The sequence below is a fragment of the Aurantivibrio plasticivorans genome (genome assembly GCF_055392955.1).
The window spans coordinates 2,076,176-2,189,794 of record NZ_AP036020.1 but is presented as its reverse complement, the minus strand read 5'-3'; the positions used below and the strand labels follow the sequence as shown (position 1 = coordinate 2,189,794).

Below are 113,619 nucleotides of genomic sequence, written 5' to 3'. Positions count from 1 at the left end.
ATTTCAGGAAGGGCATTGAAGGCATTCTATAGAGTCAACACGGATACTCCAAGACGAGTTGATGTTAGGAATTCTCGTATTGAAATGTATCTGACAAACTGTCGTCATCATTAAACTATTATTCTCGCAACGTAGATATAACGTTGTGTACAACACTCTACTCCTAAATGGGCACAACATTGAAAATAACGAATGAAGCTGAGCTGCGAGAAATTTACGGTTCACCTGGTGAAAAAGCTAAAAAGAAAGAGCTACCGGCCCTTGAAAAACACAGTGAGTACTTTATTACGAAAAGTCCTTTCTTTGTTCTTGCAACTTCTAATAGTGTTGGTGCGTTAGATGCGTCTCCCAGAGGAGGCGAACCCGGTTTCGTTAAAATACTTGATTTCACCACATTATTATTTCCTGATGCAAAAGGAAATAGAAGGTTAGACAGTCTCGTCAATATACTAGAGCAGCCAGCGGTAGGTTTACTATTTCTTATTCCAGGGGTTGATGAAAGCTTACGGGTCAATGGCAAAGCCACTATCCACACTAACAAAGCGTTACTAGCCGAATTTGATCATTTAAAAAACAAGCCCCAAACAGTTATCAGAGTATCAATTACGCAAGTATTTTTACATTGCGCAAAAGCACTTATGCGCTCTCATTTATGGAGAGCGCATGATCTGGTTAATAGGCAGGGAGTGCCCACCATGGCGATGATGCTTAGAGATCAAATCGGTGGTCAAGGCAAACCAGAGTCGCAGGAAGAGATGGTCAAGCGATATCTTGATGACCTGTAAGTTCAAAGGTCAGCTCAATAAATACTTGAACGCTGTATTTGACTGCTAACTTTTTCCACGCTGTCGTTTTTCTATTTTTCAACAAACGCTCGTTCTATGACGTAGTCACCAAGGTTGCCTTGCCTCGCTTCAGCGAAGCCCATAGCGTCCAACATATTGCAAAGATCTTTGAGCATTGCAGGGCTTCCACAGAGCATAAATGCGTCGTTCCCGACTGTAGGTGTTGGTAGTTGGATATCTTCAAATAATTTGCCTGACGCTATGAGATCCGTAATCCTGCCGTTATTTCGGAATGCTTCTCTCGTCACTGTGGGGTAATAAATCAGCTTCTTGGAAACTTCATCACCGAAATATTCATTGCTTGGCAACTGTTCTAGAATTTCTTGTTGATAAGCTAACTCATTTTTGTAGCGTACCCCGTGAATTAAAATTACTTTGTCGTATCGTTCGTATACTTCGGGATCCTTGATGATGCTCATAAATGGCGCGAGGCCAGTACCTGTACTCAATAGGTAGAGGTGTTTAGCAGGTACCAGATTGTCCATAATCAGCGTACCGGTTGGTTTGCTGTTCACGAGAACTTTTTCACCAACCTTTAAATGCTGAAGTTTTGACGTTAACGGTCCGTCAGGTACTTTGATACTGAAAAATTCAAGCTCTTCTTCGTAGTTTGCGCTGACAATGCTATAGGCGCGTAATAAGGGGCGGTTTTCTTCCCTCAGTCCAATCATCGTGAAATGACCATTTTTATAGCGAAACCCAGGATCTCTCGTCGTCTTAAAGCTGAAGAGGGTGTCATTCCAGTGATGGACGCTTGTGACTGTTTCTTCACGTATCTGGCTCATTGTGTACTGACTCGCTTATGAAGTTAAAACCAAAAATTAACGGGTGACGCTTTCGTGATAGATACGATATACGATATATTTATATCGAAAAAACGGATTTTAGGGATATCATATATCGATTAAGCCAATATATAATGAGGTCTTTGACCAGCTCTCTATAGGATTGACCCATGCGTTTCACGCTTAGACAGCTTGAGATCTTTATAGCTACCGCACACCATCAAAATATCAGTAAGGCTGCTGAATCACTGGCTATGTCACAATCGGCGGCCAGTGGCGCATTAAAGGAGCTTGAGTCCCAATTTGATGTACAGTTGTTTGATAGGGTGGGGAAGAGATTACAGCTGAACGATTTTGGTAAGGCGCTGCAGCCTAAAACGGAAGAATTACTAACAAGAGCCCATGAGCTAGAAGGTGAGTTGAGTCAGCATGTAGCCAGTAGCGCCCTGAGAGTTGGAGCGACTTTAAGCATCGGTAATTATCTGGCTGTACCGATGATTGCACAGTTCATGGAGCGTTTCCCAGAAACCAGAGTAACCTTAGAAGTCGCTAATACAGCGACAATTACCCAAAAGCTAGACGGTTTTGAGTTGGACGTGGCGCTCATTGAAGGTGATGTGAATAACCCGGACTTAAATATTACTCCCTGGCGCTCAGATGACCTAAAAGTATTCTGCGCGCCAGATCATCCACTAGCGAGAAATAAACTGTTGAAAGACAGCGATCTGCTTAGCGCGCGTTGGATTATTCGGGAACCAGGGTCAGGAACTCGGCAGACTTTCGAGAGGGCGTTCCACGACTTGTTGCCTTCGTTAGATATTTTGTTTGAACTTGAGCACACGGAGGCAATAAAACGGGCTGTAGAATCAGGTCTGGGTCTAGGCTGCTTATCGGCGATAACTTTGGAGGAAGCGTTTGCGACGGGGAGACTTATCGAACTTCAGCTCGAAAATCGTGACCTTTCACGTAAACTATATCAGGTTGTTCACCGTAAAAAGTACGTTACAGAAGCTATTGAAAACTGGTGGTCTGTTTCGGATCAGTTCTAGCTACGCTATAGAGTACATTTTGCAAACAATTGGTTAAGGCCTTTCCTAATGAAGTATCAGTCGCAAGCATACACCCATTCTCAATCTAAAAAAGTCGGTGTATTAATTACTAACCTGGGTACACCCAATGCACCAACCAAGTCAGCATTGAGAGACTATTTAAAAGAGTTCCTTTCAGACCCTAGGGTTGTGGAGGTGCCTCGATTAATCTGGTGGTGTATATTGAATCTAATCATATTAAACATCAGGCCAGCCAAATCAGCGGAAGCCTATAAGCGCGTGTGGACCGATGAAGGTTCGCCACTGGCCCAGATCACTCAAGCTCAATGCAAAGCCATAGCCAAAGATATAACGGATGAGTGGGGAAGTCAGGTCGTCGTCGAGTGGGCAATGCGGTATGGAACACCGTCAATCAGCGGACAGTTGCAAAAACTCTTTGATCAGGGCGTTGAGAAACTGGTGGTGCTACCACTTTACCCCCAATATTCTGCTGCCACCACGGGATCAACCTTTGATGCCATTGCTGAAGACTTCCAGCAGCGGCGTTGGTTACCAGAGCTTCGTTTCATCAATCAATACGGTGACCATCAAGGCTATGTCGAAGCGCTAGTACGATCAATACAAGCCCACTGGGATAAATTCGGACGTGCTGAGAAACTGATTTTTTCCTACCACGGGGTACCGCTCCGTTACCTGCATCAAGGTGATCCATACCATTGCCAATGCCTGAAAACGACAAGGTTAATAGCCGAAGCGCTTGGCATAAAAGAGAATGAATACATGACGACTTTCCAATCTCGGTTTGGAAAGGAAGAGTGGCTCCAGCCCTATACAGATAAAACGCTTGAGGCTTTACCGCAGTCAGGGGTGCACAGCGTACAAATTATATGCCCAGGGTTTTCCGCCGATTGTCTCGAAACAATCGATGAAATCGGGTTCGAAAACAAAGAGGTGTTTATTCACGCGGGGGGTGAACGATATGAATATATTCCCGCTCTTAACGATAGCGATACACATATTCGGTTTTTGTCGGGTTTACTTAAGCAGCAGCTTGTTGACTGGATTCAACCTGAAGAAGATGGAAGCTTGCGTGAGAAGCGCTATCTCTCATCTACCCACAACACGAAAAGCGAATAGCTAAGCTTATTCGCTTTTCGTGTCATACCTATTCTTTAATGCGTCGATTTTCATCTTCAATTGCTAGTGCCATGCCTAAGCTTTTCGGCCCTAAGTTAATAGCCGTTGATATACACGATGTACTACTAAACACATTTACTGAGTGTTGTTTCGCTACTCGGACTAGTTCTTGATACTTTTCATGTTGGTGAAGTTCATCGAGTGGACCAGAATAAGACAAATTAACAATAGGGGACGATAGCGCATTATCCTGGATCGCATCGATTGCGTGTTGCATCATTCTCGCGATTGCTTTGTCCAAGCCTTTTTCACGATAGGCTAACCCTATCTCACCATTGATCCCGTAAATTATGGGTGTGATTTTTAACACCTTGCCGATGATGCTATTGATGAAATTAATCGTGTTGTCACCACGCTGTAGGGCTCTGTGTCGTAGGTAAGAAACGTCTGGTGCGGCTGAGTATGCCTGAATTTTTGACGGGAATTGTTTGATCTTATCTAGAAGCTCTCGGCGGCTTTTTATGCCTTTTTTGGCTAGACGTATAGTCTCAAGTGCGAGTAAGCCTTGACCTGCATAAGCGGTTTTGGAATCAATAATACTCAATTGAAAGGGCTTTGCATCTGCTGATCTAAACTCTTTAAATCTAGAAGATAAGCCTTGGTTTACTTCGCGCCATATCGCGTTTTGATCACTTTGCTTACTTGAAACAGTTTCGACAATTGCCCAATCAAAATTGGGGATAATTTTAGTTTTTAAAAACTCAATGATCTGATCTTTTGAGGCCGCATCAGAATTTGCATAGATTTTTGGGTTTAATGTACCGTCCTCCATCATTGCTAGCACTTGCTGGCTATCAAAATTATCGACGTACTTTTCGTCGCCAAGAAGGATATTAATAGGAAGCACCGCAATTGATTTTGATTGTGAAAAGCGCTCTGGAACATCACAAGCAGAATCGACAATAATTACCGTTGACATAGACCATTTCCAGTTAGTACGTGTTACGTACTTATCGTTATGTTTGAGTGTAGCGTTTATTTTTTATTTGCTACGAAGTTCCCTCGCGTCGCACAAAAAAGTGCGAGAGTGTTTTCGAAGCGGCATTTATTATTCATTGGCGAGGCAGTGAGTTCAATATATAGAACTCACCGGTCGTTTGTATTTATGCTGGACGGTCTGTTTTGAGGTGGGGTAGGTCAACGAATTGGGATGGTAGTAGGTTTTTCTTTTCGATCGCGAGTCCAACTCGGTTTTGGTGAAGGGTCAGCTTGCTTTCCATCGTACGCATTGTAGTCGGGTAGAAAGGGTTTAATCTTTTTCGCAGCATCTTCATAGGTGGCTTTTACGTTGACTTCTAGCCCGACTTCGAGCCGACGAGACAACATAGTCACAGGGAATAAGCAGTGTTCACTTTTAGCCACACATAATGCTCGGCTTCGACCTCGTTGGTCTTGATAGATTTTCCATACAAGGTTTAGCTCCTTTGCAAGGACATCTCCCAGCACAGCGCCGGTCGCTTGCAGAGTAAACGTGTCACTCTCCTTGATAAGTTTTCTGTCTGCAATACGCTGTAATAAATCAAGATCACTGAAGTCTCGGCGCAACGGTTGACCAAAGTGGCGGCGGCCCAAACGATCGATAGCCGCTATCTGCTTCTCGTGTTGGCTATCGTCAGCCCAGCCAAAATCAGTGGTCCTTTTGGGTGACTCATCAGCGCTGAACGCTCCTATTGAGATGCTACTTAATAAGACGATGCTCGCTATGTTTTTAAAAGTAATTGCAAAATAAGACATTTTTATCGTCTCTCTAAGTCTCTATATCAGCTTCAATTTTTATTGTGGCTGTGTCCGATACCCGATTTACTGGTGGCTTTGGGGTGCTTGGGAATAATTCATCCAGGCGTTTAGATAGGCCGTTCTCCATTACGATACGGATATGACTCCGTTGTAACTGTCTTGGTTCCGGTACTCCGCAAGCGTGGGCGATTAACCCTACACCGTGTTCGAGGTTCTTATGATAGTGGGCGATGCGTTGGGCCTTGGTTGGTACTACCAATCCTTTTTGGAGCTTGGGGTTATGGGTCGTTATGCCTGTAGGGCATGTATTACGGTGGCATTGCAAGGCTTGAATACACCCAAGTGCAAACATAAAGCCTCTAGCGGTTACTATAAAGTCTGCGCCCACTGCGAGTGCCCAGGCCACCCGAGAGGGTGTGATGAGCTTACCTGATGCGATGACCCTTATGCGGTCACGGAGTCCGGTTTCGTTAAGCCGATCGACCAGCCACGGCAGGCTTTCTTTAATAGGTAGACCAACATAGTCCATGAGGGGCTGAGGTGCTGCTCCTGTCCCGCCATCTGCACTATCGACAGTAATAAAGTCCGGGGCGGTTTCAATACCGCGGCTTAAAATTACAGAAAACAGGTCGTTGAGCCAGTACTCGTCGCCAATGACGGCCTTAAAGCCGACTGGTTTCCCGGTTACATCTCTAATTCGATTGATTAAATCGATTAGGTCGTCAGCACTGCGCACATCCACATGTCGGTTGGGGCTAATTGAGGCGACCCCTGCTTGAATCCCCCTTACCGAGGCGACTTCATCTGAAACCTTATCGCCAGGCAGAATACCTCCTTTACCGGGCTTGGCCCCTTGACTGAGTTTGATCTCAAACATTTTGACCTGTGGATGAGCCGCAACACTGCGAAGCTTTTCATCACTTAGTAGGCCTTTTTCGTCTCTCACCCCATACTTGGCTGTACCTACTTGAAACACCAAGTCTGCGCCCGATGCGAGATGGTAGGGTGTTAATCCACCTTCCCCAGTGTTTAGCCAGCACCCCGCTTGAGCGGCTCCCAGCGATAACGCTTCGATCGCAGGACGCGATAGAGCGCCGTAACTCATGCCCGATATATTGACAATGGAGTCCGTAGAGAAGGGATGACGGCAATATGGACCAATTTGTACGTGAGATGATGACAACGCGTCTTCGTCGAGGGTTGGAAAGCCAGAGTTTAAAAACAATGGTGTTCCGGTTTTCGTGAGGTCCAACGTCGAGCCAAAGGCGATACTGCTATCGATATTTTTTGCTGCGCGATAGACCCACTGTCGTTCTGCTCGGTTAAACGGTAGCTCTTCTCGATCTTGAGTAAACATATAGGGGCGAAAGAACTCACCGAGATGCTCAAAAAAGTATCGGAAACGGCCTAATACCGGATAATTTCGTCGAATAGTATGGGTTGTTTGATGTCGATCGATGAACCACATAACGCCTATAGCTATTAAGCCAGCAAATAGGGCGAACACAAAGGTAGCCACGAGAAGTGACATCACTTTAAGAGCAAAAGGTTCCAGCATATAAGTTACTCTAAGTAATCATAAACAGGCGGGACTTTACCAACGCCCATGGCAATCGTCTAGGGAGTTTCAAATTCAGCATAAAGGGCGCAATGATCGGACAGGCCCTGCCAGTGGTCATCGACTAAAAGGCTAGAATCAACTAGTCGTAGATTGCGAAAGTAAATTCTATCGAGCTGAAATATAGGAAACGCTGCGGGAAAGGTTCTTGCCGGTTTTCCGCGAGCTTCGCTAAAGGCTTCGCGCAAGTTTAAGGATTTCTTGAGACGTTTATCTAGCGAGCAGTTCCAGTCATTGAAATCACCAGCAATGATCAAAGGCGCATCTAGCGGCACTCGTTTGGTGATCGTATCAATAAGCATTTTGATTTGTGTTCGCCGCTCGACGCCCAACAACCCTAGATGCAAACAGAACACGTGAATACCATGTTTAATGACGCCTTGTAGTATGCCTCGTTGAGAAAACTTAAACTGACTGACGTCGGTGTTTTCCCAAAACTCAAAGGGGAGTTTCGATAATATGGCGTTGCCATGATGGCCATGTTGGTAAATCGCATTCTTTCCATAGGCATAGTGATGCCACATTTGGTCGGCTAGAAATTCAAATTGGGCTTCAGGGATCCAGTTGTCGTGGCGTTTACCCTGTTTTTCGTTGTTCCCGGTGACTTCTTGTAAAAAAACGAGCTCAGCATTTACTGTGCGTATTGCATGCCGCATTTCATCGAGGATGAAACGAGAGTTGCTAGGGTTAAAACCTTTATGAATGTTGTACGAAAGGACTCGAATTGTATCCTCTAAATTGCCAACAGTTGTCTCAACAGGGTGCTTAATAGGGTTCATAAAACCAAAACGGTGTGTGTGAATTTATAACCAATATCTCGCGAGGCGAATGAGGCCCCCAGCAAACCGGCGCGTGCCTTTTAGTTTTACATCTTCTTTAAAGACGGGTTCACTCGCGGACTGGTCAGCTAAAAACTGATGCTTAAGTTTCTCAATACACTGAGCGTTTTCTATTACGATGTCGAGCTCTACATCATGCAGCATGCTGCGATGATTGAGATTGCTAGAACCCAGCAAACATTTTTCGTCTATTAGCATTACTTTCGCATGCAGTATTGCGGGAACATATTCGTAAATTAACACCCCAGCCTTTAGTAAGTCAGCATAGTAACTACTGGTGAGCAAAGGAAATAGCACGACATCTGATTTTCGAGGTACTATCAACCGGACATCGACACCGCGATTAGCTGTTTCACAAATCGCCTCTAGTACTTTTCTGGTGGGCGAAAAATAGGGGTTGATGATCCAAAGCCGTTTTCGTGCATTGAGAATATTGTTGAGCAGCAATTGATTTTTTTGTCTGCGCAAGCTCTGACTAATGTTGTTCCAATAATGTCGAAATAATCCTCGCCCAAAACGAGGCTTTCGATAGTGCCATAGATCGGTAAATGTCTCCGCAATATCAGCGACGGTTGGACCTGAAACGATCGTATTGTAGTCGTGCCAATTTTTCCCACCGTGTTCGGAAGATAGGTGGTCATCTGAAATATTGGAACTGCCGCATGCGAGGTATATTCTGTCTATAATCACTAGCTTGGAGTGGTTGCGCTTATTGATTCTCAACAGACAAAAGATGACATCACCAATCCAGCTACTTCGGCGAAGCCGGTTTGCATAGGCCATAGGTTGCCACGGTAGTGGATGAAATATCCTGAACGAAATATTGGCATTAGTTAGGGCGTGAATTAGCCTGGTACTATTGGCCATAATCCCGACGCCGTCGAGCAGTACTAGCACCTTGATACCACGTTGCGCCGCCGCAGCCAAAGCATTGATAAAGCGATGTCCGCTCACGTCATCATTAAAAATGTACGCTGACAAGATCACCTCTTTGCTCGCCTGTTTAATTAGCTTAATAATTGAGCAATAATAGGCGTCGCTATCGACAAAGACCTCCGACGAATCCCAGTCGCGATCGGCCCAAGGAATGAGGAGGTCATTACTCGGTGGCATAACTGACTGTGACGAAGTGGGGGTCGCTTCGGAAGAGGTTTGCATAGGGTTTGCTCTGGCGTACATCCTATTGCTTAAATGTGTCTGTCCGCAGTGTATCAAAAGACTATCGATCGGTAATCTAAAGCGTTGGTCTAGCCCCTTAAGACCGCTATAATCGCGGCATGTCGCAAACAGCTCTCGCATTATTACAAGAAACTTTTGGTTATTCTCAGTTTCGGCCTTTTCAAGAACAAATCATTGATACGTTGATTGCAGGGCAAGACGCCTTAGTTTTGATGCCGACCGGTGGGGGCAAGTCTCTATGCTATCAAATCCCCGGCGTTCTTAGGCAAGGCTTAGGCGTCGTGATTTCTCCGCTCATAGCCTTGATGGAGGATCAAGTCACCGCGCTGTGCCAACTTGGTATCAAAGCCGCCTACCTCAATTCGACGCTACCCCCAGACCAGCAGCGTGAGGTGCTCTCTGCTATTAGACAAGGCGAGCTTGATCTTTTATACCTCGCTCCAGAAAGGTTTTCCCAGCACACCACACTATCATTACTGGATGATATTGAAATTGCACTGTTTGCGATTGATGAGGCTCATTGTGTCTCACAGTGGGGGCACGATTTTCGGGAAGACTACCTTCGCCTGTCAATTCTTCATGAGCGTTATCCTCATGTACCCCGAGTCGCACTGACGGCAACAGCTGACGAACGAACCAGGATCGAAATTTGTCAGCAACTTTCATTGTCGAATGCAAAGCAGTTCGTTACCGGATTTGATCGCCCTAATATCCAATATAGAGTGACAGAAAAAAACCAAGTCAAACAGCAGCTTCTCAAACTTCTTCGTGAGGAGCACGCTGGTGATTCTGGGATTGTGTACTGCCTTTCGCGAAAAAAAGTTGATGATGTAGCAAACTGGCTTAACTTACAGGGTTTTTCAGCATTACCGTATCACGCAGGATTACCGCCAGACGAACGTGCACATAACCAAAGCCGCTTCATTCAAGAAGAGGGCATTATTATCGTCGCGACCATTGCATTTGGAATGGGCATCGATAAACCAGATGTCCGCTTTGTCGCCCATATGGATTTGCCAAAAAGCTTGGAAGCTTATTACCAGGAAACTGGCCGTGCAGGGCGCGATGGATTGCCAGCAACCGCTTGGATGGCCTACGGTATTCAGGACGTCATTACCCTTCGGAGCATGCTCGATAGCTCTCAGGGGAATAATGATTTCAAGATATCCGAGCGACGAAAACTCGATGCAATGTTAGGCTATTGTGAAATTTCTAGTTGCCGCCGCGAGGCGTTATTGCATTACTTTGGCGATTTATTTGAAGCGCCTTGTAATAATTGCGATACCTGTCTTGAACCGGTTGAGACCTGGGATGCAACAGAAGCAGCACAAAAAGCGTTGAGTTGTGTATACAGAACGGGACAACGGTTTGGCGTCGGTCATGTACTGCAAGTGTTGCTCGGTAGAGACACAGATAAAATACGTCAATTTGGACATCAACAATTGTCCACCTATGGGATCGGTAAAGATATAAAAGAACCACAATGGCGCTCAGTCTTCAGGCAGCTCGTTGCTAGAGGTTATCTCGAGGTTGATCACGGAGGATACGGCAGTCTTTTATTAACTGAAAAGGCGCGCCCCATATTACGCGGAGATGAAAAGTGTCTGTTACGGAAAGATAGAATCCCTCAAGCCGCTCAAACAAAACGCAAATCATTTGTCGCTTCGGATTCAGAACAGCCGTTATGGGATGCTCTGCGTTCAGTACGAGCAAACCTCGCGAAGCAACAAGGTGTCCCGCCTTATGTGATTTTTCACGATGCAACGCTTATGGAAATGGTTGAATCTAAACCAACAGATAAAAACGCCTTCGCGTCGATTAGCGGCGTAGGTCAGGCAAAATTGGAACGTTATGCGACTGACTTTATTGATGCTATCGCGAACCACCTCAATAATAGCGAATTGTCTTCTGCCATTACTAAATCTACGTCAACCACCGTTAATCAGTCAGAGTCCGATACCCTGGAGCTGCTCAATACGGGGTGTAGCGTTAAAGACATTGCTGCACAGCGAGGCTTAGCTGAATCAACCATTTTTGGTCATTGTGAAAAGTTGATTGCTCGAGGTGAAGCCGATCTCAACCAGGTTGTTGAACTTGTCAGGGATGAGATCGATATGATTTCGGATGCGTTGATCAGCGTGATAACAGATGACAACCAGATACCGCTAGCGCCTGTCTTCGAACATTTTAATCAGCAGTTTTCATACGAGACACTTCGTTGTGTTCGTGCGCATTTGAAACTACAAATGGCAGAGATTACATAGCCGCAATGAATAAAAAGTTTGGCGTCGCTTTAAAGTTCATAACTATTGCGCTCGTTTTTTTCGGTGGGCTCGCGGTGCTCCTCTACTTGACGACGTCTCATAAAGATCACAACGTTAGCCCGTTGACTATAGGCAATGAGCAGGGCGTTGGGTCACCACAAGACGCTAAGCATTATGATTTAGAGCAGCCGTCAATCAGAAAAACAAACTCACGTCTCTCAACCGTCAAATGTTGGTTTGATATCCCCGAAGGCAAGCTGGTTCACTGTTTTCATTGGATGCTCGAAGAGATCGATCAAGTTGCTTATCTCGCTGTTGTGGTTATCCGCGATCAATCTAGCCAGCACTTTCCTGATCCTATTGTTTATCTCTCCGGCGGGCCTGGTAGCTCAACTTACTTAGAGCCAGAAAATATTAGCTCTTGGTTTTTGTGGCAAGAACTCACGGCGGCAGGAAGAGACTTAGTTCTGGTCGATCAGCGGGGGACAGGCTATAGCCGGCCTCGTTTTGATTGCGACGGCTACGAAAAATATGTGCGTGAGATATTAGGACAGCGTCTGTCCGTGTCCACGGAGTTTAGGTATCTGTATGAGGCAATTGAACAGTGTATCGCGACGTTAAACGAAAAAGGTTTAAAAACAGCGATGCTTTCGACCGAACAAAGCGCAAATGATATGCAGGGCATCTTATTAGCCCTTCAATATGAACAATGGAACCTTGTCGGTGGCTCCTATGGAACACGATTAGCCCTTGAGTGGTTGCGTCACAACCCTCGTAATATTCGTAGTGCAATTCTTGATTCAGTGTATCCGCACCGAAAAGGTTCAATTGCAGAGTGGCCAGAGTCAATCGCGAATAGTTTTAAGCGGCTTTGGACGATTTGTGAGATTAATCTTTGGTGTGACGAGAAACCTAAAGAGCTGCAGCAACGGCTAAACACTACGCTGAATTATTTAGAACGTTCACCGCAACGTGTCTCACTGTCACTCTGGCAGGGCGGGTGGCCAGTGCAGGCAGTGATCGACAACCAACGTTTTGTGTCCGTCGTTTACCAATCGCTTTACGACAGCACGCTACATGAGACGATTGTGAGTGCGCTACACGAGATCCCGCAAGGTAATACGGCAGCCTTGAGGAGATTAGCGGAGAACGCCCTCAACAGTGAGCTGGCACCCGAATTTACTCCGTTGGTTTATTTCGCTATCGAATGCAAAGAAACCCCGCAGACCACGGAAGAGGAATATAGAGCCGTCGTTGAAGAATATCCGCAATGGCGCTGGATTACTGAAGACGGATTAGATTATGACATCTGCCCATTGTTTGGGAATGAAAAAACGGGTGAGCTTAGCTTGCTACAATACGAAGAAATCTATCGCGCTATTGATACGCCTATTTTGCTTTTATCGGGCGGGTTGGATCCAGTGACCCCTTCGCAATGGGCTGACGAGCTAGGGCAACTATTGCCGAATGCGGCGCACTGGCATTATCCATCTATTGGGCATGGTGTTATCAATAGTAGCGGATGTGTTCATCAATCAATAAAAATATTTTTAAGCGAACCTTTACGTATCGTAAATAGCGAATACGATTCCTCTGGTGAACAACTCCCAGCTCCCTGTCTTTGAGCGTCCGCTATGGCTGTTATTTGGAGAAAAGAAACACCCCAGGCATCTTACGAAGTTCGGCGCGCAGGGCGGAGTATTCGACTTTATTCAAATGGTGTTTTCCATAGTCAATATAATCCAAGCAGGGTTCTTGGTGGGCAAGTATGGGATATGTTGCTACTGCCCGCTTTGCTGCTAAAAGAGCCTTCGCCTAAAGTGCTGGTTTTAGGTGTCGGTGGTGGCGCTGTAATTAAACAACTACTCGCTGTATCGACACCTGAACGTATTGTGGGCGTTGATATAGACCGAAATCATTTGGCCATTGCGACACGCTTCTTTGGTGTCCCCAGAAATCCATCTATTCAATTAATCTGCGATGATGCAATTTCCTGGCTGCAGCAGTACCGCGGTCCGAAATTTGATTATATTGTGGATGACTTGTTTTCACACAATGATGGAGAGCCTAATAGGGTTATTGAGGTCAATAAAGAATGGGGTACTTTATTAGCAAAGCATTTGACACCAAATGGCGGTCTAGTCGTCAATTACGAATCCAATCAATCGGCAACTCAGAGTTATTTTGCTCAAAACCACTGCCGTTTTAAAAGCGCGTGGCGATTATCCATTAAAGGGTTTGATAATAGGGTTGTGTGCTATTTTAAGCATGTCACTGATCGCCCCGAATTCAACAAAGTCGTTGAATCCCTATCGAACCGGTTTGGTAAAGCTGGGGTTACTAACTTTAACACGCGAATACGGCGTGAGTTTTAAGCGGTCGTACACATTAGCAAAGGAGGTAATAGATTAGGTTAGTGCTTAAGCTGCCAAACTTTAAACCCATTTTGTTGTTTTGATAGTGTAATTTCGGAAAAGTACTTGTCCGCAACCTTATCAAGAGGAATGAATTGATTAACTACAAATAAACAACGAGTACTTCGACGACTCATTCTGCTGGCATTCTTTAAAAACTTTTCTAGTAACGTATTTTCGACACTGAACCCTTGATGGAAAGGAGGGTTGCAAAGGATAAGGTCAAACTTTTCTTTAATATTGCTTCCACAATCGTCAAGCACTACGTCTACGGTTAAACTTAACTCTTCACAATTTTTCTTCGCTGCATCAATCGCGGCCGCATTGTTGTCTGTTGCGACACGCCTTTCAGCATTTAACGCTTGCGTGCCGCACATTAAGTAACCCCAGCCACAACCCAAGTCTAATATGCTATTTATGTGCTTCATGTGTTTAGCCAGGCGTGGCAATTCTTTCAGTAGTAATGTGCTTCCTTGATCGACTTTTTCCCAGCCAAAAATTCCTGGTTTACTATAGAAGGTTTGACCGTCGGCATTAAGTTTTCGTAGGTTCGTATAATGTTGGGTATCGAGTTCACTGTCACAGGATGTCGGTTTGCCAATGTGGGTAACATAAAAGCTGCCCTGTTTTTTTGTTACACCGTCAACCTCAAACGTATTTAGGGCGTGTTTGGCAATTGATTTAATGCCATCTTGTTTTTCGCCAATGAGTATGAGTTCGCCAGTGTCAGTCAAGTGCTGGAGGGATTGATTGATGCAATGGTGAACCAATGGTTTCTCTTTCGATATTCGATAAATAATTCGCTCAAACGAATTGAACTGCGAAAAATCAAAATCATTTACAATCAATTTGCTATCGGGAGAGATAGCATTTTTAGGCGTGTATCGGTTTGTCAGAACGGTTACGTGGTTGGGTATTCTAGCGTTCTCGTAAAGCGGTAGAGTACTTTCGTCTACGACCCATAGTGTTGGTTTGGCAGACTCACTCACTAAATTAACGAGGTAGTCTTGAAGGGAATGTTTCACGCGCGAAAACTCTCTATCTCTTGTTGGGTTAGTGCTCTAAATTGGCCCGGTTGCAACGTTGGATCGAGCGTTATGTCGCCAATAGCAATACGCTGTAATCTGAGAACATGGAGTCCGCAGGCTGCAAACATCCTCTTCACTTGATGATATTTGCCTTCCGTGATGTCGACCTTAGCCAAATTGTCGGGTAGCGCCTCAAGTTTTGCTGGCAGTGTTGGCTTTGCTTCATTTCGCAGCGATATTCCCATGGCAAATGCTTCGATAACCCCAAGAGTCACTGGCTGATCTAATTTGGCGATGTAAGTTTTCGTGCACCCCTTACGTGGGGATGTCACATTATGAATCCATTGCCCGTCGTCGCTCAGTAGTATTAGCCCTGTTGTGTCTTTATCTAATCGCCCTGCAATTGATAAATTGGAGTCGCGTTCGCCAATCACATCGAGAATCGTTTGGTGTTGGGTATCACGGCTTGCGCTTACACAATTTTCTGGCTTGTTCACCATTAAATAGCGCGGGGCGGGGAGAGCTACGAGTGTCCCTTCCATGGACACTGTATCGGTTTCGCACACGTTTTGCTGCGGTGATAGCGCAATAGCGCCATTAACTTCAACTAGCTTAGCCTTAATTGCACGCTTTACTTGTGCGCGGGAAAGAGTAGTCCCATGGCTAATAAACTTATCTAACCGCATAACGAGTAGCTTCGTATTGTTAATGCAATTTATCCAAGCTTTTTCTCGCCAGCAGCGACAGTTTGATAAATCAATGTATTGATTGTCATCGGCCCAACCGAACCGGGTACGGGGGTATATGCTGCGACGCGATCAGTGAGAGGGCCTAGTTCTATGTCACCGCACTTGGGGCCAGGGTGGAAACCGGCATCAACTACAACGGCGCCGTCTTTAATCCAGTCTGCTTTTATCAGCTCTGGTTTTCCTACCGCACCAATAACAATATCCGCCTGCTGAACCAATTCTGGTAAATTTGTAGTCCGAGAGTGACAGATCGTGACAGTGGCATTTTTATTCAGCAACATCATAGCCATTGGCTTACCGAGAATAGGGCTGCGTCCAACTACTACAGCGTGTTTCCCGGCTATGTCGATATTGTATGCCTCGAGCAACCGCATTATGCCCTGTGGTGTAGCACTACCATAGGCGGGCATCCCCATCGCCATTTGCCCAAAGCCCAAAGCAGTCACGCCATCAACGTCTTTTTCAATGGAAATTGCGTCGAAGCAAACGCGTTCATCAATTTGTGCGGGGACAGGATGTTGGAGCAAAATACCGTGGACGTTTGGATCGGTGTTTAATTCCTGGATTTTGGCCAGTAATTGTTCAGTGGTTGTCGACTCTGGCATTTCGACCTTGAGAGAATCCATACCTATGCGCTGACAGGCGTTTCCTTTCATTTTTACGTAGGTTGCTGAGGCAGGGTCAGCGCCAACAAGGATTGTGGCTAGGATAGGTGTTTGACCACCGCTTTTAGCTTTAAGCTGATTAACACGTTCGGTTAATTCTTGTTCTGTTTTTTGGGCTAACGCTTTTCCGTCTAACACTAACGCGGGCATGTCTCTTTTCTCCTCGATGGTCATGCGAGGGCGCGTATTGTCCCACAGTCAAATACTTAATGTCAGCAGACTTTCTTCTAATAAAAACAAAATGTTGAAGCTTTCCATTGACCTTCACGAAACACGTCGGTATTATCCGCACCTCCTGAAATCTGGTGGCTTTAGCTAACGGGTTTCAGACGTCAAATAAGGGTGAGATTGACTCTTTGTCGACGTAATCGGAGTGTAGCGCAGCTTGGTAGCGCGCCTGCTTTGGGAGCAGGATGTCGGGGGTTCGAATCCCTCCACTCCGACCAATTTTAAGAAGGGCTTAATATAGCTGCTTTTAGAAACGAAGTGATTTGAGCAAGTTGCCAAATGCTTCCTAAGAACTTGAATTTCCGATCCCGGCAATACCTTGAGCGCCCGTAGCTCAGCTGGATAGAGCAACGGCCTTCTAAGCCGTGGGTCACAGGTTCGAATCCTGTCGGGCGCGCCATTAAAGTCTGTCTAATAAGTGGCAGTCTAGGTAGGAATCAATTAGTCTTTGATGTCACCGCAATGGTGATCAAGCGCTGTTTCGATGGTGGCTGTAGCTCAGTTGGTAGAGCCCTGGATTGTGATTCCAGTCGTCGCGGGTTCAAGTCCCGTCAGCCACCCCATTTCATACCCTTTCCTTGTCAACAAAACACTTCCTGGCTCGTTTAGGCCGCTTAAAGCATGCTTTCAAAAAAGAAAAACCATTTAAATTCAGCGCGTTAGAGTCATCACTTAATCTAAAGTCTCTCAAGCATTTGACGAGGTTAGAGGATAGGGCAGTTGGGCTTAAGTGAACAAAAGCCCAAGCTAATTTGATTAGTTTAGTGGTACAGAGTCATTGCCCATTCGCCATGGCGAGCGGCAGTAACGGCCGTCTGAAATGAGTTTTGGTCCTTCATTACTGACTTAATAAATAGATCTAACCCTCTTCGCGCCGCTTGTTCTGAGCCAAACGGACCAATATCAACTTGCTCACGAGTTGAGAAGTACCACTGCCCATTGGCGATGAAGAACCGGTCGCTCCGATACCAATGTTTCTCTTCTTCATTAGTTCTGCAATGCATAATCAGCTCTCTTTAGGTTGACCCAATAAAAATTTGAACTGCTACTCAATTTGGGTTCTTAGCTAAATTATAGGCAAGGCTCAGTGGCGCATAAGATTACATATTCATGCTCCGAAAGGTTGTTTATTACTCTTTTGACTATCAAAAGCTTTGTATATAGGGATCTATTGAATCGCCGCGTTTTTAATAGGCTGTACGACGTCACGCCAAGCATTTTGCTCGTAAATCGCTTTAAACTCTTCGCCTAGCGCGTGACTCCGCGCCGCAGCTTCTCTCCAAGCGCGTATCCGAAGACTGTCATCTTTCTGGAACCGTTTAAAATCGTTTCGATCAGGCAAGCGTTGATAGGGGAGCGTCTTAATAAAGTCAGCGCTAGGGCATATGAGCACAGTCTGAGATAACAGTGCTTCTGTTGCGTAGCGCTTTCTAAATGGTTTGTCGAACCATCCTGGAATGATGTGACTATAAAAGTGGGGGTACAAAATTAAACCTTCTCCTCCCCACAGTATGCCCGGAGCCGGATGGTAATCCATTAAGCCACCATCCCTATAAACTCCGTTAGGAGCGCCCTCAATGTTAGTCACTGCAGGCATCACGTAAGGTATTGATCCGCTGGCTTGTATTACCTTCCGAAAATTAGACTCTTTTAACTGGATGGGCTTAGTGTTGTGAGTGATTGTCTTGTGAAAAGGGAATTGATCGCGAGGATCGCTAAATACTGTTCTTGAGAAACTTTTTTGCAGTAGCCTTGGTGACACCAGGTTCCTCGCTGCGGCTAGACCAAGCGCTGCCGCGAGAACAGTTTTCGTTTCACTCGCAAAGAATCCGTTGCTTGTGACTGCACCACAGTGAAAACGAAAGAAGGGGTGGGATAAGATTTCTTTAACGGCGTTTTCTGATAAGAATGCATTGAGTATCGATTCGGTTTCTCTACGAATAGCTTCATGTGAGAAACCGTCGGGATAGGATTGCTCTATGTAAGCTGTAGCGAAAGCATCTAATGCGATCCCTGGCGCCTTTTGTGCCGCAGCGGCAAACTTCCATGCACCCACCGATGTTCCAAAGAGATGGATTGGGTGCGTACTTTCCGTTAGCCAGTCCTGATAGATGGCACGGTCAAGACCATAGATGCTAAGCCATTTTGCCGCACCCGATGCACCAAAAATCCCGCTTATCTGATCGGGTTTTAAACCTTCTTGTTTGATCTTTTTATAAGCTATGTCACCGGCAAAGATATTCAGTAGCGCCACTAGAACCCCTCTCTATCGCAGCGTGTATTTTATGTAAAAAACTGCAGCGTAGCGAGAACTGACAGTTTTTAACCGTTTTCACGCGGCAGATAGGAGAGGGACTGTTATACTCGCCATGATCACGACTGTATCCCAACAACAATAAATCAAGGAGGAGAATCGTGCCTATTCAAAAGTTGCCGCTAACCTTAATAACGGCCTTATTATTTTGCTCTTTCTTCGCAATCCATACACATGCCAGTGATCATGAGGATTTGTTACCTCGAAGCATTAATCTAGAAGATCTTGCTTACCCTCATCCTGTAAAACACCTGCCGTTAACACTATATGAACAAGATGTCCGTATGGCTTATATGGATGTTTCAGCAGATAAGCCTAACGGTAAAGTTGTTGTATTGCTGCATGGAATGAATTGGTTCGGAGAATATTTTGAATCGACCATCGACCAGCTAACGGATAACGGTTTTCGTGTTATCGTTCCTGATCAGATAGGTTTTGGACGCTCTTCGAAGCCGATTATTCCCTATCGGTTAGACGACCATGCTGCAAACACCAAGGCCTTACTAGATTCTCTCAATATTAAAAAAGCGGCAATTGTCGGTCACTCCATGGGGGGAATGATGGCGACTCGCTTTGCTTTTTCCTACCCCGACGCAACAACCCACTTAGTAATCGTCAACCAGATTGGTTTGGTCGACTCTAGGCCGTATCGAGGATGGACTCGCATAGAAGATACCTATCAGCGCCAACTCGCTCGAGACTACAGCGCCGTCCGGAGAAATATCGAACGCTATTTTGTCACCTGGGACGAGGCTTATGAACGTTATGTTGACCTCATGTATGGTTGGACCTTGAGCGCAGAGTGGCCAAGAGCCGCGATGGTTCGTGCCCTAAATTTCCAATGGATATACGCTGAACCGGTCGTTTACGATCGCCCACATATCAAAGCGAAAACTCTTTTTATTAGCGGTGCCGAAGATGGACGTAACTTTAGGGAAAATGCAAAAGCTGTGGTTGATGCGATACCCAACGCGAAGTTAATTCTATTTGATGACGCGGGCCATTGCCCTTTCTTGGAAGTGCCCGAGAAATTTTTCCCACCTTTCATCGATTTTTTGAAATCTTAATGATCAAAAAAAGCGACCCACCGATGTCTGCGTCGCTTTTTTTGCACAAAACCAAACAATGTTGGCGTTTGTGTTGCGATTTTTGTGTTGCAATTGTTTAGGACAACAATAAACCGCCATCCACATCGATTGTTGAGCCCGTTACGTAATCGTTTTGCATTAAAAATACAATCGCGCTTGCCACCTCTCCAGGTTCACCCGCTCTTTTCGCTGGGAACTTTTGCGTAAGGTTTGCTAATTGCTCATCTTTTTTATCGCCCATCCAACTGTACATCGTTGTATCAATGATGCCGGGTGCCACGACATTAACTCGAATAGGGGCGACCTCAGGTGCTAGAGCGCGCGTAAAGGCTTCGACTGCACTGCCAACGCAACTTAGCGATATTTGGCCGGGGCGAGCTTTACGAGCCGGTGTGCCGCTGGTTAGCGTGATGGAACCGGTATCAGCGATAAACGGAATCGCTTCTCGCACGACATTGGTATAACCCCAAAATTTACCAAACGCTTCTTGAAATTGCTCTGCTGTTTGCTTCAAGAAAGGCGCAATAGTCCGGTTTGCACCGGTCGCATTGCATGCAAGGTGGTCAATGGTACCAACCTCTTTGAATAGCGCTTGAAGCGCTGATGTATCGTGTATGTCCAGCGATACAAATGTCACGTTACCAGAGACTTCTTCTTTTGCTTTATCGATATATTCCTGTGAACGACCAATTGCCCAGACGTTTGCTCCCAGTGATGCACATAAACTCGTTATTGATAAACCAATGCCGGAGGTTCCTCCAGCAACGATAATATTTTTGTTGGATAACTCTGCCATAGTAACTCGACCTATATTGACTGATTTTGATGTATGGAAATGTAAAATAACCGCTTTTCTTTTAACCAATTTCTAGCTATAAACATTCTAGATAGTCAGCTTAACTCGTTGTTATTGCTGTGTATTATCGATTTTATGAGCATCAGTTGTAGGAGCATTACGGGGTCCGTTATTGAAGCTGCCCATTGGTTCCGTGGCTTCGATAAACGCGGTACTATTCCAAATCTCTAGACTAATAACAACTAACAAAAATAATTCTTGAGGAGTGGGGATTTTGCAAAAGCTTTACTTCGCTGCATCAGCAGCGCTGCTTCTGAGTACTACACTGTTTAGCCATGCTAACGCTTACAATATCGAACAAGGAAAAGAGGTTTTTCAGTCGCACTGCTCTCGCTGCCATACCGCAGAGGATTTAGTTGGACGCTTCGCTACTACGTGGGCTGATCGTGAAGCCGAGCAGTTTTACACTACGATTAAACTTGCGATGCCTGCAGAACAACCAGGCTCCCTTACAGAATCTCAGTATCGAGATGTCAGTGCCTATCTTTTAAATGCCGGTGGCGTTGCCCTTAATCAAAGTGACGAGCCGTTTAGCGGTGTACTCATTTCGTCTTCCGGTTTATCCGAGCCTACTGTTGTTTATGAGGATGTCGAGTGGCTCGACATGAATGGTGACCTTAGTGCAAATCGATATTCAGCAGCAGCGCAAATTAACAAAGACAACGTATCTGATCTAGAAATCGCTTGGCGTTTTAACACCGCAAATTTTGGACCTGAAGCGGAGCGAATCAACTTGTCGTCTCCGATCATGGTCGATGGCACCCTCTACGCAACGGCTGGCGCAACACGCAATGTCGTTGCGCTCAACCCAAAAACTGGCCAGTTGCTTTGGATGTGGCGCCCTGATGAACCTGAGCGTTACGAAGCTGCGCCTCGTAAAGGCTCTGGTCGTGCTGTCAGTTATTGGAAGAAGGGCGATAAAGAACGTATTTTCACCGTTACGCCGGGTTATTTTTTAGTCTCTCTCGATGCAAAAACGGGAGTCCCTGACAGAAAGTTCGGTGACAACGGAAGGGTAGACCTCAAGAAGGGTCTACGTCTAGGTAAAGGGCGTGACGACATTGATATTGGTTTAAACAAGCCTCCATTAGTCGTGAACGATACTGTTATCGTCGGGGCTGCTCACCTTGTTAGTTTTTGGCCAGTATCAAAATCCAATGTCAAAGGTGATGTCCGTGCGTTTAGCGCAAAATCCGGAAAACTAAAATGGCGATTTAAAACCATTCCGGAGTCTGGTGATTTTGGCTCCGATACTTGGTTGAACGGTTCAGAAAAATTCACCGGTAACGCAGGTGTTTGGGCGCCAATGTCCGCCGATCCCGAATTGGGTTTAGTTTATCTACCTGTCGAGTCGGCCACTGGAGACCGTTATGGAGGTGATCGCCCAGGCAACAACTTGTTTGCGAATAGCTTGGTAGCGCTTGATATTAAATCAGGCAAACGAAAGTGGCACTATCAGATTATTCATCACGATATTTGGGATTGGGATAACCCATCCGCACCCATTCTTGCAGACCTTCCTAATGGCAGGAAAGTGGTAGTTCAGCTGACTAAACAATCGTTTGCTTACGTTTTTGATCGAAAAACAGGTGAACCGATTTGGCCTATTATCGAAACACCGGTGCCGCAAACCGATGTTCCCGGTGAATGGACGTCACCTACACAGCCGTTTCCGACAAAACCTGCCGCTTACGATAGGCAAGGATTTAGTGAAGACGACTTGATCAATTTCACACCAGAGCTAAGAGCTAAAGCGTTGGAAGCAGTAAAGCCATTTCGTCTGGGGCCGCTGTATACACCACCATCTTTAGCGGAAGCACCCGATGGGACTTTTGGCACGTTGAGTGTACCCTCAGCCACCGGTGGCACTAACTGGGAAGGCGGTGCGTATGACCCTGAAACAGGCAAACTCTACGTTCCATCATTTACGAACGTTTCGCTGTTATCACTAGTTAATGACCCGGAACGATCTTCAGTGGATTTTATTTACGGTGGAAAGAAGCGAACGCCCAAGATTGATGGTTTGCCACTTATTCAGCCACCTTGGGGCCGTATTACCTCCATCGACCTGAACAGTGGAGACCATGATTGGCAAGTTGTGAATGGTGACACACCAGACAGCGTTAAAAATCATCCCGCGCTAAAAGATCTAGAGCTACCTCCAACAGGTAAGCCGACTCGTTCGGGCTTATTAGCCACTAAAACTTTGTTGTTTGCTGGTGAAGGAAGAGGCGGGGCGCCGGTTCTTCATGCAATAGATAAAGAGACCGGCGAAACGGTTGCTGATATCTCGTTACCGGCAACTCAAACCGGCCAGCCAATGACGTACATTATCGACGGCAAACAATTTATTGTGATGGCTGTGGGTGATGGCAAGAAGGCTGCGGAGTATATAGCGTTAGCGGTGCCTGAGTCGACAAACTGATTGGCCGTAATTGTTGTGAGCTAACCAGGGTTAGCTCACAACAAATTTTAATAAGGTTTTAACTGGATTGCTGCGCTGAACCTTTAACGATCTGATTTCGCAAGACACCTACGCCCGAGAGCTCAACTTCAACCACATCGCCGTCTACCATTTTTTGGGTGGTACCGGGTGTCCCGGTGTAGATTGCATCACCAGGATTTAACGTGATGTATCGGCTTATATAGCTAATAAGAAAAGGGACATTGAAGATTAGCAGGTTCGTATTGGATGCCTGGCGAACTTCGCCATTGACCCGTGTTTCGAGTTCAAGATTGCCATAGTCTAATCCCGTTACCAAATAAGGTCCCATTGGTGCGAAAGTATCTGAAGACTTGGCCCGCAACCATTGCAGATCATTCTGCTGCCAAACACGTTCACTAATATCATTTCCTATAGTCACACCAAAAATACATGTTTTTGCTTCTTCCTCAGAAACATGTGATGCGTGTTTTCCTAAGATAATTACCATCTCACCTTCATAATGCACACTTTTAGCATCGCTCGGGATAATAACGTTCTGTTCGTTACCGACTAACGCTGAAGGGTACTTTGCAAACATGCCTGGGTATTCAAGGGCTGGGCGCTCTCCGAGGTGGCTCTTGTAGTTGAGGCCTATGCAGACGATTTTTGAAGGGGCGGCAGGCGCTAGTAACTGTACGCTATTGACCTTGTGTTGTGTTCCAGTGCGAGCGGGGGCGTTGTATGGCGCGGCGTTGAGTTGATGAAGAATATCGCCTTCCTTCTCAGCAAAATACGTTTTACCATCTAACTCGTAGCGTACGAAGACCTGTTGTTGATTCATAGCTTATTCGACCTTTAAAGCGTTGTTGTTATCACTCTTGGTTTTATACTAGTGATTTTGCAGCGCCAAGCGCAGCGTCGCAAGGGATATTAATTATGGAACCGTTAAGTTTTTTATCACGACGATACAGCCAGGATACCTTACTTTCCTTGTTTTTTTTGTTTGCGCTGCAATTCATCCATCTTTCCGTTGCGATAGCTGATCCAACGCTGGAATTTCCCGTTGATGAACCTGAGCTGTGGCGCGAAGGGGAGTTTTCTTTTGTCAGACTTCAATATGATACGCGTTATGTGAGTCGACGGAGTATGGGAATGTGGTCGACTGATTTTCCTGCTGCCGATATCAATTTTTTGAAAGGTGTCACTAGGCTCACCAATGTAAAAGTAAATCAAGAACCCATCGTGTTACGGCTGGATGATCAACAAATTTTCAGTCATCCGTTTATCTATGCCGTGGAAATGGGGCGCAACGGAGGTGTTTTTTTCTCACCGCAAGAAATTAATAACCTTCGTGAATATTTATTAAGGGGTGGATTCATGTTGATAGATGATTTCTGGGGAACCTATCAATGGGATGCATTTTACCAAATGTTTAGTTTGGTATTCCCTGACCGCGAGATTATTAAACTCGATTCATCTCACGAAATATTTCATGGCTTTTACGACGTAGAGGGTGCCCAGATGATTCCAGCACTCAGTAATTATGATAATCGGCCAGAAGGCGATGTAGAGTATGCCTCGAATCATGCCATACTCGATGATAATGGGCGTGTTATGGTGCTGATTAATTGGAATTCGGATATGGGCGATGGTTGGGAACACACTTACCATCGAGAATACCCAGTTAAATACGCGAACTTATCCTATCAACTAGGTATTAACTATTTGATTTATGCGTTGACGCATTAATGTCTACAGCACTTATAGGCACGTATTTAATCATCTAGCCGCCTTTTAGGGGTACTAAGTGAAAATAAACCGACTGAAAGATAGGATAAAGAAGTTGGCGTGCCGCCGAAAGGGCGGCACGATCTGTTTTTTAGTTTGAATAGCTGGTGAGAAAATCAAAGACTTCTGTAATCATTTCAGGGTTTCTTGAAATAACTTTAACATGGTCCCCGTCCGGTATTTCCATATACTTTGTTATCGTGCCAGTGTCAGAGACGCGTTGATAAAATTCACGTACCAAATCAACGGGCACGAGTTCGTCGTTATCACCGTGAACTATCATGACAGGAATGTCTTTGAGGTTAGATATGGGCTCTGGTGGATCAACAAAAACTGCCGGCGACATCATCGCGATGGCAGCCCACTGTTTATGGTATTTTGTGCCAAAGTGCACCGTCCCAGCACCTCCCATAGAGTGTCCTACTACGTACATTCGATCTTTATCGATACGGAATTCATCTCGGATAATATCGAATACATTCAGTACATCGAGCTCGCTAAGCTCACCCAGATTTTCGGGCGCGCCTTTAGTGAACATATTTGCAGTTTTATCGCCAAAATCTTTCCCTTTACCACGGCTTCCATACCAGCCACCTTCGTTGTAGCCATAGGGAGCAACCACAATTATGCCGCGCTTTTCCGCTTCTTGAGTAATGCCTTCGTATCCAATCACTGCGTTTGGATTGCTCGTCAAACCGTGTAACAAAATCATTAACGGCATTTTTTGAGAACCATCATAGCTACTAGGGACATAAAGCGCGTAGCTCATCGGTTTGCCCGCTTCTTTAAAATCATAAGTGCGGTTGGTAACTTGCCCAGCCACTACATCATTTGGTGTTGGTTTTACAGCGAAAGGGCAAGCACAACTTGCCAGAACTGTTACTAGTAAGGCGACAACTAGTAATCGGGTAGATTGAACAACGGTTATCATAAAGCCCCCAATTAGACATGATTGGCGAATCGATTAAGTAAGCTCGCAATTATAGTCGGTTGTGGGCGTCAAGTGCCATTAGTAATCTTGAGTTGATAGGCACGTAATAGAGAGAGAAGTTAGTTTTGAACAACTGGAATAGGCAAAATTAGCTCGCCTTCACGCACTCCAGACACAATTTCTAATTCATCGTTGTTTTGCCATTGGCCTAGCTTTACGAAACGCCTTTCTGTTTGACCGTCAACTTCTATCCACACAAGATTCAATTGACCAATGGTAGCGACGCGGTCTTTAGGTACTATAAGCTTCTTAACTTCGCCTGTAGGCAGGTGCATTCTTGCGTACATGCCGGGCAGAAGAGAGGCATCATAGTCAAACCGAGCTTTGACCGTAAAACTTCGAGAATTTGAATCTGCCGCTGGGACTATTTCCTCCACTGTTGCACCAAACAATTTATCAAAAGCCGGTACCTCAACGTTGATAGCGTCGCCCACTTTCAACGGTATCGCCAGCGTTTCACGCACCTGGGCTTCTACCTGTAAGCTTAATGGGTTGTATATGGATAGGAGGGGACTTCCGGGTGTTGCTGTATCGCCCGGTTCAGCAAATCGGTCGACAATTCTACCGTCGATTGGTGCCTTTATTTGTGTGTAACTTAACGAGGCTTGGGCCCCTTCTAACGCTAATTCGCTAGCCGACAAGTCCGCGGCTAGTGCTTGTTGATTAGCGGTCGCACGATCTAAATCGGCTTTAGAAACAAGTCCGTCTTTATACAAGGTTTCGATGCGTTTTAGGTTTTGCTCCGCTTCAACTAATCGCGCTTTAATGGAGCGAACCTGTTCGGCGGCTTGTTTTGAGATAGCTTGTAGATCAGTTTGCTCTAATTCTGCCAACAATTGACCCTCAGATACCGAGTCACCCGCACGCACATTGATTTTTGTGATTCTGGCTAATATACGAGAGGAAATGATTGTGGCTTGCTTGGCGGTCAATGATGCAGGGACGGGTTCGTATTCCATAACCCGTTTTGCCGCAACAGGTATCAAATCATTCGAGTGACTCGACGGCTTGTCTGTAAGGCCAGGTTCAATTTTACTGGTAAAAAAACCCGCCATCCAGGCAATAGCAACCACTAATACGAAAACTGACAGAAACAACGTGATGATTTTGTTTCGAGATTGGTTTGATCTAGTCATGTTAAGGTGAAACCTCACTAGTGTTTTCGTCATTTTTGAAGACAAGGTAATAAACAACCGGCACTACCAATAATGTGAACAAGGTAGAGGCGACAATGCCAAAAATAATGGCAAGTGCCAAACCAGAGAATACCGGGTCTAATGTGATAACAAAGTTACCAAGTAGGGTGGTACCAGCAGTTAACAACACGGGTCTCATTCGAACCGCTCCTGCTCGGATTAAAGCTTCTTTAATCGGCATTCCTGCTGTACGAGATTGAGTTATAAACTCGACCAATATAAGAGAGTTACGCACTACGATACCTGCTAATGCAATCATTCCTATCATCGCAGTAGCGGTAAATAATATGGGCTCTGGTGCTCCAGCGATTGTTCGCTCACCAAACTGATTAAGTAGCCAAAAACCAGGCATTATGCCGATCATAGTTAGAGGGATCGCAGACATAATAATCAGCGATAAAGAAACAGATTGCGTTTGATACCGCAACACTATAAAGATAGCTATTAGCGCAAATGCGAAGGCGATACCCATATCGCGGAAAACGTCCACGGTGATTTTCCATTCCCCTTCTCCCGTCCAGCGGACACTGGTATTGTCGGGTAGCTTCCACAGGTCGCCGGCGCCAGGTGACAAAAAATGGCGCGACTGCCAGGAGGAGATCTCTTTATTCGCAGTGGCATTGTCATCGGTGCCTAATATCAAATCTGCATTGACATCCGCGATGACTTCAGCCGGTGTTCTTCCCGATAATTCAGCCATTACATAAACGACGGGTTTTAAATCTTTATGTTGTATGATCTGATCACCGTTAAGTTGCTCGAATGCTCCAATCTCCCCCAAAGCGACCAGCGGTTGGGCTGCATTTACTAACCCATTCTCGTTTGATGTCTTTGTTACACCGGGTTTTCCTTTAACATGGATTCTGAGTAAATCGGACTCGCTATGGCGTTGAGAAAGCGGCAAGCGGACTTCGATTGGCAAAGGCGAAGCTTCTCTAGGTAGTTGTAGAAACCCAGCGACTACGCCTTGATTCGCTGCGAGTAAAGCTTGGTTTACGTCAGCACTCGAAATACCAGAAAGCGCTGCTTTTTGTTTGTCTGTATAGAAACGATACACCGGCGCCGTTACTTTAGCAGAGCTTTCAACTTCAACTACGTGCGGTTCTCGTTGCAATCGTTCAACCAAAATTGCCGCCGCATCTTGCTGCGTTGCGTAATCCGTAATCCTTGTACCATATATTTCTGCGACCAGTGTACTGAGAACGGGGGGGCCTGGGGGGACTTCGACAACCTTAATTTTTGTATTGCCTTGGTTTAAGTCAGCCAAGAGCGCCCTTATTCTAAGGACAATGCCGTGACTTTGATGTTCTCGGATTGATTTGTCAGCCAGTATTAAACGCATATCTGCAAAGTGATTTCCCGCACGCTTATAGTAACCACGCACCATACCATTAAAATCAATTGGCGAAGGGATGCCAATGTAGCTTGCGATAGCGTTAACTTCTGGAACCGTCGTAACTCGATTAGCGATTTGCTTAGAGAGCGCAGCTGTCGTTTCTAAACTACTCGAAGCAGGTAGTTCCACTAAAATTTGGATTTCGTTTTTATTGTCGAATGGCAATAGTTTTAGAGGCACCAATCGAAACAGAGGTAACGTACAGGCACCGATAAACAGTACTAGCACTGACCAGAGTGTGAGTTTCGACCATCGCGGGTTATCTAATATGGGAGAAAGGACCTTACGATAAAAGCTTAGCAGGGGCGTATCATCACTACCGCTTTCAGAGTCCACGCTATCGTCGCTTTTTAATATTTTTTTGGTTAACCAAGGCGTTACAAGAAACGCGACGACTGTACTCGTAATGACACTAACTGGAACGTTAAAGGCCATCGGCGCCATATACGGGCCCATCATGCCGGTTATAAATGCCAGGGGGATGAATGCGAGCACGATGGTAAAGGTAGACATAACCAGCGGCGAACGAATCTCTTCTATGGCAGCGACAATTTTTCCATCTCTGTCGGTAATATCTTTGCTCGCGGCGCCACCAAATAAAAATCTCGATATATTGTCTACGCCAGTAATTGGATCATCAACCAATAGACCGAGAGCGAGAATTAACGCGAAAAGTGTGACACGGTTGATGGTGTAACCAAAAGCCATATCCAAGGCAAGTGTAATTCCGTAGCAAATTGGTACCGCTAGCGCGACAACCCAAGCCTGTCGCCAACCTAAAAATACGCCGATGAAGATTACGACGGTGAAGATAGCGAAACCAAGACTTTGGATTAAGTTGTTAACTTTCTCATCGGCTGTCTGCCCATAATCACGTAAAACAGTGATGTGCATACTGTCCGGTAAAAATTGCGCTTTAAAATCGCCCAAAAGCGTATGAACATTTTGAGTTACCGCTACAGCATTGCTACCCGGTTGTTTGGCAACGCTAATACTGACCATCGGGTAGTCAGTTTTTCTTGTGTCTTCTGAAGGTAGTAAAGTGGTTGTATCGTTACCAGTAAAATCAATCCACGTGTAATTGGTTGGGTCTGCCGGGCCATCAACAACTGACGCTATGTCTTTCACAAAAACCGGCTGCCCATTAATCATGTTGACAACCAAGTCATTTAGCTCGTCTACAGATCTAAGATAATCGCCACTTTGAAGCTCAACCGTAATTGATGTTTGAAAGCCGTTACTGATTTTAGCTTGCTGCAAGCGGTTGCCCGCGATAGTTAACGTATTACTGACTTTTAGCGCTGAGATAACTTCCGCAATTGTCGTTTTTCTGGCAGCGAGTGATTCAGGGTCAAGTTCTACTTTAACAGTACGTGGACGACCACCAACAACATTGACTTCACTCGTTTGTGGAATGCTTTGGATGGCAGTTGATAACTCTTGAGCAACACGGCGCAATTCAAAGTCATCATATTGTGCAGGTTCGCTACTCCACAATGCGAGGAGCAATACTGGTACATCATCCACCTCGATAGGGTTCACCTGCCATTGCTCAACAACTGGGGGAATAGCATCTTGATTAGAATATAACTTGTTGTAGGTATTGAGTAGCGAATCTTCCCGGTCTTCTCCGACATAGAATCGTAAGGTTACTGAGGCCTGACCGGAGGCGGTAGTGGAATAAAGATGCTCAACACCGGGTATTTGCGCTAAAAGTTTTTCAAGAGGCGTGGTGACTTGGCGCTCGACTTGTTGTGCACTGAGTCCAGGGGCTGACACTTGAACATCAATCATGGGTACTACAATTTGTGGCTCCTCTTCACGCGGTGTTAATTGCAATGAAAGAAGTCCAGCAAACAATGCCAAGACAAAGATGATAACTGGCGTTGTGCCTTGCAAGGAGTTGCGAAGTATACGTTGCGTGAAATTTGCCATGCGAAAACCTAGTCACCACAAAACATTTGGTATAGCGGGCGAAGAATGCCGGCTACTCGAGGGTCTTTTAACTGATAATAAATGGTCTGGGATTCTCTACGTGTCGAGACAATATTAGCGTCTCGTAAAACTGACAGATGCTGAGACAGTGCAGATTGGCTTAATGGGACTTCTTCATTCAATTGAGAGACTGAGCGCTCTTTGTCCAAAAGAGCGCATAGCAACATAAGACGGTTGGCGTTGCTCAGACACTTTAGAAACTGAGCAGCTTCACCGGCGTTCTCAGCCATATGCTCTTTATCGATCTTCATTTTTTGGAAATACCTGATCCTAGTCAATCTTGCTACTTGTTTCATGCTTGGTAAAACATTATATTAGATAATGCTAATATAGAAAAGCTTAAAGCAATGCAATTTTGCCCTGAAAATAGTTTAGGCAATGATAAGACCCAAAAGAGCCGAAGGAGGCTATTCATATGACTGTAAATGACGCACTAAGGTTAATTGCCGGTATTGTCGTCCTTGTTTCGGTTTCCCTAGCCGTGACAATGCATATTAACTGGCTTTACCTCACGGCCTTTGTTGGTCTAAACCTACTGCAATCGGCATTTACGAAGTGGTGCCCAATGATGACAATCTTAAGAAAAGCAGGCTTGAAGGACGAAGGGGCGAGTAGCAGCTAACCAAATTAGATTAAACGCTATCATCTTCAGGGATATAGTTTTCCTGTACTATTTGCGGGGCGGCAGTAGATTTTACTGCTCCAGCCACCAATGGTAGCGGCAAATGAGGTCTCAGCAGGCCGGAAAAAGCGCTGTTGTTGATACTGCTATCAAGCCATTTAGCATAGTCCTTTTCCTGCAAGATCAGCGGCATCGATTTTTCGTGAATGCTGGCCAGTTTGGGATGGCCGGGTAGGGTAATAATAGACGCAGAGTAGATTGGTCCGTCTGAAGTCTCCCAGCGTTTAGCAACGCCTCCAAGCGCTAGTGCGCCTGACTCCGGTTTTATCATGTAGGGTACTTTACTCCCTTTATCACCCTGCCACTCGTACCAACTGCTTGCCGGTATGATGACTCGGAAGCTTTGTGGTTTAATCTGATGTACTTTGCCGTTAATAAATTTATCGTATCGGCTATTGAATGATGCCCATTTGGTGTCTGGCTTATACTGATTACCTTCCTTTTTGAGTATTAACCACCATAGTGCTTTGGCAAGACTGGGGTTTCTTTCACCAGGTAGAACGATGTCTATAAATTGTGTAGGCCGAATATCATATTGCGTAAAAACCAGGTCTCTTTGCGCTGTTGGAATCCGCATGACATCCAACAACGCATGTAAGGCTGGATCGTCTGTAATATTGAATCGGCCACACATGGCTTAGTGTTTCTCCGGTGTTGCAGTATTGTCGGCCTCTTTCTGAGACTTAAGCTCCTCTAAAACCTCTTTTGCCACAAGCGACATGATTTTCCAGCCAGCTTTTGGCGTAAATGTGTTCTCTTGTGTGTAGATATAGACTTTGTTGTTTTCGTCAATCGCGCACAATGGAATAGCACCTTTTTCGTAGCGCTCAAGATAATTTTCATGAGTAAAATTTTCTGAAATATTAGTGGTTTTAATCTGTGCACCCTGAGCGACTAAGCTATTGAGTTTGGCGTAACTTGCACTGTCGCCAAACAAACCGAGTTTTGCAGCATAGCTTTTCGACACTTTATGGCTTTTAGGGCCTTCTTGATCGTTGAAATCGAGACCAAAAACGGCACCTTTTCCGAGTTCATTTTCAAAGTGATAGGTAACTACAGGGTTAAGTTGACGGTAGGGGGAAATAACCAAGACTCGTCCAAACGTGGTTAGATCGATGTTTCGTTCTGCATGATCGGAAGTAGGATTTCCATAATAGACAGGAATATTCTCCATTCGAGACTCGCTTATCGAAGCCCAGTTGGTGTCAGCGAGGCGTACGGGAATATCTTGCACCATTAGCTCTTTGGCGAAGCGGCGAGAAAAACCACCTGCACCAAATATCAATATGCCATTAGGCTTTTGAGTGCGCAGCCCTAAATATTTTGCAAAAAAACCTGCCGTAAAACTTTGCAGTATCACAGTGGTGATAATGACTAGAAACACCATGGGAACAAGAATGCTCGCTTGGTGATAGCCTAGTTCTTCTAGCTTCAGGGCGAACAACGCAGAAACAGCTGCCGCTACAATCCCTCTAGGGGCGATCCAGGAAAGCAGTAGCTTTTCTTTTAACGAGAGATCTGAGCCAATTGCTGACGAAAAAATACCTAGCGGCCTAGCGATGAAGATAATGACGCCGAGTACGATGAGTACCCCGGTGCCGACTTGCAATAGCGCATTTAAGTCAAGCCTTGCCGCAAGTAAGATAAACAGGGCAGAAATTAGAAGGACACTTAATGTTTCCTTAAACTCGAGTATATCGTCGATATCGACATCTTTTTTATTGGCTAACCACATGCCCATTATGGTGACGGTTAATAGGCCAGACTCGTGAGCTAGCTCATCCGAGGCTGCAAAAAAACCGAGCATCACTGTCAGTACATAGGGGTTCCTAAGGTAGTGAGGTACCCAGTTTTTGCGAAGTGTATGAGCGAGTAGGTGACCGCCAACACTACCAAAAATTAAACCCGCAGCAATAGTTAAGCCAAACGCTTGCGCTGTGTGTAGAAACGCTTCTTGCTGAGATGAAACGATAAACTCAAATACAAGCACTGCGAGCAAAGCGCCGATAGGGTCTATGATTATCCCTTCCCACTGCAAAATTCGGGACACATTTGCTGTTGGTCGAACGGAACGAAGCATTGGTTTGACTACAGTAGGCCCCGTTACAGTAACTATTGCACCAAATAGAAACGCCAGTTCCCAGCTTATACCGAGTGCGAAGTGCGCTGTGGGAGCCACTACAAGCCATGTTATTAGCGCTCCAGTTGTGCATAATCGACGCACAATCTTTCCATGGCCCGATATATCATCCAGCTTGAGAGTCAATGCACCTTCGAAAAGAATAATTGCCACCGACAACGAAATAATTGGGAACAATAGCTCTCCCAGTAACTTGTCGGGATTGATTAAGCCAACAGCAGGGCCTAGGATAATTCCAGCTAAAAGTAGCGGTAAGATTGCGGGGAGCTTAACGCGGTAGGCTAGAAGCTGGCAGACAATAGAAACAAGGCCGACGCCAACCAAAAGTAGTAGCGGATCTAGCATAGAAACTCACATTAGAAATAAATAGACAAAGGCGGGCAATATTAACGCAAATTATGGATTACTGCGCGTTTATTGTAAGGGTAGGTCTGCGGATTGGTTCCCCATTAAGGGGCGAGTAGCTTCGTTTGGCATGACGAGCGTGAAGCAGCTGCCAACGCCTGCTTCGCTAGTTACATCAACACGACCACCATGCATATTGGCAAAAAGCATGCTGATCGCCAATCCTAAGCCTGTACCTTCTACTTTACGTGACAGCTCAGAATCAATTTGAATGAAATTTCCAAAGAGTTTCTTTTGGTCTTCTTCGCTAATACCAATCCCAGTATCGGCTACGGCAACGCGAACACACTCCCCAATGTCATCATCTACACCAACGTCCAACTCGATAGTTACTGAGCCTTCGGGCGTATACTTGATTGCGTTTGATGCCAGGTTCATGACCATTTGCGTAAAACGAGTAGGGTCTGCGACCAACCTAAAGGAGTCACATTTAACGTTGAAGGCAAACTCGAGTTGGTTCTTTTTGGCAATTGGAAGAAGCTGTGTGTATACATTGGTAACGAGTTCGACAGGATCGATGGGCTCTGGGTGTATTTCCATTTTGCCGACTTCAATTTTTGAGAGGTCCAAAATATCATTAATGAGCGTGAGCAAATGATCGCCATTTCGTTTAATTGCGTGAAGGTGTCTTTCTTCTTTTTCGTTTAATCGGCCTTCGAGTTTAGATATCAATCTTTCGGTGAAGCCAATTACTGAGTTCATAGGTGTCCGCAATTCATGGGACATAGACGCGAGAAACATCGTTTTCGCCTTACTCGCAGCATTTGCCTCTTCTTCAGCATGAATACCTTTGACTCGCGCTTCAAAACAATTTCCGAGTACTGTTAAATTGTCAAGAAGACGACCGTAATGGTGTTCATCTTCTATCGGCATATTGTGAAACATTAAAGAGGAGTGGGTAAACGAAATTAGGCTCTCTTTACCAAAATGCTGAATACGACGTTGGTCATGAAAATTCAACATCGTATTGCGAGCTTCAGGGCCAACATCATCTGCAAGCCGAACAACCAGCTGATCATCTACCACAACTAATGCGCTGCATTTAATATTGAATATTTCGACTGTCTTAAACAGCTCATTGATTAATTCTTCGTAATGTTTACAGTTGTATGACGTAAGAATAAACCTCGAAATCTCCCCAAGCTCGCTACTATGAGACATCGAAAGTAGGGCGATATCGCTAGCCTCGCGAAGATCCCTGACTAACTTCTGCAGCACTAATGTTCTGTCAATAACCTGCTTCAGCTTGCTTCGGAACCATTCACCCTGGCAATCTCTATCAATAAAATCGTCATTTTCTTCAATAAAATCTTGTAGTAAGGTCAATTGATCTATGGATCCGACATAGAGTATCGAATGATTTTTGGTGTAGCGGCCATTGTGGGTAAGTTCGGCTAAATCTGAGTTCACTACATCAATATCATAACTACACGTGACATATATGATAACGGTAGGCGGTTGAATTAAAGGTTTTTCAATGTCCTTGGCAGAAATATCAGCTAAGCTTTCGACCCAATTAGGGGAGTAATCTTCAACAATATATCCTTGAAGACGCTTCCCTGTTTCGTCATCTAGCGGTGCTACTATTGTTATTTTTGGACTTTGCATATCAACTCTTCGTCGCTATTTCACCAAGATCGTTTACAAAACCACTAAAGCTACTTGCGATTTGATCACTATAGTGTGTTAGTAGACTTAGTTCGTCTATCCCTTGATCTATCGCAGAAAGAATGGTTTTTTCCTGCTCTTCGTCCAAACCCAACCCAAATACTACGGACTCAACTTTTCCTGTAATAGAATCCAGCACCGTATTGGCATTAGATTTTTGCTGATCGATAAGAGTTCTTATTTCTTGTAACCGGTTTTGGCTATTGATTAATATTGATTGCAAACCGTGTGTACGCGCTTCGTCAATACTCGCTTCCGTTTCAATCGCTTTGCAGCGCGCTTCTGTGCCGCACACTAAAACCGCTAAATTATCCTTAATTCGTCCATAATCGTCAGGCTTATCAAGCGGCATGTTTTTGACAAGTAATGAAACGTGGTCCTCATTGATCAACGTGCGAGAGCCAAAGTCTAAGATCTTGTCGCCTTCTCTAAAACGCTCAATAACCTTTGCTTCAATTGAATGGTTGTCACACCCCACGAGGGTTGTCCGATAGTTTACTTGGAACCTTAAACAACAGTTCAAGCCAAATGCAGTTGTCGCTTCAAGTAAATCAGACGCAAGTTGCTCAATTGATTTAGACTGAAAACTGGTTTGCAAATACTGCACAATCGAGCCGAGTTCTGCACTATTGGCCATCGCCTGGTAGGCGGTTTGCATAGCCTCTTTGTTCATCTCCTCATAACGTAATGCTTGGGCTTTTAGATCTCGCACCTTCTCAACAACATCAGTGATATCTGAGGTGTTAAAGGGCTTGGTGATGTAATCTTCTGCACCCACTTCATAGCCGCGCAAACGCTCTTCAGTGGACGCTAGTGCGGAAACAAATACAACAGGCACCATAGCGTAGGCGGGCGAAGATTTTATTTTTCGACAAACTTCATACCCATCCATCTCAGGCATATTGACATCAAGTAACACGAGATCGAACTGTCCTTCTGCGAGTGCATCCAGGCATAGTTGGCCGCTCTCAACACAAACAGTCTCGTGTTCTGATTCTAAAATGTCGTCTAAAAGGTCACGATTGTCTTCATTGTCATCAACGATGAGTATACGAAGGCGTTGGCTCGACATGATGCGTCCCAAATAAAGAGTTGACTCCTTTAAAGTGTAGCCTATTAAGGATTTTGGAATCGGGGACTATTGAAAACATCAGCTGATGTACTGATTGCGTTAGCAGCAATAGGGGCGGGGTCATTAGATCAAGTTTCTTAATGCGCAGAACGAAAAAAGGCGATCCGAAGATCGCCTTTTTTTTAACACTAAACCGGTTTCGATTAGTCGAACTGGTTCATTGTGTTGTCTTTACCAGACGCTTTAAGCGCAGCTTCACCAGCAAAGTATTCTTTGTGGTCATCACCGATGTTAGAACCAGCCATGTCTTGGTGCTTAACGCAATCTAGACCTTGACGGATTTCTTTACGCTGTACGCCAGCAACATAAGCCAACATACCTTCGTCACCGAAGTAACCTTTTGCCAAGTTGTCAGTAGACAATGCAGCAGTGTGGTAAGTTGGAAGAGTGATGAGGTGGTGGAAAATACCAGCTTCACGCGCAGCATCTGCTTGGAAAGATTGGATTTTCGCATCAGCTTCTTTAGAAAGCTCAGTCTCATCATATTCAACTGACATTAGGTTAGCGCGATCGTATGCAGATACGTCTTTACCAGCTTCTGACCAAGCATCAAATACTTGCTGACGGAAGTTTAGAGTCCAGTTGAAAGAAGGTGAGTTGTTGTAAACCAATTTCGCATTAGGAACAACTTCACGTACACGGTTAACCATTTCAGCGATTTGGCCAACGTGAGGCTTCTCAGTTTCGATCCAAAGAAGATCAGCACCGTTTTGAAGTGAAGTGATACAGTCCAATACAACACGATCGATACCAGTACCTTTGCGGAATTCGAAAAGGTTAGAAGGAAGACGCTTAGGACGAACAAGTTTGCCGTTACGGTTGATAACAACATCGCCATTTTTCATGGTAGATGCATCAACTTCTTCAACATCTAAGAAGCTGTTGTATTGATCACCAAGATCACCTGGCTCGCGAGTAACAGCGATTTGCTTAGTTAGGCCAGCACCGAGTGAGTCAGTACGTGCAACGATAACACCGTCGTCAACACCAAGCTCAAGGAACGCGTAACGAACAGCGTTGATTTTCGCTAGGAAGTCTTCGTGTGGAACAGTTACTTTACCGTCTTGGTGACCACATTGCTTCTCATCAGATACTTGGTTTTCGATTTGGATACAGCAAGCACCCGCTTCGATCATTTGCTTAGCAAGTAGGTAAGTCGCTTCAGCGTTACCAAAACCTGCGTCGATATCTGCAACGATAGGCACAACGTGAGTTTGGAAGTTATCTACTTTAGCGATAGCTGCTTCTTCAGCGGCTTTGTCACCAGCTTCACGAGCATCGTCGATCTCTTTGAAGATGTGGCGAAGTTCACGCGCATCAGCTTGCTTCAAGAAAGTGTATAGCTCTTCGATTAGACCAGATACAGAAGTCTTCTCGTGCATAGATTGGTCAGGAAGTGGACCGAACTCAGAACGTAGAGCCGCAACCATCCAACCAGAAAGGTACAAGTAGCGCTTGCTAGTAGTACCGTGGTGCTTCTTAACAGCGATCATTTTTTGTTGACCGACAAAACCGTGCCAGCAACCCAATGATTGAGTGTACTTAGAAGAATCAGCATCGTACTCAGCCATGTCTTGGCGCATGATCTTAGCTGTGTATTTAGCGATATCTAAACCAGTTTTGAAACGGTTTTGAAGACGCATGCGTGCAGCATACTCAGGAGTGATAGCACCCCAAGTTTTTTGGCCCGCACTGACTGAGGCTAGCTCGTCGATGGTTTTTGAATAGTCAGACATGATCCGCGATCCTTTGTTTGGCTAGAGGTTAATGGGAAGTAATTAACTATAGATGCAAGAGCGAAAAGCAAGAGCAAATTTTTGGTTGAGGGAGTCTATAAACTGTGCAATGATTTAGCTAATTTATAGTTTTTATCTTCGGTATTACATAGATGAATTAAATCAGTTTAGCTGATGCATTTGGCATGGGAGCCATATTTCGCTTATGAACATTAATCGAATCGATCTGAACCTCTTAGTTTATCTAGATGTGCTATTAAGAGAGCGCAATGTCACCAAGGCCGCCAATCAACTCGGTATCTCGCAACCCGCGATGAGCAATGGCCTGCGGCGTTTGCGACAACTATTTGATGACCCTCTGTTAGTGCGCACTAGCGAAGGCATGACGCCGACCGAAAGGGCTACTCAACTCGCGCCTTTGGTCCGCGATGTGTTGGTCGACATCGAAAAAGCAGTGCAACCCAAGTCAGCCTTCGAGCCATCTGAAAGCGATAGAGTATTTCGGATCATGGCAAGCGACTATACCGAGTCCACCCTTATTCCTCCCTTATTAAGAGAATTGCGCGAACAGGCACCAGGCGTCTGTTTGGACATCCTAACCCCCAGCGACGTGAGCTTCTTGGACGTGGAGCAGGGAAGAGTCGACATGGTGATTAACCGTTTCGATAGTATGCCGCAATCGTTCCACCAAACGACTGTATGGCAGGACAATTATTCGTGCTTAATGAGTACCGAAAACCCGATTCGAGACAACTTCACTCTGGATACCTATATAGATGCACAACACGTCTGGGTGAGTAAAACCGGTATGGGGGTTGGAGTAGGCATTAACCCCAAAGACGAGCAACGCCTGGGGTGGGTAGACGAAGTACTACGCAAACAAGGCAAAAAAAGGCAGATCTCTGTGTTCACGCGCCACTACCAAGCGGCCATGTTACTTGCCGAGCAGAAGGACTTGATTGTTACGGTACCGTCTAAACTCGCTGAGCTACAACGCAGCAACCCTCGCGTTGTCGTCGCACCGACACCGTTTGATATACCGTCGTTCGAGCTTAAAATGGCATGGAGTCCGCTGCTTCAACACAACCCAGCTCACCAATGGATGCGTCGCTTAGTCACCAGCGTCGGTAAAACTATCTGACTCTGTGCTGCCAAGCAGCCACATTCACAGGCTGGATAGCCAACATTAAAACTAACAGCTAGAGAAATAGTGCTGTAATCGCTACTATGCTCGGCCCATAATTCGGGCAGTCCGCCCATATTATCGACTTCAATTCAACGACCACACTCAACTCAACACAGTTGAATACAAAACAAGGTGCAACAGCTATGACTAATCGCGTGCAAATTGGTGGCTTACAAGTAGCAACCCAACTCGCAGACTTTGTAAATCAGGACGTCTTACCGAAAGTAGGTATTGCTTCTGATGACTTCTGGAGCAAATTCGAAGCGATTATCAATGATCTAACGCCAAAGAACACCGCCTTGTTGAAAAAGCGTGATGATATCCAAGCGCAAATCGACGCATGGCACAAAGCCAATAAAGGTAATCACGATCAAGCGGCCTATAAAGCTTTCTTGCAAGAAATCGGTTACTTAGTAGAAGAGGGCGGCGATTTTGAAGTCACTACACAAAACGTCGATAGCGAAATCGCAACCCAAGCAGGACCGCAGTTGGTTGTACCCGTAAAAAATGCTCGCTTCGCATTGAATGCGGCTAATGCGCGTTGGGGTAGTTTGTACGACGCACTCTACGGCACCGATGCCATTTCAGAAGAAGAAGGCGCTGAAAAAGCCGGCGGTTACAACCCTGTACGCGGTAATAAAGTTATCGCCTACGCGCGTGACTTTTTAAACAGTGCTTTCCCACTAGCGAAGGGTGATCACGTCAATGCAACACAATACGCCATCGTCAACGGCGCATTAGAAGTCACTCTAGAGGGCGGCGAAAAAGTGGGCTTAGCCAACACAGCACAATTGATTGGTTACCAAGGCGAAGCCTCAGCGCCAACCGCTGTTCTATTAAAAAACAACGGCCTTCACGTAGAAATTCAAATCGACGCTTCTTCTCCTATCGGTTCAACCGACAAAGCGGGCGTTAAAGATTTATTGGTCGAAGCAGCCGTTACCACCATTCAAGATTGTGAGGATTCTGTTGCGGCGGTTGATGCAGAAGATAAAGTTGAAGTTTATAAAAATTGGTTAGGTTTGATTAATGGCGACCTAGCCGAAACCTTCACCAAAGGTGGAGAGCAACTAACACGCACATTAAATGCTGATCGCGAATATACTGACCTCAATGGCAATACTTTAACTTTGCCTGGTCGTAGTTTGCTATTCGTTCGCAACGTCGGCCACTTAATGCGTAACGAAGCCATTATCGATAAAAACGGTGAAGAAATTTACGAAGGTATTATGGATGCGGTTATTACCAGCACCATTTCTTTGCTGGACGTGAAAAAGCTAAACAAGTTAAGCAATTCTCGCAGTGGCAGTGTTTACATCGTTAAGCCAAAAATGCACGGGCCAGAAGAAGTAGCCTTCGCGGGTGAGCTTTATGGTCGCGTTGAACAAGCGTTAGGTCTTGAAGAAAACACCATCAAGCTCGGCATCATGGATGAAGAGCGTCGCACTACAGTTAACTTAAAAGAATGTATCCGTGCTGCAAAAGAGCGTGTTGCATTTATTAATACAGGCTTTTTGGATCGTACCGGTGATGAAATTCACACCAGTATGGAAGCCGGCGTTATGTTGCCGAAAGCAGAAATGAAAGGCACCGCATGGATTAAAGCTTACGAAGATAACAATGTGGATATCGGTTTGGCTTGCGGCCTTCAAGGTAAAGCGCAAATCGGTAAAGGTATGTGGGCCATGCCAGATTTAATGGCGCGCATGATGGTTGAAAAAATCGGCCACCCCAATGCCGGTGCAAACACTGCGTGGGTTCCATCGCCAACCGCCGCAGCATTGCATGCGCTTCATTACCATCAAGTTGACGTGATTTCGAAGCAAGAAGAATTGAAATCGCGCCCGGCGGCATCTGTCGATGACATTCTAACCATTCCAGTAATGGACGATCCAAGCACTTTAACGGCAGAACAAATCAAGCACGAGCTCGACAACAACGCTCAGGGTATTCTTGGCTATGTTGTTCGCTGGATTGACCAAGGTGTTGGCTGCTCGAAAGTACCTGACATTAATAACGTCGGCTTGATGGAAGATCGCGCTACCTTACGTATTTCTAGTCAACATATTGCCAACTGGCTGCATCACGGTGTCTGCACCGAAGAACAGGTACGCGAAACCATGGAGCGTATGGCAGCTGTAGTGGACGAGCAAAATGCGGGTGACACTCAATATGAAGCAATGGCGCCTAATTTCGCAGACAGCGTCGCCTATCAAGCCGCATGTGAACTTGTTTTCGAAGGCACGAAACAACCTAACGGTTATACCGAGCCTCGCTTGCATGCACGACGTATCGAAAAGAAGGCGCAAGGCTAATTTCCGAGTTGGCAAGCTACAAAGAATCTCTATAAGCGGTTACAATCCGCTCAGAGAATCCGGTAGCACAGCCATTTTCATTACACAAAAGGGCTTCTCTAGTAGAAGCCCTTTTTCGTTGTGTTCACTTATCAACCATTTTGTCGCTTTATATAAATCACACAACACACCCAATCGGGCAATAAGTTAAAAGGTAAGCACTATGCGCGTATTCGTTTTTCCAGGCCAGGGGTCGCAATCAAAAGGAATGGGCGGAGAACTGTTTGATCAAATCGACGAGTTCAAAGCTATCGAAAGCCAAGCCGACGAATTACTCGGCTATTCCATTCGAGACTTGTGCTTAAACGATCCAGATGGCGTACTCAACGAAACGCAATTTACCCAACCGGCGCTTTATATTGTCAATGCACTGCATTATTACGACCAAATCAAACAGGGTGTGACGCCAGACTACGTAGCAGGGCACAGCTTGGGTGAATACAACGCATTGCTAGCGGGCGGCGCTTTTGATCTCTTAACCGGGTTAAAGCTGGTTCAGAAACGTGGGCACTTAATGTCACAAGCGAAAGACGGCGGCATGGCAGCCATTATCGGATTGGATGCGGACGCTATTCCGGGAATCCTCGCGGAGAACGGTTTGGATGGCATCGATGTCGCCAACTTCAATTCTCCTGCGCAAACAGTAATTTCTGGCCCGGTTGATCAACTTGAAAAAGGCCAACCACTATTTAAAGAAGCCGGTGCAAAATTGTACAAAGTGCTTCCTGTCAGTGCTGCATTCCACTCACGGTACATGCAGCCAGCCGCTGACGAGTTTGCTTCGTTTTTAAATGATGTAAGCTTCGGCGAATTAATCACACCGGTTATTGCCAACGTGACAGCCAAGCCATATGAACAAGCCGATATTGCCAAAAATCTTGTCACGCAAATTTCCGGTTCGGTTCAATGGACACAAAGCGTACGATATCTCAATGGATTGGGTGAAGCAGAATACATCGAAGTGGGGCCAGGTAAAGTACTGGCTAAACTGATTAAACAGATTTAGTTTTCCACAACGCAAAAAAAAGGGCTCATAACGAGCCCTTTTTATCACCTAGACATAAAGTACCTTGAAAGAAATAGCGTTGATACAAATAGCCTTGATACAAAAAGGCCCTAAGAAAAACAGTTTTAAACTAAATATGTAGCTCTCTAAATTCGGGAATTTCTTTCCCGTGTTGTTCCCACAAATAGATAAACTCTTCACGAATACTTTGTAATTCTGGCCCTGCGTTATAGTTCATAAAACCACTATGTACACCATCATCATGGAGGTAGAGTAGCAAATTACTATCTCCAATGATGTAGCATCTTTCATTATTTTCTGGTTCGTACTTTAGCTGGCGAACGCTTAACTTACTGGGTAAACGGCGATAGAGATTGCGAAGAACCGAATGTTGATCAACAAAGGTTCGGCTATCTTTGACTAGAATTTTTGCGGATGCGACGCGATCGCTACGCACAAATGCTGAAAGTCCATCGATGAATTCTTGGTCATCGAATAACGATTTATCTAAAGTATTTGAAAGCACATAAAGGTCGCGTCGCGCAGTTTGTAGCAACTTCAACAGATGCTTTCTGAAGGACGCCAAATCGTCCAGGAGCAATAAATTTTCATCGGTTTCCGAAACACGCTCAGCCATTGCCAATCTCACCTTGAAAAACTTTAATCAACGCATTGAATTCTCTCGCTTCATTGATATATGTTCTATGCCTGCTTCTTCGTACACATTGCCGTAGGCGACAAACCCCAACGATTCATAAAAATCTTGTGCGGTAATCTGCGAATGGAGAAACAGCGCGGGGTAGGCATGCTCTTCCGCATATTGAATAACGAAGCGCATTAATGCGTGCCCAATACCGAGCCGACGGAGATTTTCTAGCACCGCAACTCTTCCGACTTGCCCATCATACAGTAGCCGGGCGCAGCCAACCTGATTTAGATTGACATCTTGAACAATGAAGTGGATAGCATCTTGATCCAATCCGTCCCATTCTAATTCAAGAGGTACTTGTTGTTCTTGGACGAAGACCTTATCTCGAATATCACGAAGTGCTTCGCTATCCTCTTGCCAGCTTGCAAGTTGAATATTCCATCCGTTTTCATTCATGTTAAACGCCTAGCTTTTCACTAAACATTAGATAGCTGAATCAAATACTTCGACTGCAAATCCTCAAGCACATCGCGATCGACATCATTAAGGCCAAGCGTTTTAATTGCACCGGCATCACATAGCTGCTGTGCAAATCCGAGCGAAGTCGTCCAGGTTTCGCCATTGACAAATAGCAACGCGCTATCTTGGCTTTCTGAGTAAGCATATCGAGCACCTTCAACCTGAATAAATTCATCATCAGCCGAAAAAGTATCAATCGAATCATCCGCGGCTATGGGGTAGCGTGGCTGTGTCGCAAACTCACCAAACCACTGTTGTATATTGGCGTTATTGATTGCCGCCATCATCATCTGTTTAATGCCGTTTAACGTACCGCTCTCAATCAAACCTGGTTTATCGGTCGGCGCTAATTGGGGATCAACGTAATGTGAATCATCATTGATATTTTGCAATACGTAGTCGCAAAAGTGGCTGAGTAACTCACTGGTTTTGGGTGCGCGAAAACCCACGGAAAAATTCATGCTTTCACCTAGGGCAATTCCCCAGTGGGCAAGCCTCGGTGGCACGTAGAGCATATCGCCAGGCTCTAATACCCATTCGTGAGTTTGCTCGAAATTTTTCAAAATCGCGAGGTCGCAGTTGTCAATTAACTCAGAATCACCATCGCACCATTGACCCAATTTCCATGTCCGGCGCCCATAGGTTTGAATAAGAAAAACATCGTAATAGTCGAAATGCGGTCCGACGCTGCCTTGATCACTCGCGTAACTGACCATAATATCGTCCAAGCGCCAATTGGGCATAAAACGAAATTCGTTTAGTAGCTGATTAACCTCTGGGTCTAGAGCATCAACACCTTGCACCAGCAGTGTCCAGTGACTCGATGGTAATGAACTAAAACGGTTTTCATCGAGCGGACCGTGTTCTAACTGCCAGGTGTTGGTATTGGTGTCTTCAATGATTAATCGCGACTCAAGCGCGTGCTCAAGCGATAAGCCGGCGAGTTCATCAGGGGAAACAGGGGATTGGTATTGCGGAAAAGCTTGGCGAACTAGCAGTGGCTTTTTTTGCCAGTAGTCTGACAAAAATTCTGCAATAGTTATGTCGCCAAGCTGCGTGAGCATTAGGGTTTAGATGTCGTTCGCTTGTTGAATCGCGTTGCCGATGTAATTACTCGGTGTCAGTTTACGCATTGCGTCTTTCGCTTCTTCTGGTACATCCAGCTGATTAACAAATTCATTGAGCACGTCTGCATTCACCGTTTGACCGCGGGTTAATGCTTTCAGTTTTTCGTAGGGCTTATCTACACCGTATCGACGCATAATAGTTTGAATTGGTTCTGCTAATACTTCCCATGCATTGTCGAGATCTTCATCAAGACGCGCGGCATTCAATTCTAATTTGCCCAAACCTTTCAAGGTAGATGCGTAGGCAATCTCACTGTAACCAAAACCAACGCCCATGTTACGTAAGACAGTGGAGTCGGTAAGATCGCGCTGCCAGCGTGAAACCGGTAATTTTTGTGAGAGGTGTGTAAATAGCGCGTTGGCTAAACCTAAGTTGCCTTCGGAGTTTTCGAAATCAATGGGGTTTACTTTATGCGGCATAGTCGACGAGCCAACTTCGCCTTCTTTTAATTTCTGTTTGAAATAACCCAGTGAGATGTAACCCCAAATATCGCGATCAAAATCGATCAAAATGGTATTGAAACGAGCGACGGCATCGAACAACTCAGCAATATAATCATGAGGCTCAATTTGAGTAGTGTAGGGATTCCAGGCCAACCCGAGGCTTTCAACAAATTCTTTCGCATTGGTTTGCCAATCGATTTCAGGGTAAGCGCTTAAATGCGCGTTGTAGTTACCGACAGCACCATTAATTTTGCCTAATAGCTCGATGGCTGAAACTTGTTTAATCTGTCGTTCTAAGCGCGCAACAACATTAGCCAACTCTTTACCCACCGTCGTAGGAGAGGCTGTTTGTCCGTGGGTACGAGACAACATAGGTTGTGAAGCAAATTGGGTTGCTAAGCCCTTAATCGCATCAACAATGGCTTTCATTTGCGGCAAGAGCACCTTGTCGCGACCGTCACGCAACATTAACGCGTGTGAAAGGTTGTTAATATCTTCACTGGTGCAGGCAAAATGCACGTACTCAGTGGCCGCAGCCAATTCTTGATTGTCGGAAAACTGTTCTTTAATGAAATACTCAATCGCTTTCACATCGTGATTGGTCGTACTCTCAATCTCTTTTACACGACACGCACCCTGTAGATTGAAGTTACTGACAATAGAATCAAGCAGAGCATTAGTATTATCGGAAAATGGCTTTACTTCGCTGATCTGAGGGTGATTCGCTAAGCATTGCAACCAGCGCACCTCAACTTCAACACGCTTATGCATTAGGCCAAACTCGCTGAAAATAGGGCGGTAGGCGGATGTTTTGCTGGCATAACGTCCATCGATAGGGGAAACGGCGGTCAGTGCTGATAGTTCCATAATGCTTGAATGCTTTCTCTTGTTGGGCTCTATGACGAGCCTGTTGATGTCTAGTGTAGGGTCCAGAGCGCTGATCGGCCTAGGACTTTGGGGTGCGGATAATACCAAAACGAAGTGATTTTTGCTCGCTATTTAGGCTAGTGCGAGGTGATTAATGCTTCTGATTTAAGCGCTCCAGCGGCAGCTAAAAACTTTTTACGCTGTGTCAGCAGGTGCCATCGCTTACCACCGACCTGCCGGAAAAGGATAGTTGCGCGTATAGCGCCAAAGAGAAGTGTTCGTATCTGGGCAGCAACACGATCCTGTTGGAGATATGTCGGGTTACCTTGCACATGTATTCTGTAGCGGAATGTGCTTAGCGTATCACTGTAGAGGTCTGCCAAATTGGCTACTACATTATCGTGGGTAGGCTCAAAGTGAGCGGCTTGGGTTTGAATCTGCTGCAGTCGGCTATGAATAATCTGCAGGACGTCGGGCTTTTTCATTAATTTGGATTGGAGATGAAATACGCCAAACAAGTATTTAATGACTTGCTGAGATTCAGTGTCCGGTAGTTTTTCGAGGCACTGTTCTACGGTTTCAAAACCCGTAGTCAGTTTAGATAACCCTCCAAAAGTAGCGAGTGTCGATGATGGGTTCATTTCCAGCAAGCTATTGATGACTGTTTCAAATACCTGCTTATCAAGGTAACCCGTACGAGCTAACTTATCCACTAATGTACAGGCCTGTAATATACCGGCTAATGCAATGGTCGGATCGCGCCATCGAAGAATATCAGACATGTTTTATCCTTCTCCGTTATGGCCAGCTTCGATAATTGCACCACCTAGACAAACGTCACCATCATAAAAAACAATCGACTGACCAGGAGTGACCGCTCTTTGCGCTTCCTTAAAACGAACTAACAACTTATCACCTTGTGCCTCAACATGACACTCTTGATCCTCTTGTCGATATCGGATCTTGGCTTTTATCGGTGTATTGCCTGACAAAATTACATCGGCGTTTTCTAGCGGGTTTACCCATGTCGGTTGACTGGCAATTAAATGAGTCTTGAACAAGCGGACGTGATTTTTGCCTTGAGCAACGATCAACCGATTTGCGTCTAAATCTTTGTCTACAACGAACCAAGGTGCCTCACCGGCACCTCGAACGCCACCGATACCCAGACCTTGTCGTTGCCCAATAGTATGATACATCAGGCCGCTATGCTCTCCAATGATGTCACCTTCTACGGTGATTATTTTGCCGGGCTGTGCGGGCAAATAGCGTTCCAAAAAATCTTTAAATTTTCGCTCGCCAATAAAACAAATACCGGTACTGTCTTTTTTGTCTTTGGTCACTAACCCTTGCTCTGTCGCAATCGAGCGCACTTCTGGCTTGGTTAGCTCTCCAACCGGAAATAAAGAGTACTTCAATGCCTCGCCTTGCACGGCATGCAAGAAATACGATTGATCCTTGTTCGCGTCTAAACCTTTGCAAAGCAGGGCGTTCTCACCATCATCTACTTTTCGCACGTAATGGCCTGTTGCTATCAAATCACCACCTAGTGATTGAGCATGCTCGAGGAAAGCCTTAAATTTTATTTCTCGGTTACACAGTATATCGGGGTTTGGCGTTCGGCCTGCTTTATATTCATTTAAAAAGTGTTCAAATACATTATCCCAATAGGTACTTGCAAAATTAATCGTGTGGAGCTCAATGCCTAAGTGTTGTGATACCTGTAATGCGTCTAATAAATCTTCTTTTGCAGTACAGTACTCAGTCCCATCATCGTCGTTCCAGTTTTTCATAAAAAGCCCTTCAACTTGATAGCCTTGTTGAAGTAGCAGATAGGCAGTGACGGACGAATCAACACCGCCTGACATACCAACAATAACTTTGGTATCGCTATTTTTTGTTGAGGGTTTAGACATGCTGTTGATGATCAGTACCTTGGATTAATAATCTAAATTTTCGTTGCTATATTCTGTTGAAAGGTTTGTGCTTATTTTAAATCTAACATTTCTAGAGGGTATCGTTTGCCTGATTGATAAGCGTTAATAGCAGCGCCTACCAAGTGGCTTCGCCACTGCGTTCTAACACTATGTATTTCGTCGAGGGTTAGCCAAACGGCTGATTCAATATCTGAATCGATAATGTAGTCTGGATTAAAATGACGCGCTTCAGCGACAAAGTTAGTTCTTAAATAAGTAATCCCATTGATGGGTGCCGTAAAAAGTTGCTGGCCAAGTACGGCGGTGGGGGCTACATCCCAGCCTGTTTCTTCTAATGTTTCTCTTATTGCCGCTTCAACAAGTGTTTCGCCTTGGTCTAGATGACCCGCGGGCTGATTATATACCAGGTCACCATTCTCATTTTTTTCAATTACCATTAAAAACTTATCGTTCTCAGCGACCAGCGTCGCTACGGTTACGTGGGGGTACCAAGCCATACTTAAATCTCAGTAATGCGGTAAACAAGCCAATAGGCAAAAAATCGTCGAAAAGCAGCACGCGCATGATACCACGAACAGGTCTTATTGCCCTAAGTGGACGCGCTCCTCCGAGTGTTCACCTGGCTGCAAGTTTCCTATTTTCCAGGGACCAATTGCTACCCTAACTAAACGAAGTGTAGGGAAGCCCACAGCAGCGGTCATTCGTCTAACTTGACGGTTTTTCCCTTCAGTTATGGTTAATTCTAACCATTGTGTCGGGACCGCAACACGAAAGCGAACAGGCGGATCTCGTTCCCATAATGGCGGGGGTTCAATGAGCTTTACCTTGGCTGGGCGAGTCTTCCCATCTTTTAGGTCTACGCCTTTCTCCAGCCGTCTAAGGCTCTCATTATCTGGTTTTCCTTCCACCTGCACCCAGTAGGTCTTAGGCAGTTTATGTTTTGGGTTTGCTATGCGGTGCTGAAGTTTGCCATCATCGGTAAGCAACAATAAGCCCTCCGAATCTTTATCGAGCCTGCCAGCTGGATACACGTTCCGTACCGTTATAAATGGCGCCAACGTTAACGAGTCATCCTTTGCCGTAAACTGGGTAAGAACGCCATAAGGTTTGTTAAATAAAATTAATCGAGACATTTTTATATTTTGAGCTATGCTCAATTCTGGTGCAAACAATTATTTCCTATGTCGTACGTAAACAACGTTTACCATCGGGTTTTGAATACTAACTTGGCTACCCACACACACAGGAGCTAAGCGATTGATTTGTATTAATGAAGTGCATACTCAAAGAACCATTTCAGTGTTACAATTCTGGCCCGTTCGTAAAACGAATTTCACTTTGGTTCTCAGGAACCATGCCTTCCTCTTTAATCTGTAACAAATGTGACGGAGAAAGTAATGGGGTATAAACATATCCAAATCCCTGCTGGTGACAAAATCACCGTAAACGAAGACCACTCACTTAGCGTACCGAACAATCCTGTTATCACCTATATCGAAGGTGATGGGATCGGCTCAGATATTACACCTGCGATGCTCAAAGTAACTGATGCTGCTGTTCAAAAAGCATACGGCGGCGAAAAATCTATCGCATGGATGGAAGTATTTTGCGGTGAGAAAGCTGCAGATAAATACGATGGCGACTGGTTCCCGGAAGAAACATTGGACGCGATTAAAGAGTATGTCGTAGGTATTAAAGGCCCTCTAACAACACCTGTGGGTGGCGGCTTCCGTTCACTTAACGTAGCGCTTCGCCAAGAAATGGATTTGTATGTCTGTCAGCGTCCTGTACGTTGGTTCACCGGTGTACCATCACCTGTAAAAGAACCAGGTAAAGTTGATATGGTGATCTTCCGTGAGAACTCAGAAGACATTTACGCTGGTGTCGAATGGCAAGCTGATACCCCAGAAGCCGACAAAGTTATCAAATTCCTTACCGAGGAAATGGGCGTAACTAAGATTCGATTCCCTGAGCATTGCGGCATTGGTGTAAAACCCGTATCCAAAGAAGGTACTCAGCGTCTTGTTCGCAAATCAATTCAATACGCGATCGACCAAGATTTGCCCTCTGTAACGCTAGTACATAAAGGCAATATCATGAAGTTCACCGAGGGTGGCTTCCGTGATTGGGGATATGAATTGGCTAAAACGGAATTCGGTGGCCAGGAAATCGATGGTGGACCGTGGCAAACGATCAAAAACCCGAAAACCGGCAAAGAGATCATCATCAAAGATGTTATTGCTGATGCCATGTTGCAACAAATTCTGCTTCGACCAGACGAATACAGCGTTATCGCAACGCTAAACCTCAATGGTGATTATTTATCTGACGCACTTGCTGCTCAAGTCGGCGGTATTGGTATCGCTCCAGGAGCAAATATCTCAGACACCGTTGCACTCTTTGAAGCAACTCACGGTACGGCGCCAAAATATACCGGTCAAGATAAAGTGAACCCAGGCTCGCTAATCTTGTCATCCGAAATGATGCTACGCCACCTCGGCTGGAACGAGGCGGCGGACCTAATCATCAAAGGCGTGGAAGGGGCGATTGGTGCAAAAACCGTAACCTATGACTTCGAACGTCTCATGGACGGAGCGACCTTGTTAAGCTGCTCGAAGTTCGGTGACGCTATTATTGATCACATGTAGTCAATAGTTCGCACACAAAAAAGGCCCGCAACTCAATCGGTTACGGGCCTTTTTTAATGTCTATTATTATCCGCTAGCAGAACATGCTAGCTATAAGCTTCAAGTTTACTGCTAGCGTTATCGGATGGCGAAGCCTCCTGATCGGCGCTTGTTGACGCCGCCCCCTGGTTGCTCGCACCAGGTACGTTAATATTAGTGGCATGAAGCCCTTTGTCCCCTTGAACGATCTCAAATGTCACCGCTTGCCCAGCCTTGAGGGTGCGATAACCATCCATGATGATCGACGAGTAATGCACGAAAAGGTCTTCAGAGCCTTCATCAGGCAAAATAAACCCATAGCCTTTCGCGTTGTTAAACCATTTTACAGTACCGGTAGGCATAGCTTGGATCCTTCTTAATTGTCCACGTTAGCTTTTGAGTAGCTGTCGATGCAGACTGCTTATTATTGTCGTTAGGATGTTTTGTTATTTGATTGTTATTATATAAAACCGCTGATTTATAACTTATGTTTATCAAAGTGTGATGTTTGTAGCAAAAATCAGCAGTACGAAAGTTGAACACCCTTGTAGCCGACCAAATATCATATGTCAAGTCGAAAAGGGCATGTGTTCACAAAAAGCAATGAGGTAAACTGGTGTTATTAGAGCACGCAGCCTCCATCATTTTTGTAATGAGTAACTATGAGTAAACAGCCTTTTCTTGGACTAAGATTAAGTAAAGATAACGCGCCAAGTTTGCCTGATTATGACGGTGATTTAGCCGTCCAGGAAGAAAAACCCAAACTCAAACGGCCACCGTTGTATAAAGTCGTTATGCTCAATGACGATTACACGCCAATGGAATTTGTGGTCGAAGTATTGGAAACATTTTTTTCCATGGGTAGAGAGCAGGCGACACGCACTATGTTACAAGTGCATACCCATGGAAAAGCGGTTTGCGGCGTTTTCACGAGAGACATTGCTGAAACTAAAGCAGCTCAAGTGAATCAATATGCGAGGGAGAACCAACATCCTTTGTTATGTGAGATTGAAGCATCTGATGACGACGATGCTGAAAATTAGCCTACACTTAAGTTGTACAGGGTTGTAAAACATGGGTTCGTATTAAGAGGTTGTAAAACATGTTAAGTAAGGATTTAGAAGTTACCTTAAACCTCGCATTTAAAGGTGCGCGATCCAAGCGTCACGAATTTATGACAGTCGAGCATTTGTTGCTCGCTTTGATCGATAATGAATCAGCGGCCAACGTATTAAGAGCGTGCGGTGCGGATTTATCCAACTTGCGAAACGACTTAGTTGAGTTTGTCGACTCAACCACACCACTTATTCCCGAAAATGACACAGAAAGAGAAACTCAGCCGACGCTTGGTTTCCAGCGAGTGTTACAGCGCGCTGTATTTCATGTCCAGTCTTCGGGCAAAAACGAAGTGACAGGTGCCAATGTACTGGTAGCCATATTTAGCGAGCAAGAAAGCCAAGCTGTGTACTACCTGAAGCAACAAAGCATTGCTCGTATTGACGTTGTCAATTTCATAACACACGGCATCTCGAAGGTGGCAGGGCATTCCAATAGCAGCAGCGACTCCGGTTCACACGAACAACATGAGGATGAAGGTTTACAAACCGGTGAAAGCAGTTCGCAAAACCCGTTAGAAGCTTACGCGACTAATCTAAATGAACAAGCAATGGAAGGGCGCATTGATCCACTTGTTGGACGCGCTCATGAGATCGAACGCGTTTGCCAAATTCTGTCACGTCGCCGAAAAAACAACCCTTTACTCGTCGGTGAAGCCGGTGTTGGTAAAACTGCAATAGCAGAGGGTTTGGCTAAACGTATTGTAGAAGGTGATGTACCGGAAGTCCTCACGAGTTCGGTTGTATACTCTCTCGACTTAGGTTCTTTGCTAGCCGGTACAAAGTATCGCGGCGATTTTGAAAAACGATTTAAAGGCCTGCTAGCTCAACTACGTAAAGAAGAACACGCGGTGTTGTTCATCGATGAGATCCACACCATTATTGGTGCAGGTGCAGCCTCAGGCGGCGTAATGGATGCATCAAACTTATTAAAACCACTGCTTACGAGTGGTGAGCTTCGATGTATTGGTTCTACGACGTTCCAGGAATATCGCGGTATTTTTGAGAAAGACCGCGCGCTCTCTCGACGCTTCCAAAAAGTTGATGTTAATGAGCCAACCGCTGATGAAGCATATCAAATATTAAAAGGTCTCAAATCGCGATTTGAATCGCATCATAACCTTCGCTACAGTGATTCTGCGTTGCGTGCCGCAGCGGATTTATCTTCGCGTTACATAAATGATCGTTTCCTCCCGGATAAAGCAATTGATGTCATTGATGAAGCCGGTGCTTATCAACAACTTCAAGCGAAAAGCAAACGCAAAAAGTTAATTGGCGTTGCTGACGTCGAACAGGTTGTTGCAAAAATTGCTCAAATCCCGCCGAAAAATGTATCGTCTTCTGACAAAGAATTATTGGGCAAATTAGATTCCAGTTTACGGATGACAGTGTTCGGACAGGAGAAAGCCATCAGCGATATCAGCTCCGCTATCAAATTATCGCGAGCGGGGCTTGGCAATCTCGATAAGCCCATCGGGTCCTTTTTGTTTGCCGGCCCAACCGGTGTTGGCAAAACTGAATTGTGTAAACAACTCGCGAAAGCCATGGGCGTAGAATTAATACGTTTCGATATGTCTGAATATATGGAGCGACACACTGTCTCTCGCCTTATTGGTGCGCCTCCCGGCTATGTTGGTTTTGACCAGGGTGGATTGTTAACAGAACAAGTAACTCAACATCCTCACAGTGTCGTCTTACTCGATGAAATCGAAAAAGCGCATCCGGAGGTGTTTAATATTTTGCTACAAGTGATGGATCACGGCACGCTAACCGACAACAATGGACGCAAAGCTGACTTTAGAAATGTTGTCCTGATCATGACAACCAATGCTGGCGCTGAAGCATTAAGCAAGCGCTCGATGGGTTTCACTGAACAAGATAACTCTACCGATGGTATGGAGGCGATTAATAAAATGTTCACGCCTGAGTTTAGAAATCGACTCGATTCTATAATTCAGTTTGGTGCCTTGTCTCAGGATGTGATTAAAACCGTCGTCGACAAATTTATTGTTGAGCTTCAGTCGCAACTCGACGATAAGCGCGTGCAACTCACACTTGATGAAGAGGCTAGAAACTGGCTAGCAACCAACGGTTACGACGAGAAAATGGGTGCACGACCGATGGCCCGTTTAATCCAAGAGACCCTTAAGAAGCCACTCGCTGAAGCCGTTTTATTTGGCGATTTGACTCACGGTGGCGAGGTATTTGTCACAGTCAAAGACGATAAACTGAGCCTCAAACAGGTACCAGCAAAAAAACGCTCTGAAGAAAGTGCCAGCGTATAGCACAAAAGTTGTACAACCGCTGCTAAACAGACAAAACCAAAAGCCACGTTTTTACGTGGCTTTTTTGTTGGACAGTTTGAATATCGTGTTGCTTTGTGACAGGTAGGGTAGGAGCAGGATTAACGCGCGCGGTAAGTAATACGCCCTTTGCTTAGGTCGTATGGTGTCATTTCTACTTTAACTTTATCCCCAGTCAAAATACGAATATAGTTTTTGCGCATTTTGCCAGATATATGTGCCGTGACTACGTGGCCGTTTTCAAGCTTTACTCGAAATGTAGTGTTAGGAAGGGTATCAATTACTTCACCTTCCAGTTCAATATTGTCTTCTTTCGCCATAAATCCTCATTACATCAAACTGTCATATATAGCCCGCCACGGAGGCGCACTAAGAAAGCGGTGAATTTTGCCTGAAATAGCGCTCGGAGCCAAGGTTAATGGTTAAAAAAGGGCAAGGGGAGGGGAATATATACACGAAACTACTTGAGGAGCAGCCATTTATTCTCGATTAGCAACTCTAAAGGGCGATACTGAGACTTGTAGTTCATCTTGTCGCTTTCTTTTATCCAGTACCCCAAGTAAAGATAATCCATTTTTTCGCGCTGTGCGTATCCTACCTGCCACAAGATCGCGAAGGTGCCCAAGCTACGTTTACTAAGGTCTGGGTCGAAAAATGTGTACATAGCGCTCAGACCGTTGGGTAACTTATCGCTCACCATGACACCGACGATTCGGCCATCCAGCTTCATCTCAAAATAGCGTGTGACGCCCCATTCACTGGATAAGAATGAATCAAATTGTTCTTTACTGGCCGGGTACATATCGCCATCGCAGTGACGCTCATTGATATAGCGTTCATACAGGGCGAAGTGCCCAGCAGTATCAATACTGGCAATTTCCTCTACGATAATATCGCTATTTGCTTTAATGCATCGTTTGTGACGGCGGCTGGGTTTAAAATCGTTTACAGGTACTCTGGCTGCTATACAGGCCGAGCACTGCGCACAATGAGGGCGATATACATGAGGTCCACTTCGTCTAAACCCATGCTTTGAAAGCTGTTCATAGAGGTTTGCGTCTATACGTTGATTAGGGTCGACGAAGATGGTGGATGCATCCTGATCATCCAAATAGCTGCAACTGTGCGGTGGAGTCGCAAAGAACCGCAATGTTGTTAGATCTGTCATAGTCCGTTGTGGTTACGTAGTAGTTAACAGGTGTGTGTCCACGTGCCAGCGCGACGATTGGGACATCATAGGATCAGCGGAGCGGGTTTTCATAGCGAGTGTTTGGCAAAATTCCGCTCTCGGAACATTATAAGCGCCAAGGGATTGTAGATGCTCGGTTTCCACCTGACAGTCAATGAGATCAAACCCCCAATGATGAAGGTGACGACATAGCGTGATAAAGCCAAGTTTGGACGCGTTCGAGGCACGGGTAAACATGGATTCACCAAAAAATACTCCGTTCAGAGCAACGCCATAAAGCCCACCCACTAAACGAGTGCCATCCCAAACTTCGACCGAATGAGCAAAGCCTTCCCGGTGGAGAGCGCAATAAGCTTGCTTCATGTCCGATGTGATCCATGTTCCCGAAAGGTCCCCAGCGCCGGTATTCCGAGGTTGTGAGCACGCATTGATCACATCTTCAAACACCGTATCAAAAGTTACTTCAAATGCTGTTTTTCTGATAAGTTTTCGCATTGATTTGCTAACACGAACCTCATTTGGACGTAACACCAAACGCGGATCAGGTGACCACCAAAGAATCGGTTGGCCATCTTCAAACCAGGGAAAAATACCTAACTGATAGGCGCTTAAAAGCCATTGAGAAGTGAGCGCTCCGCCTGCAGCTAACAGCCCGTTTGGGTCTTTGAGCGCGAGATCGACAGACGGAAACGCAATTTGGCTTGGCTCAAGCCAGATAATATCAGCCACTGAGCGGAAACTCGGGGCTAGTTATTCGTCTAGGAACTTTTCTGCATCCAGAGCAGCCATACAGCCGGCGCCAGCCGAAGTGATTGCTTGACGATAAATATGGTCGGCGACGTCGCCCGCTGCGAAAACACCTGGCACACTTGTTTGAGTCGCCATGCCGTCAAAACCACCTTTGATTTTCAGGTAGCCGTTTTCCATGTCGAGCTGGTCGGCAAAAATGTCTGTGTTAGGCTTGTGTCCAATGGCGACAAAAACACCTTGCAGCTCTAATTCTTTAGTTTCGCCAGTTTGCGCATGTTTCAATCGCACGCCTGTTACGCCCGCATCGTCACCTAACACTTCATCTAAGACATGATTCCACTCCATTGTTACGTTGCCAGACTCAGCTTTAGCAAGCAGGCGATCTTGGAGTATCTTTTCTGAGCGAAGGGCATCACGGCGATGCACAACGATGACTTCTTTGGCAATGTTTGAGAGATATAGCGCCTCTTCGACAGCTGTGTTACCGCCACCAATCACTGCAACGGTTTGATCTCGATAAAAGAAACCATCACAAGTTGCACAGGCGCTAACGCCACGCCCCTGAAATGCTTCTTCTGAAGGTAGGCCCAGGTATTGAGCAGAGGCGCCTGTTGCAATGATGAGAGCATCACAGGTATAGGTATTAGTGCCTTTTAAGGTAAATGGACGCTTCGATAGGTCACACTCATGAATATGGTCAAAAACAATCTCGGTATCAAAACGCTCAGCATGCTGCTGCATCTGAACCATTAGATCCGGACCCTGTAAATCGGGAACACCGCCTGGCCAGTTCTCAACTTCAGTGGTGGTTGTTAGCTGACCACCTTGCTGCATGCCTGTGATAACAACCGGTGCGAGGTTAGCGCGTGCTGCATAAACCGCAGCAGTGTACCCGGCAGGGCCGGAACCTAGAATGACTAGACGATGATGCTTTACTTCGCTCATTGGCCTATCCTGTCTCTTTATATGTGTGGATTCATGAAAAATTTGCGTTATTAGACACTAAGAAGCAACTAACGGCTAATTGTTAGGCCTAATTAGCACAATAGATTTGATTAATCCAAATCTTAAAATTGATAGCACTCGATTAATTTTTAACCGTCAGGATGCTCTTCGAAGCGAACCCTTACCGTGAAAGTCCAGCAATACGGCACACTTCATGGTGTTTCTAATTTGGGTAATGCTTGCTAGTAAAAACTTTATTGATCATTACAATAGCGCACGCACTAAAGTTAATAATAAATGAAATAGGCTAACTCTTTGAAATCCAAAAACTCAGCTAAATCAGCGTCGACGCAACCCCATCCCGCTGTTAGCAAAGCATATTCGCGTCTCAAAGAGGGAATGCTAATTGGCTTTGGCGCCTTGTGCCTTTTCCTTTTACTCGCGCTTATCACCTATAGCCCTACGGACCCTGGCTGGTCCAGCACAGGGGCAGGGGGAGACGCGAAAAACCTCGGTGGGCCGGTTGGTGCCTGGTTAGCGGACATTTTTTACTCACTGTTTGGCTACCTCAGTTTCCTATTTCCTGTCATGCTGGGCTACCAAGCCTGGCTCGTATTTAGACACAGAGAGGTTCATTACCCTTTTGACGCCGTGCTATTGGGCTTACGCTCATTAGGACTCATACTCGTCATGGTCGCAGGAACGGGTCTTGCGGCGATGCATAACAGTGCTAGTTCAGAATTACCGTTTTCTCACGGGGGGATTCTTGGCGCAGAAATCGGTGTCGCAGTTGAAACTAGTCTTAGCTACATCGGCGGAAGTTTGCTGTTAATCGCCGTGTTCCTATTCGGTTTAACCGTATTCACGGACCTTAGTTGGTTTAAATTAATGGATGAAACAGGACGAATAACACTGTTAGCGTTCGATCACCTCGGCAAGACGTACAAGAAACAAACAGCAAAGTTCAAAGAAAACAGAGAGATAAAGAAAACCCAAGAAGCTCGTAAGACAGCAGTGCAAAAGCAGGTCAAAAAAGAGTTAGAGCGAGTCCCACCAACGATTACAGAACCACCCAAAAAGATTGAGCCTAGTAAACGGGTTCAAAAAGAAAAGCAGCGGTCGTTGTTTGAAACAAACCCAGTTAGTGGCGAACTCCCCAAAATTGGCTTGTTAGACGTTGCCGATAAAAACGACGACCGAGGATATTCAAAAGAATCCCTGGAAGCGATGTCCCGATTACTTGAGCTTAAGCTCCAAGATTTCGGTATTACCGCCGAAGTGGTCTCTGTTTTACCCGGGCCAGTTGTTACACGATTTGAGATTCAACCGGCTCCTGGTGTCAAAGCCAGTCGCATTACCAATTTAGCGAAAGATCTCGCTAGGTCATTGGCAGTTATTAGCGTTCGCGTCGTAGAGGTAATACCGGGCAAATCCGTAGTGGGGATCGAAATCCCCAATGAGCACAGAGAAATGGTGCGCTTGAGCGAAGTCCTCGCATCAGACACCTATGAATCTGCAAAGTCCCCGCTAACCCTAGCGTTAGGCCACGATATATCGGGTCAACCCGTCGTTGCAGACTTAGGTAAGATGCCGCATTTGTTGGTAGCGGGTACTACGGGCTCTGGTAAGTCAGTAGGCATTAACGTGATGCTACTGAGCTTACTCTATAAAGCCACACCGAAAGAGGTTCGATTAATATTGGTCGATCCTAAAATGCTTGAACTATCGGTCTATGAAGGCATTCCTCACTTGCTAACCCCCGTCATCACTGACATGAAAGATGCATCAAACGGTTTGCGCTGGTGCGTTGGGGAGATGGAACGGCGTTACAAATTGATGGCGGCACTTGGCGTTAGAAATCTCGCTGGTTTTAACCGAAAAATCGACGAAGCCAAGAAGTCAGGAGAGCCTCTTGTCGATCCGCTTTGGGCTCCTGACCCCATGGATATAATGCCTGCAGAAGAACAAACAGCACCTGAATTAGAGGCTTTACCGTCGATAGTCGTGGTAATCGATGAGTTTGCCGACATGATGATGATTGTTGGTAAGAAGGTGGAACAATTGATTGCCCGGATCGCTCAAAAAGCTCGAGCGGCCGGTATTCATCTTATTTTGGCAACACAGCGGCCTTCTGTGGATGTGATAACTGGCCTCATCAAAGCTAACGTACCTTCAAGAATCGGGTTTCAAGTATCGTCGAAAGTCGACTCTCGGACCATTTTGGACCAGGGTGGGGCGGAACAACTCTTAGGTCATGGTGACATGCTGTATCTACCACCAGGCACAAGTGTTCCTCAGCGCGTGCACGGCGCGTTTGTTGACGATCCCGAAGTTCATCGCGTAGTCGCAGATTGGCAAAAACGAGGTGAACCGAACTATATCGATGGCATTGTTGATGAAGCCAATAACAGTATTCCCGTTCCTGGTATGGCTTCCGAAGGTGGAGACGGGGATAGTGATAGCGAGTCGGATCCACTGTACGACGAAGCTGTCATGTTTGTCACTGAATCGAGACGCGCTTCAATATCGTCAGTGCAACGAAAGTTACGCATCGGGTACAACAGAGCAGCAAGGCTTATTGAAACAATGGAAGCCGCAGGCGTTGTCAGTGAGATGGGCACCAACGGCAACCGTGAAGTCTTAGCGCCAGCGCCGCCAAAACACTAATTTTACTGTTGAGATTCTTTATAGTGAGCCTGCATTCAATTATTTTAAGCGTTTTCCTCTTAATGTTTTCCGTAAAGAACTTTGCAGAAAGCCCCGCAATTTCCCAGCTAAGTGATTTATTGAGCGGCGTCGATTCAATGGAGGGCAGCTTTAAGCAAACAATAACAGACGAAGAAAATGTAATTGTTGAGGAAAATAACGGACAATTTTGGTTAAAACGACCCGGTAATTTTCGTTGGGAGGTTTCACCACCGTTTGCCAAAACAATTGTCTCTGATGGTAAAACCTTATCTACCTACGACCCAGACCTCGAACAATTAACAATTGAAGCCGTCAACGCCAACGTCATGGAGTCGCCCATGATACTACTGAGCGGAGACGTCGATGCCATTCATCAACGCTATACCGTAATCGCAAAAGAGGGCAAGCACGCATTTGAACTTACCCCCAAACGCAGCGATGCAATATTCACGCGATTGAACGTGCGGTTTGTTGATGGTGTGCTGGCTGAAATGACTATATTTAATACGCTGGGTGAAACGCAGACGTATATTTTTAGCGAATTGATTATTAATCCGGAATTTAAACTCAATCAGTTTCAGTTTATCCCACCTGAAAACACCGACATTTTACACCTCGCTGAATAACGCATGACTAGCGACTTGTTCTCTGTTTCAGCGCACCAACCTCTCGCCGCAAGAATGCGTCCAAAAACCTTGGACGATTTCTTTGGACAAGACCACCTTATAGGGCCGCATAAATCCCTGAGAGAAGCCGTTGAGCATAAAACGTTACACTCAATGATTCTCTGGGGGCCTCCAGGCGTTGGAAAAACCACACTCGCCAAAATCATTGCTGAAATAGCAGACGCGCGTTTTGAAACTATATCAGCCGTCCTAGCAGGTGTAAAAGACATCAGAGAAGCCATCGCAAAAGCCCAGCAAGCACGCAATATGCATAATCAAAACACGATTGTGTTTGTCGATGAAGTGCATCGCTTTAACAAGGCACAACAAGATGCCTTTTTACCCTATGTAGAAGACGGCACCATATTGTTTATTGGCGCAACAACAGAAAACCCTTCATTTGAACTCAACAACGCACTGTTGTCTCGGTGCCGTGTCCATGTGTTACGTAAGTTAACGCCGGAAAACCTAGAAGCACTTTTGCGATTTGCTATAAGCAACGAGGAGCGCGGGCTAGGAAAAGAAAAGATCGATATCGGCGAGTGCGAAATAAACGTAATCGCTCAAGCCGCCGACGGCGATGCTAGAACCGCACTGAATTTATTAGAAATTGCCACAGACTTGGCACCTACGAACGATAGCCACACGCGAATCACGGCAGATATTTTACGCGAAGTAATTGGAGATAACGTCCGTCGCTTCGATAAGGGTGGCGAATATTTTTACGATCAAATATCAGCTCTACACAAATCCGTTCGAGGCTCGTCTCCAGATGGTGCTCTTTATTGGTTTGTACGAATGATTGATGGCGGCTGTGATCCACTGTATATCGCACGACGTGTTGTGAGGATGGCAAGTGAAGACATAGGGAATGCCGACCCACGAGCCTTGGAAATTTGCCTCAATGCGTGGCAAGTTCAAGAGCGTCTCGGAAGCCCAGAAGGCGAGCTCGCCATTGCCCAAGCCATAGCGTATTTATCCGTGGCACCGAAGAGCAATGCAGTGTACAGCGCGTTCAATGCCGTTAAGAAAGACATCGCTGAGATGCCCACCTACGACGTGCCAATGCATTTACGGAATGCCCCAACCAATCTCATGAAGGACCTGGGCTACGGTAAGACATACCGTTACGCCCATGATGAACCAGAAGGGTATGCTGCCGGAGAGCGCTACCTGCCGGACGAGATCGCTGAAATGCGGTGGTATGAGCCAGTTAATCGTGGCATGGAGATCAAAATTAGGGAAAAATTAGCGTATCTCCGATCCCTTGATGAAAAGGCCTCACAATGAACTGGCTTGCAGTGGCACTAGGCGGCGCTTTAGGCGCTATGGCACGCTATGGAGTAGTCGCCTATATCGTCCCAATCCCCTCCAATCGCTTCCCTCTAGGAACATTACTTGCCAATTACCTGGGGTGTTTCGTCATCGGTGCTGTTTATGTCACTATCATGGAAAAGAACCTATTGGGTGACCAGTGGCGACCGTTTATAATCACCGGCTTTCTGGGGGCGTTGACCACTTTTTCAGCGTTTGCACTAGAAACGGTGCAGTTATGGCAAGCGGGTCACACCGGTATCGCGCTCGCTTATGTGGTTTGTAGCTTTGTTGGCTGCATTCTTCTGACTTGGCTTGCGCTAAACCTCACACATCAATTCATCTAACCTGTCAGTTTGGTTTGTCACTATGCTAGATCCAAAACTTATTCGCAGCGATGCAAATGCAGTTGCCGAATTACTTAAGAAAAAACACTACGCGCTCGACGTTGAGCGTATTCAATCGCTAGAAGAGTCACGTAAAGCAATACAGGTTAAAACCGAAGCGTTACAGCAAGAACGCAATAGTAAATCTAAAGGCATAGGTGCAGCTAAGGCAAAGGGTGAAGACATTGCACCGTTGCTAAAAGAAGTAGAAAACCTCAAGTCAGAACTCGCGGCTTCAGAGCATGAATTAAACGCCGTGCAGGCCGAGATGGACGATCTTCTTGCGGGGATTCCGAATATTCCTGCCGATCGTGTGCCGGAAGGAAAAGACGAAGATGATAACGTTGAAATCCGAACCTGGGGTAAGCCTCGCCAATTCGAGTTTGATGTAAAAGACCACGTCGACTTAGGCGAAGGGCTAGACCAAATGGATTTTGAGTTAGCCACTAAATTGGCCGGTTCTCGATTCGTCGTAATGACTAACAACGTGGCACGTTTGCACCGAGCCTTGATCCAATTTATGTTAGACGTCCACACTCGCGAGCACGGCTACCAAGAAATCTACGTCCCGTACATCGTTAACAAAGATTCTATGTACGGTGTCGGCCAGCTGCCCAAGTTTGAAGAAGATTTATTCAAACTCACCGATGATCGAGAATTTTATCTGATTCCAACGGCTGAAGCGCCTGTGACCAATGTGCTTCGTGATGTTATTGTCGACGATATTGATACATTACCTTTACGTTACACCTGCCACTCACCGTGTTTTCGAAGCGAAGCGGGTAGCTCTGGCCGTGATACGCGTGGAATGATTCGTCAACATCAATTTGAAAAAGTGGAATTGGTCCAGTTCGTCCGCCCAGAAGAATCGGATGAGGCGTTAGAACGCCTGACTGGCCACGCTGAAACTATTTTACAGCGATTAGAGCTACCATACCGCACAGTCATTTTATGTGGTGGCGACTTAAGCTTTTCATCCTCTTGTACTTACGACATAGAAGTCTGGTTGCCCTCACAAAATAAATACCGTGAAATTTCGTCATGCAGTAACTTCCGTGATTTCCAAGCACGGCGCATGAAAGCTCGCTACCGAAATCCTGACACTGGAAAACCGGAGTTGCTCCACACTCTGAATGGTTCCGGTTTGGCAATTGGTCGTACACTGGTTGCGATACTCGAAAACTATCAGCAAGAGGACGGTTCGATTACCGTACCTACAGTGTTACAACCCTATATGGGTGGTCTCGAGGTCATTCGAGCATAATCTTCATTGCCCTTGGTATAGAGAGAAGCTAGACGTGGAATATTTGCCAATATTTGTCGATATTAAACGGCACCCTAGTTTAATTATTGGCGGTGGAGACGTTGCGCTTCGAAAAGCCCAGTCACTAACGATCTCGCAAGGCGTTGTCCACGTTGTTTCGCCAAAAATAGAACCTGAGCTAGAGCAGTTACTTAAGGATAATAAGGGTAAACATATTCAGCGCGAGTTTCACGATAGCGACATCGAAGGTTATCGATTAGTTATCGCAGCCACAGACGATCACGAAACCAATGCGCACATTGCACAACTCGCGGAAAAAACCGGTTGCTTATTTAATGCTGTTGACGAGCCTGCTATAAGCAACTTTATTTCACCCGCGGTTATCGACCGCAACCCTATAGTTGTTGCCATTAGTAGTACCGGTAAAGCGCCCGTACTGGCTCGTGCAATGCGAGAAAAGATCGAGGCCTGGTTTCCAGCAAACTACGGTGCTCTCGCTGGGTTAGCGGGCAACTTTCGAGACCAGGTAAAGCAAAAAATCACTTCCGGTGCGCAACGCTTACGCTTTTGGGAAACCATCTTTAATGGCCCAGCGGGTGAAAGGGCGCTTGCGGGCAATATTGATGAAGCGAAAACAATTATTCAGCAAACCATCGATAACAACGACGAAACCTTACAAGGTGAAGTCTTCCTCGTCGGCGCTGGCCCCGGTGACCCTGATCTCTTAACACTCAAAGCATTACGTTTGATGCAACTCGCCGACGTTGTGCTATACGACCGACTCGTCTCCGACGACATCATGACACTCGTTAGAAAAGATGCTGAACGAATATATGTCGGAAAACAACGAGCTGAACACACCATGCAACAGGTTGATATTAACCAGCGTTTGGTGGATTTAGCGAAACAAGGTAAACGCGTGTTGCGTCTAAAAGGCGGTGATCCGTTTATTTTCGGTCGTGGAGGTGAAGAACTGGAATTGCTTGCAGAAAACCATGTGCCTTTCCAAGTCGTCCCAGGTATTACAGCTGCTTCAGGTTGTGCAAGTTATGCGGGCATTCCGCTGACTCACAGAGACCACGCGCAATCCGTTCGCTTCATTACAGGCCACCTAAAAAGCGATGCAGCAAACACAATGTTTGAAGACGTAAAAGACCCTAATCAGACACTAGTATTCTACATGGGACTAGTCGCTCTTGCGGATATCTGTAAGCGCCTCATCGAAATAGGCCGATCACCTTTGACGCCAGCCGCCTTGATAGAAAAGGGCACAACCACTCAGCAGCGGGTTTTTATCGGTAATTTAGAAACCTTAAGAGATTTAGTAGAAGAACATCAAGTCAGCGCACCGACACTGGTTATTATCGGGGATGTTGTTGGTCTGCACGATCAGCTTAACTGGTTTCGTGTAAACCAACAATTTTTAAAAGAGGATTAATTTAAAACCGGTAGCGTAATGATAAGTTGTAGCTATCTAAGTCCTGCTCTAAATAGTCTCCTTCGCCAAAATCTAAGTACTTTTCCCAAAAAAGTTTCGTGCTTATTGAGCGACTAATATTCCACGTGAGACCAAGCCCCATAAACAGCTCCGGATCGTGGCTTGTTTCGGTTTCCTTCACTAAAACTTCATCGAAAAAACAACAAGGACCTTCCTGTAGTACATAAGTGTAATTATTTGTAGTCACCTTGTACTCTGATATTAGCGCGCCCGCCTGTAAACTCATTTCAAACCATTTAGTTATGGGCACTTTCCCCACTGCCGCTAATCGTATCCCTATTACTTCAGTTTTTAAATTTGAACCCAGTATAGGATTGAGAGGCGGGTTCGCGGACAAAGGAGATGATAAAGCAAATACGCCGGTAGGACTTGTTGAGAGATCTGGATCGACAAAACTCCCTGGTCCTGTAACCTCAGATCCAGCGAGAACCGGTGTGAATGGATTAAAAATACCACCTAAATCCAAGCTTTGATTGACACTAACAGTCTGTTTACCAAAATCCACGAAACCAAACTCTAAGTCGAGATATTGGTTAAACGAAAAGCCACCCGTAATTTGATAGCCAGATGACGAATTGTCCACTTCAAGCTGGGTAATAACACCGAAGCTGTCACCATCCCCCTCGAGACCCGCCTGATTTCTCGAATAGGTCACATCCATATACCAATTAGACCAAGTAACCGTTGAGGCACTCATAAGCGCTACAAACAATATGGCGCGCTTTTCAACATTGAATCGTTTCATTCCCATTGTTGCCCTTATTTCCTATGGATCATATCCCCATATTTAAAGGTCGCAAACGGTATCAAAATGACACTTAATTCACCAGCGCTAAAGAACTTTTGAAATAAGCCGATATACTGACAGAAGGGTCAGGTAATTGGTTACAAATTGACACATATATAAACGGCAGAGTTAGGGCGTTTGCGGTAGCATCAACAGAAGCGGAGGACAGGCGAATGATTAACTTACCTCGCACCATACCACTTAGTAACAACGACCGTTTAACCGCCAAAAAGGTGGACAATAAACGGGTTTACGCAACCGGCAAACTTGACCCCATTGGTACCAAGTCAACAGTTAACGGCCCCCGCAATAAACCTTTTATTGAACGCCGCAAAAAAGACCGTCGAACGTCGAATCGAGAAGGATATCCACTTGAATCCCGATCCGGTAACGATCGCCGAAAAGGCGCATGGCTGCGCACTCCACGAATTGATGTGAAAGCTTGAGGCCGCGAATCGCCTTACACCCATTGTAATAATCGCTGGCTAATTTTCTTTCTTTTTGATCGCTCGTCGCTTTTGTTTCTCTCTCAACCCACTTGAGCTCATCGCTAGGTCTACACGCACAACTTTTTAGCTGCTAAAGTGGCACCTATCAAACCAAAATATATGGGCACTTTGCATGAGCTATGATTTTGACTTTTTCGTAATTGGAGCTGGCTCTGGCGGTGTGCGATCTGCACGCGTAGCGGCGAATCTTGGAGCCAAAGTCGGGATCGCTGAAGACCGCTACCTCGGCGGCACATGTGTCAACGTCGGCTGCGTTCCAAAAAAATTGTATGTTTATGGCTCGCATTTTAGTGAAGATTTTTCACTCGCAAAGAGCTACGGCTGGGATGTTGGTTCGGCATTTCTCAACTGGGACACCTTGCTAAAAAATAAAAACGATGAGATCGAACGCCTGAATAATGTCTATGCAAATCTTTTAGATAAAGCCAACGTCGAATTACTACCGGGGCGCGCCAAATTTATAGACGCTCATACTCTCGAGATTAATGATGAAAAAGAGGGCAGCAGACGGATAACCGCCGATAAGATCCTGATTGCAACAGGTGCATGGCCGTTTGTGCCTGATGTACCCGGGAAAGAGCATGCAATAACCTCAAACGATGCATTTTATATAGAACAACTACCGCATTCTATTGCCATTGTAGGCGGAGGATACATCGCGATTGAGTTTGCCGGTATTTTTCACGGCATGGGTGTTGAAACCCATTTAATCTATCGAGGACCTTTGTTTTTAAGAGGGTTTGACCAAAGCGTTAGAGAGCACATGGCAAACAACTTACAAAAGAAAGGAATCCACGTTCATTTCAATACAGACGTAACTGCCATCAATCGAAACGGGCGCTCGCTCTCATTGACGTTAAATGATGGGCAAACACTTGATACCGAGTCAGTTATGTACGCCACTGGTAGAGTGCCTAAGATTGAAGGCCTAGGGCTAGAGAATATTAATATCACCCTGACCGAAACAGGTCATATTGCGGCGAACGCCACTTTTCAAACCAGCACACCGAATGTCTATGCCGTTGGCGACGTGATCGGCGGCAAAGAACTAACACCCGTCGCAATTGCTGAAGGTAGTGCGGTAGCTAATTCGCTATTTGGATCAGCAGTAGACGTCGATTACGAACACATTGCTACAGCGGTTTTTTCTCAACCCAATATTGCAACAGTTGGTATGACCGAAGAGGAAGCACGTAAACAGTATGGTGATGTACGGATTTACGAAACAAGCTTTAAACACATGAAGCACAGTTTCGTGGGCGACACCGACAAAACGTTTATGAAATTAATTGTCGAGGATCAAACTGACAAGGTTATCGGGTGCCACATGATTGGCGCCGATGCCGGTGAAATTATTCAAGGAATCGCTGTGGCAATGAAAGCTGGCGCTACAAAGGCACACTTTGATTCAACCATTGGCATTCACCCCACGGCGGCAGAGGAATTTGTAACAATGCGAGAGGTGACAAGGCGTTAACACGCACTTTCGCTAAGATCGCGCCTATTCTTCGAACGGGATGACATATTCTTGCACAGGCAGCCCACCAATCAGATGTTCTTGGATGATTCTTTCCAAAACGTCTTCGTTACACGAGTGATACCATATCCCTTCAGGGTAAACAACCGCGATTGGTCCCTGTTGGCACACACGCAGACAGTTCGCTTTTGATCGATAGATTGTCCCGCCATGCTGATCATGTAACTCGGCAATACGTTTTTTCAAATAACTCCACGCTTTTAAGCTTTCGCCTTTATCACAACATTTAGGTTCGGTTTGGTCAGCACATAAAAAGATATGTCGCTTTAGCTCAGAAAGCTTCAGTACCTTTGCGGCTCTTGCCAATTTCTTTCGGTCTTCTTCACTCACTACCACTATGGAAAATTCCTACTAATTCATGTTTTTGAGGTCGGCATTCGAGTTTTTTGGCAAGGTAAACCACGCTAGCTAGTTCTTTGCCTATACTTCATTGTAGAAAGCAAACAAACTGAGAGTGGCTGATGCCATGTTAAAAATCATTGAGAGAATACTACCTTCCTGGGCGCTATGTACAGAACCCGATCCGCTTCACAGTCACGCTCGGCGGTATACGGCTAAATACCGTCGAAAGCAGGGTGTCGTAAAGAATCTTTGGATAGGAATAGGGGTTGTAATGATAGCGCTACCTAACTTGTCACTAATCGCAGCGCTATCGCTTCTCACAACCTTTGTATCGTTCATCATTCTCGATGAAACTGACTAAATGACTTTATCTAGCAACAGCCGCCTTCACTAAACACGCCATCTTCAGTAAATGGAACGGGCGTTCCACAGCCTTCAAAAATTCCAAAATGGGTTGAGAAATCACCAATAAACTCGAAGTGCTCGGCAAATCGCGTATTGGCGAGCATGTACCAGGTATTTCCGCAGACGGGGAACGCCTTTCCAGTTTGGATATAGTGATGTTTATCTAAGCTAAACGCACTAGGGGCATTATCGATAGTGCCTTTGTAAATCACCGCCTGCCCATAGTCTTCACACGCAGGCTCAAGCTGAGGAAGCTTGAATAAGCGGTAAGTCGCTGAGTAAAAGGCGATTTCACCCGTTTTCTGTTGTAAAACTGGGTCATTGACCCCTAGCGGTCTATCCTCCACTAGGCGCGGGTCTAAAAAGCCCGCCTGCTTCGATAAATTAACGAAGTCATTCCAATACAGTGCGCCGCCAAGGCACTCGCCGTACAGCACTTCGTCGTTTTTGACATCCTCAGGAACACGTCTATCGCTATAAACATCAGAAAAATAGAACTCACCCCCTTCTTTTAGGAGGTTATATATCCCTTTTAAAACCGCGGGTTTATCCGTTGATAGATTAATGACGCAGTTAGAAACGATAATATCGAAACTATTGGGCTCTAAATCTAGCTCATGGAGCTTTTCAATTTCTCCCTTTAAGAATCGCACGTTGCGAAAACCGAACTTTTCCGCATGGTAGTCAAGGTGCTCGTTTGCCACTGCTAGCTGCTGCTCAGTCATGTCAACGCCGATCACTTCGCCTTCGGCACCTACAAGCTGTGCTAATGCATAAACATCTCGACCGGAGCCGCTCCCCAAATCGAGAATACGCTTACCCCGTAGTTCAAGCGGTGCGACTAAGCCACAGCCGTAGTAACGCGCCATAACCTCGTCATGGATATTGCTTAACAGCGGTTTAAGCCATTCGGGCATTGCTGACGCGTCACAACAGGCATCTGTTTTTAGGTCTGCTGAGCTCTGTAGCTGGTTTCCGTAATAATCTTTAACAACGTCTTTCATATTGGCAGAGGACTTCCTATTTTGAAATGGGTGGCAACTATTTTCAAAACTATGAAAACGCGCTGCACATCACTACTGTAGTCGACGATAAATACTACAATAACTACTTCAGAATCCCCTAACCCAATTTGAGCTAGGGTTTTTGTTCCAGCGATATCGCCTAAGGAAAAATACGTTGGAAGCACCAAAATCGTTACACAAGGAAGCAAGTTTTACAATGAATATCACAACAAAGCTAACAACCCGTTTCAATCAACTAAAAGAGGTTGCAGAGAAGCCCGAAGGGAAATCGATCATCCAGCAATTGATGGAGGTCGCTAGACTAAAATACAGCGATACGCATTTATCTCTTTCCAACTACGCGTACCTTGGCTTAGGTGACCAAAAGGCCTATGCAACCGCCGATCTCAAAGAGTTTGGTGGTAGCTATATGAAGAAGCACCTACACGGACTTCTCAATAGCCCGCATTGGGATGCAGTAGTGACTGACAAGCTTGTACTTTCATCAGTACTAGAATCCTGCGGGATTCCATCACCTAAAATCTATGCAGCGGCATGTCGGTTCAAACGCAAGTTCGGAGAGTTACCCGTCTTCGACAGTAAAAAAGACTTAGAAGTATTTTTAGAGTCGTCTATTCCCTACCCATTTTTTTGCAAGCCGATAAAAGGCGGGTCAGCGAAAGGCTGCATGAGGGCAGAAAGCTTTTCACGAGAAACCAACAAAATTCTTCTCGCAGACGGAGAGTCTATTACTGCGGCTACGTTCATCGACCGTTTAGAGGACCCGACAGGTTGGGGATATCTGTTTCAAGAGGCCGTAGTTTCAAACCCTAGCACACAAGATCTATCCGGTGATTCAGTAACGGGTTGTAGAGTTATTGCGTTGCTTGACGACAATCAACCTTCGATCTTTCGAATCGTTTGGAAAATACCTGCGCAAGGCAACTATGTTGATAACTTTGTAGGCGGCACCACGGGCAATCTGTTGGCCGATGTCGACGTAAAAAACGGTAAGGTAACGCGCATAGTATCCGGGGCCGGAAAACACTTAACTGTCAACCCAGAAAAGATAGTCAACAATTACCACATCTTAGGTAGACAACTACCTGACTGGGAAAGCTTGAAGGAGCTGATAAGGTTAGCGGCACCTTCATTTCCTGGTTTTAGATTTCAGCATTGGGACATTGGATTTTCTAATAACGGGCCAATCGCTTACGAACTCAATACCGCAGGCGACCTTGATATCACGGAACTCGCGAGAGGAAAGGGTGCCTACGATGATGAACTAAAATCATTTATAGCTAAGTTCAATAATCAAGCAAAAAGGAACTACCTCGCTAGCGGGACTCCGGTAAACAGCTAGCTAACCAAAATGATTCTCACCTCGATACCACCACCCTGAAAGCCACCAGGGCTTTCAGGCACGTCTTATTCTGCAACATATAATGAATTTCAGTCGCACCAGATCAATTCACTCGCTATAATTTTTGCGGTATATGCCGGAACTTCCTGCGCCATGATATGCGGCGCTCATCATCACGAGTACATCAATGAAATTAGCTATTCTATCCCGTGGAAATAACCTCTACAGCACTAAGCGTTTAAAGGAAGCCGCTAAACAGCGCGGTCATACCGTGCGAGTTCTCGATACCCTCAAGTTTGCCATTGACCTGCAACAGGGAGTTCCGGACCTATACTATAAACAGTCGCCAATCGACGACTATGATGCCGTCTTGCCGCGAATCGGCGCATCCATTACCTACTATGGGACAGCGGTCGTACGCCAATTCCAAGAAATGGACGTATTTTGTGCGAATACAGCTCACGGGATACTCAATTCCCGAGATAAATTACGAAGCCTCCAGATTCTCAGCCGCCACCATATTGGTATCCCTCGCACCACTTTTGTACGAGACAAGCTTGATGTGCTTCCAGCAATTGAGCGGGTAGGGGGCGCGCCTGTCATTATCAAGCTTATAGAAGGGACACAAGGTATTGGGGTGCTGTTGGCCGAATCCGTGCAGGCTGCGGCGTCGATTATTGAGCTACTACAAAGTCAAAAGCAAAACGTGCTCATTCAAAAATTTGTCGCTGAGAGTAAAGGAAAAGACATCAGAGCGTTTGTGGTGGGTGACCGCGTAGTTGCCGCAATGAGACGAGTAGCCCAGGGGCAAGAATTTCGAAGCAATGTTCATCGAGGCGGCGTAGCCGAAGCTGTCGAACTGTCTGACGAATACGCAGAAACTGCTGTACGCGCTGCACAAATTATGGGATTACGCGTCGCAGGCGTCGACATACTTGAAAGTAAAACCGGGCCGCAAATTATGGAAGTTAACTCCTCACCAGGCTTAGAGGGAATCGAAACCTGCACGGGATTAGATGTCGCTGGGGCCGTCATTGAATACATAGCGGCACAAGTAGACTTCCCAGAAATAGATGTTCGACAGCGCCTTAACGTGAGCAAAGGCTATGGTGTGAGCGAGATATACGTTCCTGAAGGCTCTAAATTTGTCGGTATGACACTCGAAGAAACAAAATTATACGACCAAGATATCAATACACTGACTCTCTACCGTGGCTCTAAAAGTATACCGAACCCAAAAAAGACACGCGTATTAGAAGCGAACGACAAGATTTTGTGTTTCGGAAAATTAGAATCAATGCGCAGCATGATCCCCGCCAAAACGCGACGCAGGAGAGCACCAGAAATTCTCGAGCTACCGCATGAAGTGAATGACGATTAAGCCATGTCGAGGCAATTGTTGATCGGTGGCCAAGAAGTGCTACCCGGTAAGAGTTTAGAAATCGAACTACCTGTTGTACGACTATACACCGATACCGATATTTGTATGCCGGTTCACGTCAAGCGCGGTCGGCATGATGGCCCAACGGTTTTTGTATGTGCAGCTGTTCACGGTGATGAATTAAACGGCGTTGAAATTATACGTCGCTTAATTAGTATGAAACGGCTAAAAATAACACACGGCACACTAATACTCGTGCCGATGGTGAACGTCTACGGGGTGCTTAACCAAACACGCTATATGCCCGATAGGCGAGACCTTAATCGTTGTTTTCCTGGCTCGGCTAAAGGTTCGCTAGCGGGCATCGTGGCCAATAAATTCCTTTCTGAAATAATTAGCCACTGTGACTACGGTATCGATTTGCACACAGGCGCGATTCATCGATCAAACCTGCCACAAATTAGAGCCAATTTAAAGGACGCTGAGACACGCGAACTCGCTGAAGCATTTGGTGTCCCGGTGTTGCTAAATGCTGATCTACGAGATGGTTCGTTACGACAAGCCGCTGTTGAGTTAGGCACCAAAGTTCTACTGTATGAAGCGGGACAAGCTCTACGTTTTGATGAGCTATCGATTCGCGCCGGTGTGAAAGGAATTCAGAATGTATTAACCCACCTTGGGATGTTGCAACGAAAATCAAAAACTACAGCGAAGAAAGGCCCTTTAAAACATTTCATCGCAAATACCAGCGCCTGGGTGAGAGCAAATCATAGTGGCATTGTCACCACATTAAAAAACCTAGGTGATCAAGTACAAAAGGGCGACCCACTGGCACATATCGGCAACTCTTTTGGCGAGCGCTTTGGCACGGTCAACGCAGCACGTTCAGGAATTATTATTGGCAAGCAGAACATACCGCTAGCACAAGAAGGCGATGCAATGTTCCATATTGCTTATTTCACGGAAGAAGACGAAGAAATTGTTGAGAATATAGAAATCATGCAAGACATTTTGATGCCCGCTGAAGGTGAAATGCCACGCGGTATTTAGACATATTTATTTAACATTGAGTGTTATTAAATGAAAGAAAAGTTGATTGTCGGTGCTTTAGAAATATGTGATCTTCCAGAAATCGGCATTAGCGACCTGCAAATTCGTGTAGACACAGGTGCAAAAACGTCGTCGTTACATGTAGATAACTTACAAAAATTCAAAGTAAAAGGGCGCCCCTGGGTAAGGTTTGACATCCACCCCAATATTCACAACGTCGACGCGATCATTCAATGTGAAGCCGCACTGCATGATGTACGAACCATCAAGTCATCAAATGGTGTATCTGAGGAACGCTATGTTATTCAAACACCTATCAAACTTGGCGAGGATCAATGGCCGATTGAGATCACATTAACTGACCGTTCTGATATGAGTAATCTAATGCTTCTAGGTAGAGAAGGGATGAAAGGGCGCATCCTTGTCGATCCCTCACGTACATTTTTGCTTGGATCAGAAGGTTAAAACGTGTAAAAACCTTTTGGCAAACGTAATAACTATTGATAACGACAGCAAATAAAAAAACGTCGTTACTGCCCGTCAAAAATTTTTGTCAATAAAACTCTCAAATTATCGGCTCGGTCGCATATTAGTTCCGAGTAGGGGCCAGCAACACCTTTCGGCATCAACTCCTCACCTGAGTCTACCAGCTTTCTGGCGGAGCATAGCGCTTGAAGTTTATCTAGCTCGGCAAACACCTGTTCCACTAGATTACCATTCGCCACAATACTCTCGACAATATCAGGGTTAGCTTTCAAGTGATTGGGTAGCATCGCTGAAAAATCTGCGTTAGTGTTTTTCTTTGGCACTAGTAATTTTTTCCAAAAATTGATCGCAGGGATTATGGTTACTCAACGTATATTTGTGCTCAAAAAAGTTAGCCAAGGTATTGAGATAACGATAGCAAACTGCGCGGCCTTTTGAGTATTGTTCGATATAACTTCTTGATGGGATATGACTTGCGATTTCGTCCTCAAGTTGTTTTGGCGTAATATCGCCTTTGGTAACCAATTCAAAAGCATCTACATACTGAGATCGAACAAAGTCTTTAATTTCACTAGAAAGCTGGCGCCATGTTCCTGTTTCGAGATACACCGCAATCGCATGGTAAAGAGTTTTATCTAAAGCAAAGGGCGTATTAGGCACCTGGGGAAAGGGTTTAACATTCTCTGAATGGTTTGACTTAGTGAGTAAAGGTTTTGGCACGCAAGGTCCCTCCAATGTGCAAATCGTGTTTGGCCACTATAGTGGCCAAACACATTATTCCTTACACCTACATAAGTCAAGATGGTTTTCTAAATATTAATTCACTTTTAATATCATGGCTGTTTGAAAAGCCTAATTGCTTATCCCACATTTCTGGAATTTTCACAGTATTAAAAACATAGTCCCATAAAAATGGCGCGTAATTATACTTATGTAACCTGTATTCATGATGAACAAGATGCATCCCAGGTAATTGAATAACATAACCGAGCGGCCTCATCCAACGAGGCACCTGAATATTTGAATGATGGAAACACTCTAAGCAACCTTCGATTGCTAGTGCGATTGCCAATACATCTGGAGAGATATTAAAAATTACTTTCCCAAGGAAAATAAGATAAACCGTATTAAAAAACACCTCGAACGGATGACGGTAAAACGCTAAACGACTCTCCATGTGGCTTGGGGAATGATGTAAATGATGAACGAAGCGCCACAAAATGCTATTTTGATGCTTCCATCGATGTATCCAATAGTTACCAAAGCTATAAAACACGTAAAACATAAAGCCCTGGACGACAGAATTAAACGCCTCTAACGAGAGAAACCCGTTCGGTAATTCAACCCAATAGAAAAAGATTAATCTAAGCCATAAAAGGCAAAATATCCCTAAAGCCGCCCACCAAAATGTAAAGCCTGGCGCAATAGGGTGATTGTGTTTTGGTATGAGTCGTTCCAGCGTAAAAAAGAAGATAAATACCGTCGTTTGTATTATTGCAATTGTATAAAGCATTTCGTTCTCCTAGTTGGTCGTAAATATTCATCTATAAATATCCAGCGCCATCTTTGCGCTAAAAACTAAAAACTAAAAGAAGATCGATGCTTAAGAAACGTTTTTACAGAATTATTAAATAGAACAAATACAGAAATTCATTTTGGCGCCTTGTTGATGATTTGCATGCCATGGGCTTGCCGAGCTGCCAGAGCCTTTTGTTGCTTTGGAAACAACACGCTTAAGAGAATTTGGGACTAGTAGATTTATACTGGTTCTAATTTTGTATAAAGCGTTTTCATCGCCGATTACATTAAGCAAGACTAAGTAGTAACCGGCACCATGCGCCGCCTGCGTCGTTGATAATCTGTCCGCCACACATTTCAGTAAACTATCTAAGGCTTTCTATATGAATAGGAAATGAGACTGACGATAAGTACCAGAGCTTTTCCATGAAGAGCCAGAAAACAAGGCCTAGAAAATCCGTTCAAGACAACTTCACACGAAGAACCCCAATGATTTATCACATAATTAAGCAAAGTGACTATGACAAGGTAAAGGCCGGTTTGCGTAACTTATTGATTCAATTGATCTATATTCCTCAATATCTGCATTTACGCATAATGTATATTATGTTAAATTGGATTGAATAAAACTTAAGCGATTTTTAGACGAATTTATTCTATATCGTATTGCGTTAAGTTTTGTTCTTATGTTGAACAGCGCGCCAGCGTTACGCCACTTATCCGATTTACGACGCCTTTTCTCCCGGTTTACGTGCATCAATGTGAACAGGTGCACACAATGCGCGACAAGATGTACACGAAGTACTTAAACCATGACCACTTTGGCGAACCTGGCTACACGACAGCCTTCAGCGCCGAAGACATAGCGGCAATCTGTGATGTCAGTTTAGCCACTCCCTACCGCTGGCTGAAAACTGGGAATTATCCGAAGCCTTATAAACGGCTGCTCGACATAATGGGTGCCTGTCGGTATTTACCCAACGACTGGCGCGAGAATGGCTTTCACTTTCGTGACGGGTTTTTATATACCGGCATTAAGAGCCACAAATTCAACGCGGTAACGTTGCAAAACTTTACTATGATCTATGACTATGCAAACACGCTACACCGTGAAAACCACCAAATGCGCGCCTACTTCGACGCCGTTGAGAATCCAGACAGAAAATCAAAGGTGGTTGAATTTCCTGTTCGACCAACACTGTCAGCCAGTGAAACTTTTTATGAACTCATGCAACAACAATTGAGGGACAGCAAATGAAGACTTTTTGTTTATTGATTACTGCTACTTTTTTATTTTCCTGCGCGAGCGGCCCCAATCTTTACAGCCCTGTTCTGCCCATGGAGAACAACCAATACGAAACTAGCCCGTCCGCATTGGAGAAAGATACCGCCAAGATACGCGCCACACGCAACGCCGAACGCTACTGCAAACACTACACGAAGTCAGAACGCTATACCGTCGTCAGCATTAAAACTAAATACGAAGGATTACTACCGGACGAAGAAACCGCCAATAAAGTGTCCAAAGGTGCCAAAGCCGCTAGCAAGTTTACTCGCGGTTTAATTGGCCCCGGCACGGAAGACGATTACCGAACGCATTTAACATTTACGTGCAAAGATGAAAATTAACGACGCTTGCGGGCCGTTTTTTTACCACCTTTGCGGCCTGCCATTTTTGCAGCCTTAGACCCACGAACAAATTGCCCTTTTTTATTTCGACCTTTCATCATTTTCACCTAATTAATCAATGGAATATGTTTCTGTAGTTCGTTAATTCGCTCGTGCGCCCTGGCGGTCTCTTTTTCCGTTTTGTCGATCTTTTCTCGCAAATAGGTAATATGCACCTTAACACCGGCCACCGTAGCGACCGCGCTAATGGCACCGGTAAACAACGACGCAAAAACCACTAAAACAACTTGTTCAAACATAACTATCCTTTATCGCGCTTAACTATCAACCACTTATCAATCCCAAATACAGCCGCCGATATCGCACCAAAGCCCGCGATATACCATTCAGGCAATGCTTTCAAATGCGCGAACCCTATATCTACTGACGGCTGCAAAAAAGGCACGAAGCACGCCACTACCGGATACGACCAAATCAATACGAGGTATTCATCAGAATAGCCAGGAATGCCCTTTTTAAGCCGTTCAGCTTTGGCTAGCTCTTTGGTTTTGGCAATCTCAGAACGAGAACTCACCCAGTCTTTAAATGTGCCACCGATAATCGATAACGCTAACGACCATAAACCCATCACAGAATCACCCGCACGATAAGGGCCGTCAAAATTGAAATCATTAGATTAATTAAAAAACTCATTACACCACCACACTGATTGCCTGATACTCACCATCGACACGAGACCACAACGCCGGATCATTAGTTTTACGATCTTTGCGCACGTCCACATGTAACAAGTTGCCCGGCGACGTATCGGTATAAATCCCTATACCCGTAAAACCCACCGAACTAGCCACACGCAATAAATCGGCGCGCTCCGTTTCTGTTGTTACGTATTTATAGCCGTTACCCGTTCGCACTTTGGCAAACACATCGACGGCACGCACTTCACCCCAGCGCGCCACATTGTGCTGACTATGACTATCTCCACCTTCGCGACCGAGTGAACCGCCAGCCGTTGACACCTCAATCGGTGCGCCCCACTTTTCCCGCAATGCATCGAGCTTTACTAGCAAGTCGTTCGACATGAACGGCCACCACGCACCGAACTCTACCGCATTAAAATGTTTCAACTTTGGCTTTGAAATACTTTTCACAACTAACGCGACCACGATCACCAACACACCAAACAAAAAACTATTCTTAATCATCATGCCACTACTGCTGAATCGTATAGCGCCTCTGTATAGACACCATCACGACGCCCGATAATTTTGATATCAAAATACCCATTATGCCCCGTCGTTGACGTTCCATTGTTTGGCGTGGTTATCTCAATTGTCGCCGTTGTACCTGACACGCTTGAACCGATTGTGAGACCGCCCGACCTATCGTTATTCACGTCTGTTACTGTGACCGTGCCGCCGTTATTTTTAATCATTATTACTGCTTTACCACCACCGGAAGCGTTAAAACCATTGCATCTCATAGCATGAGTGATCTCGACCATTACCGAATAACCCGCATTTGTTAACGCTAAGTCCATAAGTTTATACTCGGTATTTTCTGCCATGTTTGTTATAGCAGTATGTAATTTTTTGACTATGATATTTCCGTTGCGCGTATCGGTCCTTTCCTCTTCGCCCAACTCCATTCTCAATACATCGCTGAATTCGTTTGTCACTTCTTCACAATAAATCCGCTTAGGCAAAATAACTATGTTGTTTTTCTGGAACGTTGATCCAACACTATTGCCACCCGACACATTGTCATGCAACTGCACAGTGTTATTAGCGCCCGTATCGTCTGTTACTAAACCTCTAGCCGACGCGCCGCCCTGCTCGCATACAAAGTTGTTAACCGAGTTATAGCGGCAATTATTTATCATATACAACGAATCAGAGTTATCAGCATCGTGATGAAACAATCCTGACAACTGATTCTCTAGCGCACCATCCATGAAGACGCCAGCACCGGCCAGCACTGTACGATCACCCGTTCTAAATAAATGTATGTTTGAATATTTACCCGCGTTGGCATTGCCGCGCAAATGGATACCATAGTTGCAATTTTCAACCATGACATTAGACACCGAGTGAAAATAACTTGTACGCCCGGACAGCTGTGGATTCCATACGCTTAGCGCTGCATATCCCGCGCCCGCCGTATTGCCTTGGTTTGCATGCCCACCAATGCGTACGTTTTTCACTGTACAACGATCACTTGAATTCGCTTGAACCGCGTAATCTACAACGCCCAGTGCTACCGTTGACACACTTGGCGCGGTGGCTTTTAAAATTCGAGATGACGAAAAACTTTTTCCCTCAACCCCGGATCGCTCACCCTTACACCAAACAACGGGATCGCTCGTTCCAGCAAGTTCGCGCAATACGACATCATTATCTAAATAAACAAATTGCTCGCTACCGAGTTCCAACATTGTGTCGCAGACATAAGTTGTTGTCCCGCCGCCAAGATTCGGAAGGTAAATAAATCCTTTAGCTGACAGCATCGCATTTAGCGCTGAATAGTCGTCGGTCGAACCGTCACCCGTCGCGCCAAAATCTAGTACGTCTAGAATTTGTTCTAATTTTGCTTGCACCGACCTTTCAGACGCGCCCGTTTCGGCTGACAGGAATTTGATAAGTTCGCTACCTTTTCCCGAACCGGTACTTCCTAGCAAATTTTTAAGCCATTGCGGAGACTGGACCGCAGTATTACCTTTTGGCATTACAGTTTCTCCGACTCCTTAACCCATATAGTGATATCGCCGGAATTTCCCGATAGATTACGTACATACATTGCACCACTACTTTCTTCATCGCGTGTCATCCCCGGCTCTAAAAGAGCACCCACCGTATCATTCACACTACTTCCGCCATATGTGGCATTACCCACCGCATCGCTTGGCAATGTAAACGTCAAATACTTTCTCGCGACGTTTAACGGAGCAATAGCCGCCGTGACACCCGGCGCTATCGTCACGGATGCAAGACCGTTTTCATTATCTGCCGCCTCAAAACTTGCGGTTGTGTTGACCGTGAAATTTTTGTTATCTGCAATAGATACAGGTAAATCATTGACTTCGCAATCAATGACATTAACCCCCGAATCGAGGTTAACAATTTCTATATCAAAGCCTTCCAGTTTACGCTGCAAATCTATTTGCGCACCCTGGCGTAACCGTATTGGCTCAATACCCTTGCCTTTAATTTCGAAATCCGCGCTAGCCTCATACACTACTAAATATCGTCCAGTAATATTGCGTTTTGTTTTATCACCGCCGCCAATCGTTGCCGCCACTTTCATTATTTGCCACCGTAAAGACTGATAATCACCCAAGCCACCACCGCTATCACGATAGCCGCTACGATTGCGAGCGCAATCCATTTACCGGACTCAATGTCGCCCACTTTTAACTGAGCGGCCAATTCTTTAATCGCGCCCACTTGCTGATTCAAAATACTTTTTGTATTTGAATAGCCGCTTTCTACTGTTGATTCAACCGCATCGAACGCGCGATCTATTGCACCAAAATCAGTTGTTGTAAATTCTGCGCCCGCCAAGTCATTAGACCCTGAAATTACAACCGCTTGATCTTCTACATTACCCGAGACCGAGGCATTCACTACATTGTTTGTAGTAGTCGAACTCGTTTTAGATCGACTCCTATTCTTTCCACTCATGCGATCTCACACCTAAACACTGACTCAACGTATTTAAAACCCATGCGACCCACTAGGCGCTCATAACCTTTACGATGGGAATGCGCACGTATCGTTTTTATCCCTAGCAACTTGCAACCATTCTTGAGGTCATCAACCGCTAATTCCATTCCATTACCACGGCCAGCAATCAAAACAAGCTCTTTGCCGCCCAATTGATCAACATCAAGCCGCGTAATCATCCACCCTTTTTTATCACCGCCATAATCGACGCGCCATAAATCAGAAATACCGCTTTCAATTTCGTGAATGATTTCAGCGCGGCCATCTTCTAGCAACTCAGACAAGGCCGCGTCAGACTCATCACTCCAGGCTTCGCGCTGCCATGTACTATTCTCACCCGTGATTACTTGAAGAATTTCAGCCACATGAACACCGCTAACAAAACAAACGACAACAACAATCCCAGCTTTTGCACTGAGTCGATATTAATAAACGCCTTTTCGACATTAAACGAAGGCCCATAAAAGCCGCCGCCTACATTAGCTGAATCACCGCCAAAAAAATGTGTGGCCGAATCCGTTGCAACCTGTAAAGAACCGTCACTCACCACAGCCACCAAAACAAAGCGACCAACAAAACCGCGAACGCCAGGAGTACAAACACCACCGGCCAGCTTTGCCAGCCAACATTAAAAGAGATGAACGAACCACCGCCGACCGAAAAATCGCCGAAGTAGTTCGCACCAAGATAATTAGTGGAAGCGCCACCACTAAAGCCAGTTTGTGAATCGACATTAACGCCGTAACTCACTTGGCACCCACAACAAAATAGAAATAGATCGCCGCAACAATCGCAGCAAGAATAACCGCGAGGTAGAGCGCGTTTTTAAGCGCGTCGGAACTGAAAAAGCCTCCGACCCACCCAATAGCCGCACCCGCTAGACCAACCGCCGGATAAATAAGTAAAGGCATCACAGCACCCACTTAAGCGCGAGCACTAGCGCCACAATTGCCACAACCGCAACCACCAGCCATAACCAATACATCTTTACCCATTCGGTAGCGGTAACCCCTATTTTCACCGGATTACCTTCCAAATCACTACCAGTGCTAGGCTGATGAATGGTGTCGGTATTTGCGGCCGCATTATCGGCAGCGCGGTAATCGGATATTACCTCCACCACGCTTCCAGCCTTGTCAATTAGATTATCAAACCAATCCATAACGCACCGCCTTATGTCGCTGGCTCTAAGGTCTCAAACAAGGTGTCCAAGTCACCCGCACTTGAAACCGTTGGGTTAATCTCAAACGAATTACCCGCCGTTTGCAGTGCATCCGCAATGCCGAACTCAGTAGCCACCGCGTCAAAATGGTAATAACCCGATTGAGGCTCACGACCCATGCGGGTTAGCCAGTCGTCATTATCAGCTTTTAAGATATCGTCGTAGCGAGTGATTTCGTTGCGCTTGATCTCCAATGCAGTAACCGCCGCACTTGCGATGTGCATACGACGAATGCGAGGGCCACGCGGGAAGTTTCGGTATTTATTTTTACCCGATGCGCCCGCTTGTACTAACTCTGAACGAAGGCGAGGAATTACAGTGCGAGGAATTAAACGCTCAACACCATTTACCAATTCATAAGGTGAAGACAATAAAGCGATGCCGCGTAATTCAGGTACCAGCGAATCCGTTACCTGTTGTGCCGTCGCCGCAGCCGTTTTAACGGTTAGCGTTAAATTGTCGTCAGGCTTAGTTACTAGCTGTGACATATTCTGACCTTCCATTGTTTTCATGGTGAAGTCAGCAAATGGGATAATGAATCGCCCATCGCCCTGCGTATAACTTGGGCGTTTGTAAGCTTCCAGCATGCGCAACTCTTCGCCGGTTACATCAACGATTGAATCACCGTTTAGCGTTACAAGCACCTGCGTTAGTTGACCATTGTCTAGATTGGTGATCAGCTCAATCTGCTTGTAAACCGAACCCACATCTAGATTCAACGTCCACTGGCTAGAAAAGCCGCCGCCGTTAAAACCTTGAATTTGCTTTGGAATATGTCGCATGACTAGAAGCTCCCGGTATCAAGATTGAAGAAATCCGCGAGTTTTGGCACATGGCCAATTGCGTAAGCCATTAACGCGCACACGATCAAAGCGACCGCCGCGATAATGACTAAATCGTTAATGTTTGGCATTTGAAAAGCCCCTGATTAATTAATGAAAAATTAAAACTACGGGGCGTAAGGCTGGCTTAGCGTTTTGGAAGTGAGTCAAACAAAAAATAGACTTTCCCAAAAAAATTGGGCTTTTATTTGTTGACCTGTATTGAGCTTTTGAGATATTCCGACGTTATCGGTATTGCACCCGCTTAAAGTGTGGCGAATCCATTGATTGATTCAAGGTAATAATGCGTCGCTTTTCCCCCTCATGCTGCTTAGTTCGAAAACGAGGTGTGCCGCTTTCCCAATTTTTGGTTGCTTTGGTTTTTTCAAAATCAATAGCACCGCGACACACTATTCCCCTGTCGCTAGTCCATTGGATAAACTCTAACGGCTTGTCTGGAATATCAGACGGATTGCAGCCCAATTTTTGCGCCATATAGGCCCGGTCTGATTCGGTATTGTGCCGCGCAACGTGGATATATGAGGCATTATTCATTATTGATTTATCAACCTCCTGACCACGCTGAACAGTGCCAATAATTAACGGACCATAGGCTAACCCCTGAGACACCAAACGCCCCCAAGGCCCGTCCGCCTTTCCAGCACTCGTTACATTGGCTAACTCTTCACAAATTATCGTCGCCTGCTTTTGGCGGTTCCAATTGAACGCGCAATCACAAAAAAAATGGAACTCCTTTTTTGAGTGCTGAATATAGGCTATACGGTCATCAGACGGCGACGACTTCAACAATTGAATCAGTTCCGCCCGTGTATGTGCCGGACGGTATCCCATTTGCGCGGCATACTCGCCTTTTGGGTCAAACGCCATAACACGCGGATGACGCTCAACAAGCCGCTTTAAATAAACCGACTTTCCCGAACGACTCACACCCACTAACAACAATAACGAACCGTCCGGCCTATTCTCCAGCATCATCACCCCCGGCTTTTTCATCTCCCGATTTTTTGGGCGTTACATCTTTGGCTTTTTTGGACTTCATATCATCACGCAACGCGGCATAGTAAAAAGCGCCTGCACTTAATACCGCTAGCTCATCTTTGTACTTGGCAAGGAATTCAAAAATTCCACCCTCGAACCGCTTAGCGATGACCAGCCCGAGAGTTTCCGCAAAACGTTGTCGCGTGCCACCAGGCACATCGACGCCGATTAACCCCTCAAAAAAAGCCAGTGCGGTTTGGATAACCGTCGATGCCATCGCGGCTTTTTCTTCAACGTTATCACCAGCACTTTCCGGCAATTGATTATTCGACTCAGCATCTGACCCGAGACTGCCCGGCTCACTCTCAACCGGCCCCGCCTCATGATCTTCAACAATGCGATCCCATTCCGCCGTTATTGTGTCTTCACTGGTATCTACTTTGTTCGGTGCGTCCACTACCTAACCCTCCCGAATAACCCGCGCCGTGGTTCCTTTTTTTTGGGCGGTGGTGGTTCCAATTTTTGCGGCGGTTCCATTTCCGGCTTTTCTGGCTTTGGTTCCTCGCTAGAAGGCCCGCCGTTACTGGCACGCCCCGGAAATTCACCCAATACACTATTCCCGGGAAATTCCGCCGCTTTTTCTGGATCAGAAGCCAACCAACGCGCATAAATCCGGCGTTGCCCGGACTTGCTTTGGAATTTGAAGATGCCACAGCCATCAGCACCCGCACAATTCACGTAGATCATCTTGCGCTTATCGCTGCATACGTTCGCCGCTTCGCCACACTCTGGACACGAGACCTTTCCAACTGATTCCGCCATCAATCACCCCCTTGGCTAGTCTCAGCCCCTTTGAGGCGTAAAACGAATTCATGCAACAACTCACCTCCGACTTTTTCAATCTCTTGTGTAAGGTCGATCAATTGCTGCAGATCACCCATTTTTGTCACTAACGCCATAGGGTTTTTCATTAGTGATTCAACCTCGACGCCGCCCGTGATCGCGTCACGCTCAGTAATAAGCCGCTGACGCTCTACGAACCGCTTTTTAACTTCATCATTTGATAGCCGGACACTCGACATAAAATACACCCTTACCTAGCCTTGAACTCTTTATCGAAATCTTCCACGCTCATCGTCCAACGAGCGCCGAAGCGGTTTTTTACCAATACCCTGCCAACCTCTAAAAGGCCAGAGGGCAGTGATTCACCAAGACGTAACACACCGTCTTCGATGCTATCCACCGTCGATTCATCTAACACCGTCCAATAAACAACTTCTGGCGCTAAATGCGATTTTCGTTGAGCTTCATTTTTTATTCCCATGCTTCACCCCTCATTGATCCGCCACCTAGTGGCGTACAGTTACTGACAGAACTCCAAGCCGTCGTATTCGGCCCAATCCACTTCTTCAACGTCGCGCGTAAATCCCGCCCAACGAAAATACTTTTCCTTGGCTTGCTGCCATTCAGCATCAACCCATTGCACCCAGCTAGGCGGGTTTGCAATTCGTCGCGCCTCTTTACGTCGAGCAAACACGGAATATAACCGACTAAAAAATTGCGTATCTTTTGGCCCTGGAACTGGCCCCTCTTTCCACTCGAGGCCCGCTGGCTTTTCTGGTAGCCAGTCATTGCCAGGGTCATACTCTTCGTTATGCAACCAGCCACTAAAGCGTGCCACCGCCGCTTTTCCCTTGAGAATTATCTGATATTTATTGCAGCGAATAGGTAACTCGTTTAATTGTGCGCGCACTTTTTCGAGCTTTTTTCCAATCGCATGGCGGGTTTTGCTTTTCTCTTTTGGCACCCGTTCTAGTGCCTCTTTTAATTTTTTGCGCTCGCGGTATTTTTCGCCGTAAGTCACTGTTAAATGGTCGTACACGTCCGCTATGAGCTGCCCCATGATGTGCATTTGACCTTCGCCCATTTTGGCCCACTCTGGCGCACGCGCTGTAGAACTGATGCCGTAGCGATTCCCACGCACCAACCCTTGATCGTCCTGGCCTTTCGCTTTTGTCATATAGCCCGCCGCTTTTGCCATATAGGCACCGGCGCACATACAGTCTTTAATTTTTTCTAAGTGAAAATGTCCGTTATCCCACAATTTTTCCAATCGCTCAGCCCATTCTGGAAAATCGACGTATCGCACCTTCCACCCCATCAATATATGAACATGCGGATTGTCTTCGCCTTTATCGTTTTTCGGAATCTCAACCACCCAGCAATAGGGCAACGGTTCGCCATGCCCTTCGATTTTCGTACCGTCTTTTTTTTGCCAGCCGCGCTGGTACATCTTGTTGAGTGCGTCGAATGTGCGACTGACTTCACTTTGAATTGTCGTATCGCCTGCCGCCAACCTTTCGCGGGCCACTGGCGACAATGTGCCAGTTACAAACGTCCTGAACCCATCTTTTTTCAAACCCATGTAATTGCAACTGTCTGCAATTTTTCGCGCGCCCCTCTCGCTTAGCATCGTTGATTCGCGGGGGCCTTCCTGGCTTGGCGGCTCCATTCCGCTTGTTGCTTCAACCTCGGTTCTAATGCGCCACTCTTCCGACCAATCGCGATACTCAAACACAGTTTTGCAGCCTACTTGCCCAATCGGGGTTTCAATCTTTTGCGGCTCATGCTCAACACTTCCGCGTACACCATCGTCAAAGCAATTTTTTGATTTTAAAACATCAAATCTCGATTTTTGGCGATGATAAGCCGCGCTCAATACGTCGATTTCACGTGTCGGACTTTTGGACGCCTTGACTAGCCTAAGCCGCTTCGCTTCGCTCAACGGCTGCTTACGCTTAATAATCGGACTGTCTGCACGAATTCCATCCGCAAACAAAAATGCCGGGTTTTGCTTCCCGGCGAACGGCTTTAATTTTGGCTGAAGGTGTAGCGGCAAATTAATATACGTCATCTTCATTCCACCAAGGCGGCTTTGCTACCGTGAACTTTTCGCCGCCACCAATGCTCAGACTCTAATCTCAACTTCATTGGCTTGGTGCGAATTTTTATCAAATCTTTACGCGGCAACTCGACGCCGTAAGCTTTCAACAACTGAAAAAGCGAGATAACCAACCGCAACGGACTGGCCGACAAATCAACATACAACCTAGAACACTGAATAGCTTTAGCCCGACAAAATTCGTTCAGTTCATCATCGCTAGAACTCAGCTTTAATTCGCGCCGGTAAAAATCCGGCTTCACACCTTTAACGGATGATTCGCGCGTTAACTCTTCGCTATGCTCTACGAACTCGGCAAGCTTTAAATTAGCCGCCCGGTATCCGTCACGCTTTTTCGTTTTATTAAACGTCTCTCGCAACTCAGGCCGCATTTCACCCGCGACGGCATCAACGGACGAATAAAATGCCTTCTGGTCTCGATTGAATACCGGGTTAAACATTTTCAGCCCCTTTTTTTTCTAATAACAGCTTCTTCATCCTTCTTGCTAAAATTAGATAGATTGCAAAACCCTTCATCGGCTATCACCACGCCACCGTCTAATATCAAAGAAACTGACGGCGAATCACAACAACCGCACCCCGAAACGTCTAGCTTTACGCCACGCCTTTCTAACTCTTTTTCTACTTCTTCCCTTTCCACTATCTAAACCTCTTTTCGTGCAAATTCGCCGGTCAGCGAATCCGCACTTCCTTATCACCATCTTTAATAAATAAATTCACGTCCGATAGACAATACTGACCACCAACGCCGCCTTTAACGCACCAACCATCATCAAACTTGGCGGCTACGATATGCACAGGAAACGGAAAATCGTTTAGATATTTGTGGTAGTCGTTTTGAGAGTAATACTTAGAGCTTTTCTTTATCTTTGCGTAAATTTGCTGTCCCACAATAAACCCCTCTTTTAGCGCCACTCTGAACAATCGTTATAAACGCCGCCGCTCTCGCAGTCTGCCACAACACCATAGAGAACGATCACGCTTAGCATTAACGCCGTAACAATCAACCCTTCCTTAACTACGCCGATCAACTTTCGCATGATTACCCCCTTCGCCCCGCTGCACGCATTTTCGCCTGCAACTTGGCTTGAAGCTCTCTAATCTCAGCTTTCAAGTCTGTGATTTCATTCACCACCTTTTCAATGGCATCAGGGCAATAGACCGGACGGTAAAACACATCACCATTACCCCGCTCTCCCTTAATTTTGGTTGTCGGAAAGACACCCAAATCAGCTAAACTTTTTTCCATTGCTTGCATTGTGCCGTTCGCAATACCCGCCATGCTCGCAGCTTCAGAAATATTAATTAAGTAACCTCGTTTCATTTCAAACCCCCTATGCGGTTTCTAATTCCAAGCGCTCTACACACTCAGCGCGCATTAATGTTTCCGTCTTACCTGGGTTTTCAGAGTGCGCCGTAAGCAACCCAGAATAAAAACCTTCCATTGATTCAAATGTCGCCGCAAAAGCAAATGCGTCAATTGCCAACTGTTTGATCGTTTTTAGTAGTTCTTTTCGCTGAAACTCTGACAAGTCACCCGACCCCGGCATGGTCGAAAAATTTTTAAAGAAGTGTGGATAGTCGCGCTTAGTCATCATCAACGCGGCAACCTTTAGCGGATAGCTCGCCTTCTGCCAAACGTAATCGAACGAATTGCATTCCATTTCTGGATCAAATGTGCGGCAGCAAAACCGCTTCGCATCGTGACACTGGCGAACCATCGCCGGAGAAAGAAAAAAATTTCCGGTAAAGAATTTGTTATCTGTTTGCATAGCGACCCCTTAAGCGTGTTCAGTCATCATTCAGCCTAAGCGGGTTTAAATAGCGACTCCGGTTAATTGAGTGGGGACTCATGAAAGGCACCGGAGCCGCCAACCGCTTAAGGCCCGCCGAATATACTTCGCCCTTGGACAGCTATTCAACCCCTGGACAGTGATTGAATAGTCAACCAGTTGTGTACTATATTCTGTAAAGTTATTTACTTTCGTGTGGGGACTCGAATGCTTACGACGACGAGCTTGTTAGCTCAACTTAAAGAATCTTATGGCAACTGCTCCGACTACCGCGTAGCCAAACTACTCAATACATCCACTTCTACTGTCTCCAATTGGGTCAACGGTAAAAAGAAGATGGGTGAAGCCAATGCACGTAAAGTCGCACAATTACTGGGCTGCAATGAGGAATACGTAGTTGCGTGCATTCATGCCGAATGCCACGAAGGGGAAGAGATTTATTCAGTGTGGGAATCGATCTGCCACACACTGCAGAACTCCCAACACAAGGCCGCTTAACCAAAAACTTATACCGCCAATAGGGCACCACCCCGCCCTATTGATTATTTTCCACTCTCTTTTCTCATTTCATAAAGGGCTTGACACGTAAACTATTGAATATAAAGGCTTTGCATTCTTATTTCTCCGAGGAATGTATATTATGTTAAATAGAATATATCTGTTTAAATAACATTATTACGGATTATCTATCCTCCCTGCTTCGAGGTTTACTATGCCTAAATCAGGTCAAGCTCGTGTACCCACTTCAAAACAACAACGTCACCTTTTTGAGGTGATTCAAAGTCGTCGGCATCCGGAAAAAAATACAGCGATCATGCAAATCAGCTTTAAGCTTTGTCTTAGGGCTCAGGAAATCTCGTTAATGCAAATCAAGGAAGTCGCTAGGCTCACCAAAGGTGCTACCGATTTCCATCTTTTAGAAATAATGAGCTTGCCCGCGGCTTATACTAAAGGAGCAGATGCTCTGGGTCGCTCGAAAAGCCAATACCAACGAAAGATGATTAATTTTGACATAGAGAGTTTTGATAAAGTAGTCAGGCAAATTGAAAAGCTAGCTCGATCTGGTTTAGATGTTGATCCGGAACAATTTTATCCTTCGCTTAAGAAGCATCGAGGCAAGTCTAGAGATTTGCCTATCGTTGATGTTGAACTTAGAAAAGCACTGACGGACTATTTGCAACATAGACTTAATAAAGGAGAGACATTAAAGCCCTCCTCCCCTCTTTTTGTACCCAAAAAGGGAATTCATACTCTCCAAACACATTGCAGGAACATATGGCATTGATGCTGCGCGATTGGGCTGGCATCGAAAAAGCGAGTTCTCATAGTGGCCGTAGATCTTTGATTACAAATGTGATTCACAAGCAAAAGAAATCGGTGAAGGTAGCGCAGAAAATTGCAGGACATGTTAATGCCGCGACCACACTGATTTATGAAGAACCTCCGGAGGAAGCTCTAGAAGACGCTTTGAAACATTTGAGTTAAAGTAGCCTAGCAGCTTTGAGCCATGCGTAACTGTTTAATTCAGTACACTGATTCGAGGAACTAGATTTCCAACGTGCTCTAACCTCTGATAAATATCGAATAGTCGGCCAAAAGCAGGCATATAAAATCCAGCCTTTGACCGAAATAAGGTTACCCATTAATTATTTTCTTAGCGTTAACATCCAAATACCTTTCGACATTTACCTCGTGCCTTTCATTGTAAAGACTACAGCTATAGCAGTCGTTATCCTCACCAATATTAGCTTTTGTGATCGATTTTAAATGACCACGGTAGTTCAGATAGCGTGAGCTATTTTTCGGATCGGTAATGTGCAACTTAAATTCCTGAACTCCAAGGGAAGCAATGATTCCGTTCAAATCCACCACGGATGGACCAGAACCCGCAGCAAGGCTTTCTTTATCTACACCATAAACCTTTGCTTCATTTTCTAACTGCGTTTCATCGGCTAAGTATCGTCTGACCTCCGTTTGGTCTAAACCATCACCCATGCAATGCAAACATCCATTTCCATCTTTGACAACCGCAACCCGACCACCGAAAGTCCCGTCCTCAAACACTTCACTTGCAAGATCAATGTAAGTAACGCCATAGGCGATACTTAACTCGTTAAGAATAGAACGTGCACCATCGCTATCGAGGCAGCCCACAACAATATCAGCCGTCTTTATGGCGTCGAACGCCTTGCTCGACTCCAGCTTGTTTTTAATAATTTTTATATTCACTTCTGGGTCTATGCCTTTTACTACGCGCGCAGCAACCATCACTTTGTCAACTCCGATGCCTTTGTCAGCATCGAAATCGCTATGCAAGAACCCCATATAACGATTTCGATTTGTTTCTGAAAAAGTCTCATGTTCAACAACAGCAATATCTCTCACACCGAGTAAACAAAGTTGCGGTAATACGAATGTTCCGAGCCCGCCGAAACCGACCAGCACTACCTTGGTGGATTGAATCTTTTCTTGGCCTTGTAAGCCAAAAATTGCGATCTGCCTGTTAAATCGTTCATTTGCTAATGACATGCTTGCCTCCTAATGTCATACCTGTAGGCTTCAATACCTTTTGATCCACGCGCAATGCCGATAGGCAATCTGGTGAATTAGGGGCTTTCTGCCAAACGAGTGAATCAAAACCACGTGGTGAAACGACAATTGCTGCATAGGGCCTTCCAGGCAGCCTCCACCACATGTGCGGAACAGTTTCTTTGAATCCGTTCATGTCAGCGATAGAGAAAGCAGCAGACCACGGGCTATCAAAAGGATGAGAATGCAACTCGATGAGCGCCGTATTCGTCCGGTGCGCCTGTTTGATGATGGAAATCCGACTCTCGTCCGACAACTCTATATAGTCATCGTATTGCGCGATAAAGCCATCTTGCCCGACAAGATAGTAGTCCTGCGCTTTGAGCAACAAAGTTTGATTGTCTTCGTGGAATTCGGCAAAAATGAAAGCAGCGGATTCCTGGGTTGCACCTTCGGGTAGAAGGTGGCGCCAGATAAAATCATGCTGTTTTTCGGTAAGATCAATAAAGAATTGCATTATTCACCCTCCAGCAAGCGCTTGCGAAAACTTCTTGCCCAACCCCATAGGTTATCGCCGGTAGTGACGTCTGCTCCAGGACGCCAGTTTTCGACATCCCATGATGCAAAACGCCAGCTTCCTTCGAAGGGCGGTGGATGCTGAGGATTGTTAAGCTTTAAAACCCGATCACGGAGTTTAACGCCTGAAGGTATATAAAAACCGTAAGGCTTTGGAACTGGATGGCCAGCAGTGACGCTAAACACGATTGATATCACGTCTGGCGAAAGGGGTGAAGGGAGCGAATAATCTGTAATTTTGAACCAGTGAAGATTTTTAACTTCCTTGTATTCAACATGTGCAAAGTTTTTCTGTAGGAGTAGAACTTCCTTTCCGATGCGGGAGCTTTCGTCAAATCCACGCTTGAAGCGCTGTTTCTTACAAAAGTTATGTCCGGGCTTTAGCTTGATAACTTCGCCGGATGCTAGCGGACGTTCATTTTGGCCTTTGTCCACTTCCACAGCACCTTGGCTTGCATCCCAGCCACCGAGTTGAATAATTTCTTCTGTTGTAATCGTCTTCTTTGACCACTCAAACACCTTGCCTTCAATGCAAATTGAATATTTAGCCCCAACCCTGAACTGCTCAATTCCTTCAAGGCTAAGGTTAACTAGGTCAGAATCCTCAATGAGCTTGTCTTCACCAGATTTGGTTTTCTGCCAAATACCAACCTCATCTGGTTCTTCAACCTCAGTGAGACGTTTAATGGCTCGTCCTGTAATGAAATCTGAGCCCCATTCACGCGCCTTTCCGTTGACTTCCAGCCGATAGAGCACATCTGCTCTAAAGGTACGGAATTTCTCGATTCCGGTTCGTTGCAAATCGACCACTTCCGTAGGGCGGATGCTTTCCATGTCTCCATCCTCAAGAAGAAGATAGATAACGAACTCTCCCGGTGGCTGTTTACCAGCCATCAAAAGTAATTCCTTGCCGGAAATCGCGGCTTTGCCAGTTTCATAGACATCGCCATTGATATTTACTGTGTATAAAACTTCGGTATTCATAGCTTTAACTCCAAAAAAATGCTGAACGTTTCGGAGTGCAGTATTGCAAATGGAGGTGGGGTGAATTGGAGGGATGGAGGGGTGAAAATTGGGGTGATTTTACAGAAGAGTGATTATTTTTCGGTCATTCGAAAATTTAGAATGATATTAATACTCAAGCCAATAATTTCCTTTACTGTCGCTTTTTATAATTTCCCCCCAAGCGGCATGAACACCACCTTTACGTTTAAACAACTCTCTCAATTTTGTACCCTGTTGCGATGTAGTTTGAGCTAATATTTCGGTTTGATGAACGGGTTTATTCTCAGAATCCATAAATTCGAGCGCTTCACTTTGCTTTGGAGTAAAATCATACGTCACGCCATTTGAAACCAATGTTCTGTATCCATTGCTAAAGCCAGGTTTGCTTATAGAACCTCCCATTCGGCTAGCAAGAAAAACAGTATTCAACTCGAACTTATCATTGTCCCATTTAATAGCCTCATCGATTCTGATCAGCTCATTCTGAAGAGGTAGCGACACATGCCCTGAAATAAATTGATCCAAAACAATAATCAATGCAGGGTTGCGGACACTATGATGAGCGCTGAGATAATTTTTCAAATCATCTAACACAGTTTCATTCATGATGTTTCTAGCGGTAAGAATATTCGTCTTATGTTTTTCAATTCTATGCTGGCCTAACGCCCAGATATTACCTTCTAGAATAACCTTTGGAGTATGCCGATCTGCTATATCTAAAGCGTCCATAACCCTTCGCAAGAGCCACTCGAAATTTACTTGATATAGGTTTATATCCTCATCATTAACGGCAACCCAGCCATCCGCAGCGGAAAAATACATATTTTTTCCGTCCTTGCGCTGTATATCCGCAAAAAATTCACAGTCTCCGTCGAAAACCTCCACCGATTTAAGTAATTTAAAATGAGTGAGAATGCCACTCTCCACCAATTCCTGAAATAAATCGCCAAACTCCTCCCTGGCAAGCTTTTCAATGATAGTTGCATCCTGTGTCTCACTGATCTTCAGCAACTTCTCTATTGTGGTTCTCTGCACCCCATTGCTCATTATATAATCTCAACCAGTTCCCACTTCTCAAGGTATTTGTCACCTATTAACTTTTCTTTTTGGGACTTGCTCTTTAGATCGCACCCATTTGGTTCTCGGATTTTTACATGCAGTATCTTTCCTCTCCTGCTATCTTCGTCGGGCATAAATCTAATGCTGATTCTCACTTGTTTTAGTTTAAAACCAGATTTTAGTGGGTCATTCTCGCCAAAATACTCCTTTGAAATCTCGTATATACTACGCTCTTCCTTTGTAGCAACATCCAAGGTGACAGTATTGTAGCTATTTGGTTGAGCAACTTTGAGCATCGTGACATCAACTGACTCGATTCCATCTTCTGAATCAAAAGATAGTGTTCTCTGCTTAAGCAAGCTTTGAATGGTGTAGTGTTTTAAGGGTATTTTCTCACCTTCAATGGGGGATTTTAGAAGTGTCTCTGAAAATATTTTTGGAATTGCTTTTCTGTTTTCCTTGCCTTCAACGACAACCTCGATGTGTCCACTTTCCGGCTCGTAAGTCAATGCAACTTCTTTAACAGGCCGAACTATTTTTGATACTAGACTCTCATCTTCAAAAGCAAGCTGAGTGCTAGGTAAATCTTCCCTGTAGACCATTATTTGTATGAGTTCTATTTGGTTATCATCACCCTCTGAACGCGTTCTTTCAAATATGTCTATGTGAATTTTTCCGACTGCCCGAAACAGCTCCATTATTTTGTCCTTGAAGGCCAAAACATCAATATCACTTTTACTAACGGGTATATTTTTAGGGCCTATAAATGCGTCCCACATACGCCCGTTTCGGCCTGTATCTGTGTACCAACAGTCCTCAACCTGCCTGAACCGCGAAGAATCCTTTAAAAATAGCCACAGAACTCGATCATACTCATTCTCAAGGTCATAGTATTCTTGCAGATCACTATCACTAACGAAATGCTTTAAGATGCTTTGGCCAAGCTCATCCGTTAACGCAATTATTCGTTCCGAATTTGATTTGAGTTGAGCTAAGATATCTCCTTCCGCCGCTTCAGAAATTTGTAATAACGATTTCCTAACAGCGCTTTCGCTATCACCCCAATCGACTTTATCCGCTAGATCAGTATTATTGGTCTCAAAATACTTTTGCAGCGAATTCACTGGTGTTTTCTTAAGAAATTTTGATATATCAGTACTCATTATGTTTAACCTTTATTATAAAAACACCTAACCTCTACTTTGCGTTGTATGCGGACATTTAGTGAAGACCTACACTTTCTAAAAAATGTACCCTATCGGCGATCAATACCTTCGTATAAATTCCGCTGTAATACACGAACCGATGCCCCACTCACTAACTCACATATTTCAATTAAAATGAGAGAAGACTGATGCCTTCTCTCATCCTCGCTTATCCCTTGGTGCTCCTAGGATCATTTTTTCGCTGATACGTCCGTTCTTCTTGAAACTGTCCATTTTGTTTCTGGATTTTCACAGAACCGACTTTATTGGCCATGTATTCGCTGGTTTGTTTAACCACTTCCTGCTTCGTCTGGCCTTTTAATGTGGCTCTTGAAGCGCCCTGCTTTACGAGTTGCCAGTTATCGCCTTTTTTGTTGATGTAGTAGTTGTCCATGATCTACTCCTTAACTCGTATGGCAAGGACGGCAACAGTAAAAGCAACCATTTGCACGCGCGTAGGTTTTCTTCGCTTCTCTTACAGCCGGTGCGCAACTGGTGAATTCACCCAAATATTTGCGGTTCTGAGGTTCTGGCATCCGAGTACAACCGGTGACATGTACTTCGTGATCGCCGTTGGATTGGGCATTTTGATTGACGTAATAACAGGACATGATAGGTCTCCAATAGGTCTATAAAAAATGGAGATCCCCATCCCAATTTCGTATTTTAGGATTGACTAAGGTAGGTATTCGCGACAACATCATGGTTCCACCCGTACGAAAGCTCGAATACCCGGATCTCCGGTAACGCGTCTACGTACACCAAAACCCCATTTCGTTGGCGCGATTTGGGGTTTTTTTATCCAAGCTCACTCGAGCGAGCAACCCCTAGATATAGTGGTTGGTAAAAACGCACATACAAGATAATGCGGTTTTGGGCTAAACGCAAGGTTACAAAATGGCGTGTTTTTGTGGGAAAATCTGTGGATAACTTAGGGGGTCAGTGGTCGCTAATCCAGCGCTCCAAAGGGGTACGAGGCTTATCCACAAAGGCGATACCCTGGGTTTGAAATATAATCACTGAAAAAATATAAATATTTTTGAATATCGGGTCAGAAAACAGAGACCTGTACACCTATACATACAACTTTCGACTGAGCCATCTAGCGGAGATTGCTAGTGAAAATCCACACCTTCCAAAAAATGCACCCCATCAGCGGTCAATACATTGGTATAAATTTCGGTGGAATCCACCGAGCGATGCCCCAGTAATTGGCTGACGTATTTCAACGGCCGCCCATGCAATAGCAAATGAATCGCAAAGCTGTGCCGAAAGGTATGGCTACTAATCCGAAACGGCGCCCCGCCCATTTTGTCGACGATGCTATCGATGTGGCGATTCACGGTTTGCCGCGCAATCGGAAATATCCTCTCGCTTTTGTTGTAACGCCCCACCCACAAATAACTTTGTAACCGGTCTTTTAGTAACGGATCCAAAATCGGCACATAGCGTTTGGCCGAACGTTGTAAGGACGCTTTGGACGGCCGCCCTGCCCGTTGTTTTAAAGTTTTTAACATCACCCCAAAATCATACCCATCATCAATAAAGCTTGTGGGTGTTAAGGCTAAGACTTCCGAGACGCGCGCGCCAGTCGTCCACATGATGTCGAGGATGAGGCGGTACATGGGGTGTTTTTCAGCGTCGAGGAGCGTTAGGACTTCGGGCTTTAATAAATAGCTGGGCATTTCTTCGACGGTTTCGAGGACGATGGGCCGTTTCGTGACAAGGCGCTCCCAGTCGATGTGTACGGATTGAATGGGAAATTGCACGGCAGGCCGCTCGACCGGCGAAAAGAGTTTTGTCGGGCGGGTGGCGCTCGGCGGAAATGCCGGGTCTGAGGATGAAAATTGTGCCAATTGCCCTGCTCCATTGGTGCAACACGAGACCCATTGTAAACACGGTCAGTGCTCGTTGGCTAGGCTAAAACACGGGAGAAATGCAGGAAAAACGCTAAGAAGCGCAATGCACCAAAATATCGTCAGTTGGTACATCGGTAACTATTTGACGGCTATCTATCTGAATGGGCGAGCGACAAGAGCATTGAAAGTCTATGCGGGTTTTTCACCACTTGATTCCGGCAACCACACTTGGAACAAGCTACCCTTCCCGAGGATGCTATCTACCCTGATTTCACCACCGTGGAGTTTTACTAGCTCATAGACTATTGCTAACCCTAGGCCTGTGCCTGGCACTGTGTTGAGGTTTTCGTCGCCTAACTTCTGGAAGTGCTGAAACAACATCGGTAATTCATTCTCTGCGATACCGACGCCGGTATCGAGAAACGAAATTGTACAACCAGCAACGTCATTATGTACTTCACTGGAGGTACTGATAGCGATGGAGCCGTCATTGGTGAATTTAATAGCGTTGGACACCAAATTCTGAATGAGTTGTATCAACCGCTCAGGATCAGCTTCGACATACAGATTAGGCGTAATGGCTAACTCAAGGTTAAGGGATTTGTCTTTGAGCTTTGATTTCACTTGCTCTACGGCCGATTCAATAAGACCACCAATCTCAACCCGCTTTTTAACGAGTGATATGTTACCGCCGCTTATACGACTCATATCGAGCATTTTATTGATTAAGTCTAATAAAGCTTCGCTATTGCGGAGAATAATTGCGTAGATTTCTTTGTTCTTTTCTTCGTTTTCGCTTCCTACCTTTTCGGTATTGCTATTTCTAGCCAAGCGACGGCTAAACCCAATAATTGCATTTAACGGCGTGCGTAACTCGTGGGAAATATTCGCTAAGAAGTTGGTTTTAATCGAATTGGCTTGACGAAGCTGCTCAATGGTACTTTGCAATTCCGTGGTTTTGGCATTGACAAGACGTTCAAGGCTGGCTGTTTGGTTGTTGATGATATAATTTTGGTTTCGTAACTCATTGAATAGCGCTTGAAAACATACTTTCAAACGATCTAGTTCGTTTTCATCACTGTTTGAGGTATTTTGTGATGCATCGTTCTCTGACGCGGATATATCTTTAGCCTCTTCAATGTCAAGACTGATGACGTCTTGTTGTAGTGCACTGATGGGTTTACCAACAAATCGATTGATTACCCTCACTGCAATCAACCACAATGCAAACGTTTTTAAGGATGCTGCCAACAGCGATACAAGAAACGTCGTATAGGCTCTCGCGAAAACTGTTTCAAACCCAGAGAATACATAAAGTGTTCCGATGATTTCTTGAGGCTGATCGGGCGATCGAATGGCGTAGTACTGCGTATACGTTTTAGAAAAACTATGCACCTGGCTATTGGGTTTGAGCTCTCCTACTTCGCCCACCTGGTAACTAAAATCGTCGCCACCAACTATGGCTACACCCAAAATTTCCTCATTGTTACCCAAGCCATCAACAAGTGCTTTCACTTGCTCTTCATCATAGTTCCATAATGCGCTACTAAAAGAGCCTTCAAAGTTTCTGATGAGGGAGTCGATTTTCAGATGTTGGTTTTCTTTCTCATGGTAAAAGTCGTAGAACAATTGCGATCCTGTTACAGCAATTGCAATTATGAAGTAGGCCGCCAGAATAGTGCTCACTAATTGCTTGGCAAGCGCTTTTTTGACCGGTTTCATTTCGGCGATAAGCTTACGCATGTTAGAAACGCCAGACTATAAGCAGTTGCGGAGCTGACTCCGTCGTTGATGGATCACCGAGTTTATTTCTCCAGTATTGGTACTCGATTCCAACAAATAGTCGATCCTTTTGCTCCCACACAGCGTGGCCAAGGTCGTAACGAAACTGAGTTTGCGATAAAACAGAATAGGGAATATCGTCCCCTAAATCGTTTTTCCGAGCATGGACATATTCTACGTGTCCAGTCACGCTAAATCGGTGCTGGCCTACCGAAAAGGGAAAGAGGAATGCAGTATCTATTTGCCAGCTATCATCCTCGGCTGGAGCACCGCCTTTATCCAACCCCCGCGACTTATCGATGTAACGCATTATGTCGGTGTTTAGATATGCAAAACCTGGTGCATCAAAAAATAGTTTTAGACCCGGCATCACCTTCATTTTTTTCGCGGATGTCGCAACGTTTAAGCCCAGCACTAAGCCCAAAGCTCTAACAGGACCAATAGAGAGGTCGCTACCTGTTACATCATTTAGATTAAGCGTTGGGATAAACTCGGCAAAAGCACTGGCCTCATTAAAGCCGTCGGTATTATCGTCAAAGGCAAAGTCGACAAAAAAGAAGTTCTGGCCGTATTTCCAACCACTACTATTTTGAAGTGTAACAATTGACGTTCTTGCAGTCTCGCCGCCGGCAAAAGAAGGCGCATCTAAGTTGCCATATTGGAGGTGCAGCTCAGTCTCAGACCACTCGGAACCGAATACTGAAGATATCAACAGGAACGTTAGTAGCGCTGGCAACAGCAACAATCGAATCACTTGTTTCATGACAGCCTGCTCACTCGTTTACCTCTAAATTATATTGTGAGCGAAGCGTTGCTACTTTGGATGAAGCCAGGTATTCATTAAATTGTGTTACAACATCGCTATATCGTTTAGTAGACAATAAATAATTTGACGCGTCATGCGGACAACCTTCAGAAAAACTAAGTTCATCTTTTGTTATCTGCATATCTTTCATCAAGGCATGTGCAACCGATATATTGACAAAGGCAGCCTCTATGCGACCGGCTTTGACCATTTTTAGTAAGCTTTCTAGCGCGTTAACCTGAACCGCCTTGAGCTTTTTTTTCTCAATATCAGGTAAATAAGGCCAGGGGGTAAATCCTCGAACATACCCCAGAGATTTTAGGGGAGTATTTTCACAATCACGTGAAGAAAGAGTGAGCACACCATCAATGAACCCCACGACGGGATCACTGTATAAAACCGTCAGCCCCCTCTTCTCATCACTTCCCCAGTTGGGATTATCCGGAAATTTGAAATCTATTTTTTCATTCCGGAATTCCTCATAGAGCCTGTTAATTGGTAATGGGCGAAACGTAAATGAATGCCCTGAGTATTGTGAAAATCCGTCAAAAAGTTCACGTGCAAATCCGTGATACTCGCCATTTTCAAGGTAGTAATATGGCTTGTAGTTGATTGTCTCAACACCAACAATATATTCAGCAGCCCCTATCAAAGGTACTCTACTCAGGCTAAGCAGCAGAACGACAATTGTCGCCAAACGCAAATTCAATTTACCTGTCATGTAACACTGTAAGCTGTTCATTTAAAAAGCTTAGCAGTTGTTTTAGGTTTTATAACGGCTCGAATGACCTTGTTGACCCTTTTGATCTATCGATTTATTGTGGGGCTACGATATACGTTTACACGGGCGCGACGATTGCCTAGTTGGCGTTTTTAGGGGGAGTATGGCGAGAAACGAGAGATAGACAACAACATCGCCGAAGATGTTGTTGCCCCTGCGGGGCAGCGTCGCTTCGCTCCTTGTCCCAGTTACTCTCGTAACGGGTCGAACTGGGAGCTTTGGCTGAATATTTCCGGGTGCGCCATACACAAAACGCCCGCTTGTTGGCGAGGCGTAGTTTGGTGAGTGTTGTATGGCGTAAGGTGAGAGATTGACAACAACATCGCCGAAGATGTTGTTGCCCCTGCGGGGCGGCGTCGCTTCGCTCCTTGTCCCAGTTACTCTCGTAACGGGTCGAACTGGGAGCTTTGGCTGAATATTTCCGGGTGCGGCATACACAAAACCCCCGCCAATTGGCGAGGCGTAGTTTGGTGAGTGTTGTATGGCGTAAGGTGAGAGATTGACAACAACATCGCGGAAGATGTTGTTGCCCCTGCGGGGCGGCGTCGCTTCGCTCCTTGTCCCAGTTACTCTCGTAACGGGTCGAACTGGGGAGCTTTGGCTGAATATTTCCGGGTGCGCCATACACAAAACCCCCGCCAATTGGCGAGGCGTAGTTTGGTGAGTGTTGTATGGCGTAAGGTGAGAGATTGACAACAACATCGCGGAAGATGTTGTTGCCCCTGCGGGGCGGCGTCGCTTCGCTCCTTGTCCCAGTTACTCTCGTAACGGGTCGAACTGGGGAGCTTTGGCTGAATATTTCCGGGTGCGCCATACACAAAACCCCCGCCAATTGGCGAGGGTTTTGTGTATGGCGCACCCGGAGAGATTCGAACTCCCGACCAAGTGGTTCGAAGCCACCTACTCTATCCAGCTGAGCTACGGGTGCATGTCTCGAGATGCTTGTATTGCTTTATCCGCACATCAAGAGGGCACGCATTCTACTGGATTTATTGAAAAGTGAGAACAGTAAATCGATAGCCTTCTATACTTTTTGTATTGGAGCACCTAACAAACAGTGGAACGCTGGGTTACTGCTCATTTTTTCAACGGTCCAGATACGCACTAGCCGTTTATAACCAAGTAAAAAGGTCGGATATGCACTGTAACGCAAAAAATAGACAACGTTCGCTGTTCTATTCGGAGCATTAAATTGAGCATCATCTACAAGAATATTGGGATCGCGGCTATTTACGTTGTGCTGGGGCTGGGATCTCTCGTTGTTAACCCACCTGGTAGCTTTACTACGTTTGTATGGCCATCTGCGGGCCTGGCCCTAGCGGCAATTCTTATCTGGGGACGACCTATCCTCCCCGCTATTTGGATCGGCTCTACGCTCGTTCATGGCTCATTTCTGCAAAACTTTGCTTCAATACATCTTGCCGACTTAGTTGTCGCCAGTATTGCTGCGGGCTTTGGAAGCGCTCTTCAGGCGTTTGTTAGCTACTCGCTGTATAAAAAGCTATTTACCAACCGCTTGGTCCCTGCATCAGATCGGCAATTTATCACGCTGATGCTAATAGGTTCTTTGGGCTGTGTCATTTCGCCACTGTGGGGCGGCTTTTTACTGTATTCCAGACTGGGGTTAAGTGACTTTCAAGTGTGGCAGTTATGTTTTGGCTGGTTTTCTGGCAATGTTATCGGCCTGCTCCTTGCGACCCCGTTCTTTCTCTATGTTGTATTTAATTGTATCGGTATCAAAACCCATCAACGCGTAGGTCTATTTGCTTTCCTAGTTTTTTTCCTTGGTTTGGTCAATATTGGTCTTCATATCGTTAAAGAAGATAGTTTGCAAAAAAATAATGAAATACTTGCTCAGACTGGACAAAGTGCAGGTTTCGAAATACAGCAACGAATGTATTCAATGGCTCAAGCACTTGATTCGTTGCGTGCTTATCAATTAGCAAGCGGTGGTTTAGAGCTTAGGGAATTTAACACTATAGGTGATAGCGTAATACATTATGAACCTAGCATTACGACGCTGGCATGGGCCCCGAGGGTATTATTTAACGATGTAGACAGCCTCTTAGATCAGGCATCCATCGAGGTGAATAGTGAGTATAAAATACTAGAGTACAACATAAACCGAACATACACAGATGCTGGCCAACGCAGCGTTTATATACCGGTCTATTTTGCCTACCCAACCGGCCCTGATAGTTCCGCTGGTCTCGATCTACTCAGCCACCCTTCGACGGCAACTGCAATTGAAAAAAGCCTCAGTAGAAAAAGTATATTCTCGACCGCTTTATATACTAAACCCAGGAATGGAGAGCCTGGTGTAATGTTTGTGATACCTGTGATTCAGGATCAGAACGCCGACCGACAATATTCAATTGATAGCAATAACTTCCTTGGTGTAATGCTTCTTGTATTTGAACCTAAACGATTGATTGAAAACATCGTTAAAAAATACGGCTTAAATAGAGATTTTAACTTCAATGTTATTGATGAAACTGATGAAAACAACACCCTGATCTATACCAATGGCGAAACACAAGTGTTGAGCTATCAGCAGGAAATTGATGTGTTTAATCGAACCTGGAAAATGTCTTTTGGCATCAAACCTTATAGCGATTCTCTGACGGCTTACAACACTCAAAATGCTTCATATTTATTTGCCATTATTGCAAGCTTTTTTGCTTCTACTTTAAGTATGACGTTCGTAAATCGTCAAATTAATATTGAAAACTTAATTCAACAACGTACTGAGCAATTGTCCTCTGCAAAAAACCAAGCCGAGGCGGCCAATATCGCGAAGAGCCAATTCCTCGCCAACGTTTCTCATGAATTAAGGACACCATTAAATGCAGTCATTGGTTTCACTCGCCGAGTGCTTAAAATGGATAGCGACGAATTATCGCAACGTTCATTCCAAGCGTTGACTACCGTCGAAAAAAACGCCCTCCATTTACTATCCATTATCAATGACCTTTTAGATATTGCGAAAATAGAGTCTGGCAAAGTCGAGATACACAAAGAAGTTGTATCGATAGAAGACGTCTTTGCCGACGTTAAGAATGACTTGATCTATGAAGCGCAGCAACGAGAGCTTTATCTTGATTTTAAGCTTCCAGAAAGCGAACTATTGGTCTTAACAGATCGTCAGAGGCTAATCCAAGTATTATTTAACCTGGTCTCAAACGGTCTCAAATATACCGAGACTGGCGGTGTGACCGTCGAAGCACAAATCGGCTCGCTAAATGACCATATGGGTGTTTGGATTTCTGTCTCTGATACCGGTATAGGGATTGCGAACGAGGAATTGAGCACTGTTTTCGGCAAGTTTGTCCAGGCTAGCTCGAGGACTCATGGCACGCCAGGCACGGGTCTCGGCCTCACAATCACTAGGGAACTGGTTAACCTCCTAGGGGGTCAATTAGAGGTCGATAGTACTCTTGGTGAAGGCTCGGTGTTCCGCTTTTGGTTGCCCAGATACACAAAATAGCGTCGCGCGACGAGGAGCTAAAGCCTAGAAATTAAGCGTCGCAGGTATTAATAGGCCATTTATAGCAACTAATTCGCGTTATTCAGAGGCGTTTAATTGAATTCATCGGCGCTATAATGCTTAATTACAAACACTATATAAATGCTTGTTCAACTCCCCTCAACACTTGGAAAACGTACGACTTATGAAGCTAAGTAGATCGAACTTAACCACCCTCAAGCTAGCTGGTTGGTCATTCAGCGTACTATCCTTAATGTTGTGCTACGTCAGCACGAGCGTGGCACTGACACAACTCACCCCTCTGAGGGAACAAGGTAAAACTGCTCAAGAATTAGTCAGCACATTAAATAGCCGGCACTTTCGAAAAATGCCTTTGAACGACACCATGTCTGAACGCTTTTTCGATAATTATATCGACACCCTTGATCCAGCGAAGAGCTTTTTTTATGAGAGCGATATCAAAGAGTTCGAATCGCACTCTACAAAGTTTGATGACTATATTCGTGCCGGAGACCTCAGTGTCGGCTATGACATTTTTAACCGCTATCGTCAGCGCGTCGCTGTTCGCTTAGAGTCTGCGATTAGTCGTTTAGAAAACCCCGATCAAACATTTGAGTTCACGACGGAAGATTCAATCAACGTCGATTTCGAAAACAGCGTTTGGTCCAAAGATTTGGCTGAATCCAATAAACTTTGGCACAAGAGAATCAAATTAAATCTGTTGAGTTTGATGTTAACTGATAAAACCTTGGAAGAGGCTAAAACAGCGCTCATTAAACGCTATCAGATGCAGCTGACCCGTGTAGAGCAACAAAATCAAGATGACGTGTTCGAGACTATGATGAATGCGCTCACCCTCCTCTACGATCCCCACACAAATTACATGTCACCAAGCACCGTGGAAAACTTTACCATCAATATGTCCTTACAATTGCAAGGCATTGGTGCGGTTCTTCGTACCGAGGATGAGTACACTAAAGTTGACCGGGTTATTGTCGGCGGCCCAGCTGACAAACAAGGAGAATTAAAACGCTCCGATAGAATCGTGGCGGTGGGACAAGGCGACCAAGGCGAATTGGTCGATGTGATTGATTGGCGTCTCGACGATGTGGTTCAGCTAATTCGTGGCCAGCGCAATACAATAGTCCGACTCAAAACCTTAACACCTGAAGATCAAATCAAAATTGTTAAAATCACGCGTGATACCGTCAAACTCGAAGAGCAAGCTGCCAAGAAAGCCGTATTTGAATTAACCGATGGTAAAAATCTGTATAAGGTTGGCGTTATCGACATTCCTACCTTTTATCACGATTTCGAAGCTTACCGTCGCCGCGACCCCAACGCTCGCTCAACAACACGTGACGTACAACGCCTAATCGACGAATTAAATGAAGAAAATGTCGACGGCATTATTTTAGATTTACGTGATAATGGTGGCGGTTCGCTACAAGAAGCAACCATGCTAACCGATCTGTTTATCGACCCAGGCCCTGTGGTGCAGATCCGTACCAGCCGAGAAGAAATAGACAGGCGTTACACCTCACGTAGAGTAGCCTACTACCGAGGCCCATTACTGGTGCTAATCAATCGATTAAGTGCATCCGCTTCGGAAATTTTTGCCGGTGCGATTCAAGATTATAAACGTGGTCTAGTGGTTGGAAACCAAACGTTTGGCAAAGGTACGGTTCAATCACTATCTCCTCTATTGCAGGGACAATTAAAGATTACCGAATCTAAATTTTACCGTGTCTCTGGGGACAGCACACAACATCGAGGTGTTATCCCTGATGTTAAATATTTTGATTTCATTAAAACAGAGGATATCGGTGAAAGTTCCTACGATACCGCTTTACCTTGGGACCAAATTCATAAAGTGCCCCATGCAACCTACTTCGACTTCGATGATATGGTGCCATTCCTCCAGACCAAGCATAACCAACGGGTGGTAAAAGACCCAGACTATGTTTACCTAATTGATCAGGCTAACCTGATTAGAGAGAACGAAGATCGAAAATCTATTTCGCTCAACCTGGAAGCACGTAAAAATGAGCAAACGAGCATTCAATCGAAGAGTTTAGCGATTGAGAATAAACGCAGAAAAGCAAAAGGCTTGAGCACCTACAAAACTGTCGAAGAACTTGAAGCAGAAGACAGTAATGGTGACGATGACGCACCACTTTCAGCTGACCAAGAAATTGATCCTGATAAAGATCCAGTGTTAAACGAAACTGGACACATACTCGTAGACTATATCAAGCTACTCGAAAATGACCGCGTACAAAAAATAGCAAATTTTTAATCATTCAACCGTCAAAAAAGCGAAGGCCGGGATTTATCTAAAATTCCGGCTTTTGCAATTTTGAGACTGTAAATAATCCTGGGGAAACAATATATCTATCATGAAAGCCGTTTCATTCAACGTAAATAGTATTCGCAGCCGACTACATCAACTTGATGCTGTGGTTCAAGCGCACAATCCAGATTTTATTGGATTACAAGAAACCAAAGTCATTGATGCCGACTTCCCACTAGAGCATATAGAGGCCTTAGGTTACCACTCGATATATCACGGCCAAAAAACGCATTACGGCGTCGCCCTTTTGTCGAAACTTAAGCCAACTAAAGAGCAATGCGGCTTCGAAACTGATAATGAAGAAGCTCAAAAGCGCTTTGTACTAGGCGAATTTGACTATCCTGGTCTTGGAAAATTAACCGTAATAAATGGTTACTTTCCGCAAGGAGAGAGTCGAGAGCACCCCACTAAGTTTCCAAATAAAGAAAAGTTCTATCGTGATCTTCAATCGCTATTAGAATCCTCCTACGAGAAAAATCAGCACATCATCGTCATGGGCGATATGAACATCTCGCCAACCGATAGCGATATTGGTATTGGTGACGACAACCGCAAACGCTGGTTGAAAACCGGGAAATGTAGCTTTTTGCCTGAAGAAAGAGAATGGTTGGAAAGGTTACAAAACTGGGGGTTAGCCGATACGTTCCGTACGATACACCCGGAAACGAACGATCTCTTTAGCTGGTTTGACTATCGTTCACGCGGATTCGAACGTGAACCGAAACGCGGACTTAGGATCGATTTAATACTGGCCAGCAACTCGCTAAATGATCGCTGTGAAGACGCTGGTATCGACTATGACATTCGCGGTATGGAGAAGCCTTCCGATCACTGCCCTATTTGGAGCAAATTTAATATTTAGGATTAGAGTCAGTGTGAGATTTGGCTTTGGTCTCGACCTAACCAGCGCCTTATCGACCCTTCGAGTTGATTATATTGAACGGGTTTTGTTAAACAGTCGTCCATCCCCACCGCCATGCAGCGCGTTTGATCTTCCGCCGCGCTGTGTGCGGTTAAAGCGATGATGGGAATGTGGCGTGATATGGTCCCTAGTTTTTCCCGATCCCTTATAGCCTCTGTCGCAGCAAAGCCATCCATACCGGTCATCTGACAGTCCATTAATATTAAATCGTATTCATCTTGCTCAAGCATCAATAGTGCTTCTTTGCCATCCTGCGCCAAAGAAGGTTGGTAGCCTAGTTTTTTAAGCATACCGGCAGCAACGAGTTGATTGACTTTTTGATCTTCGACAAGAAGTATTTTTCCACAACTTTCAATATTAGCGGCTATTTGATTGTTTTCCTTTGAGTCAAGCTTTGCGTCGCCATTGTCGCGGTGAATGGTATACAGCAACTCCTTTAACCGCCGTGTACTTAAAGGCGCACTCAGTTTATATACGTTATCTGATGGATCGGCGTCAGAGGAAGGACCTTGATGTTCAACACCCAAGATATGATTCAATTCATTAATAACATAAATTACCGAATCATATTCGGCCAGTTCGAGCTTGGTAGCCACGTGCTTAGCATCAGACTCGTGATCAAGAAACACCAACACCATTCGTTTTACGCCTTTACTCGACACGGTATCAGAAACCCTATCATCATCGTGATCAACGAATGCCATTCCCCAGTCTTCTATCGCTGAATGTAGCGCTGTTTTCAGAGATGCTGGAACATTATGTATCTCTAGTAGGCTCTGCCTAAACGTATCCCTAAGGTCGATTTCTGCCCTATTGTGGGAAACCGTGGTTACTGGAATTTTTATATTTGTTTGTTCGTTTTTGCTTTTCGCATGAACTACGTCACCGCCTAAGTGCTTGATGATTGCTTCCCCAATCATAAGACCTGACGTATCGGCGAGGGTATCGTCATTGGGTTGAACATCTTCATTTGACTTAGCTGTGGCATTTGGGACATCAACTGTATCAATATAAATGAATTCACCAACGTTTAGTTCTCCAACGACATCCACTGATACAAATAAATCTCCTGTACTGCAAGTTTCGATACGATAGTTGAGATAATTCTCGAGTGCCTGGCAGACCTTTTGACTGTCGCATTTGATACGAGAAGGAAAATCACTTGCTATACAATAATTCAAGCGGATATTTCGTAATTTAGCAAAAGAACCAATAGAAAAGAATAAAGCTTCCAGTTCTGGGACCAGATTAACCGCGCTATTCTCAACAGGCAGTTTGCCACCTTGAAGCTTTACGTAGTCTTCAATGGAATCTAATTTTCTTAGCTGGGCAATAGCTACACGCTTAACATATTTCTGTATTTCAGCGAGCGTTTCGGGCTCGCCATCATCATTAAGTAAAGAAACCCCAGCTATAATGTCATTGATACCGTAGGTTAATCCGCGGTTAATATTTAGGTACTGACTAGAGTTAAATGCTGACTCGGTTTTATGCGTTGCTTGCTGAGCAGATAAAGCGTAAAGCTTTTGTTCGGTCAGAAACTTATCTTCTTGGAGTTGCCAAAATTTCTTTGCCTGTACGTAGCCCAAAAGACATACCAATACACACAAGCTAAAACATAGAGATATTATGTGAACAGATTGTATATTGACGGATGAGATTAACATTACAGCGATAGGCGTAAACACCCAAACCACTAGGTTAAACACCGTGTAAAAACGATACAAAGGGGATAAATACACGACACTTGAAAATGATAAAACAGCGTAAACAAAACACACTAAAATACTGCTAGAAGCATTCAAATATTCCCAGGAGTACCCGATTGATAGAGCATTTAGTGAGATTGTTGTTAACAATGCTACATAGAATAGTCGACGCCAGCGTTTGGCACCGCGGGCGTATATCGAATCAAATTGAATCGCCAACATAAGGGTGTATAGCGAAAACGCGAGGGCAAGCGCAGTACTCGTTATAACAGGCCAACTCCCCCCTTTACTCGTAATCGTAAAACCTATACTGAAAACATTGATACCTAGAAAACTGACCGCTGCCCAACGCCCAAATTCCACAATATTTTCATCTAGCGATCTATTGATCCCTCGATCTTTACGCACTTTTTCGTTAACCGCAACGAGATTCATAAAGAGCATGACCTTAAACGCGTTATCTTTCAATTTATCATTTGAGTATAGGACGGAATTGGTTGCGCTCTTTATGCGCTGTTCTTATAAAGGTTACATCGATTAAACAAAATTAGAACTAGTCGACTAAACCGTATCTATCTATTGTTAAGAACTGTGTATAGAATCCCAGTCACAGCATCAAGCCAAATATAGTGCTGATTGAATATAACTACCATTGGGAGAGTACTTACTATGAAAAAACAATTAAGCTGTTTGATACCATTAATTGCTGCGGGACTATTGGTCACAGCGTGCGGAGAACCCGAAGATGCAGCACCAGCGTCGGTAGCTGAACGCACAGCGGACGCTGTAGAAGAAGCTGCCGAGCAAGGCGGCGATGCTATTGATAATGTTAAAGATGAGATTGCTAGCGCTGCAGAAGAAGCTGAAGACGCCGCTGAAGAAGTGGCGGAAGAGCTATCAGACAAAGCTGACGAGGCAATGGAAAAAGCAGAAGATGTAATGGATGATGCAAAAGATACGGCTGAAGAGTTATCCGAAAAGATAAAAATGCCATAAATAGCTAAAAAAGAGACTGTAGCTAAAACTGTGTAACTGCTTATTATTGACCCTAACGAGGAGATAGTAAGCAATGAACCCTAAAGATCTTGAAGCTTTCGCAAAGGAAGCGGCCAAAGCCATTAAAACTGAATCTGACCTTGATGCATTTAGGCAGATGTTAACTAAGGTGACGGTCGAAGCCGCACTGAATGCCGAGCTCGATGAGCACCTTGGTTACGACAAACACGCTCAGTCAACAAACGCCAATAACCGCAATGGTAAATCGCGTAAAACCGTCAAGACAGAGGCGGGTCAGTTTGAATTAGAAACGCCTCGTGACCGTGACGGCAGTTTTGAACCCCAGCTTGTACAAAAGGGGCAAACACGATTTACGTCCATGGATGACAAGATCTTAAGCCTCTACGCCAAAGGCATGACCACGCGCGAGATCGTTGCCACCTTCAAAGAAATGTATGGTGCTGATGTTTCGCCGACATTGATATCCCGTGTCACCGATGCTGTTATTGAGCGCGTTGTTGAATGGCAATCTCGGCCGCTTGATCCTGTTTACCCTATTGTCTACCTAGACTGTATCGTCCTTAAAATCAGGCAGGATAAGCAGGTGATCAACAAGTCGGTTTACCTAGCTCTCGGTGTGACCATGGAAGGCCATAAAGAACTGCTAGGCATGTGGATCTCAGAAAATGAAGGCGCTAAATTCTGGCTAAACGTCTTAACCGAGCTACAAAATCGCGGCCTGCAAGATATTCTGATTGCGTGTGTTGACGGCTTAAAAGGCTTTCCAGATGCGATCAACAGCGCCTACCCCAACACACGTATTCAGCTATGCATTGTGCACATGGTGAGAAACTCCGTGAGGTATGTTCCTTGGAAGGACTACAAGGCCGTTACAGCGGATTTAAAACGGATTTACCAATCCGCCACTGAGGATGAAGCGCTACTCGCGCTGGATCAGTTCTCGGAGCGTTGGGATGCAAAATATCCGCAAATATCACGCAGCTGGCGAAGCCACTGGCACAACCTGAACACGCTGTTTAGCTATCCGCCAGAAATACGCAAAGCAATTTATACCACCAACGCCATCGAGTCTCTCAATAGCGTGATTCGCAAAGCGATTAAAAAACGAAAATTATTTCCAACAGACGACTCGGCTAAAAAAGTCGTCTTTTTGGCAATTATGGACGCTTCGAAAAAATGGACGATGCCGATTAGAAATTGGAAGGCCGCACTAAATCACTTTATGATTGAATTTGACGAGCGATTAAGTGACTATGTTTAACCAGCAGTTACACAGAATTATTTACAGTCTCCTAAAAAACACCATTTCTTAGACTTGGGGCTGCCTGTTCAGCCCTTTTTATCAAGCGGTTTGATATGTATAACGTTATTCGTGCCGAGCGTTATTCGACAGCGACGTATTTCTTCAGTTATTTTTTTGGATCCCCCAAGTATTTTAATTTTCACGCCAGGATAGATTGTATCCTCAACAATGATTTCAGCCGTTAGTCTGGCTTCTTCATAACGTTCCCGATACGCTTTAACCAATTCCGACAAACGCTCTTTTGCTTCAAGATTAACTTTAGCGCTCTCTTCCAATTGTTTAGTTTCTTCTAAATATTGCTTCTTAAACTTAGGATCAAGTTCTATTTCGACAAAGGTTACCGCAGCAGCTGGTGAACCTATGGACTTTGCTCGAATAGTTTTTTCTGCTTTCGCCACGCCGCCAATAATATTACCCTTTCCTTTTTGTGCGTAAACACTGCCTTTGGCATGCAGCCGTGAACTCATGCAGGAATGCTCGATAATAATATCGCTATAAGAGTAAATTTGAGCATTCTGAGAAAATTTGACAGTGACATTGCCCACAGCGTGTATATATCCATCACCTCCTTCAGGCTGGACGATACCGCCACCAATATTAACGTCGCCACCAGCAATCAAACGGGCGTTTTCGATATTATTTCGAACAATAATGTGCCCATTCGCCTTAACTTCAAATCCACTTTGTACGCTACCACCGACATCAATACAGCCTTTCTTTTGAAATAAGTTACCAGACTGTAGATCGACATCACCATTAAGTTGGAAAACCTCGGTAACATGAACCACGTTATCCTTAATAAAAACCGCTCCAGCTTCCGTTGCATAAAAAATATTGTCCTTAAAATAGCAATGCTGACCAGCTTTGAACTGGATATCTTTTCCCGGCTCAGAGGGTTGAGATTCACCTGTAATGGTAACAGCAGGCTGTCCCAGGGTCGCAGCAACTTTAGTGCAAATTGGCTGATTCCCTTCTACGTTAACGATAGTGCCCCGTTCTTTGTAGTCAATTGTGCCGTCATCCTTGGTAACGCCCGCTTTCTTTTCCAAGTTGAGGATATATTCAAGGTAAGCGTCGCTACCTGCTTCACCATCTTTACCGGTGGCTATTGAGCGTTTAATTAGAGGCTGTCGGGTTTCTTGCACTTGAGAAATAGCGCTCTCTATAGCCTGGGTGTCGATGCCGTAGCTAACGCCTAGTAACTCTAACTTTTTTAATATAAGTGATGTTGTTATGGGGTAGTTATCAGATTGATAATTCGCATATAGAGTCAACATTGCGCTCATTTGATCTTCAGCTAACTCTACAGGATCAATGACGACTATTTTGTTGTCTCTTATGGCCGGGTATCCATATAGCAGAACTGACGCAGTATATTGTCCAGTCGTTTCATTATGCTCAACATTGTCGCCCGGTAGGAGAACAGGAAGACTTCGAGTTGCTACAGCCAACGGTTTTATTGGCTTGCCAAACACATCACTCCCATCCTCTCCATCGCTCGCTGGAAAGCGTTTAGCGATCACACTGCCCTCTTTTACCACATCCAACGCAACTAAGCTGACCGCTTCATCGACTGGTTTTACGGCTCCTTCGGCGTTAGTTTTTTGAGGATTAATGGAATCAAGATACTTCTCTGGCGACTCACCATTAATTTTGAATTGGTATTTCAGCGTTGCCGGTTGCGGTGGAACGGGTTCTTTTCCCTTGGCTACTACCACCTGCGTTACGACTTCGTGAGTTTCCTCAGCCTCTTCGAGCGCCGCCAAAATTGCATCTTGATCAACGCCGTAACTAACACCTGACTGTGCGAGCGCATCGGCAATATGCTCAAAACTTATCGGGGTGCCCAACGTAGTCGCTGCATGAATGTCCATCGTCGCTTGTAGCTTATCAGGCGCCACAAAAACAATAGGCTCCACACTTAGCTTGTCAGCGGCTGATGACAACACACCATGAATTGTCGAAATCAGTTGACCATCAGCATCCAATATCGTGTTTTCACCAGCTTCTAGTGGCGTGTAATCAAAGGATGCAGCGTTAATTGGCTCGCCAAAAACAGATTCGCCCGGACAACTTTCTACCCCAGGTGATTCGATCGCTATTACTTCGCCTGCAATGACAATATCGCCCGGATGAACGAAATAGTCGATGCTAGGAGGCTCTCCCGGTACTAGCGGCTTGGCTCTAGCCACCACCCTAGCGTGAACAGAATTCCCTTTTGCAACATCGTCAAGCACGGTTTGAATCGCGCCCTTATCCACCCCAACTGTGACCTTGGCAGCCGCCAATACGCCACACAACACCCCTGCATTCAGCGCAGAGGTATCTTCAATCACGTTCAAATCTACGGTTATGGCGACTTCTTCTGGGCTCGTATCGAGCTCTATGCCATTGGGGGCTTTTTGCGTCATGAATT

At 45.3% G+C, this 113,619-nt stretch carries 118 protein-coding genes, 4 tRNA genes and 1 pseudogene; 43 read left to right on the top strand and 80 right to left on the bottom strand.

All coding sequences use genetic code 11. The features are described from left to right. Window positions 1-179 precede the first annotated feature (179 nt). Complete coding sequence (locus tag ACZ5NB_RS09875; protein ID WP_460234787.1) at window positions 180-785, top strand: MSMEG_1061 family FMN-dependent PPOX-type flavoprotein; 606 nt, start codon at window positions 180-182, stop codon at window positions 783-785. Between the two features lie 71 nt (window positions 786-856). Here the strand turns inward: ACZ5NB_RS09875 and ACZ5NB_RS09870 are convergent, their stop codons facing one another. Beyond that, complete coding sequence (locus tag ACZ5NB_RS09870; RefSeq protein ID WP_460234788.1) at window positions 857-1,630, bottom strand: ferredoxin--NADP reductase; 774 nt, start codon at window positions 1,628-1,630, stop codon at window positions 857-859. A gap of 170 nt (window positions 1,631-1,800) precedes the next feature. On the opposite strand from ACZ5NB_RS09870, the gene ACZ5NB_RS09865 reads away from it, so the two are divergent. Continuing rightward, a complete protein-coding gene (locus ACZ5NB_RS09865; RefSeq protein ID WP_460234789.1) occupies window positions 1,801-2,679 on the top strand; it encodes a LysR substrate-binding domain-containing protein in 879 nt (292 codons plus the stop codon). A gap of 48 nt (window positions 2,680-2,727) precedes the next feature. Further along, a complete protein-coding gene (hemH, locus tag ACZ5NB_RS09860; protein WP_460234790.1) occupies window positions 2,728-3,816 on the top strand; it encodes a ferrochelatase in 1,089 nt (362 codons plus the stop codon). Window positions 3,817-3,844: 28 nt separating this feature from the next. Here the strand turns inward: hemH and ACZ5NB_RS09855 are convergent, their stop codons facing one another. The 5 genes from ACZ5NB_RS09855 to ACZ5NB_RS09835 all read right to left on the bottom strand — a co-directional run bounded on the left by ACZ5NB_RS09855 (window position 3,845) and on the right by ACZ5NB_RS09835 (window position 9,228). Beyond that, on the bottom strand, window positions 3,845-4,795 hold the full coding sequence (locus ACZ5NB_RS09855) for a DegV family protein (RefSeq protein WP_460234791.1): 951 nt from the start codon (window positions 4,793-4,795) through the stop codon (window positions 3,845-3,847). A gap of 218 nt (window positions 4,796-5,013) precedes the next feature. Continuing rightward, window positions 5,014-5,610: a DUF3806 domain-containing protein gene (locus tag ACZ5NB_RS09850; protein WP_460234792.1), complete on the bottom strand. Its 597-nt coding sequence runs from the start codon at window positions 5,608-5,610 to the stop codon at window positions 5,014-5,016. A gap of 13 nt (window positions 5,611-5,623) precedes the next feature. Further along, window positions 5,624-7,171, bottom strand: a complete 1,548-nt coding sequence (locus ACZ5NB_RS09845; protein ID WP_460234793.1) for an FMN-binding glutamate synthase family protein — start codon at window positions 7,169-7,171, stop codon at window positions 5,624-5,626. Window positions 7,172-7,230: 59 nt separating this feature from the next. Next, window positions 7,231-8,010 (bottom strand): endonuclease/exonuclease/phosphatase family protein, encoded by a 780-nt coding sequence (locus ACZ5NB_RS09840; protein WP_460234794.1) that lies wholly within the window; start codon window positions 8,008-8,010, stop codon window positions 7,231-7,233. Window positions 8,011-8,034: 24 nt separating this feature from the next. Beyond that, window positions 8,035-9,228: a phospholipase D-like domain-containing protein gene (locus ACZ5NB_RS09835; protein ID WP_460234795.1), complete on the bottom strand. Its 1,194-nt coding sequence runs from the start codon at window positions 9,226-9,228 to the stop codon at window positions 8,035-8,037. 119 nt (window positions 9,229-9,347) lie between these two features. On the opposite strand from ACZ5NB_RS09835, the gene recQ reads away from it, so the two are divergent. From recQ to ACZ5NB_RS09820, 3 genes are read left to right on the top strand one after another with little or no spacing between them, the layout of a single operon-like run. Continuing rightward, on the top strand, window positions 9,348-11,513 hold the full coding sequence (gene recQ / locus ACZ5NB_RS09830) for a DNA helicase RecQ (protein ID WP_460234796.1): 2,166 nt from the start codon (window positions 9,348-9,350) through the stop codon (window positions 11,511-11,513). A 5-nt stretch (window positions 11,514-11,518) separates the two neighbouring features. Further along, window positions 11,519-13,138, top strand: a complete 1,620-nt coding sequence (locus ACZ5NB_RS09825; protein WP_460234797.1) for an alpha/beta fold hydrolase — start codon at window positions 11,519-11,521, stop codon at window positions 13,136-13,138. A gap of 9 nt (window positions 13,139-13,147) precedes the next feature. Continuing rightward, window positions 13,148-13,888, top strand: a complete 741-nt coding sequence (locus ACZ5NB_RS09820; protein ID WP_460234798.1) for a spermidine synthase — start codon at window positions 13,148-13,150, stop codon at window positions 13,886-13,888. Between the two features lie 38 nt (window positions 13,889-13,926). Here the strand turns inward: ACZ5NB_RS09820 and ACZ5NB_RS09815 are convergent, their stop codons facing one another. The 3 genes from ACZ5NB_RS09815 to folD are packed head-to-tail and all read right to left on the bottom strand — an operon-like array spanning window position 13,927 to window position 16,519. After that, window positions 13,927-14,952 carry a methyltransferase gene (locus ACZ5NB_RS09815; protein WP_460234799.1) on the bottom strand — a complete coding sequence of 342 codons (1,026 nt, stop codon included), beginning with the start codon at window positions 14,950-14,952 and terminating at the stop codon, window positions 13,927-13,929. Next, the gene (locus tag ACZ5NB_RS09810) at window positions 14,949-15,641 is read right to left on the bottom strand and encodes a pseudouridine synthase (RefSeq protein ID WP_460234800.1); all 693 of its coding nucleotides are present in this window, start codon (window positions 15,639-15,641) and stop codon (window positions 14,949-14,951) included. Before ACZ5NB_RS09810 ends, ACZ5NB_RS09815 begins: the two co-directional genes overlap by 4 nt. 29 nt (window positions 15,642-15,670) lie before the next feature. Beyond that, entirely contained in the window at window positions 15,671-16,519 is an 849-nt protein-coding gene (gene folD, locus ACZ5NB_RS09805) for a bifunctional methylenetetrahydrofolate dehydrogenase/methenyltetrahydrofolate cyclohydrolase FolD (protein ID WP_460234801.1), read from the bottom strand. A 219-nt stretch (window positions 16,520-16,738) separates the two neighbouring features. On the opposite strand from folD, the gene ACZ5NB_RS09800 reads away from it, so the two are divergent. The 3 genes from ACZ5NB_RS09800 (at window position 16,739) to ACZ5NB_RS09790 (ending at window position 17,160) form a co-directional block, all read left to right on the top strand. Then, window positions 16,739-16,815, top strand: a tRNA-Pro gene (locus ACZ5NB_RS09800). Between the two features lie 105 nt (window positions 16,816-16,920). After that, window positions 16,921-16,997 (top strand) — tRNA-Arg (locus ACZ5NB_RS09795). An 87-nt stretch (window positions 16,998-17,084) separates the two neighbouring features. Then, a tRNA-His gene (locus tag ACZ5NB_RS09790) sits at window positions 17,085-17,160 on the top strand. Between the two features lie 198 nt (window positions 17,161-17,358). On the opposite strand, the gene ACZ5NB_RS09785 is transcribed toward ACZ5NB_RS09790, so the two are convergent. Both ACZ5NB_RS09785 and ACZ5NB_RS09780 read right to left on the bottom strand, forming a co-directional pair. Further along, window positions 17,359-17,601, bottom strand: a complete 243-nt coding sequence (locus ACZ5NB_RS09785; protein WP_460234802.1) for a DUF6316 family protein — start codon at window positions 17,599-17,601, stop codon at window positions 17,359-17,361. Between the two features lie 164 nt (window positions 17,602-17,765). Continuing rightward, window positions 17,766-18,851 carry a hypothetical protein gene (locus ACZ5NB_RS09780; protein ID WP_460234803.1) on the bottom strand — a complete coding sequence of 362 codons (1,086 nt, stop codon included), beginning with the start codon at window positions 18,849-18,851 and terminating at the stop codon, window positions 17,766-17,768. 161 nt (window positions 18,852-19,012) lie between these two features. On the opposite strand from ACZ5NB_RS09780, the gene ACZ5NB_RS09775 reads away from it, so the two are divergent. Beyond that, on the top strand, window positions 19,013-19,978 hold the full coding sequence (locus ACZ5NB_RS09775; RefSeq protein WP_460234804.1) for an alpha/beta fold hydrolase: 966 nt from the start codon (window positions 19,013-19,015) through the stop codon (window positions 19,976-19,978). Window positions 19,979-20,075: 97 nt separating this feature from the next. Here ACZ5NB_RS09775 and ACZ5NB_RS09770 read toward each other — a convergent pair whose 3' ends face one another. Continuing rightward, a complete protein-coding gene (locus ACZ5NB_RS09770; RefSeq protein WP_460234805.1) occupies window positions 20,076-20,795 on the bottom strand; it encodes an SDR family oxidoreductase in 720 nt (239 codons plus the stop codon). 274 nt (window positions 20,796-21,069) lie between these two features. On the opposite strand from ACZ5NB_RS09770, the gene ACZ5NB_RS09765 reads away from it, so the two are divergent. Continuing rightward, window positions 21,070-23,280 carry an outer membrane protein assembly factor BamB family protein gene (locus ACZ5NB_RS09765; protein WP_464107941.1) on the top strand — a complete coding sequence of 737 codons (2,211 nt, stop codon included), beginning with the start codon at window positions 21,070-21,072 and terminating at the stop codon, window positions 23,278-23,280. A gap of 58 nt (window positions 23,281-23,338) precedes the next feature. Here the strand turns inward: ACZ5NB_RS09765 and ACZ5NB_RS09760 are convergent, their stop codons facing one another. Beyond that, complete coding sequence (locus ACZ5NB_RS09760; protein WP_460234807.1) at window positions 23,339-24,121, bottom strand: fumarylacetoacetate hydrolase family protein; 783 nt, start codon at window positions 24,119-24,121, stop codon at window positions 23,339-23,341. Window positions 24,122-24,216: 95 nt separating this feature from the next. Between ACZ5NB_RS09760 and ACZ5NB_RS09755 the strand changes: the two genes are divergently transcribed. After that, the gene (locus ACZ5NB_RS09755; protein ID WP_460234808.1) at window positions 24,217-25,029 is read left to right on the top strand and encodes a DUF4159 domain-containing protein; all 813 of its coding nucleotides are present in this window, start codon (window positions 24,217-24,219) and stop codon (window positions 25,027-25,029) included. Between the two features lie 130 nt (window positions 25,030-25,159). Here the strand turns inward: ACZ5NB_RS09755 and ACZ5NB_RS09750 are convergent, their stop codons facing one another. From ACZ5NB_RS09750 to ACZ5NB_RS09735, 4 genes are all read right to left on the bottom strand, one after another. Continuing rightward, the gene (locus ACZ5NB_RS09750) at window positions 25,160-25,999 is read right to left on the bottom strand and encodes a carboxylesterase family protein (protein ID WP_460234809.1); all 840 of its coding nucleotides are present in this window, start codon (window positions 25,997-25,999) and stop codon (window positions 25,160-25,162) included. A 119-nt stretch (window positions 26,000-26,118) separates the two neighbouring features. Further along, window positions 26,119-27,195 (bottom strand): efflux RND transporter periplasmic adaptor subunit, encoded by a 1,077-nt coding sequence (locus tag ACZ5NB_RS09745; protein WP_460234810.1) that lies wholly within the window; start codon window positions 27,193-27,195, stop codon window positions 26,119-26,121. 1 nt (window position 27,196) lies between these two features. Continuing rightward, window positions 27,197-30,586, bottom strand: coding sequence for an efflux RND transporter permease subunit (locus ACZ5NB_RS09740; protein ID WP_460234811.1), 3,390 nt, complete (start codon window positions 30,584-30,586; stop codon window positions 27,197-27,199). An 8-nt stretch (window positions 30,587-30,594) separates the two neighbouring features. Continuing rightward, the gene (locus ACZ5NB_RS09735; RefSeq protein WP_460234812.1) at window positions 30,595-30,897 is read right to left on the bottom strand and encodes an ArsR/SmtB family transcription factor; all 303 of its coding nucleotides are present in this window, start codon (window positions 30,895-30,897) and stop codon (window positions 30,595-30,597) included. Between the two features lie 164 nt (window positions 30,898-31,061). Between ACZ5NB_RS09735 and ACZ5NB_RS09730 the strand changes: the two genes are divergently transcribed. Then, window positions 31,062-31,268 (top strand): YgaP family membrane protein, encoded by a 207-nt coding sequence (locus ACZ5NB_RS09730; RefSeq protein ID WP_460234813.1) that lies wholly within the window; start codon window positions 31,062-31,064, stop codon window positions 31,266-31,268. Window positions 31,269-31,278: 10 nt separating this feature from the next. Here ACZ5NB_RS09730 and ACZ5NB_RS09725 read toward each other — a convergent pair whose 3' ends face one another. The 5 genes from ACZ5NB_RS09725 to ACZ5NB_RS09705 all read right to left on the bottom strand — a co-directional run bounded on the left by ACZ5NB_RS09725 (window position 31,279) and on the right by ACZ5NB_RS09705 (window position 38,409). Next, window positions 31,279-31,962, bottom strand: coding sequence for an SOS response-associated peptidase (locus tag ACZ5NB_RS09725; protein ID WP_460234814.1), 684 nt, complete (start codon window positions 31,960-31,962; stop codon window positions 31,279-31,281). Window positions 31,963-31,965: 3 nt separating this feature from the next. After that, window positions 31,966-33,813, bottom strand: a complete 1,848-nt coding sequence (locus ACZ5NB_RS09720; RefSeq protein ID WP_460234815.1) for a cation:proton antiporter — start codon at window positions 33,811-33,813, stop codon at window positions 31,966-31,968. Between the two features lie 69 nt (window positions 33,814-33,882). Next, complete coding sequence (locus ACZ5NB_RS09715) at window positions 33,883-35,481, bottom strand: sensor histidine kinase (protein WP_460234816.1); 1,599 nt, start codon at window positions 35,479-35,481, stop codon at window positions 33,883-33,885. Between the two features lies 1 nt (window position 35,482). After that, window positions 35,483-36,613, bottom strand: a complete 1,131-nt coding sequence (locus tag ACZ5NB_RS09710) for a response regulator (RefSeq protein WP_460234817.1) — start codon at window positions 36,611-36,613, stop codon at window positions 35,483-35,485. Between the two features lie 203 nt (window positions 36,614-36,816). Beyond that, entirely contained in the window at window positions 36,817-38,409 is a 1,593-nt protein-coding gene (locus tag ACZ5NB_RS09705; RefSeq protein WP_460234818.1) for an isocitrate lyase, read from the bottom strand. Window positions 38,410-38,614: 205 nt separating this feature from the next. Here ACZ5NB_RS09705 and ACZ5NB_RS09700 point away from each other — a divergent pair, with 205 nt between their 5' ends. The 3 genes from ACZ5NB_RS09700 to fabD all read left to right on the top strand — a co-directional run bounded on the left by ACZ5NB_RS09700 (window position 38,615) and on the right by fabD (window position 42,955). Then, complete coding sequence (locus tag ACZ5NB_RS09700) at window positions 38,615-39,550, top strand: LysR family transcriptional regulator (protein ID WP_460234819.1); 936 nt, start codon at window positions 38,615-38,617, stop codon at window positions 39,548-39,550. 188 nt (window positions 39,551-39,738) lie between these two features. Continuing rightward, a complete protein-coding gene (locus tag ACZ5NB_RS09695) occupies window positions 39,739-41,910 on the top strand; it encodes a malate synthase G (protein WP_464107940.1) in 2,172 nt (723 codons plus the stop codon). A 202-nt stretch (window positions 41,911-42,112) separates the two neighbouring features. Then, on the top strand, window positions 42,113-42,955 hold the full coding sequence (fabD, locus tag ACZ5NB_RS09690) for an ACP S-malonyltransferase (protein WP_460234821.1): 843 nt from the start codon (window positions 42,113-42,115) through the stop codon (window positions 42,953-42,955). 130 nt (window positions 42,956-43,085) lie between these two features. Here fabD and ACZ5NB_RS09685 read toward each other — a convergent pair whose 3' ends face one another. From ACZ5NB_RS09685 to ACZ5NB_RS09650, 8 genes are all read right to left on the bottom strand, one after another. Further along, window positions 43,086-43,592: a DUF7931 domain-containing protein gene (locus tag ACZ5NB_RS09685; protein WP_460234822.1), complete on the bottom strand. Its 507-nt coding sequence runs from the start codon at window positions 43,590-43,592 to the stop codon at window positions 43,086-43,088. Window positions 43,593-43,619: 27 nt separating this feature from the next. Beyond that, window positions 43,620-44,060, bottom strand: coding sequence for a GNAT family N-acetyltransferase (locus ACZ5NB_RS09680; protein WP_460234823.1), 441 nt, complete (start codon window positions 44,058-44,060; stop codon window positions 43,620-43,622). A gap of 20 nt (window positions 44,061-44,080) precedes the next feature. Further along, window positions 44,081-45,187: a cupin domain-containing protein gene (locus ACZ5NB_RS09675; protein WP_460234824.1), complete on the bottom strand. Its 1,107-nt coding sequence runs from the start codon at window positions 45,185-45,187 to the stop codon at window positions 44,081-44,083. Between the two features lie 6 nt (window positions 45,188-45,193). Beyond that, on the bottom strand, window positions 45,194-46,561 hold the full coding sequence (purB, locus tag ACZ5NB_RS09670) for an adenylosuccinate lyase (RefSeq protein WP_460234825.1): 1,368 nt from the start codon (window positions 46,559-46,561) through the stop codon (window positions 45,194-45,196). A gap of 137 nt (window positions 46,562-46,698) precedes the next feature. Further along, window positions 46,699-47,343: a high frequency lysogenization protein HflD gene (hflD, locus tag ACZ5NB_RS09665; RefSeq protein WP_460234826.1), complete on the bottom strand. Its 645-nt coding sequence runs from the start codon at window positions 47,341-47,343 to the stop codon at window positions 46,699-46,701. A gap of 3 nt (window positions 47,344-47,346) precedes the next feature. Next, a complete protein-coding gene (mnmA, locus tag ACZ5NB_RS09660) occupies window positions 47,347-48,477 on the bottom strand; it encodes a tRNA 2-thiouridine(34) synthase MnmA (protein ID WP_460234827.1) in 1,131 nt (376 codons plus the stop codon). A gap of 71 nt (window positions 48,478-48,548) precedes the next feature. Then, window positions 48,549-48,995, bottom strand: a complete 447-nt coding sequence (locus ACZ5NB_RS09655; RefSeq protein ID WP_460234828.1) for an NUDIX hydrolase — start codon at window positions 48,993-48,995, stop codon at window positions 48,549-48,551. A gap of 84 nt (window positions 48,996-49,079) precedes the next feature. Beyond that, window positions 49,080-49,631: a pseudouridine synthase gene (locus ACZ5NB_RS09650; RefSeq protein WP_460234829.1), complete on the bottom strand. Its 552-nt coding sequence runs from the start codon at window positions 49,629-49,631 to the stop codon at window positions 49,080-49,082. 264 nt (window positions 49,632-49,895) lie between these two features. On the opposite strand from ACZ5NB_RS09650, the gene icd reads away from it, so the two are divergent. After that, window positions 49,896-51,146, top strand: a complete 1,251-nt coding sequence (gene icd / locus ACZ5NB_RS09645) for an NADP-dependent isocitrate dehydrogenase (protein ID WP_460234830.1) — start codon at window positions 49,896-49,898, stop codon at window positions 51,144-51,146. 86 nt (window positions 51,147-51,232) lie between these two features. Here the strand turns inward: icd and cspD are convergent, their stop codons facing one another. Continuing rightward, window positions 51,233-51,526 carry a cold shock domain-containing protein CspD gene (gene cspD / locus ACZ5NB_RS09640; protein ID WP_460234831.1) on the bottom strand — a complete coding sequence of 98 codons (294 nt, stop codon included), beginning with the start codon at window positions 51,524-51,526 and terminating at the stop codon, window positions 51,233-51,235. Window positions 51,527-51,826: 300 nt separating this feature from the next. Here cspD and clpS point away from each other — a divergent pair, with 300 nt between their 5' ends. Both clpS and clpA read left to right on the top strand, forming a co-directional pair. Further along, complete coding sequence (gene clpS, locus ACZ5NB_RS09635) at window positions 51,827-52,207, top strand: ATP-dependent Clp protease adapter ClpS (RefSeq protein ID WP_460234832.1); 381 nt, start codon at window positions 51,827-51,829, stop codon at window positions 52,205-52,207. Between the two features lie 59 nt (window positions 52,208-52,266). Next, entirely contained in the window at window positions 52,267-54,564 is a 2,298-nt protein-coding gene (gene clpA, locus ACZ5NB_RS09630; RefSeq protein WP_460234833.1) for an ATP-dependent Clp protease ATP-binding subunit ClpA, read from the top strand. A 119-nt stretch (window positions 54,565-54,683) separates the two neighbouring features. On the opposite strand, the gene infA is transcribed toward clpA, so the two are convergent. From infA to trxB, 4 genes are all read right to left on the bottom strand, one after another. Beyond that, window positions 54,684-54,902, bottom strand: a complete 219-nt coding sequence (infA, locus tag ACZ5NB_RS09625) for a translation initiation factor IF-1 (protein WP_460234834.1) — start codon at window positions 54,900-54,902, stop codon at window positions 54,684-54,686. Window positions 54,903-55,042: 140 nt separating this feature from the next. After that, window positions 55,043-55,750: an arginyltransferase gene (locus tag ACZ5NB_RS09620; protein ID WP_460234835.1), complete on the bottom strand. Its 708-nt coding sequence runs from the start codon at window positions 55,748-55,750 to the stop codon at window positions 55,043-55,045. 12 nt (window positions 55,751-55,762) lie between these two features. Next, window positions 55,763-56,500, bottom strand: a complete 738-nt coding sequence (aat, locus tag ACZ5NB_RS09615) for a leucyl/phenylalanyl-tRNA--protein transferase (RefSeq protein ID WP_460234836.1) — start codon at window positions 56,498-56,500, stop codon at window positions 55,763-55,765. 21 nt (window positions 56,501-56,521) lie between these two features. Next, the gene (trxB, locus tag ACZ5NB_RS09610) at window positions 56,522-57,466 is read right to left on the bottom strand and encodes a thioredoxin-disulfide reductase (protein WP_460234837.1); all 945 of its coding nucleotides are present in this window, start codon (window positions 57,464-57,466) and stop codon (window positions 56,522-56,524) included. 315 nt (window positions 57,467-57,781) lie between these two features. Between trxB and ACZ5NB_RS09605 the strand changes: the two genes are divergently transcribed. Genes ACZ5NB_RS09605 through cysG form a run of 6 tightly spaced genes read left to right on the top strand, consistent with a single transcriptional unit; the run spans window position 57,782 to window position 65,221 of the window. Beyond that, window positions 57,782-60,133: a DNA translocase FtsK gene (locus ACZ5NB_RS09605; RefSeq protein ID WP_460234838.1), complete on the top strand. Its 2,352-nt coding sequence runs from the start codon at window positions 57,782-57,784 to the stop codon at window positions 60,131-60,133. 23 nt (window positions 60,134-60,156) lie between these two features. Beyond that, window positions 60,157-60,780: an outer membrane lipoprotein periplasmic chaperone LolA gene (gene lolA / locus ACZ5NB_RS09600; protein ID WP_464107939.1), complete on the top strand. Its 624-nt coding sequence runs from the start codon at window positions 60,157-60,159 to the stop codon at window positions 60,778-60,780. Between the two features lie 3 nt (window positions 60,781-60,783). Then, the gene (locus tag ACZ5NB_RS09595) at window positions 60,784-62,109 is read left to right on the top strand and encodes a replication-associated recombination protein A (RefSeq protein WP_464107938.1); all 1,326 of its coding nucleotides are present in this window, start codon (window positions 60,784-60,786) and stop codon (window positions 62,107-62,109) included. Beyond that, window positions 62,106-62,480 carry a fluoride efflux transporter CrcB gene (gene crcB / locus ACZ5NB_RS09590; protein WP_460234841.1) on the top strand — a complete coding sequence of 125 codons (375 nt, stop codon included), beginning with the start codon at window positions 62,106-62,108 and terminating at the stop codon, window positions 62,478-62,480. Before ACZ5NB_RS09595 ends, crcB begins: the two co-directional genes overlap by 4 nt. A gap of 22 nt (window positions 62,481-62,502) precedes the next feature. Then, entirely contained in the window at window positions 62,503-63,783 is a 1,281-nt protein-coding gene (gene serS, locus ACZ5NB_RS09585; RefSeq protein WP_460234842.1) for a serine--tRNA ligase, read from the top strand. Window positions 63,784-63,817: 34 nt separating this feature from the next. Continuing rightward, window positions 63,818-65,221 carry a siroheme synthase CysG gene (cysG, locus tag ACZ5NB_RS09580; RefSeq protein ID WP_460234843.1) on the top strand — a complete coding sequence of 468 codons (1,404 nt, stop codon included), beginning with the start codon at window positions 63,818-63,820 and terminating at the stop codon, window positions 65,219-65,221. Window position 65,222: 1 nt separating this feature from the next. Here cysG and ACZ5NB_RS09575 read toward each other — a convergent pair whose 3' ends face one another. Next, window positions 65,223-66,026: a hypothetical protein gene (locus tag ACZ5NB_RS09575; protein WP_460234844.1), complete on the bottom strand. Its 804-nt coding sequence runs from the start codon at window positions 66,024-66,026 to the stop codon at window positions 65,223-65,225. 215 nt (window positions 66,027-66,241) lie between these two features. On the opposite strand from ACZ5NB_RS09575, the gene ACZ5NB_RS09570 reads away from it, so the two are divergent. Both ACZ5NB_RS09570 and gorA read left to right on the top strand, forming a co-directional pair. Next, window positions 66,242-66,514, top strand: a complete 273-nt coding sequence (locus ACZ5NB_RS09570; RefSeq protein ID WP_460234845.1) for a hypothetical protein — start codon at window positions 66,242-66,244, stop codon at window positions 66,512-66,514. Window positions 66,515-66,689: 175 nt separating this feature from the next. Next, on the top strand, window positions 66,690-68,054 hold the full coding sequence (gene gorA / locus ACZ5NB_RS09565) for a glutathione-disulfide reductase (RefSeq protein ID WP_460234846.1): 1,365 nt from the start codon (window positions 66,690-66,692) through the stop codon (window positions 68,052-68,054). Between the two features lie 24 nt (window positions 68,055-68,078). Here gorA and ACZ5NB_RS09560 read toward each other — a convergent pair whose 3' ends face one another. Further along, window positions 68,079-68,444 carry a (2Fe-2S) ferredoxin domain-containing protein gene (locus ACZ5NB_RS09560; RefSeq protein ID WP_460234847.1) on the bottom strand — a complete coding sequence of 122 codons (366 nt, stop codon included), beginning with the start codon at window positions 68,442-68,444 and terminating at the stop codon, window positions 68,079-68,081. A 136-nt stretch (window positions 68,445-68,580) separates the two neighbouring features. Here ACZ5NB_RS09560 and ACZ5NB_RS09555 point away from each other — a divergent pair, with 136 nt between their 5' ends. After that, window positions 68,581-68,817, top strand: a complete 237-nt coding sequence (locus tag ACZ5NB_RS09555) for a hypothetical protein (protein ID WP_464107937.1) — start codon at window positions 68,581-68,583, stop codon at window positions 68,815-68,817. 10 nt (window positions 68,818-68,827) lie between these two features. Here the strand turns inward: ACZ5NB_RS09555 and ACZ5NB_RS09550 are convergent, their stop codons facing one another. Then, complete coding sequence (locus ACZ5NB_RS09550; RefSeq protein WP_460234848.1) at window positions 68,828-69,865, bottom strand: methyltransferase domain-containing protein; 1,038 nt, start codon at window positions 69,863-69,865, stop codon at window positions 68,828-68,830. A gap of 217 nt (window positions 69,866-70,082) precedes the next feature. Between ACZ5NB_RS09550 and ACZ5NB_RS09545 the strand changes: the two genes are divergently transcribed. From ACZ5NB_RS09545 to ACZ5NB_RS09525, 5 genes and pseudogenes are all read left to right on the top strand, one after another. Further along, window positions 70,083-71,228, top strand: a complete 1,146-nt coding sequence (locus tag ACZ5NB_RS09545; RefSeq protein ID WP_460234849.1) for a sugar-transfer associated ATP-grasp domain-containing protein — start codon at window positions 70,083-70,085, stop codon at window positions 71,226-71,228. A 187-nt stretch (window positions 71,229-71,415) separates the two neighbouring features. After that, window positions 71,416-72,273, top strand: a pseudogene (gene rimK / locus ACZ5NB_RS09540) (30S ribosomal protein S6--L-glutamate ligase); the annotation flags it as partial. A 48-nt stretch (window positions 72,274-72,321) separates the two neighbouring features. After that, entirely contained in the window at window positions 72,322-72,609 is a 288-nt protein-coding gene (locus ACZ5NB_RS09535; RefSeq protein WP_464107943.1) for a cation:proton antiporter regulatory subunit, read from the top strand. 3 nt (window positions 72,610-72,612) lie between these two features. Further along, window positions 72,613-73,659, top strand: a complete 1,047-nt coding sequence (locus tag ACZ5NB_RS09530) for a succinylglutamate desuccinylase/aspartoacylase family protein (protein ID WP_460234850.1) — start codon at window positions 72,613-72,615, stop codon at window positions 73,657-73,659. A 30-nt stretch (window positions 73,660-73,689) separates the two neighbouring features. Beyond that, a complete protein-coding gene (locus ACZ5NB_RS09525; RefSeq protein WP_460234851.1) occupies window positions 73,690-74,124 on the top strand; it encodes an ATP-dependent zinc protease family protein in 435 nt (144 codons plus the stop codon). Window positions 74,125-74,189: 65 nt separating this feature from the next. Here ACZ5NB_RS09525 and ACZ5NB_RS09520 read toward each other — a convergent pair whose 3' ends face one another. From ACZ5NB_RS09520 to ACZ5NB_RS09510, 3 genes are all read right to left on the bottom strand, one after another. Then, window positions 74,190-74,468 (bottom strand): hypothetical protein, encoded by a 279-nt coding sequence (locus ACZ5NB_RS09520; RefSeq protein WP_460234852.1) that lies wholly within the window; start codon window positions 74,466-74,468, stop codon window positions 74,190-74,192. Then, window positions 74,449-74,865 (bottom strand): hypothetical protein, encoded by a 417-nt coding sequence (locus tag ACZ5NB_RS09515; protein ID WP_460234853.1) that lies wholly within the window; start codon window positions 74,863-74,865, stop codon window positions 74,449-74,451. Before ACZ5NB_RS09515 ends, ACZ5NB_RS09520 begins: the two co-directional genes overlap by 20 nt. 76 nt (window positions 74,866-74,941) lie before the next feature. Beyond that, window positions 74,942-75,658, bottom strand: coding sequence for a sterol desaturase family protein (locus tag ACZ5NB_RS09510; protein ID WP_460234854.1), 717 nt, complete (start codon window positions 75,656-75,658; stop codon window positions 74,942-74,944). A gap of 783 nt (window positions 75,659-76,441) precedes the next feature. Here ACZ5NB_RS09510 and ACZ5NB_RS09505 point away from each other — a divergent pair. Continuing rightward, window positions 76,442-76,921: a hypothetical protein gene (locus tag ACZ5NB_RS09505; protein WP_464107936.1), complete on the top strand. Its 480-nt coding sequence runs from the start codon at window positions 76,442-76,444 to the stop codon at window positions 76,919-76,921. Next, complete coding sequence (locus ACZ5NB_RS09500; protein WP_464107935.1) at window positions 76,918-77,292, top strand: hypothetical protein; 375 nt, start codon at window positions 76,918-76,920, stop codon at window positions 77,290-77,292. Before ACZ5NB_RS09505 ends, ACZ5NB_RS09500 begins: the two co-directional genes overlap by 4 nt. Window positions 77,293-77,399: 107 nt before the next feature. Here the strand turns inward: ACZ5NB_RS09500 and ACZ5NB_RS09495 are convergent, their stop codons facing one another. From ACZ5NB_RS09495 to ACZ5NB_RS09375, 25 genes are all read right to left on the bottom strand, one after another. Continuing rightward, on the bottom strand, window positions 77,400-77,591 hold the full coding sequence (locus tag ACZ5NB_RS09495) for a hypothetical protein (protein WP_464107934.1): 192 nt from the start codon (window positions 77,589-77,591) through the stop codon (window positions 77,400-77,402). 2 nt (window positions 77,592-77,593) lie between these two features. After that, complete coding sequence (locus ACZ5NB_RS09490) at window positions 77,594-77,920, bottom strand: hypothetical protein (protein WP_464107933.1); 327 nt, start codon at window positions 77,918-77,920, stop codon at window positions 77,594-77,596. Window positions 77,921-77,984: 64 nt separating this feature from the next. Then, complete coding sequence (locus ACZ5NB_RS09485) at window positions 77,985-78,500, bottom strand: hypothetical protein (protein ID WP_464107932.1); 516 nt, start codon at window positions 78,498-78,500, stop codon at window positions 77,985-77,987. After that, complete coding sequence (locus ACZ5NB_RS09480; protein ID WP_464107931.1) at window positions 78,497-80,017, bottom strand: hypothetical protein; 1,521 nt, start codon at window positions 80,015-80,017, stop codon at window positions 78,497-78,499. Before ACZ5NB_RS09480 ends, ACZ5NB_RS09485 begins: the two co-directional genes overlap by 4 nt. After that, window positions 80,017-80,676: a hypothetical protein gene (locus ACZ5NB_RS09475; RefSeq protein ID WP_464107930.1), complete on the bottom strand. Its 660-nt coding sequence runs from the start codon at window positions 80,674-80,676 to the stop codon at window positions 80,017-80,019. Before ACZ5NB_RS09475 ends, ACZ5NB_RS09480 begins: the two co-directional genes overlap by 1 nt. Continuing rightward, the gene (locus ACZ5NB_RS09470) at window positions 80,595-80,972 is read right to left on the bottom strand and encodes a hypothetical protein (RefSeq protein ID WP_464107929.1); all 378 of its coding nucleotides are present in this window, start codon (window positions 80,970-80,972) and stop codon (window positions 80,595-80,597) included. The genes ACZ5NB_RS09475 and ACZ5NB_RS09470 overlap by 82 nt, the downstream gene beginning before the upstream one ends. Further along, on the bottom strand, window positions 80,969-81,379 hold the full coding sequence (locus ACZ5NB_RS09465; protein ID WP_464107928.1) for a hypothetical protein: 411 nt from the start codon (window positions 81,377-81,379) through the stop codon (window positions 80,969-80,971). The genes ACZ5NB_RS09470 and ACZ5NB_RS09465 overlap by 4 nt, the downstream gene beginning before the upstream one ends. Continuing rightward, on the bottom strand, window positions 81,358-81,561 hold the full coding sequence (locus tag ACZ5NB_RS09460) for a hypothetical protein (RefSeq protein WP_464107927.1): 204 nt from the start codon (window positions 81,559-81,561) through the stop codon (window positions 81,358-81,360). Before ACZ5NB_RS09460 ends, ACZ5NB_RS09465 begins: the two co-directional genes overlap by 22 nt. Further along, window positions 81,558-81,764, bottom strand: a complete 207-nt coding sequence (locus ACZ5NB_RS09455; RefSeq protein ID WP_464107926.1) for a hypothetical protein — start codon at window positions 81,762-81,764, stop codon at window positions 81,558-81,560. The genes ACZ5NB_RS09460 and ACZ5NB_RS09455 overlap by 4 nt, the downstream gene beginning before the upstream one ends. Further along, window positions 81,761-81,925: a hypothetical protein gene (locus ACZ5NB_RS09450; RefSeq protein ID WP_464107925.1), complete on the bottom strand. Its 165-nt coding sequence runs from the start codon at window positions 81,923-81,925 to the stop codon at window positions 81,761-81,763. Before ACZ5NB_RS09450 ends, ACZ5NB_RS09455 begins: the two co-directional genes overlap by 4 nt. Next, the gene (locus tag ACZ5NB_RS09445) at window positions 81,925-82,176 is read right to left on the bottom strand and encodes a hypothetical protein (protein ID WP_464107924.1); all 252 of its coding nucleotides are present in this window, start codon (window positions 82,174-82,176) and stop codon (window positions 81,925-81,927) included. The genes ACZ5NB_RS09450 and ACZ5NB_RS09445 overlap by 1 nt, the downstream gene beginning before the upstream one ends. Before the next feature lie 11 nt (window positions 82,177-82,187). After that, entirely contained in the window at window positions 82,188-83,018 is an 831-nt protein-coding gene (locus ACZ5NB_RS09440; protein ID WP_464107923.1) for a major capsid protein P2, read from the bottom strand. A gap of 2 nt (window positions 83,019-83,020) precedes the next feature. Next, the gene (locus ACZ5NB_RS09435) at window positions 83,021-83,149 is read right to left on the bottom strand and encodes a hypothetical protein (protein ID WP_464107922.1); all 129 of its coding nucleotides are present in this window, start codon (window positions 83,147-83,149) and stop codon (window positions 83,021-83,023) included. Window positions 83,150-83,303: 154 nt separating this feature from the next. Next, complete coding sequence (locus tag ACZ5NB_RS09430) at window positions 83,304-84,071, bottom strand: hypothetical protein (RefSeq protein WP_464107921.1); 768 nt, start codon at window positions 84,069-84,071, stop codon at window positions 83,304-83,306. Continuing rightward, complete coding sequence (locus tag ACZ5NB_RS09425) at window positions 84,037-84,513, bottom strand: hypothetical protein (protein ID WP_464107920.1); 477 nt, start codon at window positions 84,511-84,513, stop codon at window positions 84,037-84,039. The genes ACZ5NB_RS09430 and ACZ5NB_RS09425 overlap by 35 nt, the downstream gene beginning before the upstream one ends. Next, window positions 84,513-84,878: a hypothetical protein gene (locus ACZ5NB_RS09420; protein WP_464107919.1), complete on the bottom strand. Its 366-nt coding sequence runs from the start codon at window positions 84,876-84,878 to the stop codon at window positions 84,513-84,515. Before ACZ5NB_RS09420 ends, ACZ5NB_RS09425 begins: the two co-directional genes overlap by 1 nt. Next, window positions 84,878-85,138, bottom strand: a complete 261-nt coding sequence (locus ACZ5NB_RS09415; RefSeq protein ID WP_464107918.1) for a hypothetical protein — start codon at window positions 85,136-85,138, stop codon at window positions 84,878-84,880. The genes ACZ5NB_RS09420 and ACZ5NB_RS09415 overlap by 1 nt, the downstream gene beginning before the upstream one ends. A gap of 11 nt (window positions 85,139-85,149) precedes the next feature. Beyond that, entirely contained in the window at window positions 85,150-85,380 is a 231-nt protein-coding gene (locus tag ACZ5NB_RS09410; RefSeq protein ID WP_464107917.1) for a hypothetical protein, read from the bottom strand. A 39-nt stretch (window positions 85,381-85,419) separates the two neighbouring features. Then, a complete protein-coding gene (locus ACZ5NB_RS09405) occupies window positions 85,420-86,970 on the bottom strand; it encodes a rolling circle replication-associated protein (protein WP_464107916.1) in 1,551 nt (516 codons plus the stop codon). 2 nt (window positions 86,971-86,972) lie between these two features. Then, window positions 86,973-87,458 (bottom strand): hypothetical protein, encoded by a 486-nt coding sequence (locus tag ACZ5NB_RS09400; protein WP_464107915.1) that lies wholly within the window; start codon window positions 87,456-87,458, stop codon window positions 86,973-86,975. Between the two features lie 2 nt (window positions 87,459-87,460). Further along, window positions 87,461-87,658 carry a hypothetical protein gene (locus ACZ5NB_RS09395; protein ID WP_464107914.1) on the bottom strand — a complete coding sequence of 66 codons (198 nt, stop codon included), beginning with the start codon at window positions 87,656-87,658 and terminating at the stop codon, window positions 87,461-87,463. A 32-nt stretch (window positions 87,659-87,690) separates the two neighbouring features. Continuing rightward, on the bottom strand, window positions 87,691-87,909 hold the full coding sequence (locus ACZ5NB_RS09390; RefSeq protein WP_464107913.1) for a hypothetical protein: 219 nt from the start codon (window positions 87,907-87,909) through the stop codon (window positions 87,691-87,693). A 14-nt stretch (window positions 87,910-87,923) separates the two neighbouring features. Further along, window positions 87,924-88,058 carry a hypothetical protein gene (locus tag ACZ5NB_RS09385; RefSeq protein WP_464107912.1) on the bottom strand — a complete coding sequence of 45 codons (135 nt, stop codon included), beginning with the start codon at window positions 88,056-88,058 and terminating at the stop codon, window positions 87,924-87,926. A gap of 2 nt (window positions 88,059-88,060) precedes the next feature. Then, a complete protein-coding gene (locus ACZ5NB_RS09380) occupies window positions 88,061-88,342 on the bottom strand; it encodes a hypothetical protein (protein WP_464107911.1) in 282 nt (93 codons plus the stop codon). Between the two features lie 10 nt (window positions 88,343-88,352). Continuing rightward, entirely contained in the window at window positions 88,353-88,790 is a 438-nt protein-coding gene (locus ACZ5NB_RS09375; protein ID WP_464107910.1) for a hypothetical protein, read from the bottom strand. A gap of 228 nt (window positions 88,791-89,018) precedes the next feature. On the opposite strand from ACZ5NB_RS09375, the gene ACZ5NB_RS09370 reads away from it, so the two are divergent. The 3 genes from ACZ5NB_RS09370 (at window position 89,019) to ACZ5NB_RS09360 (ending at window position 90,296) form a co-directional block, all read left to right on the top strand. Continuing rightward, window positions 89,019-89,309 carry a helix-turn-helix domain-containing protein gene (locus tag ACZ5NB_RS09370; protein WP_464107909.1) on the top strand — a complete coding sequence of 97 codons (291 nt, stop codon included), beginning with the start codon at window positions 89,019-89,021 and terminating at the stop codon, window positions 89,307-89,309. Between the two features lie 214 nt (window positions 89,310-89,523). Further along, window positions 89,524-90,096: a site-specific integrase gene (locus ACZ5NB_RS09365; RefSeq protein ID WP_460234855.1), complete on the top strand. Its 573-nt coding sequence runs from the start codon at window positions 89,524-89,526 to the stop codon at window positions 90,094-90,096. Then, complete coding sequence (locus ACZ5NB_RS09360) at window positions 90,087-90,296, top strand: site-specific integrase (protein WP_460234856.1); 210 nt, start codon at window positions 90,087-90,089, stop codon at window positions 90,294-90,296. The genes ACZ5NB_RS09365 and ACZ5NB_RS09360 overlap by 10 nt, the downstream gene beginning before the upstream one ends. A gap of 150 nt (window positions 90,297-90,446) precedes the next feature. Here the strand turns inward: ACZ5NB_RS09360 and ACZ5NB_RS09355 are convergent, their stop codons facing one another. The 12 genes from ACZ5NB_RS09355 to ACZ5NB_RS09300 form a co-directional block, all read right to left on the bottom strand. Then, window positions 90,447-91,340 carry a ThiF family adenylyltransferase gene (locus ACZ5NB_RS09355; protein WP_460234857.1) on the bottom strand — a complete coding sequence of 298 codons (894 nt, stop codon included), beginning with the start codon at window positions 91,338-91,340 and terminating at the stop codon, window positions 90,447-90,449. Continuing rightward, window positions 91,324-91,857, bottom strand: coding sequence for a hypothetical protein (locus tag ACZ5NB_RS09350; RefSeq protein ID WP_460234858.1), 534 nt, complete (start codon window positions 91,855-91,857; stop codon window positions 91,324-91,326). The genes ACZ5NB_RS09355 and ACZ5NB_RS09350 overlap by 17 nt, the downstream gene beginning before the upstream one ends. Then, window positions 91,857-92,900, bottom strand: a complete 1,044-nt coding sequence (locus ACZ5NB_RS09345; protein WP_460234859.1) for a multiubiquitin domain-containing protein — start codon at window positions 92,898-92,900, stop codon at window positions 91,857-91,859. Before ACZ5NB_RS09345 ends, ACZ5NB_RS09350 begins: the two co-directional genes overlap by 1 nt. 147 nt (window positions 92,901-93,047) lie before the next feature. Further along, the gene (locus ACZ5NB_RS09340) at window positions 93,048-93,968 is read right to left on the bottom strand and encodes a hypothetical protein (protein WP_460234860.1); all 921 of its coding nucleotides are present in this window, start codon (window positions 93,966-93,968) and stop codon (window positions 93,048-93,050) included. Further along, window positions 93,968-95,143 (bottom strand): hypothetical protein, encoded by a 1,176-nt coding sequence (locus ACZ5NB_RS09335; protein ID WP_460234861.1) that lies wholly within the window; start codon window positions 95,141-95,143, stop codon window positions 93,968-93,970. The genes ACZ5NB_RS09340 and ACZ5NB_RS09335 overlap by 1 nt, the downstream gene beginning before the upstream one ends. Window positions 95,144-95,354: 211 nt before the next feature. Beyond that, entirely contained in the window at window positions 95,355-95,579 is a 225-nt protein-coding gene (locus tag ACZ5NB_RS09330) for a DUF2188 domain-containing protein (RefSeq protein WP_460234862.1), read from the bottom strand. A 10-nt stretch (window positions 95,580-95,589) separates the two neighbouring features. Next, window positions 95,590-95,796 (bottom strand): hypothetical protein, encoded by a 207-nt coding sequence (locus ACZ5NB_RS09325; protein WP_460234863.1) that lies wholly within the window; start codon window positions 95,794-95,796, stop codon window positions 95,590-95,592. Window positions 95,797-96,300: 504 nt separating this feature from the next. Continuing rightward, a complete protein-coding gene (locus ACZ5NB_RS09320) occupies window positions 96,301-97,041 on the bottom strand; it encodes a tyrosine-type recombinase/integrase (protein ID WP_460234864.1) in 741 nt (246 codons plus the stop codon). A 192-nt stretch (window positions 97,042-97,233) separates the two neighbouring features. Then, entirely contained in the window at window positions 97,234-98,787 is a 1,554-nt protein-coding gene (locus ACZ5NB_RS09315) for a HAMP domain-containing sensor histidine kinase (RefSeq protein WP_460234865.1), read from the bottom strand. A 1-nt stretch (window position 98,788) separates the two neighbouring features. Next, the gene (locus tag ACZ5NB_RS09310; RefSeq protein ID WP_460234866.1) at window positions 98,789-99,589 is read right to left on the bottom strand and encodes an outer membrane protein OmpK; all 801 of its coding nucleotides are present in this window, start codon (window positions 99,587-99,589) and stop codon (window positions 98,789-98,791) included. A gap of 10 nt (window positions 99,590-99,599) precedes the next feature. Next, window positions 99,600-100,352 (bottom strand): substrate-binding periplasmic protein, encoded by a 753-nt coding sequence (locus ACZ5NB_RS09305; RefSeq protein ID WP_460234867.1) that lies wholly within the window; start codon window positions 100,350-100,352, stop codon window positions 99,600-99,602. 911 nt (window positions 100,353-101,263) lie between these two features. After that, window positions 101,264-101,340: transfer RNA gene (locus tag ACZ5NB_RS09300), tRNA-Arg, on the bottom strand. A 264-nt stretch (window positions 101,341-101,604) separates the two neighbouring features. Between ACZ5NB_RS09300 and ACZ5NB_RS09295 the strand changes: the two genes are divergently transcribed. From ACZ5NB_RS09295 to xthA, 3 genes are all read left to right on the top strand, one after another. Beyond that, a complete protein-coding gene (locus tag ACZ5NB_RS09295) occupies window positions 101,605-103,899 on the top strand; it encodes an ATP-binding protein (protein WP_460232980.1) in 2,295 nt (764 codons plus the stop codon). Window positions 103,900-104,083: 184 nt separating this feature from the next. Further along, complete coding sequence (locus ACZ5NB_RS09290; protein ID WP_460232979.1) at window positions 104,084-106,198, top strand: carboxy terminal-processing peptidase; 2,115 nt, start codon at window positions 104,084-104,086, stop codon at window positions 106,196-106,198. Window positions 106,199-106,298: 100 nt separating this feature from the next. Beyond that, window positions 106,299-107,114, top strand: a complete 816-nt coding sequence (xthA, locus tag ACZ5NB_RS09285; protein ID WP_460232978.1) for an exodeoxyribonuclease III — start codon at window positions 106,299-106,301, stop codon at window positions 107,112-107,114. An 8-nt stretch (window positions 107,115-107,122) separates the two neighbouring features. Here the strand turns inward: xthA and ACZ5NB_RS09280 are convergent, their stop codons facing one another. Then, window positions 107,123-109,318 carry a response regulator gene (locus ACZ5NB_RS09280; RefSeq protein WP_460232977.1) on the bottom strand — a complete coding sequence of 732 codons (2,196 nt, stop codon included), beginning with the start codon at window positions 109,316-109,318 and terminating at the stop codon, window positions 107,123-107,125. Window positions 109,319-109,552: 234 nt separating this feature from the next. Here ACZ5NB_RS09280 and ACZ5NB_RS09275 point away from each other — a divergent pair, with 234 nt between their 5' ends. Further along, window positions 109,553-109,879: a hypothetical protein gene (locus ACZ5NB_RS09275; protein ID WP_460232976.1), complete on the top strand. Its 327-nt coding sequence runs from the start codon at window positions 109,553-109,555 to the stop codon at window positions 109,877-109,879. A gap of 73 nt (window positions 109,880-109,952) precedes the next feature. Next, complete coding sequence (locus ACZ5NB_RS09270; protein ID WP_460233227.1) at window positions 109,953-111,161, top strand: IS256 family transposase; 1,209 nt, start codon at window positions 109,953-109,955, stop codon at window positions 111,159-111,161. A 68-nt stretch (window positions 111,162-111,229) separates the two neighbouring features. Here ACZ5NB_RS09270 and ACZ5NB_RS09265 read toward each other — a convergent pair whose 3' ends face one another. Further along, window positions 111,230-113,614, bottom strand: a complete 2,385-nt coding sequence (locus tag ACZ5NB_RS09265) for a flagellar assembly protein A (RefSeq protein ID WP_460232975.1) — start codon at window positions 113,612-113,614, stop codon at window positions 111,230-111,232. Between the last annotated feature and the right edge of the window lie 5 nt (window positions 113,615-113,619).

What these genes read in the sequence shown, in the direction of transcription:
- ACZ5NB_RS09700 (WP_460234819.1), top strand. Translation starts at nt 38,615, where the DNA reads ATGAACATTAATCGAATCGATCTGAACCTCTTAGTTTATCTAGATGTG.
- ACZ5NB_RS09705 (WP_460234818.1), bottom strand. Translation starts at nt 38,409, where the DNA reads ATGTCTGACTATTCAAAAACCATCGACGAGCTAGCCTCAGTCAGTGCG.
- ACZ5NB_RS09315 (WP_460234865.1), bottom strand. Translation starts at nt 98,787, where the DNA reads ATGCGTAAGCTTATCGCCGAAATGAAACCGGTCAAAAAAGCGCTTGCC.
- xthA (WP_460232978.1), top strand. Translation starts at nt 106,299, where the DNA reads ATGAAAGCCGTTTCATTCAACGTAAATAGTATTCGCAGCCGACTACAT.
- ACZ5NB_RS09865 (WP_460234789.1), top strand. Translation starts at nt 1,801, where the DNA reads ATGCGTTTCACGCTTAGACAGCTTGAGATCTTTATAGCTACCGCACAC.
- ACZ5NB_RS09380 (WP_464107911.1), bottom strand. Translation starts at nt 88,342, where the DNA reads ATGAAACGAGGTTACTTAATTAATATTTCTGAAGCTGCGAGCATGGCG.
- ACZ5NB_RS09825 (WP_460234797.1), top strand. Translation starts at nt 11,519, where the DNA reads ATGAATAAAAAGTTTGGCGTCGCTTTAAAGTTCATAACTATTGCGCTC.
- ACZ5NB_RS09845 (WP_460234793.1), bottom strand. Translation starts at nt 7,171, where the DNA reads ATGCTGGAACCTTTTGCTCTTAAAGTGATGTCACTTCTCGTGGCTACC.
- ACZ5NB_RS09680 (WP_460234823.1), bottom strand. Translation starts at nt 44,060, where the DNA reads ATGAATGAAAACGGATGGAATATTCAACTTGCAAGCTGGCAAGAGGAT.
- ACZ5NB_RS09335 (WP_460234861.1), bottom strand. Translation starts at nt 95,143, where the DNA reads ATGAGTACTGATATATCAAAATTTCTTAAGAAAACACCAGTGAATTCG.
- ACZ5NB_RS09290 (WP_460232979.1), top strand. Translation starts at nt 104,084, where the DNA reads ATGAAGCTAAGTAGATCGAACTTAACCACCCTCAAGCTAGCTGGTTGG.
- clpA (WP_460234833.1), top strand. Translation starts at nt 52,267, where the DNA reads ATGTTAAGTAAGGATTTAGAAGTTACCTTAAACCTCGCATTTAAAGGT.
- ACZ5NB_RS09545 (WP_460234849.1), top strand. Translation starts at nt 70,083, where the DNA reads ATGAATATCACAACAAAGCTAACAACCCGTTTCAATCAACTAAAAGAG.
- ACZ5NB_RS09750 (WP_460234809.1), bottom strand. Translation starts at nt 25,999, where the DNA reads ATGATAACCGTTGTTCAATCTACCCGATTACTAGTTGTCGCCTTACTA.
- ACZ5NB_RS09650 (WP_460234829.1), bottom strand. Translation starts at nt 49,631, where the DNA reads ATGTCTCGATTAATTTTATTTAACAAACCTTATGGCGTTCTTACCCAG.
- ACZ5NB_RS09420 (WP_464107919.1), bottom strand. Translation starts at nt 84,878, where the DNA reads ATGGCGGAATCAGTTGGAAAGGTCTCGTGTCCAGAGTGTGGCGAAGCG.
- ACZ5NB_RS09730 (WP_460234813.1), top strand. Translation starts at nt 31,062, where the DNA reads ATGACTGTAAATGACGCACTAAGGTTAATTGCCGGTATTGTCGTCCTT.
- ACZ5NB_RS09495 (WP_464107934.1), bottom strand. Translation starts at nt 77,591, where the DNA reads ATGTTTGAACAAGTTGTTTTAGTGGTTTTTGCGTCGTTGTTTACCGGT.
- ACZ5NB_RS09350 (WP_460234858.1), bottom strand. Translation starts at nt 91,857, where the DNA reads ATGCAATTCTTTATTGATCTTACCGAAAAACAGCATGATTTTATCTGG.
- ACZ5NB_RS09755 (WP_460234808.1), top strand. Translation starts at nt 24,217, where the DNA reads ATGGAACCGTTAAGTTTTTTATCACGACGATACAGCCAGGATACCTTA.
- ACZ5NB_RS09735 (WP_460234812.1), bottom strand. Translation starts at nt 30,897, where the DNA reads ATGAAGATCGATAAAGAGCATATGGCTGAGAACGCCGGTGAAGCTGCT.
- ACZ5NB_RS09835 (WP_460234795.1), bottom strand. Translation starts at nt 9,228, where the DNA reads ATGCAAACCTCTTCCGAAGCGACCCCCACTTCGTCACAGTCAGTTATG.
- ACZ5NB_RS09595 (WP_464107938.1), top strand. Translation starts at nt 60,784, where the DNA reads ATGACTAGCGACTTGTTCTCTGTTTCAGCGCACCAACCTCTCGCCGCA.
- ACZ5NB_RS09365 (WP_460234855.1), top strand. Translation starts at nt 89,524, where the DNA reads ATGCCTAAATCAGGTCAAGCTCGTGTACCCACTTCAAAACAACAACGT.
- ACZ5NB_RS09710 (WP_460234817.1), bottom strand. Translation starts at nt 36,613, where the DNA reads ATGTCGAGCCAACGCCTTCGTATACTCATCGTTGATGACAATGAAGAC.
- ACZ5NB_RS09440 (WP_464107923.1), bottom strand. Translation starts at nt 83,018, where the DNA reads ATGCGACATATTCCAAAGCAAATTCAAGGTTTTAACGGCGGCGGCTTT.
- ACZ5NB_RS09505 (WP_464107936.1), top strand. Translation starts at nt 76,442, where the DNA reads ATGCGCGACAAGATGTACACGAAGTACTTAAACCATGACCACTTTGGC.
- ACZ5NB_RS09355 (WP_460234857.1), bottom strand. Translation starts at nt 91,340, where the DNA reads ATGTCATTAGCAAATGAACGATTTAACAGGCAGATCGCAATTTTTGGC.
- ACZ5NB_RS09715 (WP_460234816.1), bottom strand. Translation starts at nt 35,481, where the DNA reads ATGCAAAGTCCAAAAATAACAATAGTAGCACCGCTAGATGACGAAACA.
- ACZ5NB_RS09785 (WP_460234802.1), bottom strand. Translation starts at nt 17,601, where the DNA reads ATGCATTGCAGAACTAATGAAGAAGAGAAACATTGGTATCGGAGCGAC.
- ACZ5NB_RS09345 (WP_460234859.1), bottom strand. Translation starts at nt 92,900, where the DNA reads ATGAATACCGAAGTTTTATACACAGTAAATATCAATGGCGATGTCTAT.
- ACZ5NB_RS09340 (WP_460234860.1), bottom strand. Translation starts at nt 93,968, where the DNA reads ATGAGCAATGGGGTGCAGAGAACCACAATAGAGAAGTTGCTGAAGATC.
- ACZ5NB_RS09840 (WP_460234794.1), bottom strand. Translation starts at nt 8,010, where the DNA reads ATGAACCCTATTAAGCACCCTGTTGAGACAACTGTTGGCAATTTAGAG.
- ACZ5NB_RS09770 (WP_460234805.1), bottom strand. Translation starts at nt 20,795, where the DNA reads ATGGCAGAGTTATCCAACAAAAATATTATCGTTGCTGGAGGAACCTCC.
- ACZ5NB_RS09270 (WP_460233227.1), top strand. Translation starts at nt 109,953, where the DNA reads ATGAACCCTAAAGATCTTGAAGCTTTCGCAAAGGAAGCGGCCAAAGCC.
- mnmA (WP_460234827.1), bottom strand. Translation starts at nt 48,477, where the DNA reads ATGTCTAAACCCTCAACAAAAAATAGCGATACCAAAGTTATTGTTGGT.
- ACZ5NB_RS09570 (WP_460234845.1), top strand. Translation starts at nt 66,242, where the DNA reads ATGATTAACTTACCTCGCACCATACCACTTAGTAACAACGACCGTTTA.
- ACZ5NB_RS09525 (WP_460234851.1), top strand. Translation starts at nt 73,690, where the DNA reads ATGAAAGAAAAGTTGATTGTCGGTGCTTTAGAAATATGTGATCTTCCA.
- ACZ5NB_RS09720 (WP_460234815.1), bottom strand. Translation starts at nt 33,813, where the DNA reads ATGCTAGATCCGCTACTACTTTTGGTTGGCGTCGGCCTTGTTTCTATT.
- ACZ5NB_RS09430 (WP_464107921.1), bottom strand. Translation starts at nt 84,071, where the DNA reads ATGAAAAAGCCGGGGGTGATGATGCTGGAGAATAGGCCGGACGGTTCG.
- ACZ5NB_RS09510 (WP_460234854.1), bottom strand. Translation starts at nt 75,658, where the DNA reads ATGCTTTATACAATTGCAATAATACAAACGACGGTATTTATCTTCTTT.
- ACZ5NB_RS09370 (WP_464107909.1), top strand. Translation starts at nt 89,019, where the DNA reads ATGCTTACGACGACGAGCTTGTTAGCTCAACTTAAAGAATCTTATGGC.
- ACZ5NB_RS09325 (WP_460234863.1), bottom strand. Translation starts at nt 95,796, where the DNA reads ATGTCCTGTTATTACGTCAATCAAAATGCCCAATCCAACGGCGATCAC.
- ACZ5NB_RS09385 (WP_464107912.1), bottom strand. Translation starts at nt 88,058, where the DNA reads ATGCGAAAGTTGATCGGCGTAGTTAAGGAAGGGTTGATTGTTACGGCG.
- ACZ5NB_RS09490 (WP_464107933.1), bottom strand. Translation starts at nt 77,920, where the DNA reads ATGGGTTTATGGTCGTTAGCGTTATCGATTATCGGTGGCACATTTAAA.
- ACZ5NB_RS09400 (WP_464107915.1), bottom strand. Translation starts at nt 87,458, where the DNA reads ATGTTTAACCCGGTATTCAATCGAGACCAGAAGGCATTTTATTCGTCC.
- purB (WP_460234825.1), bottom strand. Translation starts at nt 46,561, where the DNA reads ATGGAACTATCAGCACTGACCGCCGTTTCCCCTATCGATGGACGTTAT.
- hemH (WP_460234790.1), top strand. Translation starts at nt 2,728, where the DNA reads ATGAAGTATCAGTCGCAAGCATACACCCATTCTCAATCTAAAAAAGTC.
- ACZ5NB_RS09695 (WP_464107940.1), top strand. Translation starts at nt 39,739, where the DNA reads ATGACTAATCGCGTGCAAATTGGTGGCTTACAAGTAGCAACCCAACTC.
- ACZ5NB_RS09620 (WP_460234835.1), bottom strand. Translation starts at nt 55,750, where the DNA reads ATGACAGATCTAACAACATTGCGGTTCTTTGCGACTCCACCGCACAGT.
- ACZ5NB_RS09850 (WP_460234792.1), bottom strand. Translation starts at nt 5,610, where the DNA reads ATGTCTTATTTTGCAATTACTTTTAAAAACATAGCGAGCATCGTCTTA.
- ACZ5NB_RS09820 (WP_460234798.1), top strand. Translation starts at nt 13,148, where the DNA reads ATGGCTGTTATTTGGAGAAAAGAAACACCCCAGGCATCTTACGAAGTT.
- ACZ5NB_RS09435 (WP_464107922.1), bottom strand. Translation starts at nt 83,149, where the DNA reads ATGCCAAACATTAACGATTTAGTCATTATCGCGGCGGTCGCTTTGATC.
- ACZ5NB_RS09375 (WP_464107910.1), bottom strand. Translation starts at nt 88,790, where the DNA reads ATGCAAACAGATAACAAATTCTTTACCGGAAATTTTTTTCTTTCTCCG.
- ACZ5NB_RS09310 (WP_460234866.1), bottom strand. Translation starts at nt 99,589, where the DNA reads ATGAAACAAGTGATTCGATTGTTGCTGTTGCCAGCGCTACTAACGTTC.
- icd (WP_460234830.1), top strand. Translation starts at nt 49,896, where the DNA reads ATGGGGTATAAACATATCCAAATCCCTGCTGGTGACAAAATCACCGTA.
- ACZ5NB_RS09500 (WP_464107935.1), top strand. Translation starts at nt 76,918, where the DNA reads ATGAAGACTTTTTGTTTATTGATTACTGCTACTTTTTTATTTTCCTGC.
- ACZ5NB_RS09470 (WP_464107929.1), bottom strand. Translation starts at nt 80,972, where the DNA reads ATGAGTGGAAAGAATAGGAGTCGATCTAAAACGAGTTCGACTACTACA.
- ACZ5NB_RS09810 (WP_460234800.1), bottom strand. Translation starts at nt 15,641, where the DNA reads ATGCGGTTAGATAAGTTTATTAGCCATGGGACTACTCTTTCCCGCGCA.
- ACZ5NB_RS09855 (WP_460234791.1), bottom strand. Translation starts at nt 4,795, where the DNA reads ATGTCAACGGTAATTATTGTCGATTCTGCTTGTGATGTTCCAGAGCGC.
- serS (WP_460234842.1), top strand. Translation starts at nt 62,503, where the DNA reads ATGCTAGATCCAAAACTTATTCGCAGCGATGCAAATGCAGTTGCCGAA.
- ACZ5NB_RS09655 (WP_460234828.1), bottom strand. Translation starts at nt 48,995, where the DNA reads ATGGCTTGGTACCCCCACGTAACCGTAGCGACGCTGGTCGCTGAGAAC.
- ACZ5NB_RS09745 (WP_460234810.1), bottom strand. Translation starts at nt 27,195, where the DNA reads ATGACTAGATCAAACCAATCTCGAAACAAAATCATCACGTTGTTTCTG.
- ACZ5NB_RS09480 (WP_464107931.1), bottom strand. Translation starts at nt 80,017, where the DNA reads ATGCCAAAAGGTAATACTGCGGTCCAGTCTCCGCAATGGCTTAAAAAT.
- ACZ5NB_RS09475 (WP_464107930.1), bottom strand. Translation starts at nt 80,676, where the DNA reads ATGGATTGCGCTCGCAATCGTAGCGGCTATCGTGATAGCGGTGGTGGC.
- ACZ5NB_RS09870 (WP_460234788.1), bottom strand. Translation starts at nt 1,630, where the DNA reads ATGAGCCAGATACGTGAAGAAACAGTCACAAGCGTCCATCACTGGAAT.
- ACZ5NB_RS09305 (WP_460234867.1), bottom strand. Translation starts at nt 100,352, where the DNA reads ATGACAGGTAAATTGAATTTGCGTTTGGCGACAATTGTCGTTCTGCTG.
- clpS (WP_460234832.1), top strand. Translation starts at nt 51,827, where the DNA reads ATGAGTAAACAGCCTTTTCTTGGACTAAGATTAAGTAAAGATAACGCG.
- ACZ5NB_RS09575 (WP_460234844.1), bottom strand. Translation starts at nt 66,026, where the DNA reads ATGAAACGATTCAATGTTGAAAAGCGCGCCATATTGTTTGTAGCGCTT.
- fabD (WP_460234821.1), top strand. Translation starts at nt 42,113, where the DNA reads ATGCGCGTATTCGTTTTTCCAGGCCAGGGGTCGCAATCAAAAGGAATG.
- ACZ5NB_RS09275 (WP_460232976.1), top strand. Translation starts at nt 109,553, where the DNA reads ATGAAAAAACAATTAAGCTGTTTGATACCATTAATTGCTGCGGGACTA.
- ACZ5NB_RS09415 (WP_464107918.1), bottom strand. Translation starts at nt 85,138, where the DNA reads ATGTCGAGTGTCCGGCTATCAAATGATGAAGTTAAAAAGCGGTTCGTA.
- ACZ5NB_RS09450 (WP_464107925.1), bottom strand. Translation starts at nt 81,925, where the DNA reads ATGCCTTTACTTATTTATCCGGCGGTTGGTCTAGCGGGTGCGGCTATT.
- ACZ5NB_RS09445 (WP_464107924.1), bottom strand. Translation starts at nt 82,176, where the DNA reads ATGGATTGGTTTGATAATCTAATTGACAAGGCTGGAAGCGTGGTGGAG.
- infA (WP_460234834.1), bottom strand. Translation starts at nt 54,902, where the DNA reads ATGGCGAAAGAAGACAATATTGAACTGGAAGGTGAAGTAATTGATACC.
- ACZ5NB_RS09405 (WP_464107916.1), bottom strand. Translation starts at nt 86,970, where the DNA reads ATGACGTATATTAATTTGCCGCTACACCTTCAGCCAAAATTAAAGCCG.
- folD (WP_460234801.1), bottom strand. Translation starts at nt 16,519, where the DNA reads ATGCCCGCGTTAGTGTTAGACGGAAAAGCGTTAGCCCAAAAAACAGAA.
- ACZ5NB_RS09675 (WP_460234824.1), bottom strand. Translation starts at nt 45,187, where the DNA reads ATGCTCACGCAGCTTGGCGACATAACTATTGCAGAATTTTTGTCAGAC.
- ACZ5NB_RS09530 (WP_460234850.1), top strand. Translation starts at nt 72,613, where the DNA reads ATGTCGAGGCAATTGTTGATCGGTGGCCAAGAAGTGCTACCCGGTAAG.
- ACZ5NB_RS09760 (WP_460234807.1), bottom strand. Translation starts at nt 24,121, where the DNA reads ATGAATCAACAACAGGTCTTCGTACGCTACGAGTTAGATGGTAAAACG.
- ACZ5NB_RS09550 (WP_460234848.1), bottom strand. Translation starts at nt 69,865, where the DNA reads ATGAAAGACGTTGTTAAAGATTATTACGGAAACCAGCTACAGAGCTCA.
- ACZ5NB_RS09330 (WP_460234862.1), bottom strand. Translation starts at nt 95,579, where the DNA reads ATGGACAACTACTACATCAACAAAAAAGGCGATAACTGGCAACTCGTA.
- recQ (WP_460234796.1), top strand. Translation starts at nt 9,348, where the DNA reads ATGTCGCAAACAGCTCTCGCATTATTACAAGAAACTTTTGGTTATTCT.
- cspD (WP_460234831.1), bottom strand. Translation starts at nt 51,526, where the DNA reads ATGCCTACCGGTACTGTAAAATGGTTTAACAACGCGAAAGGCTATGGG.
- crcB (WP_460234841.1), top strand. Translation starts at nt 62,106, where the DNA reads ATGAACTGGCTTGCAGTGGCACTAGGCGGCGCTTTAGGCGCTATGGCA.
- ACZ5NB_RS09280 (WP_460232977.1), bottom strand. Translation starts at nt 109,318, where the DNA reads ATGAATCTCGTTGCGGTTAACGAAAAAGTGCGTAAAGATCGAGGGATC.
- ACZ5NB_RS09360 (WP_460234856.1), top strand. Translation starts at nt 90,087, where the DNA reads ATGGCATTGATGCTGCGCGATTGGGCTGGCATCGAAAAAGCGAGTTCT.
- ACZ5NB_RS09555 (WP_464107937.1), top strand. Translation starts at nt 68,581, where the DNA reads ATGTTAAAAATCATTGAGAGAATACTACCTTCCTGGGCGCTATGTACA.
- ACZ5NB_RS09740 (WP_460234811.1), bottom strand. Translation starts at nt 30,586, where the DNA reads ATGGCAAATTTCACGCAACGTATACTTCGCAACTCCTTGCAAGGCACA.
- gorA (WP_460234846.1), top strand. Translation starts at nt 66,690, where the DNA reads ATGAGCTATGATTTTGACTTTTTCGTAATTGGAGCTGGCTCTGGCGGT.
- ACZ5NB_RS09685 (WP_460234822.1), bottom strand. Translation starts at nt 43,592, where the DNA reads ATGGCTGAGCGTGTTTCGGAAACCGATGAAAATTTATTGCTCCTGGAC.
- ACZ5NB_RS09485 (WP_464107932.1), bottom strand. Translation starts at nt 78,500, where the DNA reads ATGATGATTAAGAATAGTTTTTTGTTTGGTGTGTTGGTGATCGTGGTC.
- ACZ5NB_RS09410 (WP_464107917.1), bottom strand. Translation starts at nt 85,380, where the DNA reads ATGGGAATAAAAAATGAAGCTCAACGAAAATCGCATTTAGCGCCAGAA.
- trxB (WP_460234837.1), bottom strand. Translation starts at nt 57,466, where the DNA reads ATGAGCGAAGTAAAGCATCATCGTCTAGTCATTCTAGGTTCCGGCCCT.
- ACZ5NB_RS09725 (WP_460234814.1), bottom strand. Translation starts at nt 31,962, where the DNA reads ATGTGTGGCCGATTCAATATTACAGACGATCCAGCCTTACATGCGTTG.
- hflD (WP_460234826.1), bottom strand. Translation starts at nt 47,343, where the DNA reads ATGTCTGATATTCTTCGATGGCGCGATCCGACCATTGCATTAGCCGGT.
- ACZ5NB_RS09265 (WP_460232975.1), bottom strand. Translation starts at nt 113,614, where the DNA reads ATGACGCAAAAAGCCCCCAATGGCATAGAGCTCGATACGAGCCCAGAA.